The 115,343-nt window shown below is 31.5% G+C and carries 97 protein-coding genes, 2 tRNA genes, 3 rRNA genes, 1 other RNA gene and 4 pseudogenes (1 of these 107 running past the window's edge); 45 read left to right on the top strand and 62 right to left on the bottom strand.

Annotation, left to right across the window (positions count from 1 at the left end; translation table 11 throughout):
• The 21 genes and pseudogenes from atpD to aspA form a co-directional block, all read right to left on the bottom strand.
• Nucleotides 1–818 carry the 5' portion of a F0F1 ATP synthase subunit beta gene (atpD, locus tag FBF11_RS00530; protein WP_002852005.1) on the bottom strand. The gene continues 580 nt to the left of window position 1, outside the view, so 818 of the gene's 1,398 nt are visible here — the first part of the coding sequence; the start codon lies at nucleotides 816–818; its stop codon lies off the left edge, out of view.
• A 25-nt stretch (nucleotides 819–843) separates the two neighbouring features.
• Nucleotides 844–1,728, bottom strand: a complete 885-nt coding sequence (gene atpG / locus FBF11_RS00525) for an ATP synthase F1 subunit gamma (RefSeq protein WP_002851834.1) — start codon at nucleotides 1,726–1,728, stop codon at nucleotides 844–846.
• Nucleotides 1,729–1,736: 8 nt separating this feature from the next.
• A complete protein-coding gene (gene atpA, locus FBF11_RS00520) occupies nucleotides 1,737–3,242 on the bottom strand; it encodes a F0F1 ATP synthase subunit alpha (protein WP_002851836.1) in 1,506 nt (501 codons plus the stop codon).
• A 13-nt stretch (nucleotides 3,243–3,255) separates the two neighbouring features.
• A complete protein-coding gene (locus FBF11_RS00515; RefSeq protein ID WP_002851861.1) occupies nucleotides 3,256–3,777 on the bottom strand; it encodes a F0F1 ATP synthase subunit delta in 522 nt (173 codons plus the stop codon).
• Between the two features lie 2 nt (nucleotides 3,778–3,779).
• Entirely contained in the window at nucleotides 3,780–4,292 is a 513-nt protein-coding gene (locus FBF11_RS00510; RefSeq protein ID WP_002851681.1) for a F0F1 ATP synthase subunit B, read from the bottom strand.
• A 10-nt stretch (nucleotides 4,293–4,302) separates the two neighbouring features.
• A complete protein-coding gene (locus FBF11_RS00505) occupies nucleotides 4,303–4,728 on the bottom strand; it encodes a FoF1 ATP synthase subunit B' (protein ID WP_002851812.1) in 426 nt (141 codons plus the stop codon).
• A 60-nt stretch (nucleotides 4,729–4,788) separates the two neighbouring features.
• On the bottom strand, nucleotides 4,789–5,625 hold the full coding sequence (locus FBF11_RS00500) for a ParB/RepB/Spo0J family partition protein (RefSeq protein WP_002851919.1): 837 nt from the start codon (nucleotides 5,623–5,625) through the stop codon (nucleotides 4,789–4,791).
• 5 nt (nucleotides 5,626–5,630) lie between these two features.
• Nucleotides 5,631–6,416 carry an AAA family ATPase gene (locus tag FBF11_RS00495; RefSeq protein WP_002851697.1) on the bottom strand — a complete coding sequence of 262 codons (786 nt, stop codon included), beginning with the start codon at nucleotides 6,414–6,416 and terminating at the stop codon, nucleotides 5,631–5,633.
• Nucleotides 6,413–7,066: a biotin--[acetyl-CoA-carboxylase] ligase gene (locus tag FBF11_RS00490; protein ID WP_057097009.1), complete on the bottom strand. Its 654-nt coding sequence runs from the start codon at nucleotides 7,064–7,066 to the stop codon at nucleotides 6,413–6,415. Before FBF11_RS00490 ends, FBF11_RS00495 begins: the two co-directional genes overlap by 4 nt.
• On the bottom strand, nucleotides 7,029–7,946 hold the full coding sequence (fmt, locus tag FBF11_RS00485; RefSeq protein ID WP_002851657.1) for a methionyl-tRNA formyltransferase: 918 nt from the start codon (nucleotides 7,944–7,946) through the stop codon (nucleotides 7,029–7,031). The genes FBF11_RS00490 and fmt overlap by 38 nt, the downstream gene beginning before the upstream one ends.
• Before the next feature lie 73 nt (nucleotides 7,947–8,019).
• The gene (gene proB / locus FBF11_RS00480; RefSeq protein ID WP_002851769.1) at nucleotides 8,020–8,775 is read right to left on the bottom strand and encodes a glutamate 5-kinase; all 756 of its coding nucleotides are present in this window, start codon (nucleotides 8,773–8,775) and stop codon (nucleotides 8,020–8,022) included.
• 104 nt (nucleotides 8,776–8,879) lie between these two features.
• The gene (gene obgE / locus FBF11_RS00475; protein ID WP_002871915.1) at nucleotides 8,880–9,932 is read right to left on the bottom strand and encodes a GTPase ObgE; all 1,053 of its coding nucleotides are present in this window, start codon (nucleotides 9,930–9,932) and stop codon (nucleotides 8,880–8,882) included.
• Between the two features lie 106 nt (nucleotides 9,933–10,038).
• Nucleotides 10,039–10,293: a 50S ribosomal protein L27 gene (rpmA, locus tag FBF11_RS00470; RefSeq protein WP_002800974.1), complete on the bottom strand. Its 255-nt coding sequence runs from the start codon at nucleotides 10,291–10,293 to the stop codon at nucleotides 10,039–10,041.
• A gap of 10 nt (nucleotides 10,294–10,303) precedes the next feature.
• Nucleotides 10,304–10,612, bottom strand: coding sequence for a 50S ribosomal protein L21 (gene rplU / locus FBF11_RS00465; RefSeq protein WP_002778820.1), 309 nt, complete (start codon nucleotides 10,610–10,612; stop codon nucleotides 10,304–10,306).
• 158 nt (nucleotides 10,613–10,770) lie between these two features.
• Nucleotides 10,771–11,973 (bottom strand): CsgG/HfaB family protein, encoded by a 1,203-nt coding sequence (locus FBF11_RS00460; protein ID WP_002871914.1) that lies wholly within the window; start codon nucleotides 11,971–11,973, stop codon nucleotides 10,771–10,773.
• A gap of 9 nt (nucleotides 11,974–11,982) precedes the next feature.
• Nucleotides 11,983–13,287: pseudogene (locus tag FBF11_RS00455) on the bottom strand (DUF6844 domain-containing protein).
• Nucleotides 13,288–13,400: 113 nt separating this feature from the next.
• Complete coding sequence (gene lpoB, locus FBF11_RS00450) at nucleotides 13,401–14,024, bottom strand: penicillin-binding protein activator LpoB (RefSeq protein ID WP_002851945.1); 624 nt, start codon at nucleotides 14,022–14,024, stop codon at nucleotides 13,401–13,403.
• A 23-nt stretch (nucleotides 14,025–14,047) separates the two neighbouring features.
• Nucleotides 14,048–14,416 (bottom strand): YcfL family protein, encoded by a 369-nt coding sequence (locus FBF11_RS00445; protein ID WP_002851817.1) that lies wholly within the window; start codon nucleotides 14,414–14,416, stop codon nucleotides 14,048–14,050.
• 9 nt (nucleotides 14,417–14,425) lie between these two features.
• Complete coding sequence (locus tag FBF11_RS00440; RefSeq protein WP_002851858.1) at nucleotides 14,426–15,787, bottom strand: COG3014 family protein; 1,362 nt, start codon at nucleotides 15,785–15,787, stop codon at nucleotides 14,426–14,428.
• A 107-nt stretch (nucleotides 15,788–15,894) separates the two neighbouring features.
• Nucleotides 15,895–17,232: an anaerobic C4-dicarboxylate transporter gene (locus FBF11_RS00435; protein WP_002852014.1), complete on the bottom strand. Its 1,338-nt coding sequence runs from the start codon at nucleotides 17,230–17,232 to the stop codon at nucleotides 15,895–15,897.
• A gap of 15 nt (nucleotides 17,233–17,247) precedes the next feature.
• Nucleotides 17,248–18,654 (bottom strand): aspartate ammonia-lyase, encoded by a 1,407-nt coding sequence (gene aspA, locus FBF11_RS00430; protein ID WP_002851742.1) that lies wholly within the window; start codon nucleotides 18,652–18,654, stop codon nucleotides 17,248–17,250.
• Nucleotides 18,655–18,924: 270 nt separating this feature from the next.
• On the opposite strand from aspA, the gene ung reads away from it, so the two are divergent.
• Nucleotides 18,925–19,620, top strand: a complete 696-nt coding sequence (gene ung, locus FBF11_RS00425) for a uracil-DNA glycosylase (protein WP_002851931.1) — start codon at nucleotides 18,925–18,927, stop codon at nucleotides 19,618–19,620.
• A gap of 119 nt (nucleotides 19,621–19,739) precedes the next feature.
• Complete coding sequence (locus FBF11_RS00420) at nucleotides 19,740–20,435, top strand: aspartate/glutamate racemase family protein (RefSeq protein ID WP_002851706.1); 696 nt, start codon at nucleotides 19,740–19,742, stop codon at nucleotides 20,433–20,435.
• Nucleotides 20,436–20,628: 193 nt separating this feature from the next.
• On the opposite strand, the gene cydB is transcribed toward FBF11_RS00420, so the two are convergent.
• The 3 genes from cydB to FBF11_RS00405 are packed head-to-tail and all read right to left on the bottom strand — an operon-like array spanning nucleotide 20,629 to nucleotide 23,549.
• Nucleotides 20,629–21,753, bottom strand: a complete 1,125-nt coding sequence (cydB, locus tag FBF11_RS00415) for a cytochrome d ubiquinol oxidase subunit II (RefSeq protein WP_057042263.1) — start codon at nucleotides 21,751–21,753, stop codon at nucleotides 20,629–20,631.
• On the bottom strand, nucleotides 21,753–23,315 hold the full coding sequence (locus tag FBF11_RS00410) for a cytochrome ubiquinol oxidase subunit I (RefSeq protein ID WP_002859765.1): 1,563 nt from the start codon (nucleotides 23,313–23,315) through the stop codon (nucleotides 21,753–21,755). The genes cydB and FBF11_RS00410 overlap by 1 nt, the downstream gene beginning before the upstream one ends.
• Nucleotides 23,316–23,549, bottom strand: a complete 234-nt coding sequence (locus tag FBF11_RS00405; protein WP_002851632.1) for a DUF4492 domain-containing protein — start codon at nucleotides 23,547–23,549, stop codon at nucleotides 23,316–23,318. It lies immediately after the preceding gene.
• 112 nt (nucleotides 23,550–23,661) lie between these two features.
• Here FBF11_RS00405 and cdtA point away from each other — a divergent pair, with 112 nt between their 5' ends.
• From cdtA to FBF11_RS08390, 9 genes are all read left to right on the top strand, one after another.
• Nucleotides 23,662–24,468, top strand: a complete 807-nt coding sequence (gene cdtA, locus FBF11_RS00400) for a cytolethal distending toxin subunit Cj-CdtA (protein ID WP_002852021.1) — start codon at nucleotides 23,662–23,664, stop codon at nucleotides 24,466–24,468.
• On the top strand, nucleotides 24,465–25,262 hold the full coding sequence (cdtB, locus tag FBF11_RS00395; RefSeq protein ID WP_002851847.1) for a cytolethal distending toxin nuclease subunit Cj-CdtB: 798 nt from the start codon (nucleotides 24,465–24,467) through the stop codon (nucleotides 25,260–25,262). Before cdtA ends, cdtB begins: the two co-directional genes overlap by 4 nt.
• 10 nt (nucleotides 25,263–25,272) lie before the next feature.
• Complete coding sequence (cdtC, locus tag FBF11_RS00390) at nucleotides 25,273–25,842, top strand: cytolethal distending toxin subunit Cj-CdtC (protein ID WP_002851967.1); 570 nt, start codon at nucleotides 25,273–25,275, stop codon at nucleotides 25,840–25,842.
• 171 nt (nucleotides 25,843–26,013) lie between these two features.
• Nucleotides 26,014–27,696, top strand: a complete 1,683-nt coding sequence (locus FBF11_RS00385; protein WP_002851907.1) for an L-lactate permease — start codon at nucleotides 26,014–26,016, stop codon at nucleotides 27,694–27,696.
• A gap of 123 nt (nucleotides 27,697–27,819) precedes the next feature.
• Nucleotides 27,820–28,560, top strand: a complete 741-nt coding sequence (locus FBF11_RS00380; protein WP_002851599.1) for a (Fe-S)-binding protein — start codon at nucleotides 27,820–27,822, stop codon at nucleotides 28,558–28,560.
• Nucleotides 28,557–29,996 (top strand): LutB/LldF family L-lactate oxidation iron-sulfur protein, encoded by a 1,440-nt coding sequence (locus tag FBF11_RS00375; RefSeq protein WP_002851925.1) that lies wholly within the window; start codon nucleotides 28,557–28,559, stop codon nucleotides 29,994–29,996. The genes FBF11_RS00380 and FBF11_RS00375 overlap by 4 nt, the downstream gene beginning before the upstream one ends.
• A complete protein-coding gene (locus FBF11_RS00370) occupies nucleotides 29,989–30,645 on the top strand; it encodes a lactate utilization protein C (protein ID WP_002851721.1) in 657 nt (218 codons plus the stop codon). Before FBF11_RS00375 ends, FBF11_RS00370 begins: the two co-directional genes overlap by 8 nt.
• A 172-nt stretch (nucleotides 30,646–30,817) precedes the next feature.
• Nucleotides 30,818–31,114, top strand: coding sequence for a hemerythrin domain-containing protein (locus tag FBF11_RS08395; protein WP_002864365.1), 297 nt, complete (start codon nucleotides 30,818–30,820; stop codon nucleotides 31,112–31,114).
• A complete protein-coding gene (locus FBF11_RS08390; RefSeq protein WP_002851815.1) occupies nucleotides 31,090–31,440 on the top strand; it encodes a cation-binding protein in 351 nt (116 codons plus the stop codon). Before FBF11_RS08395 ends, FBF11_RS08390 begins: the two co-directional genes overlap by 25 nt.
• Nucleotides 31,441–31,681: 241 nt before the next feature.
• Here the strand turns inward: FBF11_RS08390 and FBF11_RS00360 are convergent, their stop codons facing one another.
• The 3 genes from FBF11_RS00360 to FBF11_RS00350 all read right to left on the bottom strand — a co-directional run bounded on the left by FBF11_RS00360 (nucleotide 31,682) and on the right by FBF11_RS00350 (nucleotide 34,905).
• The gene (locus tag FBF11_RS00360; protein WP_002851763.1) at nucleotides 31,682–32,713 is read right to left on the bottom strand and encodes a Cj0069 family protein; all 1,032 of its coding nucleotides are present in this window, start codon (nucleotides 32,711–32,713) and stop codon (nucleotides 31,682–31,684) included.
• Nucleotides 32,714–32,791: 78 nt separating this feature from the next.
• Complete coding sequence (gene sppA / locus FBF11_RS00355; protein ID WP_002851869.1) at nucleotides 32,792–33,688, bottom strand: signal peptide peptidase SppA; 897 nt, start codon at nucleotides 33,686–33,688, stop codon at nucleotides 32,792–32,794.
• A complete protein-coding gene (locus tag FBF11_RS00350) occupies nucleotides 33,676–34,905 on the bottom strand; it encodes a metal-dependent hydrolase (protein ID WP_057042241.1) in 1,230 nt (409 codons plus the stop codon). Before FBF11_RS00350 ends, sppA begins: the two co-directional genes overlap by 13 nt.
• A 90-nt stretch (nucleotides 34,906–34,995) precedes the next feature.
• On the opposite strand from FBF11_RS00350, the gene aroQ reads away from it, so the two are divergent.
• From aroQ to fliY, 8 genes are read left to right on the top strand one after another with little or no spacing between them, the layout of a single operon-like run.
• Nucleotides 34,996–35,475, top strand: coding sequence for a type II 3-dehydroquinate dehydratase (gene aroQ, locus FBF11_RS00345; RefSeq protein ID WP_002852001.1), 480 nt, complete (start codon nucleotides 34,996–34,998; stop codon nucleotides 35,473–35,475).
• Between the two features lie 2 nt (nucleotides 35,476–35,477).
• Complete coding sequence (gene folK / locus FBF11_RS00340; RefSeq protein ID WP_002851803.1) at nucleotides 35,478–35,951, top strand: 2-amino-4-hydroxy-6-hydroxymethyldihydropteridine diphosphokinase; 474 nt, start codon at nucleotides 35,478–35,480, stop codon at nucleotides 35,949–35,951.
• Between the two features lie 9 nt (nucleotides 35,952–35,960).
• A complete protein-coding gene (gene flhF / locus FBF11_RS00335) occupies nucleotides 35,961–37,415 on the top strand; it encodes a flagellar biosynthesis protein FlhF (protein WP_057042240.1) in 1,455 nt (484 codons plus the stop codon).
• Nucleotides 37,408–38,274: a flagella biosynthesis ATPase FlhG gene (flhG, locus tag FBF11_RS00330; protein WP_002851985.1), complete on the top strand. Its 867-nt coding sequence runs from the start codon at nucleotides 37,408–37,410 to the stop codon at nucleotides 38,272–38,274. The genes flhF and flhG overlap by 8 nt, the downstream gene beginning before the upstream one ends.
• A gap of 18 nt (nucleotides 38,275–38,292) precedes the next feature.
• The gene (locus FBF11_RS00325) at nucleotides 38,293–38,649 is read left to right on the top strand and encodes a membrane protein (protein WP_002851727.1); all 357 of its coding nucleotides are present in this window, start codon (nucleotides 38,293–38,295) and stop codon (nucleotides 38,647–38,649) included.
• Nucleotides 38,630–39,322: an RNA polymerase sigma factor FliA gene (locus FBF11_RS00320; protein WP_002851943.1), complete on the top strand. Its 693-nt coding sequence runs from the start codon at nucleotides 38,630–38,632 to the stop codon at nucleotides 39,320–39,322. Before FBF11_RS00325 ends, FBF11_RS00320 begins: the two co-directional genes overlap by 20 nt.
• Nucleotides 39,322–40,401, top strand: a complete 1,080-nt coding sequence (gene fliM, locus FBF11_RS00315) for a flagellar motor switch protein FliM (protein WP_002851710.1) — start codon at nucleotides 39,322–39,324, stop codon at nucleotides 40,399–40,401. Before FBF11_RS00320 ends, fliM begins: the two co-directional genes overlap by 1 nt.
• Nucleotides 40,398–41,240 (top strand): flagellar motor switch protein FliY, encoded by an 843-nt coding sequence (gene fliY, locus FBF11_RS00310; RefSeq protein ID WP_057042239.1) that lies wholly within the window; start codon nucleotides 40,398–40,400, stop codon nucleotides 41,238–41,240. The genes fliM and fliY overlap by 4 nt, the downstream gene beginning before the upstream one ends.
• Before the next feature lie 48 nt (nucleotides 41,241–41,288).
• Here the strand turns inward: fliY and FBF11_RS00305 are convergent.
• Nucleotides 41,289–41,887: pseudogene (locus FBF11_RS00305) on the bottom strand (C39 family peptidase).
• The gene (locus FBF11_RS00300; RefSeq protein WP_057042238.1) at nucleotides 41,872–42,726 is read right to left on the bottom strand and encodes a hypothetical protein; all 855 of its coding nucleotides are present in this window, start codon (nucleotides 42,724–42,726) and stop codon (nucleotides 41,872–41,874) included. The pseudogene FBF11_RS00305 and the gene FBF11_RS00300 overlap by 16 nt, the downstream one beginning before the upstream one ends.
• 279 nt (nucleotides 42,727–43,005) lie before the next feature.
• Between FBF11_RS00300 and FBF11_RS00295 the strand changes: the two are divergent.
• The 4 genes and pseudogenes from FBF11_RS00295 to mnmA all read left to right on the top strand — a co-directional run bounded on the left by FBF11_RS00295 (nucleotide 43,006) and on the right by mnmA (nucleotide 46,197).
• A pseudogene (locus FBF11_RS00295) lies at nucleotides 43,006–43,653 on the top strand (hypothetical protein).
• Between the two features lie 13 nt (nucleotides 43,654–43,666).
• On the top strand, nucleotides 43,667–44,455 hold the full coding sequence (locus FBF11_RS00290) for a hypothetical protein (RefSeq protein ID WP_002864361.1): 789 nt from the start codon (nucleotides 43,667–43,669) through the stop codon (nucleotides 44,453–44,455).
• 120 nt (nucleotides 44,456–44,575) lie between these two features.
• Entirely contained in the window at nucleotides 44,576–45,181 is a 606-nt protein-coding gene (locus FBF11_RS00285) for a TIGR00730 family Rossman fold protein (RefSeq protein ID WP_057042237.1), read from the top strand.
• A complete protein-coding gene (mnmA, locus tag FBF11_RS00280) occupies nucleotides 45,181–46,197 on the top strand; it encodes a tRNA 2-thiouridine(34) synthase MnmA (protein ID WP_002851977.1) in 1,017 nt (338 codons plus the stop codon). The genes FBF11_RS00285 and mnmA overlap by 1 nt, the downstream gene beginning before the upstream one ends.
• Nucleotides 46,198–46,248: 51 nt before the next feature.
• On the opposite strand, the gene FBF11_RS08565 is transcribed toward mnmA, so the two are convergent.
• From FBF11_RS08565 to ffs, 6 genes are all read right to left on the bottom strand, one after another.
• Nucleotides 46,249–46,470, bottom strand: coding sequence for an anion permease (locus FBF11_RS08565; protein ID WP_002887116.1), 222 nt, complete (start codon nucleotides 46,468–46,470; stop codon nucleotides 46,249–46,251).
• Nucleotides 46,471–46,591: 121 nt separating this feature from the next.
• Nucleotides 46,592–46,855, bottom strand: a complete 264-nt coding sequence (locus tag FBF11_RS08560) for an anion permease (RefSeq protein ID WP_002868357.1) — start codon at nucleotides 46,853–46,855, stop codon at nucleotides 46,592–46,594.
• Nucleotides 46,770–46,985, bottom strand: coding sequence for an anion permease (locus FBF11_RS08555; protein WP_002868356.1), 216 nt, complete (start codon nucleotides 46,983–46,985; stop codon nucleotides 46,770–46,772). Before FBF11_RS08555 ends, FBF11_RS08560 begins: the two co-directional genes overlap by 86 nt.
• Nucleotides 46,928–47,272, bottom strand: a complete 345-nt coding sequence (locus FBF11_RS00260; RefSeq protein ID WP_002868355.1) for an anion permease — start codon at nucleotides 47,270–47,272, stop codon at nucleotides 46,928–46,930. The genes FBF11_RS08555 and FBF11_RS00260 overlap by 58 nt, the downstream gene beginning before the upstream one ends.
• A gap of 222 nt (nucleotides 47,273–47,494) precedes the next feature.
• On the bottom strand, nucleotides 47,495–47,644 hold the full coding sequence (locus FBF11_RS00255; protein WP_002868354.1) for an anion permease: 150 nt from the start codon (nucleotides 47,642–47,644) through the stop codon (nucleotides 47,495–47,497).
• Nucleotides 47,645–47,881: 237 nt separating this feature from the next.
• Nucleotides 47,882–47,979: signal recognition particle sRNA small type (ffs, locus tag FBF11_RS00250), an RNA gene on the bottom strand.
• 179 nt (nucleotides 47,980–48,158) lie between these two features.
• Between ffs and FBF11_RS00245 the strand changes: the two genes are divergently transcribed.
• Entirely contained in the window at nucleotides 48,159–48,884 is a 726-nt protein-coding gene (locus FBF11_RS00245; RefSeq protein ID WP_100625361.1) for a bacteriohemerythrin, read from the top strand.
• Entirely contained in the window at nucleotides 48,881–50,752 is a 1,872-nt protein-coding gene (locus tag FBF11_RS00240; protein WP_057097015.1) for a flagellar assembly protein A, read from the top strand. The genes FBF11_RS00245 and FBF11_RS00240 overlap by 4 nt, the downstream gene beginning before the upstream one ends.
• Before the next feature lie 3 nt (nucleotides 50,753–50,755).
• Here FBF11_RS00240 and FBF11_RS00235 read toward each other — a convergent pair whose 3' ends face one another.
• Genes FBF11_RS00235 through FBF11_RS00220 form a run of 4 tightly spaced genes read right to left on the bottom strand, consistent with a single transcriptional unit; the run spans nucleotide 50,756 to nucleotide 55,467 of the window.
• Nucleotides 50,756–52,393: a flagellar hook protein FlgE gene (locus FBF11_RS00235; RefSeq protein WP_002805291.1), complete on the bottom strand. Its 1,638-nt coding sequence runs from the start codon at nucleotides 52,391–52,393 to the stop codon at nucleotides 50,756–50,758.
• A 3-nt stretch (nucleotides 52,394–52,396) separates the two neighbouring features.
• Nucleotides 52,397–53,281, bottom strand: coding sequence for a flagellar basal body rod modification protein (locus FBF11_RS00230; RefSeq protein WP_002805290.1), 885 nt, complete (start codon nucleotides 53,279–53,281; stop codon nucleotides 52,397–52,399).
• Nucleotides 53,282–53,334: 53 nt separating this feature from the next.
• Complete coding sequence (locus tag FBF11_RS00225; RefSeq protein WP_079264564.1) at nucleotides 53,335–55,128, bottom strand: flagellar hook-length control protein FliK; 1,794 nt, start codon at nucleotides 55,126–55,128, stop codon at nucleotides 53,335–53,337.
• Between the two features lie 15 nt (nucleotides 55,129–55,143).
• Nucleotides 55,144–55,467 carry a hypothetical protein gene (locus FBF11_RS00220; protein ID WP_002782892.1) on the bottom strand — a complete coding sequence of 108 codons (324 nt, stop codon included), beginning with the start codon at nucleotides 55,465–55,467 and terminating at the stop codon, nucleotides 55,144–55,146.
• Between the two features lie 134 nt (nucleotides 55,468–55,601).
• Between FBF11_RS00220 and typA the strand changes: the two genes are divergently transcribed.
• The 3 genes from typA (at nucleotide 55,602) to FBF11_RS00205 (ending at nucleotide 59,278) form a co-directional block, all read left to right on the top strand.
• Entirely contained in the window at nucleotides 55,602–57,410 is a 1,809-nt protein-coding gene (gene typA / locus FBF11_RS00215) for a translational GTPase TypA (protein WP_002859745.1), read from the top strand.
• Nucleotides 57,410–58,057: a hypothetical protein gene (locus FBF11_RS00210; protein ID WP_002866317.1), complete on the top strand. Its 648-nt coding sequence runs from the start codon at nucleotides 57,410–57,412 to the stop codon at nucleotides 58,055–58,057. Before typA ends, FBF11_RS00210 begins: the two co-directional genes overlap by 1 nt.
• Before the next feature lie 177 nt (nucleotides 58,058–58,234).
• Nucleotides 58,235–59,278: a c-type cytochrome gene (locus FBF11_RS00205; protein ID WP_002860564.1), complete on the top strand. Its 1,044-nt coding sequence runs from the start codon at nucleotides 58,235–58,237 to the stop codon at nucleotides 59,276–59,278.
• A 23-nt stretch (nucleotides 59,279–59,301) separates the two neighbouring features.
• Here the strand turns inward: FBF11_RS00205 and FBF11_RS00200 are convergent, their stop codons facing one another.
• On the bottom strand, nucleotides 59,302–60,651 hold the full coding sequence (locus FBF11_RS00200; protein ID WP_052794525.1) for a DUF2130 domain-containing protein: 1,350 nt from the start codon (nucleotides 60,649–60,651) through the stop codon (nucleotides 59,302–59,304).
• Nucleotides 60,652–60,753: 102 nt separating this feature from the next.
• Here FBF11_RS00200 and FBF11_RS00195 point away from each other — a divergent pair, with 102 nt between their 5' ends.
• Both FBF11_RS00195 and FBF11_RS00190 read left to right on the top strand, forming a co-directional pair.
• Nucleotides 60,754–61,794: a multidrug effflux MFS transporter gene (locus FBF11_RS00195; RefSeq protein WP_168977444.1), complete on the top strand. Its 1,041-nt coding sequence runs from the start codon at nucleotides 60,754–60,756 to the stop codon at nucleotides 61,792–61,794.
• Nucleotides 61,791–62,492 carry an SIMPL domain-containing protein gene (locus tag FBF11_RS00190; RefSeq protein WP_002782323.1) on the top strand — a complete coding sequence of 234 codons (702 nt, stop codon included), beginning with the start codon at nucleotides 61,791–61,793 and terminating at the stop codon, nucleotides 62,490–62,492. The genes FBF11_RS00195 and FBF11_RS00190 overlap by 4 nt, the downstream gene beginning before the upstream one ends.
• A gap of 29 nt (nucleotides 62,493–62,521) precedes the next feature.
• Here the strand turns inward: FBF11_RS00190 and FBF11_RS00185 are convergent, their stop codons facing one another.
• The 11 genes and pseudogenes from FBF11_RS00185 to FBF11_RS00135 all read right to left on the bottom strand — a co-directional run bounded on the left by FBF11_RS00185 (nucleotide 62,522) and on the right by FBF11_RS00135 (nucleotide 80,954).
• Entirely contained in the window at nucleotides 62,522–65,197 is a 2,676-nt protein-coding gene (locus tag FBF11_RS00185) for a pentapeptide repeat-containing protein (protein WP_052802954.1), read from the bottom strand.
• Nucleotides 65,197–68,936: pseudogene (locus FBF11_RS00180) on the bottom strand (TaqI-like C-terminal specificity domain-containing protein). Before FBF11_RS00180 ends, FBF11_RS00185 begins: the two are co-directional and overlap by 1 nt.
• A gap of 62 nt (nucleotides 68,937–68,998) precedes the next feature.
• Nucleotides 68,999–70,369: a PD-(D/E)XK nuclease family protein gene (locus FBF11_RS00175; RefSeq protein ID WP_168977443.1), complete on the bottom strand. Its 1,371-nt coding sequence runs from the start codon at nucleotides 70,367–70,369 to the stop codon at nucleotides 68,999–69,001.
• Nucleotides 70,370–70,474: 105 nt separating this feature from the next.
• A 5S ribosomal RNA gene (gene rrf / locus FBF11_RS00170) occupies nucleotides 70,475–70,591 on the bottom strand.
• A 254-nt stretch (nucleotides 70,592–70,845) separates the two neighbouring features.
• Nucleotides 70,846–73,752 (bottom strand): 23S ribosomal RNA (locus FBF11_RS00165).
• A 534-nt stretch (nucleotides 73,753–74,286) separates the two neighbouring features.
• Nucleotides 74,287–74,363: transfer RNA gene (locus tag FBF11_RS00160), tRNA-Ile, on the bottom strand.
• Nucleotides 74,364–74,371: 8 nt separating this feature from the next.
• Nucleotides 74,372–74,447 (bottom strand) — tRNA-Ala (locus FBF11_RS00155).
• A gap of 102 nt (nucleotides 74,448–74,549) precedes the next feature.
• A 16S ribosomal RNA gene (locus FBF11_RS00150) occupies nucleotides 74,550–76,062 on the bottom strand.
• Together the 16S, 23S and 5S rRNA genes with 2 tRNA genes alongside form the textbook arrangement of a ribosomal RNA operon.
• A gap of 611 nt (nucleotides 76,063–76,673) precedes the next feature.
• Nucleotides 76,674–77,681 carry a type II asparaginase gene (locus FBF11_RS00145; protein ID WP_257067281.1) on the bottom strand — a complete coding sequence of 336 codons (1,008 nt, stop codon included), beginning with the start codon at nucleotides 77,679–77,681 and terminating at the stop codon, nucleotides 76,674–76,676.
• An 83-nt stretch (nucleotides 77,682–77,764) separates the two neighbouring features.
• Complete coding sequence (gene recJ, locus FBF11_RS00140) at nucleotides 77,765–79,336, bottom strand: single-stranded-DNA-specific exonuclease RecJ (RefSeq protein WP_057097105.1); 1,572 nt, start codon at nucleotides 79,334–79,336, stop codon at nucleotides 77,765–77,767.
• The gene (locus FBF11_RS00135) at nucleotides 79,323–80,954 is read right to left on the bottom strand and encodes a CTP synthase (RefSeq protein ID WP_002855601.1); all 1,632 of its coding nucleotides are present in this window, start codon (nucleotides 80,952–80,954) and stop codon (nucleotides 79,323–79,325) included. The genes recJ and FBF11_RS00135 overlap by 14 nt, the downstream gene beginning before the upstream one ends.
• A gap of 119 nt (nucleotides 80,955–81,073) precedes the next feature.
• Between FBF11_RS00135 and thyX the strand changes: the two genes are divergently transcribed.
• Nucleotides 81,074–81,697: an FAD-dependent thymidylate synthase gene (gene thyX / locus FBF11_RS00130; RefSeq protein ID WP_002853111.1), complete on the top strand. Its 624-nt coding sequence runs from the start codon at nucleotides 81,074–81,076 to the stop codon at nucleotides 81,695–81,697.
• 119 nt (nucleotides 81,698–81,816) lie between these two features.
• A complete protein-coding gene (locus FBF11_RS00125; protein ID WP_057097103.1) occupies nucleotides 81,817–83,202 on the top strand; it encodes a cation:dicarboxylase symporter family transporter in 1,386 nt (461 codons plus the stop codon).
• Nucleotides 83,203–83,240: 38 nt separating this feature from the next.
• On the opposite strand, the gene FBF11_RS00120 is transcribed toward FBF11_RS00125, so the two are convergent.
• Together FBF11_RS00120 and purB are read right to left on the bottom strand one after the other, a co-directional pair.
• Nucleotides 83,241–85,610: a ribonucleoside-diphosphate reductase subunit alpha gene (locus FBF11_RS00120; RefSeq protein ID WP_002867496.1), complete on the bottom strand. Its 2,370-nt coding sequence runs from the start codon at nucleotides 85,608–85,610 to the stop codon at nucleotides 83,241–83,243.
• 15 nt (nucleotides 85,611–85,625) lie between these two features.
• A complete protein-coding gene (gene purB, locus FBF11_RS00115) occupies nucleotides 85,626–86,954 on the bottom strand; it encodes an adenylosuccinate lyase (protein ID WP_002858787.1) in 1,329 nt (442 codons plus the stop codon).
• A 77-nt stretch (nucleotides 86,955–87,031) separates the two neighbouring features.
• Between purB and FBF11_RS00110 the strand changes: the two genes are divergently transcribed.
• The 6 genes from FBF11_RS00110 (at nucleotide 87,032) to dsbI (ending at nucleotide 93,482) form a co-directional block, all read left to right on the top strand.
• Nucleotides 87,032–87,934 carry an RluA family pseudouridine synthase gene (locus FBF11_RS00110; RefSeq protein WP_002867497.1) on the top strand — a complete coding sequence of 301 codons (903 nt, stop codon included), beginning with the start codon at nucleotides 87,032–87,034 and terminating at the stop codon, nucleotides 87,932–87,934.
• Nucleotides 87,935–88,046: 112 nt separating this feature from the next.
• On the top strand, nucleotides 88,047–88,925 hold the full coding sequence (locus tag FBF11_RS00105) for a fumarylacetoacetate hydrolase family protein (RefSeq protein WP_002857697.1): 879 nt from the start codon (nucleotides 88,047–88,049) through the stop codon (nucleotides 88,923–88,925).
• Between the two features lie 63 nt (nucleotides 88,926–88,988).
• Nucleotides 88,989–89,903 (top strand): cytochrome-c peroxidase, encoded by a 915-nt coding sequence (locus FBF11_RS00100; protein WP_002868317.1) that lies wholly within the window; start codon nucleotides 88,989–88,991, stop codon nucleotides 89,901–89,903.
• A complete protein-coding gene (locus FBF11_RS00095; RefSeq protein WP_002865311.1) occupies nucleotides 89,893–91,671 on the top strand; it encodes a methyl-accepting chemotaxis protein in 1,779 nt (592 codons plus the stop codon). The genes FBF11_RS00100 and FBF11_RS00095 overlap by 11 nt, the downstream gene beginning before the upstream one ends.
• Nucleotides 91,672–91,776: 105 nt before the next feature.
• Nucleotides 91,777–91,944, top strand: coding sequence for a disulfide bond formation protein Dba (dba, locus tag FBF11_RS00090; RefSeq protein ID WP_002779270.1), 168 nt, complete (start codon nucleotides 91,777–91,779; stop codon nucleotides 91,942–91,944).
• An 11-nt stretch (nucleotides 91,945–91,955) separates the two neighbouring features.
• Complete coding sequence (gene dsbI, locus FBF11_RS00085; protein ID WP_002787430.1) at nucleotides 91,956–93,482, top strand: disulfide bond formation protein DsbI; 1,527 nt, start codon at nucleotides 91,956–91,958, stop codon at nucleotides 93,480–93,482.
• Nucleotides 93,483–93,502: 20 nt separating this feature from the next.
• Here the strand turns inward: dsbI and queC are convergent, their stop codons facing one another.
• Nucleotides 93,503–94,177 (bottom strand): 7-cyano-7-deazaguanine synthase QueC, encoded by a 675-nt coding sequence (gene queC / locus FBF11_RS00080; RefSeq protein WP_002779268.1) that lies wholly within the window; start codon nucleotides 94,175–94,177, stop codon nucleotides 93,503–93,505.
• Nucleotides 94,178–94,253: 76 nt separating this feature from the next.
• Here queC and FBF11_RS00075 point away from each other — a divergent pair, with 76 nt between their 5' ends.
• Together FBF11_RS00075 and FBF11_RS00070 are read left to right on the top strand one after the other, a co-directional pair.
• Nucleotides 94,254–95,480: an HD domain-containing protein gene (locus FBF11_RS00075; protein ID WP_002853125.1), complete on the top strand. Its 1,227-nt coding sequence runs from the start codon at nucleotides 94,254–94,256 to the stop codon at nucleotides 95,478–95,480.
• 91 nt (nucleotides 95,481–95,571) lie between these two features.
• Nucleotides 95,572–96,096, top strand: coding sequence for a YagU family protein (locus FBF11_RS00070; RefSeq protein WP_002853079.1), 525 nt, complete (start codon nucleotides 95,572–95,574; stop codon nucleotides 96,094–96,096).
• A gap of 11 nt (nucleotides 96,097–96,107) precedes the next feature.
• Here FBF11_RS00070 and ilvD read toward each other — a convergent pair whose 3' ends face one another.
• Complete coding sequence (gene ilvD, locus FBF11_RS00065; protein WP_002853088.1) at nucleotides 96,108–97,784, bottom strand: dihydroxy-acid dehydratase; 1,677 nt, start codon at nucleotides 97,782–97,784, stop codon at nucleotides 96,108–96,110.
• 158 nt (nucleotides 97,785–97,942) lie between these two features.
• Between ilvD and FBF11_RS00060 the strand changes: the two genes are divergently transcribed.
• The 3 genes from FBF11_RS00060 (at nucleotide 97,943) to FBF11_RS00050 (ending at nucleotide 99,502) form a co-directional block, all read left to right on the top strand.
• Complete coding sequence (locus tag FBF11_RS00060) at nucleotides 97,943–98,590, top strand: ferritin family protein (RefSeq protein ID WP_002853081.1); 648 nt, start codon at nucleotides 97,943–97,945, stop codon at nucleotides 98,588–98,590.
• A gap of 64 nt (nucleotides 98,591–98,654) precedes the next feature.
• A complete protein-coding gene (locus FBF11_RS00055) occupies nucleotides 98,655–98,894 on the top strand; it encodes a ComEA family DNA-binding protein (protein WP_002853093.1) in 240 nt (79 codons plus the stop codon).
• Nucleotides 98,895–98,926: 32 nt separating this feature from the next.
• Nucleotides 98,927–99,502 carry a ribonuclease HII gene (locus tag FBF11_RS00050; protein ID WP_002853153.1) on the top strand — a complete coding sequence of 192 codons (576 nt, stop codon included), beginning with the start codon at nucleotides 98,927–98,929 and terminating at the stop codon, nucleotides 99,500–99,502.
• Here FBF11_RS00050 and FBF11_RS00045 read toward each other — a convergent pair whose 3' ends face one another.
• From FBF11_RS00045 to FBF11_RS00030, 4 genes are all read right to left on the bottom strand, one after another.
• Nucleotides 99,503–100,948, bottom strand: a complete 1,446-nt coding sequence (locus tag FBF11_RS00045) for a glutamate synthase subunit beta (RefSeq protein WP_002868314.1) — start codon at nucleotides 100,946–100,948, stop codon at nucleotides 99,503–99,505.
• Between the two features lie 2 nt (nucleotides 100,949–100,950).
• Entirely contained in the window at nucleotides 100,951–102,702 is a 1,752-nt protein-coding gene (locus FBF11_RS00040; RefSeq protein WP_002853121.1) for a DUF262 domain-containing protein, read from the bottom strand.
• Nucleotides 102,703–102,711: 9 nt separating this feature from the next.
• Entirely contained in the window at nucleotides 102,712–107,202 is a 4,491-nt protein-coding gene (gltB, locus tag FBF11_RS00035; RefSeq protein ID WP_057097102.1) for a glutamate synthase large subunit, read from the bottom strand.
• 133 nt (nucleotides 107,203–107,335) lie between these two features.
• The gene (locus FBF11_RS00030) at nucleotides 107,336–108,643 is read right to left on the bottom strand and encodes a Na+/H+ antiporter family protein (protein WP_079254422.1); all 1,308 of its coding nucleotides are present in this window, start codon (nucleotides 108,641–108,643) and stop codon (nucleotides 107,336–107,338) included.
• A 204-nt stretch (nucleotides 108,644–108,847) separates the two neighbouring features.
• On the opposite strand from FBF11_RS00030, the gene FBF11_RS00025 reads away from it, so the two are divergent.
• Complete coding sequence (locus FBF11_RS00025) at nucleotides 108,848–110,086, top strand: sulfite oxidase (RefSeq protein ID WP_002868255.1); 1,239 nt, start codon at nucleotides 108,848–108,850, stop codon at nucleotides 110,084–110,086.
• 2 nt (nucleotides 110,087–110,088) lie between these two features.
• Nucleotides 110,089–110,430: a monoheme cytochrome C gene (locus FBF11_RS00020; RefSeq protein WP_002868256.1), complete on the top strand. Its 342-nt coding sequence runs from the start codon at nucleotides 110,089–110,091 to the stop codon at nucleotides 110,428–110,430.
• 25 nt (nucleotides 110,431–110,455) lie between these two features.
• On the opposite strand, the gene gyrB is transcribed toward FBF11_RS00020, so the two are convergent.
• The 3 genes from gyrB to dnaA form a co-directional block, all read right to left on the bottom strand.
• A complete protein-coding gene (gene gyrB / locus FBF11_RS00015; protein ID WP_052949452.1) occupies nucleotides 110,456–112,765 on the bottom strand; it encodes a DNA topoisomerase (ATP-hydrolyzing) subunit B in 2,310 nt (769 codons plus the stop codon).
• 28 nt (nucleotides 112,766–112,793) lie between these two features.
• A complete protein-coding gene (gene dnaN / locus FBF11_RS00010; protein ID WP_002855594.1) occupies nucleotides 112,794–113,861 on the bottom strand; it encodes a DNA polymerase III subunit beta in 1,068 nt (355 codons plus the stop codon).
• A gap of 159 nt (nucleotides 113,862–114,020) precedes the next feature.
• Nucleotides 114,021–115,343: a chromosomal replication initiator protein DnaA gene (gene dnaA, locus FBF11_RS00005; RefSeq protein ID WP_057042229.1), complete on the bottom strand. Its 1,323-nt coding sequence runs from the start codon at nucleotides 115,341–115,343 to the stop codon at nucleotides 114,021–114,023.

Below are 115,343 nucleotides of genomic sequence, written 5' to 3'. Positions count from 1 at the left end.
GGTTGATAACCCACAGCTGATGGAATTCTTCCTAAAAGTGCTGACATTTCAGAACCTGATTGTGAAAATCTAAAGATATTATCAATAAACATAAGCACATCAAGACCCATTTCATCTCTAAAATACTCAGCCATTGTTAAACCTGTTAAAGCAATACGATTTCTTGCCCCTGGTGGTTCATTCATTTGTCCATAACATAGAGCAACTTTGTCTAAAACATTACTTTCTTTCATTTCATTATAAAGGTCATTTCCTTCACGAGTTCTCTCACCCACACCTGCAAATACAGAATAGCCGCTATGCTTAAATGCAACATTGTGAATAAGCTCCATAATAATAACAGTTTTACCAACACCTGCACCACCAAAAAGACCTACTTTACCACCTTTTGCATAAGGAGCAAGTAAATCTACAACTTTAATCCCTGTTTCAAAAATCTCACTTTTTGTGCTTTGATCTTCAAAAGCTGGTGGATCTCTATGAATTGCCCATTTTTTATCAAAAGAAATTTCTTCACCTTCATCGATCAAATCTCCAGTAACATTGAAAATTCTTCCTAAAACTTTCTCACCAACAGGAACACTAATGGGAGCACCTAAAGCCTCAGCTTTTAAGCCCCTTACCAAACCATCTGTCATATCCATAGCAATAGTTCTAACTCTATTATCTCCTAAATGAGCTGCTACTTCTAAAACAAGTTTATGTTTTTTTCCTTCGCTTTCAAAATTTACAACAATTGCTTCATTAATTTGAGGCAAATAGTCGTTAAAATCTACATCAACAACCGGACCTAATACCTGTGAAATAAATCCTTGCATTATTTATCTTCTCCTTAAAATTTTACTATTTCATTGATTCAACACCACTGATAATCTCTATAAGCTCAGTAGTAATGGATTCTTGTCTTGCTTTGTTATAAGCTAAATTTAGTTGTTTCACTCTTGCCTTTGCGTTATTAGTTGCATTATCCATAGCTTGCATTCTTGCGCTATGCTCTGCCGCCAAAGAATCGATTAACGCATAATACATATTATACTCAAAATACGTTTTCATTAAATCTTTTAAAAGCTCAGTTCCTTCCGGTTCAAGCTCTAAAAGAGAATTATGAGTCTGTTCAATACTCTTTGGCTCAACTGGAATAAGATGATTAATTTTAAGTTCTTGGGTAATCATATTTTTATAACCATTATGAACTAAAATCACTTCATCTGTATTTCCATTTAAAAAATCATCTACAGCAGCATGAATTACTTCACATGCTTTCTCATAATCAGGACTAGAACTAAGATGGAAATATTTCTCTAACAATTCTATTTTTTGAAAATTAAAATATTCAATCCCAGTTTTACCTATAGCTCTAAGACGAATATTAATATTTTTTGCTTCATATTCTTTTAGCATTTCACTTACTGTTTTTAAAGTCTTAATATTAAAACCACCGCATAAGCCTTTATCTGCAGTGATAAATATTAAATCTACGGTTTTAATTTGTTCTTTTTTATGAAACAAAGATAAACGCACATCATCTTCATTGTGAACAATTTTATTGATCTGAAATGAAATTTCACTCAAAATTTCATCGATTTTTTGTGCATAAATTTTTGATCTTTTAGCTGCTTCTTCTGCTTTTTTTAACTTAGCAGTAGAAACTAGCTTCATAGCATTTGTAGTCTTTTGAGTGTTATGAACACTTTTAATTTTTCTTTTAATTTCTTTTAAATTAGACATAAAAGACCTTATAAATGATTTGCTTTAAACTCATTAATGGCTTTAGCTAGTTTTTCTTCCAAATCAGAATCTAAAGCTTTTTTAGAGCGAATTTGCTCAAAAATATCTGGATGTTTTGCCTCAATAAAAGGATAAATTCCATCTTCAAATTCCTTAATTCTAGAAACAGCAATATCATCTAAGAAACCTTTGGTTCCTGCAAAAATTAAAACTACTTGTTTTTCAACGCTAAGCGGAGAATAAGGTGGTTGTTTTAAAAGTTCAACCATTCTTTGTCCACGTTCAAGTTGTTTTCTACTTGCCTCATCTAAATCACTAGCAAATTGTGCAAAAGCTTGAAGCTCTCTATATTGAGCAAGGTCAAGTCTTAATGTGCCTGAAACTTGTTTTGTAGCTTTAATTTGAGCAGCCCCACCTACACGAGATACTGATAAACCAACATTAATTGCAGGACGAATTCCTGAGTTAAATAAATCAGTTTCTAAGAAAATTTGTCCATCTGTAATTGAAATAACATTAGTTGGAATATAAGCAGAAACATCTCCTGCTTGTGTTTCAATTATCGGCAATGCCGTCAAAGAACCAGCACCTAATTCATCATTTAGCTTGCTTGCTCTTTCAAGCAATCTTGAATGAAGGTAAAAAACATCACCTGGATAAGCTTCACGACCTGGAGGACGACGTAAAATCAAAGACATTTCGCGATAAGCTACAGCATGCTTGCTCAAATCATCATAAACAATTAAAGCATGTTTTGCGTTGTCTCTAAAAAATTCACCCATGGTTACACCAGTATATGGAGCTAAGTACTGTAAAGCCGCAGGATCTGAAGCACCGGCATTTACAACAATAGTATATTCCATAGCACCATGTTCTTCTAGTCTTTTAACCACTTGTGCCACTGTACTTTGCTTTTGACCAATTGCAACATATATACAGATAACTCCTTGACCTCTTTGAGATATAATAGTATCAACAGCAACAGTAGTTTTACCTGTTTGTCTATCACCTATGATAAGCTCTCTTTGACCACGACCAATTGGCACAAGCGCATCAATAGCTTTAATTCCTGTATGTAAAGGCTCATGAACACTTTTTCTCGCCATAATACCTTTTGCTTTTTCTTCAACAAAACGATATTCATTAGCATTGATCACACCTTTAGCATCAATTGGCTCACCTAAAGCATTTACAACACGGCCAATCAAAGCCTCACCTACTGGAACTTTAAGTAATTTCTTAAGTCTTTTTACAGAAGCACCTTCTTTTAAACCTTCTCCTTTTCCAAGTATAACAATACCTACACTCGACTCTTCAAGGTTTAAGGCCATTCCTTTATCACCATTTTCAAATTCTACCATTTCTCCAGCCATAATATTCTTAAGTCCATATACCTTAGCAACACCATCAGCTACAGAAATAATCTTTCCTGTTTCTTCAATTTCAAGATTTAAATCAAAATTTTCAATTCTTTCTTTGATTATTGAACTGATCTCATCAGCTTTAAATTTCATTTACTTTTTCTCCTTAGATAATTTTCAATATATATTCGTTTAGCTTATTTTGAAGAGCTTTCATAGAAAAAGAAAGTTCATAACCTAATTCTTCTAATTCTATTTTAACACTATCATCTTGACTGATTTTATTATTTAGTTTAATATTTGCATCAAATTTTTTGTTAAGTTTGACTTCAAGATCTTTAAGATTTTCTTGACTTAATTTTTCTTTAGAATATACAATACCAACAAAAATATTTTCTTTAAAAGCTTTTTGTCTTTCAAGTTCTTTAACTATTTGAGGAATGCATTCTAATCTTGAATTTTCAATCAAAAGTCTTAAAAAATTTTGAAAACTAGAATTTTTAATATCAAAAAAAGAATCAAGAAATTCCATTTTTCTTTCTTTTTTAATCTCATTAGATTCTATAATATTTTTAAATTTTGGCAAAACAAAAGCAGAATTTAAAATACACAAATTCTGATAAAAATCATTTATATCAGCTCTTGAAGCTATCGCTTTTGCATATCTTCTTGCAATTATATTTTCCATATTTAAGATACCTTCTTCATCATAAGTTCTATTATTTCACTCTGTTTTAATGTCATATTTGGATCAGAAAAAATTTCATTTAAAGTATTTGATACTAATTCTTTTTCCATTTTTCTAAATTCATAATCTTTTTGTTCCTCAAAATGTTTTTGAAGTAAATCTAACTCATCTTGAGTCTCTTTCTTAATATTTTGAACTAAAATTTCAGCTTCTTTTTTTGCTGTAATTAAAGCGGCAGCAGCACTTGCCTTAGCTTCTTCAAGTTTTTTCATCGTGTCTAATTTCTTAGCTTTACTTTCTAAAAGTTTTTTTTGAATTTCATCAAGTTTAGAAGAAATTTTTACAATACGGTTTTTGTAAAAATTTTTAAATGGAGTTGCAACAAAATAATACAATATAGCTACAAAAATTAGAAAATTAATAGTCCTTGGAATAATATCATATTCTCCACTACCGTTTGATGCACCAAAAGCATACAAAGGTAGCAAAAATATAATAAAGAATAACTTACTCATTTCTCTCCTCTTAAATTTTCTTTATGTTATTTTGCAAAGCTTGCTTAAGCTCAGATAAATGTATGTTTAAATGTTCTTGCAACTCTTTTTTTTGAACGGCTAAATCTGCATAAAAACTGGCCATTTTTCTTTCTAATTCTTCTTTCTTGCTTCTAAGAATTTGCTCTGCCTCTTCTTTAGCAGCAGCTATAGCACTTTGTTTAATTTTTTGAATTTCTTCTCTAGTGTTAATATGAATAGCTTCTAATTCATCATTCACACCTAAAACTTCTTGAGAATTTTCTTTTACTTTATTCTCATCATTTTTTATAGAATCATTTCTTTCATCCATAAATTTTAAAAGCGGCTTATACAGCATACTATTTAAAATAACTATCATAGCTAAAAAAATAGCCATAGTAGCAAGCATTATGGAAGGATGCATATCTTCAAACATAATTCTCCTTGGTTAGAATTTTTGAAGGACTATTTTACCATAAAAAAGCTAAGATTTTGGTTAAAGCTTTTCAAGCATTTTGATTAATTTTTTAATTTTATCAATATTTTCTAAATGAATTACAAAATCATTATTTTTATTTTTGCAGTCAAATCCAAAGCGATTTAGTATTTGTTTTAATTTTTTTATTTCATCTTCAAATTCTTGATTAGGTAAGCTTTCATTATTTTTTATTTTTTTAACTATTTTTTCAGTATCTCTAACATTAAGTTTTTGACCTATTATGCTATCAACCAACATTTTTTCATCTTTTTGATCTAAACCAACCAAAACTTTAGCATGACCCTGAGAAATTTTTCCAGAAGCAATCAACTCTTGAGTTCTAATATCTAAATTCAGAAGTCTTAAAGTATTTGTTATTTGAGTACGAGACTTATGAATAAGTTCTGCTAAATTCTCTTGAGTAATTTTATGAACTTGCATTAAATCCTTATAAGAATTAGCAAGCTCAATAGGGTTTAAATTCTCTCTTTGTATATTTTCAATAAGAGCCAATTCTCTAAGCTTATTCTCATCAATATCAGCAATAAAAGCTAGAATTTCTTTTTTTCCTAATGCTTTCACTGCTCTTAAGCGACGTTCCCCAGCAATTAAAATAAATTTATTATTTTTTTTAAATACAATAATAGGCTGAATAAGTCCAAATTCTTTGATAGAATTAGCAAGTTCATCTAAAGCTTCTTGATCAAAATTCTTTCTTGGCTGAAATGGATTGGGTGAAATTTGATCAATTTCTATCATAGTGCTTTGATTTTTATCAAAACCCAATTCTTTACTATAAACAGTATCCATATCACTGATTAAACTACTTAAACCCCTATCTTTATTTAACCCCATTATAATTATCCTAATATAGAATACGCCAAATTTTGATAAGCAACAGAACCTGGTGATTTAATATCATAAAGAATTATAGGCTTTCCAAAACTTGGACTTTCTGCAAGTTTTACATTGCGAGGGATCACAATAAAGTCATCTTCGTTTCCATTAATAGTAAAAAGTTGTTTTTTAAAATTTTGTTTCAAATCATCTACAACATCTTTAGAAAGATTATTTTGAGAGCTATACATTGTCGGTAAAAATCCACGAACCCTGAGTTTAGAATTAATAGTTTTTTTGATAATTTTAATTGTATTTAAAACCATAGCTACACCCTCGAGCGCATAAAATTCACACTGTATAGGGATAATTACACTATCACTTGCTGCAAAAGCATTTATAGTAATACTTCCAAGAGCAGGCGGAGAATCAATAATAATAAAATCATACTCATCAATCACTTCTTGAATTTGATTTTTAAGCAGCATTTTTTTCTCATTATTTTCACCTTTAGCAAGCTCTTGTTCTATACCTACAAGACCTATATTTGAAGGAGCTAAATGAAGTTGTGGCAATTCTGTTTTTAAAATAATATCTGAAAGCTTTTTTCTTCCTATAAAAACATGGTAAATATTATACTCATAATTATTACGATTAAAACCAAGTCCTGTAGTCGCATTAGCTTGCGGATCAACATCAATCAAAAGTACTTTTTTTTCAGCCACAGCCAAAGAAGCGGCTAAATTTACTGCTGTTGTAGTCTTTCCTACTCCACCTTTTTGATTTGCTATTGTAATAATTTCGCTCATCTTAAACTATACACCCTTTTATCGCCTAGTAAAATTGAACCATCTTCATACAAAAAAGAATTTTCAAGTGAAAAAACTTTACCTTCATGATGGACGCTAAATTTTCTTGATTTTTCGAATTCTAACATATACTTGCTAAAAATATTCTTCCATAAAATTTTTTTTTCTACTTTTTGCAAAAACTCACTCACTAAATCTTTAAGCGAAATTTCTATATCGCATAAAACTGTATTTTGGGGTGCAAATTTCAGATTTAAACCCATACCGCCTATGATAAAATTTGAAATTTTAGCACTTATAACCCCTCCAGCTTTTTTATCATCTAAATATAGATCGTTAGGCCATTTAAGCCAAATTTTAGAACCTTTTTCTTGTAAAACTTCTTTAAGTAAATAAGCAAAATAAATACTCACAGAAGCTAAAGGTAAATCTTTTGGCAAGTCTTCTTCTTTAATACAGAAAGAAAGATGTAAATTTCCTTTAGAGCTCTGCCAAGAATTTTCCCTACTTCCAACTCCATTTATTTGTTCTAAAGCATAAATAGCAAAATTTTCATCAATCTTTCCATTGCGTATTTGCTTGCATAAAAAAAGATGAGTTGAGTCTATACTTTCAACACAAACTATCTTCACTTTTAAGCCTTTTTCCATTTAAATAAGTCCTACCATCAAGAGCTTTTTTTCCACTTTCTTGAAGTTTTTTAATACGCAAAACTCCTTGTTTGCAAGCAAGCAAAAAACTTTCTTTTTCTAATTCTAAAATTTCACCCATCTTAGCATTTTGTTTTAATTCATCCACAAGTTCAAGTTCTAAGAATTTAAGTCCATTTTCCAAGAAAACTCCAGGCCAAGGGGTGAAAGCTAGATATTTTTGATAAAGTTCTCTTGCATTTTGCAAATTTATAAGCCCATCTTCTTTTTTGATTTTTCTACAAAGTGTTGCTAGACTTTCCTCTTGTTTTTTAGGGGTGATTTTATCGAAATTTAAAAGAGTAGAGAGGATGATCTTAGCGGCCAAATTTGCTAAAAGTTCAAAAACTTCACTTGAATTTTTATCTTTTATATCACATTCTAAGCTTTCAAGTATAGCACCTGTGTCAAGCCCTTCTTCCATGAGCATGGTGCAAACTCCACTTTTTTCATCTTTGTTTAAAATCGCACTTTGGATCGGACTGGCACCACGGTATTTTGGAAGTAAAGAAGCGTGCAAATTCACACAAGGCGCTAAATCCAAAATGGCTTTAGGTAAAATTTTTCCATAGGCAGCAACCACGATAAAATCAGGATTTAAATCCTTAATCTCTCTTATAATATTTTTATCTTTTAAAGAACTTGGAGTAAAAATAGGAATACTAGGATAATTTTGACTTAAAAAAGCCTTAGTATCACTTGGAGTTAAAATTTGCTTTCTACCTACGGCTTTATCAGGCTGAGTAAAAAGTGCTACGAGTTTAAAATTTTCATTTTCTACTAGTGCTTTTAAAATACAAGTTGCGTAAGATGGAGTGCCCATAAAAATAATTTTTTTCATTTTTTCGCTTTGTGTGAAATTAAAAGTTTTAATTATAGCTTATTTGATTTTAAAAGAGAATTTAATAAATTAATCACTCAAACAAAGTTCCACCTATTTGTTTATCTTCTAATAAAAATGTCTTTGCCACACTTAAATCAAAGCCACTTGCTAAAAACATTTTTTTATTGTGTTCAAGTAAAAATTTAGCTGCCTTAAGTTTGGTTACTATACCACCTGTTCCGTGCTCACTACCTGTTTTTATGGTTGCTTGTAGCCATTCTTCTTTAATATGAGTGATTTTTTCTAAACGCTTTGCATCACTAAATTCACTAGGATTTTTATCGTAAAATCCATCAATATCGCTTAAAATCACAAGCAAATCCGCATCAAAAAAATGCGTAGCATAAGCACTTAAACTATCATTATCACCAAAGACAATTTCTTCTATAGCTGTAGCGTCATTTTCATTGATAATAGGCAAAATTCCTAAATTTATCATCATATCGATAGCATTTTTTGCGTGTTTAGTAGCTTTTCTAGAGTCAAAATCCTTGCCTGTAAGTAAAATTTGTCCGCCTAGTTTGTTAAATTTGGCTAAAAGCTCGTTATAAACACTGATTAAAAAAGGTTGTCCAATAGCAGCTAAAACTTGTTTATTAATAAGGTTTTTTCTATCGATATCTAGTTTGGTGTGTCCTGCCGAAATAGCCGCCGAGGTTACTAAAATTACTTCATATTTTTCCATGAGTTTAGCTAAAAATGCGACTAAATTTTTAAGACGCTCAAAACTTAAAGTGTTTTCTTCGCTAATCACATGAGAACCCACTTTAACAACTATTCTTTTCATGCTTATTCCTTGAAAAATTTTTATAATTTTAGCCAAAATTTCATATAAACTAGTTATTTTTGAAAAAATAGGGAGTGTTTGAAATTTTTAATATAAAACACTTCCTAGATTGTTAAAATTTTTTTGTTATTTCTTAAAGTTTTAATTTCTTCTAAAAGCATGAATTTAAGTTCTTTAAGTCCTGTTTTTTCAAGGCTTGAGACTTTGATTAAAAAGCTTTGTGGATTATTTATTTCTTTGAGATAATTGTCTAACTCATTAATGTTTAAAGCAATTTGCTCAGCAAATTCCTCTCCTAAACGAACACTATCACTTTTTGAAATCATGATGCCAAATTTACGCCCAAAAAGTTCATTGGAAAATTTTTCAAGTTCTTTTCTTAGTACTATAAATTGTTCTTTTAAAGGCATTTGCCTCATAGGATCTAGCACGAAAAGTAAAAAGCTCGTTCTTTCTATGTGCTTTAAAAAGGCAAGTCCTAAGCCTTTACCCCCACTTGCTCCTTCGATAATCCCTGGAATATCAGCCATAACAAAGGAATTATACTCATTTACATCTACAAGTCCAAGTTTTGGAGTAAGGGTGGTAAATTCATAATTTGCAATTTCAGGTTTTGCATTTGAAACAACGCTTATAAGAGTAGATTTTCCCACATTTGGAAAGCCCACAAGCCCTACATCGGCAATAAGTTTAAGTTCAAGTCTGACTAAGCGACTTTCTCCTTTTATACCAGGTTGTGCGTAATCGGGGCGTTGATTGGTGGCGTGTTTAAAATGGGTATTGCCAAGTCCACCTTTTCCACCTTTTAAAAAAAGCTCTCTTTGTCCTTCTTTGGTAAGATCAAGTAAAATTTCATTGGTTTGTGCATCGATAACTTGCGTTCCTTCGGGCACTATAAGTTCTAAATTTTCACCCTTTTTGCCATTTTTATTGCGTCCCATTCCACCAGCACCATTTTGCGCGCGTAATTCTCTTTTGCCTTTGAAATTTACAAGAGTGTGGGTATTATTATCACATACGAAAATAATATCACCACCATTTCCACCATCTCCTCCATCAGGGCCACCAAGTGGAACATGTTTTTCACGGCGAAAACTTACAGCACCTTTGCCACCATCGCCTGAAGCTAAAGTAATTTTAACACTATCAATAAACATTTAAATTGCCTTTGACTTTAAATTTATAAAGCTAAATTTGAGTAAATAAAAGAAGTTAAATTTATAAATTTAAAGTTTTCAAGACGCTAAAAAGCGTCCTAAAAACTTATGCAGGATATACAGAAACTTTTTTTCTATCTTTGTCTTTTCTTTCGAATTTTACAAAACCATCAATTAGAGCAAAGATAGTATGATCTTTTCCCATGCCTACATTGTTACCTGCATGAGTTGCAGTTCCTCTTTGGCGGATGATGATATTTCCAGCTCTAACAAACTCGCCACCAAATTTTTTAACACCTAAACGACGACCTATGGAATCGCGGTTATTTTGAGTTGAACCTTGACCTTTCTTGTGTGCCATTCTTTACTCCTTAAGCTTTGATATCTTTTACTACAACGCGAGTAAATTGTCTTCTAAAACCGCGTTTGAGTTTAGAATCTTTTCTGCGTCTTTTTTTGTAAATCACAACTTTTTTATCTTTTCCGTGATTGATCACTTCCAAAACAACTTTTGCACCTGCTACGAAAGGCGCACCTACCTTTAATTCTTTATCATTGATAGCAAGAACTTCGCTTACTTCAATACTTGCTTTGCTTTCAGCTTCAAAGTGATCTAGTTTTAGCTCATCGCCAACACTTACTTTGTATTGCTTTCCGCTGTGTTTGATAATAGCATACATTGCTTTTCCTTATAAATTGGTAGTACCATAAAGCACCGTAATAACGGATTTAAAAGCTTTAGTGGTTTAATAAAATTTCGATTTTACAAAATTTTTCTTTAATTTTTGATGAATTTAAGAAAGAGTTTAGAGTTTGAGAAAAATCAAACTCTAAAAATTTAAAAGCCTAGATTTACTCCGCCGCCTTCTTGGGTTTGATAATTTGCATCACGACCTATAGTGTAGCCATTTCCACTACCAGTATTACTTAAAGGTCTGCAAATATCGCCCACTTTTACACTACCTTCTGTGATTTTTGCATAAGAAAATTTAGGGCTTGTGCGAGTGATTTCAATACTTCCTGTTTTGCTTTCTACTCTTCCTGTATTTTCTTTTGTATAAGTATCTTTTATAACCTTCCCAAGAGCAAAACATTCATAAACATCACCTTGATTTAAGCTTTGAGAAAATATTACTTCATTGTTTTCAACACTTGCAACTTTCAAAGGATAAATTGCGTTTAAAATATCTCCTGCTATACGATTTGCAATTTGTTTGAGTGCGGTTTCATTGGCACTAAGACTATTGTCTTTAAGATTGACTTTCATGCTTAAAGTATTAGAAAATTTAATTTGTCTTGTAGCAAATAAAAGCACACGATAATCTACGATAACTTCAATTTCAGTTTTGCTTTTTCCTGTTAAATTGCTTGTTTTTTGTTTACCTTCAAGTCCTGAAATAGAAAACAATAAAATATAATCTGTTGCTAACATATTTTTAAGTTTATAAACTTCATCGCTAGCTGCGTCGCCACTTTTGATTAAAGCTTTTTCCATTTCATAATAGCCACTAGAATCACGGTCTAAAACATTAAATTTACGACTTTGCAATAAATCAGAAATGATTTTTTGTTGCAAAGCTGAGCCTATACCTCTTTTTGCAGCATCTGGAGTAGAATCAAAAACAGTAATACTTCTTCTATTATCTGCACTTAAACCTGGAGCTTGATACTTTTTTGTTGTTGTGGTTTTAAAAATCGTTACATTGGCTGTATATTTACCATTTGCATCTTGTTCAACACTATTGATTTCATAAGTATCAGCTCTACCTTTGGTGGCTTTTGAAATTTGCTCGCTGTAATTATCTTGTATATTTGAACCTGAATTATCAGTTGAAACGCTAGTATTAGATTTCTTAAGAGAATTGATGCTTACTCTGCTCATTTTTCCTATAGCCTCTATAATGGCATTGTTTATCGCATCTTCCCTGGTCAAGCCTGTGCCTTCACCTGTGCTTGATTTTGTTGAAGTTGTGGTTATAACTTTAGCATTAAGACTTAGGCTTAAAAATAAGCCTAAAAAAAGAATTTTAATTATTTTCATCTTTTACCTTTAAAAATCATCCACGCTATTTACAACATTAGAACTTCTTTGTATGCTAGAAGATTTTTTAGCTTCATTTTTTGTTGCATTTGACTTTGAATTTAAAGCCTCATTTGTGTTAGCTAAATTTTCATAAGAATAAAATCTCACAGCTCCTACATGTTCAATACCATTTTCACTTGTATAGCTCCATTTTTTAAGAGTACGAATACCACGAATTTTACCGCTTGCGCTTGCTTTTATTTTACTATTTACTTTATCAATAATATTTGTTACGTTTTGAGTTTGTTCTTGAGTGGAACTATCATTAACATTAATACTTTGTTTGATGATTTCCTCGTAAGTATCACCAGTTGTTCTTTCATCTTTAAGACTTAAATTTGTATTAATAAACTCTATAATAGCAGCATCAGCCATAGTAAGTGCTGTTTCTTTGGCTCTATCTTCTAAAATATTTGTTTTTTTAGCATTACTAGGATCTGCTACATAACCCCAGTTTCCATAACTTAAAATAATAGGCGCACCATTTTCATCATAAACTAAGCGAATTCCATATTCATTTAAAAAGCCTTTTGTATCTTTTGGCAGATACTCACTTATTGCCTTGCCTTTACCCTTAATAGCACTCTGTCTTGCTAGTGCCATATCTTTTGCTAATTGGCGAGTTTTATTGGAAATAACAGCAATAACACCTACATCATACTCACCTCTTCTTTGTGTAACTATAGTTTACACAGGAACAAGTCCACTCATAGAACCTATGGCATTTGTCATAGTTTTATTAAGAAATTCTTGCTTTAATAAAGTCTTTTTTCTGTCTTCGCTTAAAGAATTTGTATCTATACCTAAATCTTTTAATGCCTTATCAAGCTGAGCACCAGCTAATTGTGTAAGTTTATTTAAAATTTGATCAACCTTATCACCTTTTGGCAATTCATCAAATTCCTTAGCATTAGTAGAATTATCTGCTTCATAATTTTGAATCTTGCTTGTAGCAATTCTTCCAAAAGCATCTCTTATAAATTCGCTTTGTAAATTTAACATTGCTTTTTGATAAGCATTTTGTAAAGCTTGTGCAAATTGTGGATCAGTATCATTTACAGCAACAGTACTTTTTCCTGTATAAAAAGTTTTTCCATCTTTGGTTATACCATATTCTATACCGAAATTATCGGCAAATTCTTCAAAAAAATCTTCAATTGATTTTGGGGTAATATCCTTAGTACTTGCGTCAGACATTTCATTTTGAGTATTTATATCTTGTTGTGTAATTTCTACAGGCTGGGAACCTTATGCATAAAGTAAACTTGCCATAACTAAAGAGCCGATAAATAATATTTTTTCATTTCGTATCCTTTTAAAAATATAAAAAAAGCCCAAGCTAAACACTTGAGCTAAAAAATTTTATTCATAAATTAATTTTTATTTTACCAAGTAACTGATTTACTAGAACCGGTTTTATCAATAGTTTGCTCATCTTCCCAATAAACTAAACCTGATGTTAGATCAGTAAGTCTTAGTAAGAAAAAGTATTCTACTTGAGTTTTACCATTGCTAAGTTTTACATTATCTTGTCTAATTTTACCCGCAAGAGAAAAATCAGGCGATACCAATGTCCCTTTTTTTGCTATGGTTTTTTGATTAAACTCATCATTATCTCTTAATTCTCTTACATCTTCACTCATGCTATCAAGTGCTCCGCCTGCAGCAACTGCTGAAGTTAGAACAAATTTACCTGATTTTCTTAATGCAGAAGTGATTTTTGCGGTGAGTTTTTCAGTATCGATTCTTTGCGGGGTATCATTCACAACCCTACCAATAGCAATAACCTTTCTTGTACCTGGTTTAATATTTGCAAAAGCAGGATCGCTTAACATACTATTTATCATAGTTTCAGCTGCACTTTCAAAATCTTGTCTATCAAGACCCAAGGTTAAAGCATCGCCTTTTTTTACCTGACTTGCCTTTCCATCTGTATAAGCTGTTTGCGCACAACCACTAAAAAGCAAAGCTCCAATAAGAGCTGTTCCTAAAATTTTTGTTTTTTTCATGATTTATCCTTCCTAAAATGAGATTAATTTTTTGCTTTAATTTCTAATCTAAAATCATTCGCTCTTGTATCAGATGCAAGTTTACGAAGAATTACCTCTTGTCCTGCTGGAATTCTAAGGGCTTGATAGTCCTCATTTAAAACATCTCTTAGCACAAAACCATCTTTATCTAACCAATCTACTTTATAAATTACATCTTTAGCAAAAGTACTGCGCAAAATCACTTCAAATTCTAAATAACCATTGCTATTTATACGCTTTTGAAATTGTTTTACTAAACTTTTTGGTAAATTTGAACCTAAAATTACAGTATTTTGATTTGAATTTATTTGATAACTTGGTGCACAAGCACTAAGTAAAAACATTAAAATAAATAAAATATTTTTTTTCATCTTTTAGCCTTATTTTTCCATGATAGCAACACTTGCGGGTAAATACGGAGCAAAAGAACGCACTATCACAAGAGCATTTTTATTTTTATCCAATGATTTTTGAAACAAAATATTGCCTTGTGGATCTTTGATTTCTAAATTTCCGTCGTTTTCTATTGTTGCTATGGCAATACTTTTTGGTAAACCTCTCCAAGAACGCACATCAGCTTTATTGGTTGCAGCAGTTGCTACTGCTGTTGCAAGACTTAGCCATCCACCTGTAGAGTCATTATTTGCAACAGCTACATTTAAAGTGGTTTTAATTATAGTTTGAGCTAAGGCTTTAGCAATCATTGCAGGCATATTTATTTTAAATTCAGTAGCGACAATATTGTCTAAATCTACAAAATCATTTGTATTTTGACCATTTATATTTAAATTTGCAAAAGAAGCTTCCCTTTTTTTCAAGGTTTGCAAAGCAATATTTGTGCTAATAATTTTTTTATCCACTATAAAAGGTAAGGTTAAAGCAAATTCATCCTTAACTACACCAAATCCATTTTCATAAACTACAAAAACATATTTTTTAGCTTTTTTGACTTTTATTTTTGTGGCATATTCTTTAAAAATTTTAGCCTCTTTTTTGATAGTTTTGTTTTTTGGATAAATAATAGCTACTTCTCTAAATAAATCTGCAGCTTTTCTATAATCTTTATCCATAAAGAAAAATATTGAAGCAAGATAAGTCGCATAAGGATTTATGAAATTTTTTGTTGTATCAAATTCTTTAAATAAATTGTCATATTGCGCTTCTATAACTTTTGAATTTTCATTCATATTTTTATCATAATTTTTATCTTCTTTTGCCTTATCTAAATCAGCACGATTTTTTTCAATTTCTTTAGCAAAATATTCTTTTGCCTTATCTTGACGCATTAAAACACGATTAAACTCAACTCTTGCATTTTCATAATCATCTTCTTCCATATAGTTTAGAGCTTTATATATATTAACCATAATTCTTTCATATAAAGAACCATCATAATCTACTATATTATCATTAAGCAAGGTTGTACCAATAAATTTAGCTGCTTTAGGGCTTACATTTTCTAAATCCACATCATATTTATAAGATTCTTCTACAGCATCAAAAAATACATTACTTTTATTAAAATCACCACAATTTCTAGCAATCAAACCTGCATTTAATCCTGTATAAATGACATCATCATTTTTTTTAATTTTTTCTAAATTTTGATTGAAAAAATCATCACCACAATATTTTTGTGTTAAAGTATTTTCAAATGTTGTATTTTGTTTAACCTGATTAACACAAGCTGTTAAAAAAAGGCAAGCAATACCTGAAAAAATCAACCCAACTTTTATCTTCATTAAATTCCTTTCTTAAAGAAAATTAAAAATGAATATTATAGCGTAGTATATACTTAAAAACTAATGAAAAAATTTTAACCCTAGGAGAGAAAAACCTAGGGTTTGATTTAAATAAGCATAGGAGCTAATACAAAGCCTAATGCTACAGCAATTGCAATAGCTAAAACCCCTGGTATAAAGAATGAGTGATTAAATATAAATTTACCAATTCTAGTCGTTCCTGTATCATCCATTTGCACTGCACCTAACAAAGTCGGATAAGTTGGAAGTACAAAAAGTGCTGAAACTGCTGCAAAACAAGCTACAAGCATATAAGAATCATGCGGATTTGCTGCTGAAATTCCTAAAGCAGTGATAATTACAGGTACAATGGCCTTTGCGGTTGCTGCTTGAGAATATAAAAGCATACTTGCAAAGAAAAATGCAACTGCTAACATAGCAGGGGTTTGTTTAACCCAGTCGCCTGCTACTTCTTTGATAGAAGCTTCGTGTCCTGCAACAAAAGTATTTCCAAGCCATGCTACACCAAAAACACAAACACAAGCAGTCATACCGCTTTTAAATACACTAGTGTCAAGAATTTTACCTGGTTCAACTTTACAAAGCCAAGTGATCAAAGTTGCTGCAGTAAGTAAAAAGCTCATAATAGCTGCATCTCTTGAAACCACAACAGGATCAATCCATTTAATATTACTTGAAATTGCGGTTGCATAAAGTACAACTGCCAAAACAGTGATCAAGAAAATTACCACTGAAAGTTTAGCACCTGGTTTATCTTCGCCATGCAAAACAGCTCCTGCATCCTTTACAAGTCCTGCTTTTAATCGTTCTTGATAAACACTATCCTTACTCAAATCCATAGGAGTGATTAAACTCACTATAAAAGCTGCAAGCATACAAGCTACAAAAGTTGTGCTAATCCAAATTCCAATTAAAGTTGGATAATTCCATCCAAGTGGCTCTAAAACTCCGCTCATATAAACCACAGCTGCACTTACAGGAGAAGCAGTGATTCCAATTTGCGAAGAAACAACCATTAATGAAAGTGGAACACTAGGTTTTATGTTTTGAGATTTTGCAACATCAACTACAACAGGCATTAAAGAAAATACCGCATTTCCTGTTCCTGCTAAAATTGTAAGCAACCACCCACAAGCTGGAGCTAAATAATTTATAAATTTAGGACTTGATCTTAAAATTTTTTCTGTCACCCTTACCATGTAATCAAGTCCACCTGCTTGTTGCATAGCAGAAATTGCTGCAATAGCTGCGGCAATAATTAAAATAACATCCCAAGGAATATTACCAGGTTTCATACCTAAAACAAGCCCTAATATAACTACACCTAATCCTCCAGCATAACCTATAGCAATACCACCTAGGCGAATACCGATAAAAATCGCCCCAAGAAGGACGATTACTTGCAAAATTATCATTATATCCATATTAAATCCTAAGTGCTATTTTTTAGCTTCCATGTGAGGATTTAGCATATTTGATGGAGTTAAAATTTCATCAATTTGTTCTTTGCTTAAAAGCCCTCTTTCAAGCGCAATATCAGCCACTCTTTTTCCAGTGTTCATTGCCTCTTTGGCTATAGAAGCTGAATTTTCATAACCAATATAAGGATTTAAAGCTGTTACTATACCTACTGAATTATAGACAAAGTCTGAACAAATTTTTTCATTTGCGGTAATACCATCTATACATTTATCAGCTAAAGTATACATTGCTTTTTCTAGCATTACAACAGAATTAAATAAGCTATATGCTACAACTGGTTCAAAAACATTAAGTTGTAATTGTCCACCCTCACAAGCAAAAGTTACAGTTACGTCTGCTCCAATAACAAAATAACAAACTTGATTAACTACTTCAGGAATAACAGGATTTACCTTACCTGGCATGATAGAACTACCTGGTTGCATTTTTGGAAGATTAATCTCATTAAGACCACATTTTGGACCACTACTTAAAAGTCTTAAGTCATTACATACTTTAGAAAGTTTTGTTGCAACACGTTTTAAAACACCTGAAATTTGTACATAAGCTCCCGTATCTTGAGTCGCCTCGATTAAATCCTCAGCCACAGTATATTCAAAACCTGTCACTTCTCTTATTTTTCTTTCTACAACCTTCGGATAATCAGGATGAGAATTAATTCCTGTTCCAATAGCAGTTCCACCCAAATTGATCTCTAAAATCAATTTTCTAGCTTCTAATACTCTTTGTATATCTTCACCTATCATTACGGCAAAAGTTTTAAATTCACGACCTAAAGTCATAGGTACAGCATCTTGCAGTTGGGTTCTACCCATTTTAAGAACATCTTTAAATTCTTCAGCTTTTCTCTCATAAGCTTTTTTTAGATGTTCCATAGCTTTTGCCAAATCACTTAAATAATCATGCAAGGCAAGGTGTAAAGCTGTAGGATAAGCATCATTAGTACTTTGGCTTAAATTAACATGATCATTTGGATGAAGATATTGGTATTCACCTTTTTTATGACCCATAAGTTCAAGTCCTATGTTTGCTATAACTTCATTAGCATTCATATTTGTACTTGTTCCAGCACCTCCTTGGATCATATCTACTACAAATTGATCATAATACCCACCTTCTAAAATTTTATCACACGCTTTAATAATCGCATCTTGGATATTTTTATCCAAAAGACCTAATTCATGATTTGCCATAGCTGCAGCTTTTTTTACTCTAGCCAAAGCCCTAACAAAGCGAGGAAAATCTTTTAATCTATCATGAGAAATATCAAAATTTTCAACAGCTCTAAAAGTTTGCACTCCATAATAAACCTCATCAGAGATTTCCAATTCCCCAATAAAATCATGTTCTTTTCTTGTTCCCATTTTGAACCTTTCATAAAAGTATTTTAATTTTAAATCAAAAATTTTTGATTTAAATCATAAAATAATGATATCGCATTTTTAGTTAATAATTGATTAATAAGTAAACTGCTTTCAAATACGATAAATTAAGTATTTTTATATCCTATTATGTCTTTATATTTAATTTTTATTAATATAAAAAATTTTATTTACTTTAAAAAAAATTAATATATTTTTGTAAGCTTTTTTGTTAGAATAAAATTTTTAATAATTTAAATAATTAAGGATAATATGGAAGAAATTACAATAAACATAGATAAGATTAAAATAAATGATGACTGGAAAGAATTTCTAAGAGACGAATTTCAAAAAAAATATTTTCTAGAAATCAAAAAACAATACCTAAATGCAATTAATCAAAATATAATTATTTATCCGCCTGCGAATTTAATCTTTAATGCTTTTAATTTATGTCCTTTAAAAGAAATTAAAATTATTATCCTAGGACAAGATCCTTATCATCAACCAAATCAAGCAATGGGGCTTAGTTTTTCGGTTCCAAAAAATGTAAAAATCCCACCAAGTCTTAATAATATTTTTAAAGAATTGCAAAATGATTTAAACATCACTCCAGCAAAAAGCGGAGATTTAAGCTCTTGGGCAAAACAAGGGGTTTTGCTCTTAAATTCTATTCTTAGCGTTGAAGCAAATAAAGCAGCTAGCCATAGTTCGTGGGGTTGGCAAGAATTTAGTGATGCTATAATACATAAATTAAGTAATGAAAAATCAGGGCTTGTTTTTATGCTTTGGGGAAATTACGCAAAAAACAAGGAGATTTTGATTGATAATACTAAGCATTTGATTTTAAAAGCAGCTCACCCAAGCCCTTTAGCTAGAACAGGATTTTTAGGTTGTAAGCATTTTTCAAAGGCTAATGAATTTTTAAAAAAAGTTGGTAAAATTCCTATAGATTGGAAAATAGTTTAAAAAATTATTTTAAACTTTAATAAAAATATTAAAATATATTTATTTATTTAAAAATAAATCATATTTCTATGAAATATATTGTAATAAAACGACTCAAAAATTAATTCTTAAGGAGAAAAATGAAAACCATTGGTATTATAGGCGGAATGAGTTTTGAAAGCACTATTACTTATTATAAAACAATAAATCAAGCTATAAATGATAAATTAAAATCTTTAAATTCTGCAAAAATTTTACTTTACAGTGTTAATTTTGAAGAAATAGAAAATTTACAAAGCCAAGATAAATGGCAAGAAGCTGCACAAATTTTGACTCAATGTGCTAAAAAATTAGAACTTGCAGGGGCTAATTTTATAATAATTGCAACTAATACTATGCATAAGGTTTTTGATGAAATTCAACAAAATATAAATATCCCTATTTTACATATTGCAAAAAGTTCTGCTAAGGCTTTAAAACAAGAAAACATACAAAAAATTGGTTTATTGGGTACTAAATACACAATGACGCAGGATTTTTATAAAAAAATGCTGATTGAAGAAAATATTAGCGTTATTACTCCTAGTGATGAAGATATAAAAATCGTTAATGATATCATTTTTAATGAGCTTTGCAAAGGTGAAATCAAGCAAGATTCTAAAGAAAAATATTTAAATATTATAAAAAAACTACAAGAAAAAGGGGCAAAAGGAGTGCTTTTAGCTTGCACTGAAATTGGTTTATTAATATCCAAAAATGATACAAATATCAAAATTTTTGACACAAGCCTTATTCACGCCCTTGATGCTGCTAATGAAGCTTTAAAAGATTTATGATTAAAAGATGCCCAAAAATGGGCAAATTGCAATATTTTGAAAAGATTTATACTTATATCGGTTTAAATCTTATCTTGCTTTATAGTTTGCTATCTTTTTCTAATTGATTGATATTTAGCATTATAAATTTATAGCTCAGATAAATTACTAAAGGCCAAGCCAATAAAAACAAAGTATGTAACATTTTTTCTCCTTAATATGCGTGATCATCGTTTGCGATTTCTTCGCGTGTGATTTTTACTTTATCCATTGCATTCCAAACATAGATAATATAAGCTAAAACAAAAGGTACAAGTAAAGATACATAAGCCATGACGTTTAGAGTATAATAGCTTGAACTTGCATTTTTTAAAGTTAAAGAACTTTGTAAATCACTTAAAGATGGGTAAAAAGCACTTTGACCTAAACCAATGCTTGATAATAAAGCAAAAACTGTTAAAACCGTTCCAAGTCCTAGGGTAAAAATAGCTTTAGAGCAACCTTTTGTTCCTTGAACCATACCTAAAAGCACTAAAATCACACCAATAACAAGCAAAACAGCAAAAATCATTTGATTTAAGAAATTATATAAATATAAATTCGCACTCATGCTTACAACTCCATTTGTATCTACACTAAAACCATCTTTTAAGAAAATCCACGCTAAAAAACCTAAGAAAAAAGGTAAAAATAAAATACTATTGATCATGAGTTTTTTCATAGCTCTTATTTTGATATTCTCATCATTGATATTGTTCATAAAATACGCTGCGCCTAAAAGCCTTGCTAAAAATACTAAAGCTAAGCCTAAGAGATAATTAAAAGGATTAAGTAAAAGTTCTAAGCCGTGCAAAGGATTTTGCCAAGAAACAAAATTATGCTCATTTAAGATAAATTCAGAACCGCTAAAAAAACTACTTACTGCAACTCCGATTAAAAACACACCTAAATAACCATTAATTTTAAGAAAAATTTCATAGGTTTTAGAGCCATAAACATTATTTTCTTTTTTGCGATATTCATAAGCCACAGCCTGTAAAATAAAACAAAATAAAATACAAAGCCAAGCCCAATAAGCTCCGCCAAAACTTGTACTATAAAAAAGTGGAAAAGCTGCAAAAGCTGCTCCGCCAAAAAGTACGAGAGTTGTAAAACCAAGCTCCCATTTACGCCCTAAAGAATTAACTAGCATAGTTTTTTCAAGCTCATCCTTGCTAAGCTCATCGATTAAAGTCTGTCCACCTTGAACAAAAAACATAAAAACTAAAAGTCCACCAAGTAAACTTAAAATCAACCACCAATAAATTTGCAAACCTTCAAATTCTAAACCAAAAAACATTATTTTTCTCCTTTGCCCATAAGTGGAGTATGTCCTGCATGTGCGTCAAAACCTTTTTTAATCTGAGTAAGCATGATTTTAACTTCTGCAATCAATAATGCTGTAAAAAGTACTGCAAAAATCCAAAATGAAATTTGAACATTGACTTTTCCAAGTTGTGTTGCTGCGATATGTACAGGAAGCAAGTCTTGAATTGCCCAAGGTTGTCTGCCTACTTCAGCAACAATCCAACCTGCTTCAGCGGCAATATAACCCAATGGAATGGATAACAAACACACCCAAAGTACTTTTCTAAATTTCTCAATATCATTTGCCATGGTAAGATAAAGCGTAACGATGAAAAGTAAAAAGAAAAAACTTCCTAAAGCAACCATGATATGAAAGCTATAAAAAGTTAAAGCCACAGGTGGAATAGTATCGCTTGGTTTTTCTAAATATCCATAACCAAAATCTTTAAAATGAGTTTCTAAAATGGATTTGTGATTTGCCATAGCTATTGTATCATTGTTTTCTTTAGCAAGTTTATAGTCTTTTAGAGCTTGTATAGCGATTTTTCCTCTATCGATACGATTTTGCATAGGTTCTATACCTTTGCTTTCATTTCCATAGATCAAATCTTCAATTCCTGGAACAAAAGAATTTGGATCACGGTTTCCTAATATAGAAAGAGCGTAAGGTATAGTAATGTCAAATAAAAACACACTTTCGTTATTATCTATGGTTTTTTTAGGATTTAAAATTCCAAAAGGTACAAGTCCTGCACGATGTTCACCTTGATAAACCCCTTCCATAGCTGCAAGTTTCATAGGTTGAGTTTGAGTTACACGGTAAGCGCTTTCATCTCCGCTGAAAAACAAAAAGATTGAACAAACCAAACCAAAACTAGCTCCTACAACTAAGCTTTTTTTAGCCTCGATAATATGGCGTCCTTTTAACATAAACCAAGCTGAAATTCCCATTACAAATAAAGCTGAAATTACATAACCACTGCCTATGGTATGTAAAAATTTTGAAATAGCTACAGGAGAAAGTGCTACTTCAAAAAAGCTTTGCATTTCATTTCTTGCTGTGTCAGGGTTAAAGCTCATTCCTACAGGATATTGCATCCAACCATTTGCCACTAAAATCCAAAAAGCAGAAAGATTACTTCCTATAGCCACACACCAAGTTGAAAGTAAGTGAAAACCCTTGCTTACTTTATCCCAGCCAAAAAACATAACTGCAAAAAAAGTAGCCTCTAAAAAAAATGCCATAATACCTTCAACCGCCAAAGGTGCACCAAAAATATCACCCACAAACCAGCTATAATTTGCCCAGTTTGTTCCAAATTCAAATTCCATTATAATGCCTGTAGCTACACCGATAGCAAAATTTATAGCAAATAATGAAAGCCAAAATTTGGTGATTTTTTTCCATCTTTCATTTTTAGTTTTTACATAGATGGTTTCCATGATAGCGATCATAAAAGACAAGCCTAAGGTTAAAGGCACAAACAAAAAATGATAAAGTGCAGTTAAAGCAAACTGCGCTCTTGACCAATCAACGCTACTAAGTTCGTTCATTTATTTTCCTTCGAGTGTAAGATTTTTGAGTACAAAAGTGCTTTTTTCTTTGTCACTTTTAAAAATAGAATTAAAATTTACATCAAAAACAAAAAGTTTTAAAATCACAAACATAACAAAAAGTTTGATAAAAATAATTTTCCAAAGGGTCTTTCCAAGAGTTAAATTTTTAAAACCTTCTTTGTAAAAATTAAAAATTTGAGAGATGCTAAAATATAAGTGTTTAAGATACATATAAATTCTACCTTTAAAAACAACAAAATAAAACATTTTTAAAAAGCGGAAAATTATAATGAAATTTATGTTATTATTTTCTTAAAAATTTAAATACATATCAAGGTTTTTAATGCAAAAAATTATAGTTTTTATTTTATGTTGTTTTATGACTTTTTTTCTTTATGCATGTTCTTCTAAATTTGAAAATGTAAATCCTTTGGGGCGTTCATTTGGAGAATTTGAAGATACTGATCCTTTAAAACTAGGACTTGAACCTACTTTTCCTACCAATCAAGAAATTCCAAGTTTAATTAGCGGTGCTGATTTAGTACCTATTACTCCTATTACCCCACCTTTAACTAGAACAAGCAATAGTGCCAACAATAATGCAGCAAATGGGATCAATCCTCGCTTTAAAGACGAAGCTTTTAATGATGTTTTAATTTTTGAAAATCGCCCTGCGGTTTCTGATTTTTTAACCATTTTAGGCCCTAGCGGAGCAGCTTTAACGGTTTGGGCTTTAGCACAAGGAAATTGGATTTGGGGCTATACTTTAATCGATAGCAAAGGATTTGGCGATGCTAGAGTTTGGCAACTTTTGCTTTATCCTAATGATTTTGCAATGATTAAAAATGCCAAAACCAATACTTGTCTTAATGCTTATGGTAATGGAATTGTCCATTATCCTTGTGATGCAAGCAATCACGCACAAATGTGGAAACTTATCCCTATGAGCAATACAGCGGTTCAAATTAAAAATTTAGGAAATGGAAAATGCATACAAGCACCTATTACAAATCTTTATGGTGATTTTCACAAGGTTTTTAAAATTTTTACCGTAGAGTGTGCAAAAAAAGATAATTTTGATCAACAATGGTTTTTAACTACTCCGCCTTTTACCGCAAAACCTTTATATCGCCAAGGAGAGGTACGATGAAAAAAATTATATGTTTATTTTTATCTTTTAACCTTGCTTTTGCAAATTTAGAAAATTTTAATGTTGGCACTTGGAATTTGCAAGGCTCATCCGCAGCCACAGAAAGCAAATGGAGTGTTAGTGTAAGACAACTTGTAAGTGGAGCAAACCCCTTAGATATCTTAATGATACAAGAAGCAGGAACTTTACCAAGAACAGCCACTCCAACAGGACGCCATGTGCAACAAGGTGGAACACCTATTGATGAATATGAGTGGAATTTAGGAACTCTTTCAAGGCCTGATAGGGTTTTTATTTATTATTCTCGCGTTGATGTAGGAGCTAATCGTGTAAATTTAGCTATAGTTTCAAGAATGCAAGCTGAAGAAGTGATTGTTTTACCTCCACCTACTACAGTTTCAAGACCCATTATAGGAATTCGCAATGGAAATGATGCTTTTTTCAATATCCATGCTTTAGCTAATGGAGGAACAGATGTAGGAGCAATTATCACAGCTGTAGATGCACATTTTGCAAATATGCCTCAAGTTAACTGGATGATAGCAGGGGATTTTAACCGTGATCCTTCTACTATAACAAGTACAGTGGATAGAGAATTAGCAAATAGAATTAGAGTGGTTTTTCCAACTAGCGCAACTCAAGCAAGCGGAGGGACTCTTGATTATGCAATTACAGGAAATTCAAATAGACAACAAACCTATACTCCACCGCTTTTAGCTGCGATTTTAATGCTTGCAAGTTTAAGATCTCATATAGTTTCAGATCATTTTCCAGTAAATTTTAGAAAATTTTAGGACATTTAATATGAAAAAAATTATTACTTTGTTTTTTATGTTTATAACTTTAGCCTTTGCAACTCCTACTGGAGATTTGAAAGATTTTACCGAAATGGTTTCTATAAGAAGCTTAGAAACGGGAATTTTTTTAAGCGCCTTTAGGGATACCTCAAAAGATCCTATTGATCAAAATTGGAATATTAAAGAAATTGTTTTAAGCGATGAGTTAAAACAAAAAGATAAATTAGCTGATGAACTTCCTTTTGGTTATGTGCAATTTACAAATCCAAAAGAAAGCGATCTTTGTTTAGCCATCTTAGAAGATGGAACCTTTGGAGCAAAATCTTGTCAAGATGATCTAAAAGATGGTAAATTAGAAACTGTATTTTCTATAATGCCAACAACAACTTCAGCTGTGCAAATTCGTTCTTTAGTTTTGGAATCTGATGAATGTATAGTAACTTTTTTTAATCCAAATATTCCTATACAAAAACGCTTTGGAATAGCCCCTTGCACCCTAGATCCTATTTTTTTTGCTGAAGTAAATGAACTAATGATTATAACCCCACCTTTAACAGCTGCTACCCCTTTAGAATAAGATTTTTATCTTGTTCTATTTTTATATTTATTTAATATTTATGATATTACTAAAATACACAAAATAATTAATAATAATACAATGTAATTTACCTTACTCTATAATTTTTTTATTTTAATGTAATTTTTTGTTACAATAAATTTATACATAATAATTATCAAGGAGGAAAAATTGGAACAAATTTTAACATGGCAACAAATTTATGACCCTTTTTCAAACATTTGGCTAAGTGCTTTAGTGGCATTTTTACCTATACTATGTTTTTTAGTTTGTTTGGTTGTTTTAAAACTTAAAGGCTATCAAGCAGGTTTTTTAACTGTTATACTTGCTACTTTAGTAGCTTTATTTGCCTATAAAATGCCTTGGAATTTAGTGGGTGCAAGTTTTATTCAAGGCTTTACAAATGGTATGTGGCCTATAGCTTGGATTATCATCGCGGCAATCTTTCTTTACAAACTTTCTATCAAGTCAGGTTCTTTTGAAATCATTAAAAAAAGCGTGATGAGCATTACTCCAGATCATAGAATTCAAGTGATTTTAATAGGTTTTTGTTTTGGTTCATTTTTAGAGGGTGCTATAGGTTTTGGTGGCCCTGTGGCTATAACCGCTGCACTTTTAGTAGGACTTGGCTTGCGTCCTTTACAAGCTGCAGGGCTTTGTCTTATCGCAAATACCGCTCCTGTTGCTTTTGGTGCGGTGGGAATTCCTATTATTGCTATGGCAAATCTTGTCGGCATAGAACAGCATTCAGTTTCTGCCATGGTAGGTAGAATGCTAGTTCCTTTAAGCCTTACTATACCTTTTTTCATAGTTTTTTTAATGGATGGATTTAAAGGTATTAAAGAAACTTTTCCAGCTATTTTAGTTGCGGCGCTAAGTTTTACAACTACTCAATTTTTAAGCTCAAATCACCTAGGAGCGGAATTACCTGATATTATTTCAGCTGTGGTTTCTTTAGCAGTTACGACTGTATTTTTGAAATTTTGGAAACCAAAAAATATTTTTAGATTTGACAATGAAAGCAATTTCACTCAAGATAACACCTTAAGTTTTAATCAAATTTTAAAAGCTTGGTCACCTTTTATTTTACTCATTGTTTGTATTATCATTTGGACACAACCTTGGTTTAAAGCTCTCTTTGATAAGGACGGAATTTTAAGCTATACAAGTATTACTTTACAATTTAGCAATATCACAACTGGAATTTTAAGCCCTTCTATCACAGGCATAGGAGAAGCTAAGCCTTTATCTTTGGCCTTGGGTGTAGATTTAATCAATGGAAAAACCGTAGCTCAAGCAGGAACAGCGATTTTACTTGCCGCTTTTTTAACTATAGCTATTTTAAAAATCAAAGCCGAAGATGCTGCAGAATGCTTTTGGGTTACCTTAAAAGAAATGGCTATACCTTGTATCACCATAGGTTTGGTTGTGGCCTTTGCTTTTATCTCTAAAAATAGTGGTATGAGCACTACTTTAGGACTTGCTTTTGCACACACAGGTGATGCTTTTTCTTTCTTTTCACCAATCATTGGCTGGATAGGGGTATTTTTAACAGGCTCTGATACAAGTGCTAATTTACTTTTTGGAACCTTGCAACAAGTAAGCGCTCAAAAACTAGGTATTAGCGAAGCTTTATTTTTAGCAGCTAATTCAGTAGGTGGGGTTGTTGGGAAGATGATCAGTCCACAAAGCATTGCTATAGCTTGTGCAGCGGTTGGACTTGTGGGAAAAGAATCTGATCTTTTCAAATTCACATTAAAATATTCTGTAGCTTTTATTATTTTAATAGGAATTTGGACTTGCATTATAGCTTTTTTCTTACAAGGAATCATCCCTGAAGTTATAGTGAAATAATTAAAAAAATTTAAGTTTTATTTCAACAAATATTCGTTTTTAGAATATTTGTTAGAAATTTTACTTTGCTTTTATTTTTACAGGATTAGAATATTTATCCTAAATTATCCTAAAAGGAGAAAAATGATGAAAAAAGTGTATTTTTACGCCACATGCTTAGGAAGTACTGCTATGCAACAAAGCGTTTTAAATGCGATAAAACTTTTAAGGCGTGAGGGTATTGAAGTGATTTTCAAAAAAAATCAAACCTGTTGCGCCCAACCTTCTTTTAACTCAGGTTATTTCGATGAAAGTCGTGAGATCGCTTTATATAATGTAGATTTATTTGATAAAGATTATCCCATCGTTGTACCCAGTGGTTCTTGTGCGGGTATGATGAGTCATGACTATAAAGAGCTTTTTAAAAACAGACCTGAATTTTCCAAAATAAAAACTTTTAGCTCTAGAGTGATAGAACTTTCACAATACCTTGATGAAGTTTTAAAAGTAGATTATGAAGATAAAGGTGTACCTATAAAAGTAACTTGGCATTCTAATTGCCATGCTTTAAGAGTGCAAAAAAGCATACAAGCGAGTAAAAATCTTATCAAAAAACTAAAAAACGTAGAATTAGTAGAACTTCAATACGAAGAAGAATGCTGTGGTTTTGGAGGAACCTTTTCAGTAAAAGAGCCTGAAATTTCAAATGCTATGGTAAGAAGCAAAATCAAAGATATACAAAATAGCGGTGCAAAATATCTCATCAGTGGTGATGGAGGTTGTCTTTTAAATATAGATGGCACAATGAAAAGAATGGGTTTGGATATAAAAGGCATACATTTATATGACTTTTTACTTAAACGCTTAGAAGGAGGGAGACTATGAGTCAAAAAATTCCTCACGAACAAATCGTTCAAATTAAACTCAATGACAAACAAATGCAAGAAAATTTAATGACTGCCATGCATACTTTGCAAAAAAATAGACTCAATGTTATTGATGCTAGATTTAAAGACTGGCAGGGCTTAAGAGCTAAAGCTAAGCAAGCTAAAAATAATGCCTTAATGAGCTTAGAAGAAAGACTTTTAGAATTTGAAAAAAATGCTACAAAAAATGGCATTAAGGTGCATTGGGCAAGTAGTGATGAAGATGCCTGTGAAATCGTCTATGAAATCATGAAAGAAAAAAATATCACCAAGCTTTTAAAAGGCAAGTCTATGGCAAGTGAAGAAATAGGCCTAAATCACTACCTAGAAAAAAAAGGTTTAAAAGCTATAGAAACCGATCTTGGAGAGCTTATTTTACAGCTTAATGAAGAACCCCCTTTACACATAGTTGTACCTGCCATACATAGAAACCGCCATGAAATCGGAGAAATTTTCAAAGAAAAATTAGGAGCAAATTTAGAAAACGATGAACCCGAAAGTTTAAATGCGGTGGCTAGAGAACATTTAAGAAAAGATTTTGAAGGCTTAAAACTTGGACTTAGTGGGGTCAATTTTGCCATGTCAAGAGAAGGAGCTTTTTGGCTTATAGAAAATGAAGGAAATGGTAGAATGTGCACTACAGCACCTGATATTCATATCGCACTTTGTGGTATAGAAAAAATCATGGAAAGCTTTGAAGATGCGGCTACTATGGTTTCTTTACTTACTCCTTCAGCCACAGGACAATTTATACCAACTTATAACAATATCATTACAGGTCCTAGAAAAAATGGAGATTTAGATGGTCCTAAAGAAGTACATGTGATTTTATTTGATCACAATCGCTCTAAAATGTTAGCTCATGAGGATTATTATGAGGCTTTGCGTTGTATTCGATGCGGGGCTTGTATGAATTTTTGCCCTGTTTATGATCAAATCGGCGGACATGCTTATCAAACCACTTATCCAGGACCTATAGGAGAAGTAATCAGTCCTAATATTTTTGGTATAGATCATACAGGAGATATTTTGAATTTCTGTTCACTTTGTGGGCGTTGTTCTGAAGTTTGTCCAGTCCAAATTCCTTTGGCTGATCTTATTCGCAAATTAAGATGTGATAAAATAGGACAAGGTAAAAATCCACCTTTAGGAGCAAATAATGTTCATCACAATGCCCTAGAAGCCTTTGCTTTTAAACAATTTAAAAATATCGCAACCAATGGCGATAAATGGCGTTTTTCACTTTCAAAAGCACATTATTTCAACTGGACGGTACAAAATTTCGCAAGCATTTTGCCTGTGATTAAAAAATGGTACGCTTTTAAAGAATTACCTCAAATTAAAATGGATCTTTATAAAGAAGTGCAAAAACTAGAAGGAGTAAGCTATGAGTAAAATCGATGAAATTTCAAGCAAAAGCAAAGCAAATATTTTAGAACATCTTAAAAAAGCTTACAAAGAAACAACTTTCACACGCATTGAAAGTATAGATCCTGTAGAACATATCCAGACAACCCAAGATATGCTTACAGAAATGAAGCAAAAAATGAGCGATAACAAATACATCGTTGAAAATGCTACAAAAGATACCTTAGAAGAAAAAATCAATGAAATTGTCGCAAAATATAGCTTTAAAAGTATGATTTATGGAGCGGATTTAAATTTAAATTTAGAACAAATCAAAGCAGAAAAAAAGATTTGCTTTGATAAAGAAATCGAAAATTTAAGATCTGAAGTTTTTCATAGTGATTTTTCCATCATTCACGCAAGAGCAGGGGTAAGCTCTCACGGAGTTGCACTTATACCTTCAAGTAAAACCCAACCTAGAATGCTAAGCCTTGCACCTAAACTTTGCATAGTATTGCTTAAAAAAGAAAATGTTGTTAAAAGTCTTAGCGAAGCTTTAAATTTAGTAAAAAAAGAAAATGAAATTTTACCTACTAATATCTTATTTATAGCAGGGCCTTCAAGAACAGCAGATATAGAACTTATCACTGTTTTTGGTGTTCATGGGCCACAAATTGCACATATTATTATTTACTGATTCTATACTAGAATCAGTAAGTCTTAATTTTTAATATTAATTATATATATTTTTTATATTATACAAATATAAATAAAATAAATAATTTCTAATTAATAATATTTTAATAAAATATTATGTAATATTTCACTCAAATATATTAAATTAATTTTAAATATAAAAATTAAAGAAGGTGCTTTTAGATAAACTAATTCCAACTTGGAATGAAAAATACAGTATTCATGACACAATGATTGACATTCAACACCAAAAACTTTGTGAACTTGCAAGCAAGGTTGAAAGTGCTGTTTATAAATTTGTAAAACGAGAAGAACTCAAAGAAATTTTAACAGAACTTTTTAACTATATGAAAGAACATTTTAGTAATGAAGAAGATTATATGCAAGAAATTCATTATCCTTATTTAAATGAACACAAAATCATGCATAAAATATCATTCGTGATATGTCTTATCTTATACAAAACATAAAAACCACTAATGATTTAAAAGAGAAGCTTTACACAGTTTCTAAAAAATGGCTTTTAGAACATATACTCTATAAAGATGTGAAAGTTGAACAATACAGAAGATCTTCTTTAACTTCTGAAGATGATGGGGAAGTAAGCTTTGAAGAAGTCAAAGAAGAAAAAGATGATGAAAATACAGTTTATCTTTATACATGCGAATGCGTAGAACAAATGCATGATGTACCATTTGGAATTCATCAAAAAATTCAACTTAAGGGCGTAAAATTTAAATGTAAAAAATGCAAAGAAGCCATACAGTTTTATAAAAAATATTCAGAAAATTTCTAATTAACTATTTATGCGTTAAAATAATAAATAAAGTATAAGTTAGACAAAGAAGGAAATTTAAGGATAAAAAAATAAAATATTTTATTTTGGATAAATTTGACTATTCCTATCCTATACTAACCAAAGATACAAAATGCTCATTTTGTGAAAATTTTTTCTCGATAGAATATAGCTCAAACTTAAAAACAATAGAAAAAGAATGTCCATTTTACAATAATAAAATGGACATTAAGCTTAAAGACTAAGCCTTAGTTTTACTTACAATATTAATAATATTTGAAGCTACTTCATCAGCAAGTTCTAAATGAGAAGTAAAACCTACACAAGAACAATTAATCTCGCCTAAAACATATTTATCATTGCCCTTTTCATCAGTATCTAAAATAAAATCAGCCGTCCAAATCAATGGTAAGTCGTAATTGCCTAATTTTTCCCTTACCTTAGGAAGCTCGCCTAAAAACATATCCACCAAAGTTTTCCAATCTTCTGGCTTATCATAGCGATATTTTGCCCCACTAAAAAGCGTAGCAGAAAAAGCATCAGCATCTTCGGCTGGTTTTTTATGCACTACATTTACAGGGGTGTTATAAAGCATTAAAAGTCTGATTTCACCTTCTTTAATGCGCGGTAAAAAAGTCATATCCACAAGCATACCATTATCACCTATGATATATTGCTCGCAAAAATCCATAAATTCCCCAAGCTCTCTATGTTCTACATGATTATCCTTAGCTTCTGTACATTTGATTTTTGTGTTTAAAGGCAAACTATCTCCACTAACATTACCCTCTACACTCACACGCCAAATTCCCTCTCCTGTAGAGCCACGATTTTGTTTTAAAACCCTTTCACCTTTAGCCAAACTTTTTGGAAAATTTTCTTTAAAAGTCTTAATATCATAGTAAGCATAAGTATCGCTTGGAACAAGATCAGTATCTGCTAATTTTGTAAGTGCATCTTTAGCACCATAACCTATCATAGCATCAGGATGAGGCATACCTACAAGCTTATCGGCACAAAGTTTTCTTAACATATCAAAATACTCATTTTCTTCTTTAAGATTGCCAGGATTGATGCGAGAAACATAACCATCAAAATTTTCTTTCACATATTTGTAAATTTCATCTTTTTTACCCACTTCAAAAAAAATCACCTCAGCATTCCAACCCTTAGCTTTTAAGGCATTTACCATAGGCATGGTATCTTTTCTATAGCCATCTTCACCTTTATCACTCCCACCTTTAACTTCGAAAAAAACAATATTTTTTTTCATTATTTTACTCCTTATCTAAGATATAAATAATTATTGCATAAAAATATTACAAAAATTAAATAAAAATATTTATATATTTTATCTAGCGTTTATAAAACTGCTATTAGTTTTATAAGCGATTTCGATTAAGCTTTTACTTATCAAGCTTGATGTTTGTCCTTCTAGGCGGTTAAGAAATTTATCAATCTTATCTTCTTCTTTCCAAACAGGATTTGAAACATTAGCAAGTTTTTCAAGCTCCTTTTTAGCATTTTCATAATTACTAAGCTCATCTATAAGACCAAGCTCCTTAGCCTTGGCAGCTAAAAACACTCTTGCATTTGCCCATTGATCTTTTTTGTTAAGATCTAATGCTCTTTCCTTGGCAACAAAACCTGTAAAAAGATCATAACTTTGATCAATTAAACCCTGTAAAAAATTTCTTTCATTCTCATTCCAAGCTCTTGCAAAAGTTCCAGCACTTTTAAATTCACCCGCTTGAATAGTTTGTTCTTTAATACCGAGTTTATTAGCCAATCCGCTTAAATCAGCTCCTTGCATAATCACACCGATAGAGCCTATAAAACTTGCCGGATTGGCTAAAATTTTATTTGCTCCAACTCCTGCTAAATAACTTCCACTTGCCATAGTTCCGCTTGCATAAACAAGCACAGGCTTTTTAATTTTTAAATCCTTTATAGCTAGAGCTAGTTCCATGCTAGGAGCAAAAGCTCCACCAGGAGAGTCTATAACAAAAAGCACTCCTTTGATATTGCTATCATTTTTAGCATTGATAATTTTTTCCAAAACCGCAGAGCTGTCAAAAATTTCACCCTTTAAATCAATGCGTTCTAAATTTGCAAGATTAGAGCTTGAATTTGCACTAGGTATTAAAATCCATATAACAATCAACAATAAAACAAAGGTTTTAAAATAAGTATTGATAAATTTTATACCGCATCCTAAAGCCTTAAAAAATGATTTTAAAATTTGCATTCTTTTCCTTTTATAAATAATTTATCCACTTCCTTAGCATTTAAAATAAACTGCAAAGGAGCTTGCTTTTTATCACATTCTCCTAGCTCAAATACGTTAAAATCAGCAATTTTACCTTTTTTAAGCTCTCCTAAATTTAAATTTAAAGCCCTTGCAGGATAAAGTGTTACCATTTGCAAAAGCTTAGAGGCTAACTCTAATAAATCAAAATTCTTATGTATAAGCAAATTCGCGCGCATTTCATCAAGTAAAGACAATGAAATATTTGAGCTAAGTCCATCGGTTCCTAAATGGATATTTAATCCACTTTTTAAAGCCGTTTTTAAATCTAAGCTTTTTTGACTTAAAAGGCGATTTGAAAATGCACAATGTGTAATAGAATGTAAATTTTTATCTAACCATTCATATTCTTTTAGATAAACACAATGCGTAAAAAGAGTCCTTACTCCTTTAAAAAGTTTAACAAAATCCTTTGGTGTATAAAGAGGCTTAGGATGAAGTGTGAAATTTTCAAGCCATTTTTTAAAACCCCCTTTAGACTCTCTAAGCCAGATATTTTCAGCCTTACTTTCTAAAAAATGCGTACTAACTAGTAAATTTTGCTTTTTAGCTAAATCAAGAGCAAAATGAGCCAAACTAAGATGAGTTGAATAAGGAGAATGAATCGAAATTGCCGGGATAAAAAAATCATTTTTAAATTTCAAAGAATTTTCAAATCTTTTTAAAAATTCTTGTTTTTTATCTTCAACTTGATTTTCATTTGTACCCAAAATTTCATTAAAAAATACTATACGCATACCCTTGTGACTAGCCTTTAAGCAAGGATCTAAATCACTCCCAAAACTTGAAATTTCACCTATAGTGCCTATACCACTTTTTTGCATTTTTTTAATACTTTGAAGTATTAATTCTTCTTTGGCCTGTGCATTTAATATGGAACGAGAATTTATAACACTTTTAAGCCAAATTAAAAATTCTCCAAAATGTAAAGTTGTTGAATTTGCACTAAATTCTAAGTGTGTGTGAGGATTTATAAAAGCAGGTAAAATAACCGAATTTTTAGGTGTTTTGATGATTTTAGCCTTGGGATATTTTTTTCTTAAATTATCCAATTCACCCAATTCTAAAATTTTATCTTCAAAAACAAAGGCTTGATTTTCTAGTATCGTAAAATCTTCATCGCATAAAAAAAGATATCTTGCAGCAACTATAAACACGATTTTCCTTTCAAAAATTACATTGTAGCAAAAATTTATTTTTAAAATGTTATAATAAAAGGTTAAAAATAAATTTTTAAGGTTAAATCCATGAAAATAATGATTATCCAAGGCCCAAATGTTAATATGCTTGGCGTAAGAGAAGTGGGAATTTATGGTGCTATGAAAATGGAAGAAATTCATGAGCAAATGAAACTTGCAGCATCGCAAAACAATGTAGAACTTGACTTTTTCCAAAGTAATTTTGAAGGTGAAATCGTAGATAAAATTCAAGAATGCCTTGGAACAGTTGATGGAATTATTATCAACGCAGCAGGCTATACTCATACTTCAGTAGCTATTCGCGATGCTATTGCAGCAGTAGCTTTGCCTACAATTGAAGTACATATTAGCAATGTTTATCGCAGAGAAGAATTTCGTCAAAAAAGTCTTATAGCGCCTGTATGTTCTGGAACTATTGTTGGTTTTGGTCCTTTTGGCTATCACTTGGCTTTAATGGGTATAATTCAAATTTGCGAACAAATAAAAAATTTGCGCGCAATGCAACAAGCACAACAAACGAATAAATAATAATGCTAAAAATTCAAGGAGTAAAACACTTTGAAAAAAGTCGTTTTTTTCCTTTTTTTAGTCAAAATATACGATCTTTTAAATATTTAGCTCTTATAGGCTTAGGAAGCAATATAGAGCCCGAAAAAAAAAGATTTGATATGCTTTTTCGAGTAATGATGGATGATAAAAGATTTAAAATTTTATCCACATCTCCTATGTTGATAAATGAAGCCTTTGGTTTTAAAGAGCAAAAAGATTTTACCAATGCTGTTATGTTGATACAAACTAATTTGCATGCACGAGCACTTTTGAAAGTTTTACTTTACTATGAAGTAAAATTTAAACGCAAGAGAACTTTCAAAAACGCTCCTAGAACGCTTGATTTAGATCTTTTATACTTTTCACAAAAAGTCAAGCGTGATAAGTGGTGTGAGGTGCCTCATAAAGGGGCTAAAGAAAGAGTGAGTGTAATTTTGCCTTTAGGCATGATATAAGGAATATAAATGGGACAACTTATACATACTTTTACTGTTGAAGATACAGAACAAATTATACCCAAAGTAAAAGAAGATTACGGAGATAAAGCTTTAATTATAACAAATAAACAAATTCGTCCTAAAACCTTAAATCGCAGTGCGCTTTATGAGGTTATGGTAGCCATAGAAGAAAGCGACTATGAAGAACACTTAAAAAAACAAGGAAAATCTTTACCTGCAAAAAAAAGCTCGCCAAAACCATCTTCTACCTCTCTTGCAGAAGAAAAAATTAGATCTCAAATCCCTCAAGAAGATGAAGATGTAGTCTTGGATTTCTCAAACACTCGCTTAAATACAAATTTAAACACTATAAAAAACAATGACTTAACTAAAAAAACCTATCAAGATTTTCCGCAAAACAAAATCAACCCTCATCAAAATAAGACTCTAGGCTTTGATGATTTCAAAGAAAAACTAAGTGAAGTTAGCAATGAAATTTCTAAAGTCACAAACACACCTTTAGAAAATTACACCCCTAATCCAAATTATAATAAAAAAATAGAAAATTTTGAAAAGCAATTTGAAAAACAAATCAACAAGCTTAATGATAAAATAGATCTTCTTGCAGATATGATGTGGGACGATAAAGCTGAAGCTAGAAAAAATCTTATGATACCTCCTGAATTTGCAAGTATTTATAAACAAGCCAAAGAAAGTGGAATGCTTGAAAATCATCTAGAAGCGATTATGAAAGCAACTATAGAAAATATGCCAGCTGCTATGAAAACCAACAAAGATGCGGTTCAAAGATATTTTCACTCACTTTTAAGAAATATCTTGCCTTGTCGTGTTGAAAGCGATATAAAAAAACAAAAAATCATGATGCTAGTAGGCCCAACAGGAGTCGGAAAAACAACAACCTTAGCTAAGTTAGCTTTTCGCTATGCTTATGGAGATAAGCGTTATAAAACAGGTATTATTACGCTTGATACTTATAGAATCGGTGCAGTTGAGCAACTTTTTCAGTATGCAAAAATGATGAAACTTCCTATTATTGATAGCATAGAACCAAAGGATTTAGATGAAGCGATAAAAAGCTTAAATAATTGCGAAGTAATTTTAGTTGATACTATAGGAAATTCACAATACGATCAAAGCAAACTTGCTAAAACTAAAGAATTTTTAATGCACTCAAATGCAGAAATTGATGTAAATTTAGTGGTTTCTGCAAACACCAAACATGAAGATTTAATGGAAATTTATAAAAATTTTTCATTCTTAAATATTGATACTTTGATTATTACTAAATTTGATGAAACAAAGGTTTTTGGAAATATCTTCTCTCTTGTTTATGAAACAAATATTCCTCTAAGCTTTTTCTCTATAGGACAAGAAGTGCCAGATGATTTAGAAGTAGCCAATAGTGATTTTCTAGTTCATTGTATTTTAGAAGGGTTTAACAAAGGAAAAAATAATGAATAACCAAGCAAATAAACTTCGCAATCTCATGAGTCAAAATGGAACCAAAAAATCCCAAAACACTCATTTTATAGCTATTACAAGTGGAAAAGGTGGCGTTGGAAAAAGTACGATTAGCGCGAATCTAGCCAATGTTTTAGCAAATAATGGTTATAAAGTTGGGCTTTTTGATGCTGATATTGGCTTGGCAAATTTGGATGTCATTTTAAATGTACGCATACAAAAAAATCTCTTGCATGTTTTACGCGGAGAATGCTCCTTGGAAGACATTTTAATAGAAGTTAAGCCAAATTTATGGCTCATCCCAGGCGAAAGTGGAGATGAGATTTTAAAATATAATGATAAAAATATTTACGAGAGATTTTTAAATCAAGCAAGTATTTTAGATGAACTTGATTTTCTTATTATCGACACAGGCGCGGGTATTGGTGGAAATATTTTAAATTTTTTAGAAATGGCTGATGAAGTTATAGTAGTAACTGTTCCTGATCCTGCAGCAATCACTGATGCGTATGCAACCATAAAAACAACTTCTAAGACAAAAGAAAATTTACTAATGCTCTTTAATGTTGTAAAAAATGAAAATGAAGCTTTAAAAGTTTTTGAAAATATTAAAAAAGTTGCAGATGCAAACATTAAAAATCCTTTAAATTTAGAATTCTTAGGTCATTTAAGCGCTTCTAAAGATGTAAGTGGTAGTATTAAAAAAAGAACTTTATTTAGCGATGAAAACACAGCCTCAAGTGATGAGATTAAAGCCCTAGCTTCCAAGCTTTTATATAGATTGGAACGGAAAGTGCTTGATAATGTTTCAAATCGTAGTTTTTCAAGTTTTTTTAGAAAAATTATTGAAAGATTTTAGCAATAAAGAGAAGAGATTATGAGGCCAGAAAATTACGTAGCATTTTTCACTGTTTGTGGATTTTTTATAGGACTTGCATTTAGCATTATTAGTATAGATGAAGCCTTTGATATACTGATTTTTACTTGTTTTATTACTTTTATGTTTTATGTTTTTGTTCATATTGCTATTATGAATTTTATAGATGTAAAGAAAATTAGTGGCAGAATCTTTAATAAACACGATTATGAAAAAACTAGCAATAATATTATCAACGATTTAGTTATTCGTGAAAAGAAAATGGATATAATTTTAGAAAAGCTCAATGAAGAAAGAGAAGAGCTAAAGAAAAATGAATTCAAAGAAAGACGAAGAAATGCTAAAAGAGCCGCCTAAAGCTTATGCACAAATGCTAAAGAAAGAGCAAGATGAGCTTGTGCTTTCTTACATGCCAGCTCTGCGTGCTATGGCTTTTAGACTAAAAGAACGCTTGCCTTCAAGTATAGATGTTAATGATCTTATTAGCATAGGCGTTGAAGAAATGATAAAGCTTTCACGCCGTTACGATAAAGAACAAAATGATAACTTCTGGGGTTTTGCAAGAAAAAGAGTTAACGGCTCTATGCTTGATTATCTTAGAAGTCTTGATGTAATGAGTCGAAATAATCGTAAAATTATTAAAGATATTGATGCAATCATGGATGAATATTTTTTAGAACATGAATGCGAACCTGATGATGAGTATCTAGCCAAAAAACTTGATTTAGATGTAGAAAAAATCAAAGAAGTAAGAACAGCTCATGCTATTAGCTATACCCTGCCCATTGATGAGCAAATCGAACTTTATAATGAAGACAATACTTTAGAAAAAATTGAAAAAGAAGAACTTTTAGAAAAAATTCACGAAGTGCTAGATGATCTTAAAGAGCGCGATCAGTTAATTATTCAGCTTTATTATTATGAAGAATTAAGCCTAAAAGAAATCAGTGAAATTTTACAAATCAGTGAAAGCAGAATTTCACAAATTCACAAAAAACTTCTTAAAAAACTTAGAGAAAGGCTAGTGTAATGGCTGAGATACTCTCCCAAGAAGAAATTGATGCTCTACTTGAAGTTGTCGATGATAACACCGACACACCCATAGCCTCAAATTCAAAAGATGAAAAAGATGAAAGAAATATCGTTGTATATGATTTTAAGCGTCCCAACAGAGTTTCAAAAGAACAACTTAGGACGATTAAAGGCATACATGATAAATTAGCAAGAAATTTAGCCTCTCAAATTTCATCGATGATGAGAAGTATTGTTGAAACTAAACTTCATTCAGTCGATCAGATGACTTATGGGGAGTTTTTAATGTCTTTGCCAAGCCCAACAAGTTTTAACGTTTTTTCTATCAAACCTTTAGATGGAAACTGTGTTTTAGAAATCAATCCAAGCATAGCTTTTCCTATGATAGATAGACTTTTGGGCGGACAAGGTGATAGCTATGAAGCTTCGCGTGAGCTTACGGATATTGAGCTTAATTTGCTTGATTCTATTTTGCGTATCATTATGCAAAGACTTAAAGAAAGCTGGGCTACCGTAACTGAAATTTATCCTAGTATAGAAGCTAAAGAATCAAGTCCAAATGTTGTACAAATCGTATCTCAAAATGAGATTGTTATCATGGTAGTAATGGAAATCATCATAGGAAATTCAAGCGGAATGGTAAATATCTGCTATCCTGTAGTACATTTAGAAAGTATATTAAGCCGTTTAGCAAACCGTGATATTATGATGGGTGAAACCTCAGCCAAAAAATCACGCAACAAAGAACTTAAAACTTTAATCGGTCGTGCTGAAGTGGTATATGAGGCAATTTTAGGAAAAACCTTAATTAATGTTCATGAATTTTTAGAACTTAAACAAGGCGATATCTTAAGACTTGATAGAGAAGCAGATGATAAAGCTATAGTAAGCATCGATAAAAAAGATGTTTTCTTAGCACAAATTGGATTGCATCGTTTTAGAAAATCTATTAAAATTTTAGAACTTATACGCACAGATAAAGATGAAATCAAAGAAATTTTGGAAAAATACGAAGAAGAGCGTAAAGCTAAAGCTAGTGTTTATGATGAGCCTGAAGAGGAGGATGAAGAAATATGATCAATGATTTTTTAAAAATGTTTACAAATGAATGCATCAGCACCATTGAAGGTTTAACAGGAAAAAGTGCTGAATTTAGCGAATATAAAGAATTTGATGTCAATGCAAGCGATACTTTAAAAGCACCTTTAGTGTATGCTATATTTAATATAGCAAATGGTGGAAAAATAGGAATTTTAGCTGGTGCTGTTTTAATGAGTGCTATTGGTGAATGGATGATGGGTGAAGAAGAGATCACCAAAAACGATAAACTAGGTCCTGATGAAATGGATGCAGCTAAAGAAGCCATCCAAAATATCATTTCAGCATTTTCTACAACCTTAGGAGCCCAAAAAGACATTCCAAAAATGGATTTTAGCATAGAATCTTGTGAATTTGTGCCTGAAAGCGTAGATTTTAAAGATTTTAAAAAATTATTTTTATATGATGTAAAAATAGGCGATTTAGAAGAACAAGTTTCTTTAGCCATGGATCAAACACTCCATAACATCCTAAGCGGGAAACCTGCTGAAACAGGAAATACAAGCACTGATTCTAATCACATTACTGAAGAAAAAGCGATAATGCTTAGCGAAGAGCTTAAAAATATCAATCTTATCATGGATGTGCGTTTGCCTGTTCGTGTGCGTATAGGCAATAAAAAAATGCTTTTAAAAGATGTTTTAACTATGGATATAGGTTCAGTTGTGGAGCTTAATCAACTTGCAAACGATCCGCTTGAAATTTTAATTGGGGATAAAAGAATTGCTTATGGCGAGGTAGTAATTGTCGATGGTAACTTCGGCGTTCAAATTACAGAAATTGGTTCTAAAAAAGAAAGATTAGAACAACTAAGATAAAAAGTTTTAGCCTACAAATTAAGAATAATAAATATAAACGAATTAAAACTAAAACAAACTAAAAGGGCTGAAATCAAAATGTAAAGATTTTGGAGTGTTTAACTTAAAAGGTTTTAGCTCTTTTTTAGGAGCAACAATTAAAGCATAACCACCTTTATTATATCTATCCCAAATACTAAAAAATTGACTTTTGAACTTATATATTCTCCATGACTTGGATCAAGTACTTGTAAATAATTACCTTTATGATTGATAATTATAACAAAATGTGGAAAGCGTGGATCATCTTCAATTTTTACAAGCATTGGAATATTTACAAGTTTATCCAAGTTTTCTCTATTGATTTGATATGAATTGCTTTGAAAGCCTAGTTTTTTAACTGCATCGTTTAAATCTGCAAAGCTTACCATATCCGTATAAAGTTCTTGTCCGCTCATAATCTTTAAAAGTTCAAGTTCATCAAACTTTTTTTGATCATCAAGTATATTAAGTAAAGTTGCTAAAGATGAAGCACCACAAGATTGCTCATAAGTTTGTCTTATTACTCTTTCGTTTTTAATTTCTTGATAAGACTTAACTACCCATTCGGCTTTTGTACTCAAAGCAAGAATGGGTAAAAATAATAAAATTTTTAGAATTTTTTCCATAAGCTTATCCCAAATATGCTATCAGGAGAAGCAGAGCTTCCTCCAAAACTAGCATTAACAGAAACTGCGGTATCTGAATTAATGCTATAAGTAGAACCTAAACTTAAAGTTGGAATAGAACGCACTTCAGAATTTTGATAGCCATTGATTTTTTGTTTCATTTGAAACCTTTGCTCTGCTCCTAAATCTAAAGTAATTTTAGGACTTAGAATAATAGATAAATCCCCGCCCACATAAATACTATTTCCATACTCTATTTTAAGGGTTTTAAATTTTCTTGATTGATTATAACCAAATCCTGTATAAATACTATAAACCACAGGATCGCTATATCCCCTTAAACTAGCTTGTAAGCTTTGTGATTTCAGATAAAAGTTTTTGGTTTGATTGATTGCTTTTTCTCTTTGAACAACTGCAGTTTGAAAGGTAATTTGTGGAATTAAATCTGCAATGCTATCGCCTGTATAAATAAAACCTAGCCATAAACTATCAAAACCTATTCTGTTTTTACTAGAATACTCATTTGTAAAAAAGTTTGTATATTCTTGTCTTGCATAACTTCCGCCCCCTGAAATAAGTATGTCAAACTTAGGTGTTAGGGTATAAATGAAAGTTTGAGTTAAAAACACCTGCTTTGTATCATTCCAAATTGTAGGATCTCCGCCTATTGTTATATTAGGATAAAGAGAATACGAGTTTGCGTTTCCTGTGCTAAGTAAAGAAAAGCTTGTAATACTTCTTAAGCCTATTTGCTTTTTAAATAAACCATCTATACTTAGTTCATCGCTAGCAAAAACACAATTAACTAAAACCATAAATGTTAAGAAAATTTTTTTCATTGTCAATCCTTACATTTTAAATAATCAGCTCAAGTTAATTTTAAAATTTAATCCTTGATATTGAAAAGTTTATTATTCTAAATAAAGTATTTTAAAATCTTTAAATATTTTTACTTGCTTAATATAATTTAAGATAAAAATGAAAATTTATTACAAAAGCAAACAAACCGAGAATAAAATTTTAAGTATTTAAAGAAAATTCACTTAACTTTCAAAGCAAGATTAAACTTTTGCTAGAATAAGTCGATAGTAGTTTTAAAGAACTTACAAAAAGAATTTATGAAAGGATTTTCAATGAAAAAGATTTTTGCTTTATTAGCTTTAACTTCTTTACTGACTAGTTCTGTTTTGCTGAGGATTTTTTAGCTAAACTCACAAAAGGTGCCTTAAGCGATACAAGCCCGGGTGTCAAAGAACTCAGCCTTGAAGAGATGAAAGAAGTGAAGGGTGGGTATATAACCTATTTAAAACGACTTAGTGATAATGAAGTTATAGCCTTTGCCAAACCTGATTGGAATTTGGAATTAACTTTATTTCAAGATAGTAACGGAGATCAATATTATTGGAATAGAGAAGGACTTGTTCGATTTGGTGGAATGTGCGGTATAGAAACTACAAATTGTTTGGTTAATGGTAAGCATTCCTATATCAATCAAAAAAGACTTTGGGAAACTATGAGTATAGTGGGCGATGACCCTTATCGTAACTTTCTTGGATATACTGTGAAAAGAAATATTGGTATTTCTAATTTAGGGAAAAGATTTGTGTATTTTTCTTATGGAGTGGCTGTAATCAACGAACAATCAGGTTCTTGGTATAGAGTAAAATCAAGTCCTGTCTTTGAATAATTACAGAGTAGTTAAGGAAATCAGTTCAAACTATAAAGACTTTTTAGAAAGATATCTTGGTGGGTATTCTATCAAGTAAAGAGGAAAAACTAATGATAAATAGTCTAAACTCAAATTTAAACTATGATTATAACACTTCAAATTTTAAACAAGATAAAAATATTGATTTTAAAATCAACAAACACGGAGTAGCCGTTATAACAGGAGAAGGTGCTTTGCCTTATCGTGGAAAAAAATTTGAGTATAATCCTAAAATATTCGGACTTGATGAAAGTATTAGCAAAAAAGATATGCAAGAATTTAACAACTTTATGAAGTCAAATGCTTTAAAAGACCCCAATAAAATAGAAAAATCCCCTTTAAAAGATTTTAATCCTGCTTATACAAAATGGGACCCAACTACGGAGAAAATGATGTTAGGTTTTTTTGTTTCTTATTCTAAGATGTTTCATTTGGGCTACGACATCATCAAAAAAGCCGATGAATTTTATAAAGAATTTGACGCACTTATAAGTAAAGATTTAAGCTTAAATGAGTTTAAAACTAAATACATAGATTTTAAGCAAAGATACGATGAATTTGTGAAAGAATACGAAATGGCTATGGGTGATAAAATGTTGCTTTCTAGTGATGATGAAATTATCACTCAACAAAGTGAAAAACCCTTCAAAGCCATTCAAGGCGAAAGTAAAAACAAAGAAACTTACAAAGATGATAGCACAAGAAACGAACTTGTAAAAAAACTATTAGAAGGTAAATTTAGCACTAGTAAAGAATTAGAACTTCTTTTTGGTATGAAATTTAGTGATGATGATGCAGGAGAATTTAATAAAATCCTTTCTTTAAATTCTACACCAAAAAGTATAGATATTAAAGCTTAAGGATTTAAAAGTCTTTAAATTCCTAATCTTAATAAAATAAACCTATTAAAACTTATATAATAAAGAACTTATTATAAATTTTTAGCTAGAATGGAATTTATTTTAACTAAAGGTTGAAAAATGAATGAAAAAATAAGCCAAGATTTAGAAAAATTTGCTAACATACCAAACCTAAAAAATGCCGTAACTTTTTTTGGTTCAGCAAGACTTAAAGAAGATAATTTTTATTATCAGCAGGCTAAAATTTTGGCACAAAAATGTGCTCAAAATGGTTTTTGTGTGATAAGTGGTGGAGGTGGTGGTATTATGCGTGCAGCCAACGAAGGTGCTTTTTCACAAAAAAATAATACAAATTCAATGAGTTCTGTAGGGTTTAATATATTTTTACCTCACGAGCAAAAACTTAATGATTTTGTAGAATATAATATTACTTTTGAGAGCTTAGCCATACGCAAAATGGCTCTTATTGAAAAGAGTCTAGCTTTTGTGATCTTCCCAGGCGGCTTTGGAACACTTGATGAATTGTGTGAAATTCTTACATTAAAACAATTAGAATTTAAAAAAGATGTTCCTATTATTTTGTTTGGGAGTGAATTTTGGCGAGGTTTTGATGAGTTCGTCAGAAATTCTTTACTCAAATTTGAAGTGATTTCTAAAGGAGATGAGTTAAAGTATAAAATCACTGACGACTTGGATTTTATAATTAATACTTTAAAGGAAATTTAATGAAAATTCTAGTCGCTATGAGCGGTGGAGTTGATAGTACAGTCACTGCTTATAAACTTAAAAATTTAGGTCATGAAGTTATAGGTTGTTATATGAAACTTCATGGCAAACCAAATTATCACGAAGAAAATATCAAAAAAGTAGAAAAAGTTGCAAACTTTTTGCAAATTCCTTATCATATTTTAGACTTACAAGAAGATTTTAAAAACAAAGTTTACATGCCTTTTGTGGATACTTATAAAGAGGGTAAAACACCAAATCCTTGTGCTTTATGTAACCGTTTTATCAAACTTGGAAAACTTTTAGAATTTGCTAAAAGTTTAGGTTGTGAAAAACTTGCCACAGGGCATTATGCAAGACTTGAAAACAACTTAATAAAAACCGCAGTAGATGAAAGCAAGGATCAAAGCTATTTTTTGGCCAGTGCAGATAAAGAAGCTTTAAAATATCTTATTTTTCCGCTAGGCGAAATGAAAAAAGAAGATGTGAAAAAATTTGCTTCCACTATAGAGGTTTTAAAATCTTTTGCCACCCAAAAGGAAAGTTCTGAAATTTGCTTTGTTGAAGATACTTATGTGCAAGTTTTAGATCAGTTTATGGATACAAAAATTCCTGGAGAAGTATTAGATAGTAGCGGAAAAGTAGTAGGCAAACATGAGGGCTATATGCACTATACCATAGGCAAAAGAAGAGGCTTTGAAGTGCGTGGAGCGCATGAGCCGCATTTTGTTTTAAAAATCAATCCTAAGCAAAACCAAATCATCGTAGGAACCAAAGAAGAACTTAAAATCAGTGAATTTAACCTAAAAAATATCAATCTTTTTATAGACGCTAAAGAGCTTGATTGCGAAGTAAAAATCCGCTATCGTTCAAAATCCACACCTTGCAAGGTAGAAATTTATGAAGATAAAAGTGCAAAAATCATCCTAAAAGATCCTGTTTATGGGCTTGCTAGCGGACAAATGGCAGTCTTTTATGATCATGATAAAGTCATAGCAAGTGGTTTTATAGAATAATTTCTAGGAATTAATTCCTAGAAATTATTAATAAAATCCTAAAATTTTCCACTAAACAAGCCCAACAGCTATCATCACTACTATATCAACTATGGAAATCACAAAACCTGTACTCCACCATTTTTTAAGAGTTACACAGCCTGTTCCAAAAATAACAGGAGCTGTTCCTATTGCATAGTGAGTTAATGCCATCATAACATTACCTGAAGCTATCATAATAAAAGCATAAAAAAGTGGTGGTGCTCCTAAGGCAAGCTGCACTATAAAAAACAAAAAACATTGCTGATATATGAGCTGTAATGGAAGCAAAGAAATAGTGTGTATATAAAAAAGCAAGGCTTAAAAATATCATAATAGAAATTTCCCCAAGTCCCATAGCAGAAGCAAATTCACCTTAAGCTTCAGCTAAAAACTGTGTAACGCCAAGTTTGCCAAGTAAAGTTGCCATCATTACAAGAGCTGAAAACCATACTAAAGTATTCCAAGCAGCTTTTTCGGCCAAAACTTCCCCAAAAGTTAAAACTCCACTAATCAACACCAAAGACAACCCAAGCAAAGCCACACTAGTCGCATCAAGAGAAATTCCAAAAAAACAAGCCCAAAGCTCCAGCCCATAAAAGTAAAAGCGAGACAAAAACACTGAGCATGATTTTTTCACTATTTTTCATTTTTACAAGTTCTTTTAATTTATCTTTAGCAAAAGTAGAAGCATTAGGCGTGGATTTAATTTCTAGTGGAGAGAGAAAATAAAGCACCAAAGGATTTGGAGCTGTAGCTGTAATAAACATAGCTGATGAAATAGGATTGGCTCTTGATAATTTACCAAAGAAAGATAAGTGCCTATTTTATTTTGTGTTCCATCTTCAGGAGTGGATTTAAAACTTCTTGCAATAACTTGAACTATAGGATTTATGATAGCCCCTGCTCTTGCAGTATTTGAAGGAGTAACTGGAGCTAAAATAGTTTCACAAAAAGCTATAGAATAAGCAATACCTAAGGTTTTTTTACCAAGAATACTGATAAAATGATAAGCCAAATGCTCTCCAAGTCCTGTTTTAATAACTCCACGAGCCACAATAATAGAATAACTATAAGCTAAATAAGAGAATTTGAAAAACCACTTAAAGCGTCTTTTATACCCGTTTTAGATTTTAAATTTGATATAGCAGTATTTACCTTTTCATCTTATACTCTTTTGATATAAAAAATCAAGTACTGAAGTATTTAAAGGAAATTTTAGTCTCATCAATAAGTTGTTGCGTAGAAGTTTTCGAAGTAGCTTTGGTGTAAATTTTACTTAGATTTTCAATTGGGTAGTGGTAATGCCACTAAGAGCTACTATGGCAATAGCTATCATACAAACAGCCCCCAAAGGCATTACTTGTAAAATCACTGCCATAATCACAGCAATAAAAAGCCCAAGAAAATGCCAAGAATTATCTTCCAAACCTACAAGGAGTAGGTATAGGCCAAAACACAGTTGCAATTAAAATACACAGCACCAACAAGGGAATTTTCTTTCTATCCATTGTTTATCCTTTGATATTGGTAATGTAATTTACAATGCTTAAATTCTAGTTAACTAATATTTTAATAAATCTTAAAATTATAATTTTTAAATAAATTTTTAATTTATAAAAAAGCTAGCCTAATTGAAAAATGGGAATTTTAAAATGAATAAAACCCTTCCCCAGATAACTGCGGCACACACTAAAATCAAGTGCTCTGCTGTGTTCCCACCCTGAAGCGGTGCTTAAAAATAGCATTGCACAGGTCTAAGAAAAGGCTTAAAAATTATATCATAATATACTTAAAAAGCCTTGAGTTGTTAAGATTCAATATATAAATTTGCAATCAATCCATTGTTTTTATAAGAATTTTAAAAATTCATTTGTCAAATTATTATTTTATTTTCAAAAAATACGATATAAAAATAATTATTACATCCAAAAAGGAAAAATATGGAAGTTAAATGGAGTAGAGATTTTAGCATTAAAAATATGCAATTAGACAAACAACACGAACTAATTTTTGAAATTACTAATCTTGCAAATGATTTAGCTCTAAACATTCAAGATAATAATACACAACACAAAAATGATTTAAAACAAATTCTTGTAAAGCTATTTCAATACATCAAAATTCATTTTAAAGATGAAGAAAAATTTATGGAAAGCATTGATTTTCCTTTGATTGAAGAACATAAAAAATCTCATCAAATATTAGTAGAAAAAACTAAAGAGCTTTTAGAGCATTCAGATAATATTGTAAAAATGTCTCAAGAACTTTCCATATTAACCAAAGATTGGATTTTAGATCATTTTGCTAATGAAGATTTATGGATAGCTAATTTTACAAAAAAAGCCCTACACCTTCAAGAAATCCATTATACCTTAGAACAATACATAAAACTAAAATCAATCAAACAAGACCTAAGAGCTGAAAAAACCTATGATTATATTTGCAATTGTTCTTTGCGTATCCATGCAGTTCCACAGACTATACATCAAGAGCTTGTTAGCAAAGAAAATACCTTAAAGTGCGAAAAATGTGGGCAAATTTTAGTTCATTTGGATTATTTTGATTTGAATCAAAATTTCGAAAAATTCAATGCTATTTTTGAAGATGCACTACAAAATCACCATTTCACGACTCAAAAAAATGATATGGGGGGGGGGGATAGATGAATTTTCAAGTAAAAACCTTAGAAACTTTCAATCCTTTTGAAAGTTTAAATCACGAACAAGCAAACACAGAACAAATTCTTGATTTTAGAGTTATAGATTTTAAACTTCTGTGTTCTAGTGTAAAACCAGCGAAAACAAAAACTTATGAAAGAAAGGATTTTGACTTATTTTATGCAGATGATTTTTTTGTAAAAAACTACAATACCATAGTGCAAAAATTTCTTATAGAAATTTATCCAAAAAAACAAAGTTTTCCTTTTACAGTCAAACTTATATCCAACTCCAACCTAACCCATCTAAAAGCCAGTATCAACCTTACAGAAAATTTTAAATATTACCCTAATTTAAAATTTGATATTTTGCAAAATATCTACAAAATAATGATCAAACAAAAATTTTTAATCTTAAGACTTGATAAAAATTTATTTGACAAGATTGATGATTTTATCTTATCAATACAAAAAAGTCCATCTATTAAAGAAATAGAGCTTGAAATTGCCAAAGGTGTAGATAAGATTGAACATAAAAGTGATGAAATTATTTATCATAGAGATGTTAACGAAGAATGTTTTGACGAAAATATTAACTATGATGAAGGAAACTACTGTAAACCTATTGAAAAAAATGAGCTACTTTTTGAATACATTTATAGAATTCTTGGAAAAGAAGGACGAAATTTAAGAGGAGAAATCCTTCATTTAAATCCAATAGCCTTTCTTGATAATCCTTTTATCATAAAAGATGAAAGCATTTACACAGAAGAATTAGAAGATAGAATTAAATATTTTAGCGCCAATTATGGATTTTTAAATAAAGACCACTCAGGATATAGCGTTATAAACAATTTAAAATTATCACAAATAGGGCTTAAAACAACCGGTTCAATCAAAACAAATATCGATGAAAATATAAACTTAGAAATCACTAATTTTGATATAAGTGATGATGCTATTAAATCAGGTATTGTAAATGTTCAAGCTTCAAATATAAAAGTAAATGGGAATGTTGGAGCAACAAAACTTTATGGAAAAAATATCAGTATCAAAGGCTTAACTCATGCAAAAAGCGAAATTTTTGCACAAGATATTTTTATTACAACACACAAAGGAACTTTGCAAGCTGACACTGTATATATAAAAAATTTAGAAAATGGGACAATTATAGCTAAAAATGTATTTGTTGAAAACTGCATGGGTGGAAAAATAGAAGCAGAAAATATTTATATTTGCAATTTACTAACGGATAATACTTTATATCCAAGAAAAAATCTAATCATAACAAACAATATAAAATTTAAAAACAATATCGTAGTTTCACCACTAGTTTCTATTGAAAACAACTCAGATACAGAATGCGAAAATCTTAAAAATCTAAGCCTTAAAATAAAAAGTAAGCTTGATGACACCATAAGCAAAATGCAAAATTACTATGATTATCTAATCAAAAATCAAATCAAAATCATCAAACTTCAAAAGACTAAAAATCCTAACGCCATAGAAATGAAATTTTCAAATCTTTATCACGATATCATAAAAAAATACAATCATCTTAGCATTTCGTATAAAAAATTTATAAAATTAAAATATCAAATTGATGCGAAATTAAATTTCTTAAATGAAATGGTTTACAATGTAAAAATATACATAAAAGCCGAAAATATCGGAGAGGATAATTTTTTAAAATTTTATCCTAACACAAACACCAACCTTGAACTAAAACATCATATAAATTTAAAAGACTATGAAAAGGTTTTATATCTTGAAAAAGGACAGCAAGTAAGTTATATTAAATCAAGCCATAATTATAGCGAAAGCGACATAGAAGAAATTAAAATTATTTTTGAAAAATTAGAAAAAGATAATTCCTAAGAATTATCTTTTCATATTAATGGCTTTTTGTATCATCTGATCACTTGTAGTGATACTTTTTGAGCTTGCATCAAAGGCTTTTTGAGTTACGATAAGGTTTGAAAGCTCTGCGCTTAAATCAACATTTGATTGTTCTAAGAATCCGCCTTTAAATTTAGCTGTATTAACAACTTGACCATCTTTCATAATAAAACTTGCATCACCGCTATTTGCCGTTGCTGCAAAAATATTATCTCCCATAGCAACTAATCCTTGCTCATTGATAAAATTATATAAAGCAAGCTTTCCAACTATGGCATTTTTACCATTGCTAAATTGCGCAACAATACTTCCATCATCGGATATATTATATTGTTCAAAAAACCCTTCAGCTACACCATCTTGTTGTGTAACTACATTTTTTTCGACGCCTTGTTTAATATAAATCCCACTATAACCCGAACCAGGCTTGTTAGCATCATAAGGAGAACCTAAATCAATATTAATTGTTCCACCATTTGGATTTGCAATGCTTGTAATATTGTTTTGAAGCAAAGCACCATTTTTATCAAAAACCATATTTCCTTCAGTCGGATTGCCTACGGCATTGCCATTAGAATCATAAATTTGTGCAATAGCTTTATATTGTATATTATCGCCTTCTTGCGGTAAAACTCTTTCAAGTGTAACCCTTAAAGTGCTTTTACTTCCATCTGCATTATAAATAGGGGATTCTAAAATATCTTTATTGGCTTTTTGTTGCTCTGTTGAAATTTGAGCTGTATCAAGCTTGATGCTATTTTCATCCAATCCTTTTAAATCAAGCTCGTTACTTTTAAAATTTAGATTTTCATCTAAAGTCGCTTCAAAGCTTGTTTTTACGCCATTATCATCAGTGAAATTTAAAATAATCCTATCACCCGCTTTAGCACTAAACACATCTTCTTTGCTAACACTACCACTAACTACATATTTTCCATCTTCAGTTTTTGTAATGTTAAATTTACTAGGATCAAGATCTACTTTAACTACTTCTGTTGTTGTGTTAGTATTTAAACTTCCACTCCATTTTACATTTTGAGTTACTTGAGGAGGTAAATACATATTCACAGGTACTTTAATAGCCCCTTGAGAAGCGGTTGTGCCTATACTGAAAGAATTATTTGAATTTACAGTAAAACCATTATTTACCGGAGTTCCTGTGTTAAGATAATCCCCCATAAGCCCAGCAACTCTATCGCTATAGTTAATACCAGTAAAAGCAGGATTCATTGTTCCTAAAACAAAATTTCCATAAGAATCTACCAAATATCCATTGGCATCTCTTCTAAATGATCCATTTCTAGTATAGTAAGCATTGCCATCAGCCCCTAAAACCCCAAAAAATCCTTTTCCTTGCAAAGCCACATCAAATTCGCCATCACTTGCAACAGGAGAACCCTGTTCGAAAACAACTTGAGAAGATGCTGCACCGCTACCATAACCACCTTGAGCAGGGTTGGTTGATTGGGTTGTTATGGTAGTATAAAAAATATCTTTAAATTGAGCATCAGAGTATTTAAAGCCCGTGGTATTGACATTTGCTATGTTATTAGCAGTGATATCAATACCAAAGCTATTGCTTTTTACTCCAGAAATCCCATTATAAAATGAATTCATCATGGCTTATGCCTTTTCCTCTTTGTCGCCATCTTCTGTAGATCCAGACCCAGAAGAATCTCCATCGCTTGAACCACCACTTGAGTCTCCACTTGAACCGCTTCCTCCAGTAGATGAAGATGAACCAAGCTTATAATCTGTTATTTCTTGTATTGCATCAAAAGGAACTTCTTGTCCAGCCATTTTTGCATAGGCAACACCATCTTTAAAAACAACACCTTCGATAGGATAAGTTCCGTAATTTGCAGTGATTTTTTCACCATTTTTATTATTATAAACCATTTTAACAGTGTACTCACCATCACCTGCATAAACCCCATCGTTATTTCTTCCTGGCCACTCCATAGTAAATAAACCTTGAGAAATAGATTTAGCATCGCTTTTTTCACTGAAAACAAGTTTATTATTGCTATCATAAATTTCTAGCGTAACACCGTTTTCATCAGAATCTTCAGGCAAATACATTTTAAGAGCGATAAGCTCATCTGCACCTGTAAGTTTGATTTTATTATCTGAAACAGTTGCCATTTTACCAATAGCCCCTAAAGCTGAAGTACTCATACTTGTACTAAAAGAATCAGAAAGCTTTTGCATAGTTTCAACCATTTTTTGCATAGTTGTATTGGTATTTTGCTGCATTTCAAGTGCACTAAGCTGTGAAGTTTGAGTAAGCATTTTATCGCTATCCATAGGATCTGTTGGATCTTGATGTTGAAGCTCTATCAAAAGAAGTTTTAAAAACGCATCCTTATCTAAGGTAGCATTTGGATTGCTCACTATTCCTGAGCTACTGCTTGAATCTGTTCTAGTTGTTCCACTAGTACTTCCTGAAGAAGTAGTACCTGAAGTTGTAGCAGTGGTATTTAAATTCCAATCCGATGATGATATCATTATAAACTCCTTTTTATTTAGTTTTTTATTATTTAAGCAATAAGTGTTCCAATTTAAAAATACTTCGCTAAAACAAGCTCTAGATTGACTTTTTCACTTTCATTTTTTCCATCTAAAGCATCTTTAAAACCATATCCACTACGATTTTTTCCTTGATTTTGATTTTGCTCTCTTTTACCTTGATCACTAAAATTCATTTCAAGTCCAGTAAATCCCATATTTACAAGAGAATTTTTAAACTCGGCTTGATTTTGGATAAACAAATTCATTGCATTGGCATTGGAGTTGAAATTGATATGAAGGTTATTACCTCTTTGTATCAAAGTTACCTCCACTTCTCCAAGATTATTAGGATTTAGAGTGATACTAAGTTTAGTAATAGGCGCTTTGTATTGATCCACAGCCTCTTTTAAATCTTGTGAAAAATACTGCAAAGTTTCTTTAGGAGTGATATTGCGAGCATTGTTTTGTGTTACTTTATTTAAATCTTTGACTAAAGAATTTAACTCATCTAAGCTATTTTTATCTACATTTTCACTGTGCGTTTTTGTTTGCTCTTGAGTAAAAGTTTCTTTATTAGTAGTATTATTATTAAAATTTGCATTATTCTCTTTGTTTTGAACTACTTGAGTTTTATTTAAATTTTCAAAATTTAATTTTTGATCAAAGAAATTTTGTTTTATATCTTTATTTTCTTTGTTGTTGTTTTTAGGCTCTTTATTTAGATTAAAATCTTTTTGTGTTAAATTTGAAACTAATTTCTGAGTATCTTTAACAATTTCTTTATTTAAATTTTTATCAAGATTTAAATTTTGATCATTGTTCTTTAAATTTTTATTTTGATCTTGTATATTTTCTTGATTTAAATTGTTTTTTTCTTGATTTTTATTTAACTCTTTATTAAAATCTTTGTTTAAGTCTTTGCTTTCTTTATTTAAATTATCTTGGTTTTTTTTATCTTTTATATTTAACTCTTCTGTTAAATTTTTTGCAAACTCATCATTTTTGATATTTTTTAAAGTATTTTTAGCATCTGTGGTATCTTCTTCTATTTTTGATTTAACTTTATCGTTTTTTTCGCGTTTGCTTTCTTTGGATGAAAGTATGGAATCTAAATTTTTTAAAGTTTGAGAAAGCAAAGAACCGCTATCTTTAGAATTTGTTTTTTGCATAGAATGAGTGCTTGTAGTATGAGTTGTATTTTCTAAATTGTGATTTAAATTTTTACTCACATTGGAAATTTTATTATTGATGATTTCTTTAAAAACATTATCCACAGCACCCTTAAAAAAATCAGCCTTATCTAAATTTGGAAAAGTTGCTTTAAGATCAAGAAGACGATCTACTTTAATATTTTTTACATTTAAGCCCAGATCTTTAGCTATGTCCAAAAGCTCACTAAGATTTGATGCACCTTTTAAAGCATTAAAATTAGCCTCTGTTTTAATAAGACTTGAAAGTTGAGTAGAAAGATTTGCTAGTTTAACATCTGCTGTATCTGTTTTTAGCTTATCTAACAAAGAAAGAATTTGCATAAAAGAAGCAGATTCGAAAATGCTTATCTTATCGCTCTCATCAAAAGCTCCTTTTTGAAGTCTGCTCATCGCTTCATTAACAACTTCTTTTTGACTGATCTTCATATGATCAGGTAAAAATTCATTGGTTTCATTGATAGAATTAAGCAAAGAATTTAAAAAACTTTCCGTATCATCTTGAGTTGAATTTTTACTATCACTACTTTCATGTTCTTTATTTTTACTAGTTTTACTAAAAGAACTGCTAGTAGTAGAAGTTTTACTCGGCGTAAGATTTAAAACATCATTTTGCGGAGCTAAATTTGACATCACTTTTCCTTCAAAAAATTATTTTAAAAATTTATCTACCATTACATTAGGAAATTTTTCTTTCAAATAAGAATCTTCATATACTTTAATCATCTTATCTTCATTTAAAGCAGTTAAGATATTTAAAAGCTCTTCTAAATTTTTAGCATTTAAAATTTTCTCTAAATTTTCTTCATTTTCTAAAATTTCTGTAAGCTCACTTGAAATTCTTGCCATTTTTTCGTTTTCATCTGATCTAAAAGTTTCTAAAAGCTCTAAAACTTGAAGCAAAACTTCATTTTTTCTTTCAGCTAAATCACTTTTAAATTCAACAAAAATCTCTTCATTTAATGGTTTTGACATTTTAACTTCCTTTTTAAAATTTTAATTTCATAAGTTTTTAAAGCAAGAAGTGTTCCAAGTTTTGATACTTTGTAGTTTAAGTTAAATTTTTGTATAATTTAAGCTTTTAAAAATTTAGCTTTGGAGAAGAAAATTTGGAAAACATTAGAAATATAGCAGTTATAGCTCACGTTGACCATGGTAAAACCACTATGGTAGATGAATTGTTAAAACAATCAGGCACCTTTAGCGAAAGAGAACAAATTTCGGAACGCGTTATGGATAGCAACGATATAGAAAAAGAACGCGGTATTACCATACTTTCAAAAAACACAGCGATCAATTACAAAGGTACAAAAATCAACATCATAGATACTCCAGGGCATGCTGATTTTGGCGGAGAAGTAGAACGTGTTTTAAAAATGATTGATGGAGTTTTGCTTTTAGTAGATGCTCAAGAAGGCGTTATGCCACAAACTAAATTCGTGGTTAAAAAAGCTTTATCTTTAGGGCTTAAACCTATAGTTGTAATCAACAAAATAGACAAACCAGCTGCTGATCCTGAAAGAGTGATCAATGAAATTTTTGATCTTTTTGTAGCCCTAGATGCAAACGATGAGCAACTTGACTTTGCTATAGTTTATGCTGCAGCAAAAAATGGTTATGCTAAGCTTGATCTAAACGATGAAAGTGATAATATGGAGCCACTTTTTAAAACCATACTTGAACGCGTTCCAGCTCCAAGTGGTAGTGATGAAAATCCTTTGCAGCTTCAAGTTTTCACTTTGGGGTATGATAATTTCGTAGGTAAAATAGGCATTGCTAGAATTTTCAATGGGGTTGTGAAGAAAAACCAAAGCGTAATGCTTGCAAAAGCTGATGGTACCAAGGTAAATGGTAGAATTTCAAAACTCATTGGCTTTATGGGCTTAGAAAAAATGGACATCGAAGAAGCAGGAAGTGGAGATATCGTAGCTATAGCAGGTTTTGAAGCTTTAGATGTGGGTGATAGCGTTGTAGATCCAAACAATCCTATGCCACTTGATCCTTTACACATTGAAGAGCCGACTTTAAGCATAGTATTTTCTGTAAATGATGGACCATTAGCAGGAACTGAAGGAAAACATGTAACTTCAAATAAAATCGCTGAACGTTTAGAAGCTGAAATGAAAACTAATATTGCTATGAAATACGAAAGCACAGGCGAAGGTAAATTTAAAGTAAGCGGTAGGGGCGAACTTCAAATCACTATTTTAGCTGAAAATATGCGTCGTGAAGGTTTTGAGTTTTGCATGGGAAGACCTGAAGTTATCGTAAAAGTTGAAGATGGAGTTAAAACAGAACCTTTTGAACATTTAGTTATCGATGTGCCTGAAGAATTTAGCGGTGCGGTAATAGAAAAACTTGGCAAAAGAAAAGCTGAAATGAAAACCATGGCGCCAACAGGCGATGGACAAACAAGACTTGAGTTTGAAATTCCAGCACGCGGACTTATAGGTTTTAGAAGTCAGTTTTTAACTGATACCAAAGGCGAAGGCGTGATGAATCATAGCTTTTTAGAATTCCGTCCTTTTAGCGGTGCGGTTGAAAAGCGTAATAATGGAGCGTTAATTTCTATGGAAAATGGCGTGGCTTTAGGGTATTCTTTGTTTAACCTTCAAGAGCGTGGAGTACTTTTCATAGAGCCTCAAACTAAAGTTTATACCGGTATGATTATAGGTGAGCACTCTCGTCCAAATGATTTAGATGTTAATCCTATCAAAGGAAAGAATCTTACCAATGTAAGAGCAAGTGGAAGCGATGATGCAATCAAACTTGTGCCACCTAGAAAATTAAGTCTTGAAAGAGCTTTAGAGTGGATAGAAGAAGATGAACTTGTAGAAGTTACACCTGTAAATGTGCGTGTTCGCAAACGCTATCTTGACCCAACTCAAAGAAAAAGAATGGAAAAAGCAAAATCTTAATGGATTTAAAAAGCTTAGAAAATAATAGACTTTATATACTTAAACGCTTAGGAATCTTAAAATTCCTAAGCATTATCGAAGCCTTACTTGTAGGTTTTTTAGCCTTTGTTTTTATAAGAGATGCCTTAATCGCAGTAATTTTAGCTGTTTTTGTAGGTGTTTTTTTCTTTCGTTTTACAGCCAAAAAACTAAAACTCGCACAAAAAGAATTACAAATTAATGCTTTAAATTTATTTTTACGTCGTTTTGGGGCAAAATTTAAAAAGCAAAGTTTAAGCCAAAAAGACTTTTTAAAATTAGGACTTACAAAGGATTTGAAAGAATTTAAAAGTCAAAACTGCTTTGAATTTAAGGATTTTAAAATTTATGATATTCAGTTTTTGGACGAAAATAAACGCTTTTTTTGCGGAATTTTGCTCGAAATTTTAAGTGCAAACAAAAATCCTAGCTTTGAAAATGAAGAGCAAATTTATATCAAACTTCAAGATAAAAATTTCACTTTAAATCATGTTTTTTCTAAAGAAAATCATTATCTTATTGCTACTTTAAGCAATCCTTTCTTTATAGATATAAAAAAAGATTTAGAAAGCAATTTCAAAGATTTAGAAGAAAATCTAAATTCTATAAAAAATAAATTATTTAAATAATTAATATAAAGTTAATATCATAAAATTTTAATAAATATTAATTATATACTTTAAATATATATTACTTTTAGTAACACTTTAAAATTTAATTTTATTTAAATTATTCTTATTATGCTTAATATTTAAGAAAAAATACATTAAAATCAATTTGAACTGCAAATAAAAAGGAGGAAAATCATGAAAAAACACATTTTATTGCTTGGCTTATGTCTTAGTTTGAGTCTTAGTGCTAAAAGCGTGAGTGATTACAAAGTAGGAGAAGAATTAAGCGACAAGGAAGGAGTAGAGTATTTTAAGGAGCTTTCCAAAAGACCTGTGCAAGAATGGCCAAATAAAAATTTAAGCATCAATGATGTTCCAAAAGGCAAGCAAGGGGATTTAATCCGTTATGGCATAGAGCTTTTAAGCAAGACAGAAAGTACTCTAGGACCCTATAGCAAGCTAAAAAAGACAAGCAACGAAGTAAATTGTATTTCCTGTCACATGGACAATGACGGCAATGGTTTGCCAGGGACAAAAAAATATGTTATTCCATTTTTAAATATCCTAAACAATTATCCAAGACTTGACATAGAAACGATGAAAATCATCTCTGTTGAAGATAGAATTCGCGGAATGGGCGGAACTGACTCTCATAGATTTCCTAATGATTCTAAAGAAATGAAAGCAATTTTAGCTTATTTTAAATGGCTAAAAGAAGCTTATGGTATCAAAGACGGCGTAAAGCTTGAAGGAGATTTTTTTGCTAAGATGAATTTTCCAAATCGCCCAGCTGACCCTGTGCGTGGAAAAAAACTCTTTGAAGAAAATTGCGTTGCTTGCCATGGCGAAAGAGGACTTGGGGTAAAAAATGATAATTACGAACAAGGTAGCGGACATTTATATCCATCTTTACTTATCTATCCTGATGGTGGACACATGGCTATGATACCATTTTTAGCAAGATTTTTAAAATCAGCCATGCCTTTTGGTGCGAGTGCAGATAATCCTATATTAAGCGATGAAGATGCACTGGATATAGCAGCTTATGTCAATACAGGTTTTGTAAGAATGCCTATAACCACTACAGAAAATCGTGCAGGACTTGATACAGCTTATAGCAAATCCCCATCATTAAAACCTGAGTATTTTGCTTCACCACAACAAAATTTAGACCCTAAAGAATACATAAAAGTAAAATACGGACCTTGGAAAAATCCAAATCACTTCCCAGGAGAATGATTAATTTTGGGCTTAGCCCAAAATTAATCCTCATCTTTGGCTAAATTTTCAAGACTTTTAATCCCTTCTTCGCCTATCAAATTTCCACCTTGTAAGTCGCTAAATATCGCATTTAAAGAACTCACTATGGCAGCGGAATTAAAACTTAGATTTTCTATAGCTCTTTCTCTTTTTTTCCATATATTTTGCAAAGCCCTTTTTTCAGCTTCTAACTCTTCTTTCATATTTTGGTAAGTTTTGAGTATAAAAGTGATTTGCGTGTTAAATTCCTTAGAATTTAAGTATTCGTATAAAATGTGATTTTTTTCATCTTTGTTTTGCAGGGCATTTTTGAGTTTATAAGCGTTTATAATGCTTTCTCTAAGCACTGCTAAAACACCTTTGAATTCATTAAAAGTACAAATCAAAATTCCTTCTTTAAAATGCGTTTTTTCTTTATCTTTTGGCATAGTTTTTGTGATCAAAACTGCTATATCACTTTTTGCGGCTATACTGTCTAGTTTAAGTTTATCAAGCCATTCTTTATTAAATTCTTTAGTGCGTTTGCTCTCATACAAAATACTTCCACAAATATTTCCAAAATTATCCTTTACTATATGCAGACAATCAGCTCCATTTACGCCTTTTGGCACTTCTTTTACTTCATCGCTTAAATACTCACTTTGTATGTATTCTTCTATGAGTAGTTCGGCTGCTTCGCCTTGGAGTTGCTGTGAGCCTTGCTCTATCCTGCGTTGTGCGTCTTCTAACTTTTGGGCTACACTTTTAAAATTCGTTTCTAGTTCTTTGTATTTAAGATCTTGCTCTTGAGTGCTTTTTTGAAATTCAAGACGCATTTTTTCTCTTTCAAATTCCAAATTTTTGCTTTCTTGTTCTTTAAATTCTTTAAAAGCCTCTTCTTTGGCTTGAAATTTCAATCTTTCTTCATTTTCTTTTTGCTCTCTTTTTAGCCTTTCATTTTCAGCCTTTATGCTTAAAAACTCGCTAAGTTCTTTGCTTTTTTTCTCGAGTTCTTCTTGCATGATTTTCATTTCATTTTCATGCTCTTTGTTAAATTTCTCGCTGAATTCTTTTTGGAAATTTTGCTTTTGTGTGAGAAGTTCTTGTTCAAATTTTTGCTTTTCTAAAAGAAGCTTTTGGCTTACTTGCTCGTTTATGAGTTTTTCTTGTTCTATCTTTTGAGTTTTTAAATCATTTAAAGCTTTGGTATATTCAGCTCTTTTAGCATTTACCTCATCATCAAATTCTTTTTTTTGTTTTAGCATTTCTTGCTTGGCTTTATCTAAAATTTGAACATATAAAGCAGTGCTAATATCGATAAAACTTCCACAACTTGGGCATTTGATTTGTTCATTTTGGTTTAAATTTTGCATAAAATTTCCTTAGAATTTTTCCCTAAATTTAACATAGAAAAACAAAGATTATTCTAAGATTGACTCGTTAAAATCATTCTTTTAAAATAATTAGGATTACAAATGCAAAAACACACCAAAATTCACGGCTTTGCTAAATTTAAACTCATCGTTATCCTTGCTTTGATGTCAAGCATAGCACCACTTTCTACAGATATGTATTTGCCTGCACTTTCTCATGTGGAACAAAGTTTTCAAACTAATTCTTTTTTAACCCAACTTAGTATCGCAAGTTTTTTTATCGCTTTTGCTTTAGGACAGCTTATATATGGGCCTTTAAGTGATATTTTTGGGCGTAAAATTCCAGCTTTGGTGGGGATATTTTTCTTCATCGTTTCGAGTTTGTTTTGTGTGATTATCGATGATATTTATGCTTTTATCGCTTTGAGATTTTTTGAAGCACTTGGGGGTTGTGCAGGTGTGGTTATCGCAAGGGCTATTGTCAATGACTTGTTTGAGATCAAAGAAGCTGCAGGGATTTTTGCTTTGATGATGGTTTTTAGTTCTCTTGCTCCTATGCTTTCGCCAACTTTTGGGGGAATTTTGCTAGAGTATTTTTCATGGCATAGTATTTTTGCGACTTTGTTTGCTTTAGGAATTTTACTTTTTTTGATGATACTTTTTGGTTTAAAAGAGTCCGCACCTCATCTTAAAAACAAAAAATTTTCCCATCATGAAGCGATGAAAAGCTACAAATTTGTTTTAAGCGATAAACGCTTTTTGGTTTATATACTATGTGCTTCTTTTGCTTTGGCGGCAATGTTTGCTTATATCACAGGATCAAGCTTTGTTTTTACGCAGTTTTTTAGCTTAAGTGAGCAAAAATTTGCCTTGCTTTTTGAGCTTAGTATTTTTACAAGTATCGCTATGCTTGGTTTCATCGCACCCAATACCACGACTTTGGCTATGGCAAGGTTTAAAGAACATAGCGGAACTGCTTCTGCGGTGCTTGGAACGGTGCAATTTGGTTTTGCAGGGCTTATTTCTTTTGTGGTTGGAGCTATTAACGCAAATACACCGATAATCCTTGCTTTTGTAATGTGTGCTTGCGTATTGGTTGCAAATATGATATATTTTCTAATCAAAATAAAGGAGAAAAAATGAAAACAAATAATATCTTTATGGCTTTAGCCATAGTTTTAGCAAGTTTGATTCTAGCTTTTGGATTTAACAAGGCTTTAAGCGATTTTAAAACACTTGAAAGAAGTGTAAGCGTAAAGGGTTTAAGTCAAAAAGAAGTCGAAGCGGATACTTTGATACTTCCTATAAAATTCACAAGATCAAATAACAATCTTACAAATTTATACGAAGAACTAGAACAAGATAAAGAAAATATCATCAAATTTTTAAAAGAACAAGGCGTAAAAGAAGATGAGATCAACTACAACTCGCCAAACATCATAGATCGTTTAAGTGATCCTTATAGCAACGACACTCAAGCTGCATACCGATACATAGGCACTGCGAATTTACTCATCTATACGCAAAACGTAAAACTTGGAAAAAGCATACTAGAAAACATTTCAAGTCTTGCAAAATTTGGCATAGTAACAAAAATCGATGATTATGACATAGAATACCTTTACACCAAGCTAAATGAGATAAAACCTCAAATGATAGAAGAAGCAACGCTCAATGCTAGAAATGCAGCGATAAAATTCGCACAAGATTCAAACAGCCATCTAGGCAAGATAAAAAAGGCTTCTCAAGGACAATTTAGCATCAGCAACAGGGATAAAAACACCCCTTACATCAAAACTATAAGAGTGGTTTCTACTATAGAATACTACTTAAAAGACTGATGATGAAATTTCAAGCTAAGCTTTAAGGCTTAGCTTGGCACTATGGAATTTTTTCGTGCGGTTTTTTGGAGTGAAAATATACAAAGCAAAAGTATAATGCCATATAAAACACCAGTGGATTTTATGGTGTTTTCTGTAATCTCGTCTTGATTTATAATCTTTAAAATCCCTTCAAAACTTGATTTAAATTTCAAAAGAGCCAAGACACTTTTTAATTTATCTTGACTGTCTTTTTGATCAAAAAGAGCCATTTGCTCAGGTGATAGTTTTTCAGATATAGAAAAATTACTTTTTATCGCATATAAAATATCTATTTCTTGACTAAAATTTAATTTTAAAAATTTATTAAGTTGAGCAGATACAACGCTATTGTTGTTTTTATTGTCTATCTCTTCTATGATATTTTTTACATTTGATGTGTTATTTTCTAGCTCATTTAAAACCTTTTTATAATCACTTACATATTTATCATTATACACTTTAGATAAAATTTCTTTTAATTTTTCTTTATTTGCTATTATCAAAGCTTTAGCTGAATTTAACTCTGTAAAAGAAATATTTTGATCTTTTAAATGGAGATTAAAATCATTTTGCAATATGCTTGCTAGATTTACAATAGCACTCGCATTTAAATCATTTAAACTTTTTTCAAATTGACTTTCATAAAGCTTATCTGATGAAAATACACCTGTAAAAGGATTTATAAATTGTGGTTTTGTTATAATCGTTGCAATAAAAATCATATAAGCAAAAAATCTCACAAGAAAAATAAATAATTTAATTTTACAAATAAAAAAAAGATAAAAAATCAATACGCCTAAAAAATAAATCAAAAAGCAAAAAATTGAAATATACTCTGATGATAAAAACAATATCATAGATATTGTAAAAGCACCACAAAGCATAAAAATCAAAATAACGGCATATTGATACAATTGTTTTTTAACATTAACAAGCATTAAAGCAAATACAAGCAAAATAATATAGCTTGCTATAATTATCGATACTGAATTAAGGGATAATATAAAATTTATGGTTTTTGAAAATACAAAACCCATAAAAGCATACAATGAAATCATTAAAATTGTAAAATTTAAAATTTTTAAGAAATTTGTATGGTGATTGCTAGTATTCCTATAAACTTGTAACAAAACACAATCAGACCACAAAGTAAAATCTAGCATCTTTCTTCCGGAAACTATTAATTTTCTTTTAATTTTATTAAATTTTATCCTCCAAAAGATTATAAATTTATTTATATCTAAAGGATAAAATGGTTTTAGAATAAATGTCAAAATTTTATATATAAAAAATACAACATAAACACAATAAAACATTATTGTAAAAAATGGAGCGACCAAAACTAACTCAACAAATATTAATATATTTACAGATAAATGTCCAATTATTTTTAATAAAAATATTATAAGAGGTATAATTTTTGAATAATTAAATTTTTCATAATCCTTAGGATTATATACTTGATTTTTAGATTCTTTTTTTAAATTGTCATTTTTATTTTTACTTAATTGAATTTCCAATTCTTTCTCTTTCGCATAAAGTTCTAATTTATGCCATTCTTGAACTTCTAATTTATTGTTTTGAGTAATTAAAACATCTTTTATAACCCTGAAAGAGTCTTTTAAATTTTTGGCATATCTTAATTGGTGTTCGTTTTGAATTTTAAAAATCTCTTTTTCATCTTGTATTCCTTTGGTTTCGTTTTTGTAACTTTCATCTTTATAATTATCTTCTATATATTGTTCTAATGATTTAAAATCTAATTTGTCTATATTTACATTTGTTAAATTTACAGCTTTTGGTTCCTTAAAATAACAAGCACTGAAATTTGGAACTTTTTCAAATCTCACCCCATAAAAACTAGCTGTTTTTTCAAATTCACACTCGTGAAAATCAACATAATCTTTAAAGTGAGCATTGTTAAAATAAATATTATTGGTAATTTTAGAATTATGGAAATCAACCTTATTCTCAAAAATACAATCTTTAAATAATGTATTTTGCGCATTATTATAGTATTTATTATCAGGCAATGGTGTGCCTGATGCAAAATAACTGAAATCAACTTCATTTTTAAAGATACAATTTGAAAAATCAACTCCATTGTGAAATTCTTTATATTTATTATCTTTTAAAAAACGCAAAGATACTTTGGATTCAAATTCGCAATGAGAAAAATTTAATCTTTCAAAGCAATTACAATTTATATAAACTTCTTTCTTAAAAATACTTTTATAATTTTTCCCTTCATAACCATATCTATTTTTTAAATACTCAAGAACATTTTTAGGAATAGCTTTGGAATCTCCTATAATTTGATAAGAAAAAAAATAAGCAGGAATAAAATTTTGCATAAATGAGAGCGTCTTTAGCGCTTCTTTGTTTTTATTGTCTTCATTTTCTTTTAATATCAATCTGAAATTAAAATAATAGATAATATTATTTTCATCTTCTATTTTATCTATAATTTTTACATCATTAAAATTGTTTTTATTATTTTTTTCTAAAACTTCATAAATGATATATGGGTGCAATGGTTTAGCTAATTCTCCAGCATTTAATTTTTTCTTACATTCAAACTTAGCTAAATCTAAAGAAATAATTAAATTTTCATTTTCTAAACCCATTATAAAAATACCGCTATTTGGTATTTCTAGTTCGATATTATGTATATTTCTTTCCATTATTTCCCTTCTATGATTTTTATTTCTTCTTCGGTGAGATTGTAAAGTTTATAAACCAAAGAATTGATTTTGTTTTCTAGTTCTTGGGTGTTTGCGTTTTTGTCTTGTTCTTTGGCTTTTAAAATTTCATCGACTAAATTTATAAGCTCATCGACTATGTTTTGATTTTTAGAATTTATTTTTGGTATAGGTAAATTTTCTAGAGCGTGTTTGTTATATTGATAACCTTTTGTCCCTAATTTGCAACCTTGAGAAAAATTCTTATAATAATATGTAATTAAATTTGATGATAATAATCCTAGTAAATATTTTAAATTTTCACAGACTATAAAAAAAGCTGTTTTTTCTAAAAAAATTCCTTTATTATCATAGACAAAATATGCTCCTTGAGTTGTTTCAGGATACACTATCTTTTCTTTTTCAAATTCTTCATAATAAGCGATATTGTCTTGAGTTTCAAACCATTTATTGCTAGTTTTCTTTCTGCAACCTTTTTCTCCGCTTTGTTCTATGCGTGGTAAAAATTGAGATAAATATTGCTTTAAAGCAGGATATTGTTCTATATCGATTTTTAAACTTGGAAAAGTTCCTATCACCCAAAGTCCTGCCCATTCATAACTATATCTTTTTATATCACGTCCGCGTAGCATTTTGCGTATGAGTTTAGCGGTGCGTTCTTTTTCGGCTTCATCTTTGCAATTTGCTAAAATTTCATTTCTTTTTTCAGTGGTGATGATAAAGGCTTCATTATAGCCTGTTAAAATTCCACGATATATATTAAGCCCATACCATTTTCTTTAAGCGGAGTTCCTATGCGTTCTATCTTAGCCTTTAAGGCACTAGTATTCTCATCGCTAAAAGTGAAGCTTTCTTTGCTTAAAGAATTTTGCGAAAATTCTGCAAAGTCCTTATATAAGCCGATGTTATAAGCACAAGTTTTTAAAATTTCATTGCTTAGGGCAAGGTATTTGAATTTATTATCTTTGCTTTTTGATTTTTCAAAACAAAGTATGGAAGTATCCACTGTAGCACTATCAAAAACTTTTATGCCGTTTAAATCAGTGTATTCTAAAAACTTAACATTTTTAAGCAAAAATTCACGCAAAGCTTCCCCATATCCTGCACGCGTGTATTTATTAGAAGTGATATAGCTCAATACCCCCCCCCTATCTTTTAAAACATTAAATCCTAGTTCATAAAAATAAGTATAAATATCGCTCGTGCCTTTATAAACCTTATAATTTTTAGCTAAATGGGGCTTGAGTTCTTTAAGCTCTTCTTGTCTTATATAAGGTGGATTGCCGATGATGAGATCAAAGCCTTTGAAATTTCCATCATCGTCCAAAATTTCAGGGAATTCAAAACGCCATTCAAAAGGATGATTGCTTTCTAGGTTGAAGATATTGTCGTATTCTTTTTTAAGATTTGCAAATTCTTTTGTGGCTTCTTTTTCATCAAAGTCAAAAAGAGTCAAATTCGCACTAACAAAGAATTTCAAATTTTCATCATCTACGGCTAAGAAATTTCCGTATTTTTTAGAGTATTTTTCACATTTATCATTAAAGCTTTTCATTTCTTTTTTAAATTTATCTGCAAAGCAGAAATTTTTAAAAGAAATTTTGAGATTTTTTATCTCTTGGTTGATGTGGCTTTTATCTGTGTAAAAGCCTTCTTTATAGTCTTTTACTATGCGTTTGTATTTGCCCATACGTTCTTTGATGTTAGGATAGTGGTTTAGGCTTTTGCCTGTTTCAAAGTAAGATACCAAAGAATTTCCGCATTTTATGTTTATATCGATGTTTGGCAATGTTTTAAGATCGTGATAATTTTCATCATCAAAGCTTTGATAAAAACTGTGTTTTAAAAGCTCTATCCAAAGCCTTAGCTTGGTGATCTCGCATGAGTTAGGGTTGATATCGACTCCAAAAAGGTTGTTTTCTATGATGTCTTTTTTAGTGTGAAAAAGTTCTTGTTGGATAAGATGGGTTTTATCTTTAGGCGTGCTTGGGCGTTTATACTCTATAAACTCGCCTTTTCTACCCGTGATGAGAATTTCATCGTTTTGCACTTCTAGATAAAATTCTTCATCAAAAAGATTTAGCTCATCATAAATGCTTAACATAACATTTAAAGCAGAAACCAAAAAATGCCCGCTTCCCACCGCAGGATCGCAAATTTTTATAGAGTTTAAAAGCTCTTTTTGTGCTTTTTTATCTTCTTTTCTTAAAGATCTTCTTAACTCGCTTATATCTTTAACATCAAGATCAAATTGAGCGTTGAATTTATCAAGCACAACTTTTGTGATGCTTTCTTTACACATATAAGAAGTGATAAAGCTTGGCGTGTAAAAGCTTCCTTCTTTGTAGCCATTGAGTTTTTCAAACACATTTCCTAAAACACTTGAACTTATGAGTTCTTTTTGGCTTAAAATTTCGCTTTGCTCATCATCGCTACCAAAATCAAAACTATCCAAAAATTCAAACAAGTATTCTAAAAGCCCCACTTGTCCTTTTTTAGCCTTGCATTTATCATCTTTTAGCACGGTGTTTTTATAGTAAAAAAGCTTTAAATCATTGCTTAAGCTTGAAATTTCAAGCGTGTTTTCTATGTTTTGTTTTTCAAACAAAGAAGAATTTAGATAAGGTAGATAAGCAAATTCGCTTTTCTTTCTCGTGCTTTTTTCTTTGGCTAAAACTTCAAAGAAAAGTTCGCTAAGCTTGTCAAAATCAGGGATTTTTTTGAAATTTAAAAATTTCAAATTTTTATCATCATTAAAACGCACCAAATTTGACTCTATAAGCTTTAAAAACAAAATGCGATTAAGCCATAAGATCAAAAGTTTTAAGATGGTTTCAAAATTTTCTTCTTTAAGCTTAGAGTTTATAGCGGTGTAGAAAGTTCCTTGCTCTTCTTTGCTTTCTTCGCTTTTTGCGATGATGAGTTTTGAGTTTTGTTTGCTCTCACAAAGCCCTAAGATATATAAAAGCTCTTTGTAAAAAGCGTTGTTGAGTGAATTTGCATCGTTGGGGTTAAACTCACTTAGCAAAAAGTCTCTATGAAAAGTTTTATAAATACTTGCTAGGTTTTTAAAATTTGATTTTTGTTTGTCTTTTAAAAACGTCAAGTCAATCAAAAAGCCTTTTAAGTTTTCTTTGGAATTTTCTATGAGTTTGGCTACTTCTTTATAGAATTCTTCAGTATTGCCTTTGAAAAGTGAATTTGGATTACAAAATTCTTCAAAAAGTTTTTTAAAACTTGGATTTTTATAAAAAAGCTCTTCAAACTCACTAATTTTAAAAATGTAAAATTTATAAAAATCTGTGATGATAATAAATTTTAAGCTAAAACTATACTCTCTATTTCTAAAATAATATAAAATAGTCTCGTGTAAGGCTTTAGAATTTACCTTTGTATGAGTGATAAATTCTTTTGAATTTGGCTTTTTAGCCTCAATAAGAACTTCTAAGTCTTTACTAAACTCATCTTTAGAGATGGATAAGTCAATCTCACTTTTGCCTTTTTGCTTGGTTTTGATGTGAGTTTTGAAATTTAACATGGTTAAAAATGGACTAAGTGCATTAGCTACAAGATAATCTTCATTTTCACTTTGCGAACTTTCAAGTCTTTCTAGATATTGCATTAAAGCCTTGTTAAATATATCAAATTCATTTTGCATGATTTGCTTTTTGCGGTAGTATGGGTTGAAAAAATCTTTTTCATTTAGCAAAGTGAAATGCATTTTTAACCTTTATAAAAAATATTTTGTATTTTACTAAATTTTACTTTTATATAAAATTTTTTTTAAGAATTTAATATATCATTAATACCTTTATATGCTTCCTGTATAGGTTTTTTAATAAAAAAATCATTTAAAATTTGAATAAAATCTTTTTTAGAATTTTGATTTTCAATCAACCAATAAATAAAAGCGTATTCTCCTTCTAATTTTTCATTGTTTATTAATTTATCACAATAATAGTGATTTTGATATTTTCTAACATTTTCTTCTTTTACATCTTTAAATAATTTTAAACATTCTTTATATTTTTCATTTTCTATATCTTCTTCATCATCATTTGAAATTTCAAATGTCAAACCAATAATATCATAGTAATTTTTTTTAAAATAAATATATAGACATGGATATATGCTTTCATTCTTATAATCAATAGGATAAAATATAAACACACCATGATTAACACGATTTTCTTCTATTTTATTGCCGATAAAAGTTATATCACCTATTTTAATTTCCTTGTGTTCAAAACTATCAAAAAATTCTTCTATTATATATTCGCAGATGTTGCTCCATTTATGCTGGATAATATCTTTAGCTTTCTTATAGTTTTCTTCATTTAAATTTTTAAGCTCTGATTTATTTTTGTTATATCTATATAAAATCATCGCATTTTTTAAATTTTGCATTTTTATATTGTTTTGAAAAATAAATTCTAGTACATCATCTCTTTGAGTATACTCATCTGTCATATACCATTGTAAAATACTTTTGTATTGATTTAGAGTAAAAATAATGTTTTGTATATCAAGAATAAATTTTTGATCTTTGATTGATTTTTCTTCATATATTTTTATACACTCATCAATCCATTCCTTAATCCATATATAATCCATCTTCAAATAATAGCTAACATTATTTTCATTTTTATCTTTAATCAAATTTGTCTTTATTGTAAAATTTCCCAAACTATAATCACTAGGACTAGCACACTCATCTTGATGCAAATATATAGTCAATATGTTTTTATAACAATCTTTTATATTTTTGATATTTTTTCTTACAAAATTAATATAATCTTTCAATTGATTTTTTTGATCTTTTGCATAAATTTTATTTTCTATTATAATATATCTTTTATCACTTAATGTTATTAAAATATCTATCCTTCTATTATCTTTTATGCAGGCTTCTGTTTCTACGCTTTTTATATCTTCTATGTTTAAATTTTCAAATTTCGTATTTACTAAACTCTTACCAAGTTTTTCTAAAAATACCTTTGCAAAATTTTTTTGATAATGATCCTTATTTATATCAATTAAATAAGCTATAAATTTAGAATGATAATTTTCTTTTGTTTCAATATTCAAACCATTATTCACATCTTTTTCAAATTTAATATCTTCTTCAAGCAACCTTTCAATAAATTTTTCCATGTATCACTTTCCAAATTTTATACAATTTTACATGTAAATAAATTTTTAATTACAAACTAAAAAAACTGATTATTAATTTTATAGGCAAGTTAAGTAGAATTAACAAGTCCGCAATGAGCTACTTTCCCCCTGCCAGTAAGGCGTAGTATCATCACCCACGATGTGCTTAGCTTCTTGGTTCGGGATGGAGCAAGGCGTTTCCACATCTGTATAATCACGGACATTGTTATTTAAATATTCTTTGAAAAATTGAATTTAAGAATAAAACTTAATCTTTTATTCCTTTACTTTTTTCTTTATTCTCTTTCTTCTTTTCTTATCTTTTATCTTTGATAAGTTTTTATATAGAATACTTAAAAAACAATGTTAAGAGCAAGTTCTAATACAAACTCTACTTGAAAGATTTCTATTAAACTCTAAATATTATCTATATTCAAAGTCTTCTAAAAACCTTAACAAGGAAGTGATGCTTTATTAAAGATAAGCCAAACGCTCTATTAGTACTGGTCAGCTAAAGGACTTTCATCCATTACACACCCAGCCTATCAAACTAGTAGTCTTCTAGAGAGCTTAGAGAAGATTCATCTTAGAGTTGGCTTCACGCTTAGATGCTTTCAGCGTTTATCCTTTCCAAACTTAGCTACGCTGCGATGCTCTTGGCAGAACAACAGCTACACCAGTGGTTTGTTCAACCCGGTCCTCTCGTACTAGGGTCAAATCTCTTCAATCTTCTTACGCCCACGGCAGATAGGGACCGAACTGTCTCACGACGTTCTGAACCCAGCTCGCGTACCGCTTTAAATGGCGAACAGCCATACCCTTGGGACCTGCTCCAGCCCCAGGATGCGATGAGCCGACATCGAGGTGCCAAACCTCCCCGTCGATGTGAGCTCTTGGGGGAGATCAGCCTGTTATCCCCGGGGTACCTTTTATCCTTTGAGCGATGGCCCTTCCACACAGAACCACCGGATCACTAAGACCGACTTTCGTCTCTGCTTGACTTGTATGTCTTGCAGTTAAGCTGGCTTATACCTTTATACTCTACGAACGATTTCCAACCGTTCTGAGCCAACCTTTGTAAGCCTCCGTTATTATTTGGGAGGCGACCGCCCCAGTCAAACTACCCACCAGACATTGTCCCACTTGAGGATAACTCAAGCTGGTTAGCTACCCAAATAAGAAAGAGTGGTATCTCAACAATGGCTCATATACAACTGGCGTCATATACTCAAAGCCTCCCACCTATCCTGCACATTCTTATCCAAGTAGCAGTGTCAAGCTGTAGTAAAGGTCCACGGGGTCTTTCCGTCTTGCCGCGGGTAGGAGGAATTTTCACCTCCACTACAATTTCACTGGATCCCTCTTTGAGACAGCTCCCATCTCGTTACGCCATTCATGCAGGTCGGTATTTAACCGACAAGGAATTTCGCTACCTTAGGACCGTTATAGTTACGGCCGCCGTTTACTCGGGCTTCGATCAAGAGCTTCGCTAATGCTAACCCCATCAATTAACCTTCGAGCACCGGGCAGGCGTCACACCCTATACATCCTCTTACGAGTTAGCAGAGTGCTGTGTTTTTGGTAAACAGTCGGGAGGGACTCTTTGTTGTAAGTTTCCTTGCTTTCGGAGTAAATCCTAATACAAAGCTAACCACACCTTATACCGAAGATACGGTGCTATTTTGCAGAGTTCCTTAAAGAGAGTTCTTCCACGCGCCTTAGAATACTCATCCCACCCACCTGTGTCGGTTTACGGTACGGGCAACATTAGCTAAACTTAGAAACTTTTCTTGGCTCGACGGCATCAGGGGTTCTTCTATCCATCCGAAGACTTCAAAAAGCCTTTCAGTTCTCGGAGTATTGTTATACGGATTTGCCTGTATAACCTCCTACGACCTTAGACTAGCACTTCCATCCGCTAGCCCCCTTAGCCCTAAGCGTCCTTCCATCGCACACTAATGTTGGTATTGGAATATTAACCAATTTGCCATCGTCTACCCCTTTCGGACTCGACTTAGGACCCGACTAACCCTACGATGACGAGCATCGCGTAGGAAACCTTGGGTTTACGGCGTTAATGATTCTCACATTAATTATCGCTACTCATGCCTGCATGCTCACTTCTATTCGCTCCAGCACTCCTTACCGGTATACCTTCGACGCAAATAGAACGCTCTCCTACCACTTAGTAAACTAAGTCTACAGCTTCGGTACTTACTTTAGCCCCGTTATATTTTCCGCGCAAAATCACTAGACCAGTGAGCTATTACGCTTTCTTTAAAGGATGGCTGCTTCTAAGCCAACCTCCTGGTTGTTTAAGTAACTTCACATCGTTTTCCACTTAAGTAAGATTTAGGGACCTTAGCTGGTAGTCTGGGTTGTTTCCCTCTTGACGACGGATTTTATCACTCGCCGCCTGACTGCTGTGATTACATATAAGGTATTCGGAGTTTGATAGGGTTTGGTACATTGGTGTATGCCCTAGCCCATTCAGTGCTCTACCCCCTTATATTACGACACAACGCTATACCTAAATATATTTCGGAGAGAACCAGCTATCACGAAGTTTGATTGGCCTTTCACCCCTATCCACAAGTCATCCCGGGGCTTTTCAACGCCTATGGGTTCAGTCCTCCACTAGTTCTTACACTAGCTTCAACTTGCTCATGGATAGATCACTTCGTTTCGGGTCTGCAGCATCTGACTAAGCGCCCTATTCAGACTCGCTTTCGCTACGGCTTCGCGTTTGCTTAACCTTGCCAGACACCACAACTCGCAGGCTCATTATGCAAAAGGCAGTCCATCACCCTGTATTGCTACATAGGGCTCTGAATGATTGTAAGCAAATGGTTTCAGGTTCTATTTCACTCTGATCACCTCAGTTCTTTTCACCTTTCCCTCACGGTACTTGTGCACTATCGATCTGGTATTAGTATTTAGGGTTGGATCGTGGTCGACCCGGATTCAGACAGGATTCCTCGTGTCCCGCCCTACTCAGGATACTGCTAGCTAAGGTTTGTTTTTCGCATACGGGACTATCACCCTCTATGGTTATACTTTCCAGAATGTTCTGCTAAACTTACCTCTTGCACATTGCAGTCCTACAACCCCCAGTGCAAGCACTGGGTTTGCCCTCTTGCGCTTTCGCTCGCCGCTACTGACGCAATCTCTATTGATTTCTTTTCCTGAGGGTACTAAGATGTTTCAATTCCCCTCGTTCGCTCCTATATAGGTAATGTATATCTCTATACATTGGGTTGCCCCATTCGGAAATCTACGGATCAAAGCTTCTTGACAGCTCCCCGTAGCTTATCGCAGTCTAGTACGTCCTTCATCGCCTTTACCAGTCAAGGCATCCACCATTCGCTCTTAGTAGCTTACCTTTTTTACCTTTTATTATTGATTCTAAAACGCATCACTTCCTTGTTAAAGTTTTTATGATAAGACTTCTTTATCTTAAGACGGAAAGCATTCAAACACTTAATATAAAACTAAATGATTTAGTCTCAACTAAGCTGTGAGTTTGAAACTTGTCTTTAATTTATAATCCTTAAATCTAATATTCTCTTTATTCATAGAAATAAAGACAGCTAAAAGTTAAGTTAAACTAAAGAAAAGATAAATAGGTTTTATCCTTTAACAAGTCCTGTAAAATTGTTTTTATTAAAACTTGCTTGTGACTCTTAACAATGATAATTAAAAAGAACATTTAGGTTTAAAACCTAAAGGAAGTATATATATTAACATAATCATTATAAATATAAATGCATAATGTATATGCTACTTATATCTATTAAAGTATATTCTTTTATAGTTAAAGATAAAAATAAATCTAAGTATAGAGTTTATATTTTATATTTAATCTATTTTATATACTTGCTTTAGATTTTAAAGCTTCTTTATTCAAATCTTTTTTATGGTGGGCCTAACAAGACTTGAACTTGTGACCTCACCCTTATCAGGGGTGCACTCTAACCAGCTGAGCTATAGGCCCTTAATAAATGGTGGAGAATAGCGGGATCGAACCGCTGACCTCCTGCGTGCAAAGCAGGCGCTCTCCCAGCTGAGCTAATTCCCCATAAACAATTAGCTTTATCATCAATCTTTGAAATCTAAACAAGAATCAATTGAGTTTATATATTGAAGTAATAGTTGTGAGACTTATTACTTTGTACTCTAGAAAGGAGGTGATCCAACCGCAGGTTCTCCTACGGTTACCTTGTTACGACTTCACCCCAGTCGCTGATTCCACTGTGGACGGTAACTAGTTTAGTATTCCGGCTTCGAGTGAAATCAACTCCCATGGTGTGACGGGCGGTGAGTACAAGACCCGGGAACGTATTCACCGTAGCATGGCTGATCTACGATTACTAGCGATTCCGGCTTCATGCTCTCGAGTTGCAGAGAACAATCCGAACTGGGACATATTTTATAGATTTGCTCCACCTCGCGGTATTGCGTCTCATTGTATATGCCATTGTAGCACGTGTGTCGCCCTGGGCATAAGGGCCATGATGACTTGACGTCGTCCACACCTTCCTCCTCCTTACGAAGGCAGTCTATTTAGAGTGCTCGGCCGAACCGTTAGCAACTAAATACGTGGGTTGCGCTCGTTGCGGGACTTAACCCAACATCTCACGACACGAGCTGACGACAGCCGTGCAGCACCTGTCTCTAAGTTCTAGCAAGCTAGCACCCTCTTATCTCTAAAAGGTTCTTAGGATATCAAGCCCAGGTAAGGTTCTTCGCGTATCTTCGAATTAAACCACATGCTCCACCGCTTGTGCGGGTCCCCGTCTATTCCTTTGAGTTTTAATCTTGCGACCGTACTCCCCAGGCGGTACACTTAATGCGTTAGCTGCATTACTGAGATGACTAGCACCCCAACAACTAGTGTACATCGTTTAGGGCGTGGACTACCAGGGTATCTAATCCTGTTTGCTCCCCACGCTTTCGCGCCTTAGCGTCAGTTGAGTTCCAGCAGATCGCCTTCGCAATGGGTATTCTTGGTGATATCTACGGATTTTACCCCTACACCACCAATTCCATCTGCCTCTCCCTCACTCTAGACTATCAGTTTCCCAAGCAGTTTAATGGTTAAGCCATTAGATTTCACAAGAGACTTGATAATCCGCCTACGCGCCCTTTACGCCCAGTGATTCCGAGTAACGCTTGCACCCTCCGTATTACCGCGGCTGCTGGCACGGAGTTAGCCGGTGCTTATTCCTTAGGTACCGTCAGAATTCTTCCCTAAGAAAAGGAGTTTACGCTCCGAAAAGTGTCATCCTCCACGCGGCGTTGCTGCGTCAGGGTTTCCCCCATTGCGCAATATTCCCTACTGCTGCCTCCCGTAGGAGTCTGGACCGTGTCTCAGTTCCAGTGTGACTGATCATCCTCTCAGACCAGTTAAGCGTCATAGCCTTGGTAAGCCATTACCTTACCAACTAGCTGATACTATATAGTCTCATCCTACACCGAAAAACTTTCCCTACTCAACTTGTGTTAAGCAGGAGTATAGAGTATTAGCAGTCGTTTCCAACTGTTGTCCTCTTGTGTAGGGCAGATTAACTATACCTTACTCACCCGTGCGCCACTAATCCACTTCTAGCAAGCTAGAAGCTTCATCGTTCGACTTGCATGTATTAGGCACGCCGCCAGCGTTCACTCTGAGCCAGGATCAAACTCTCCATAAAAAATTATAGATAGTTTAATCTTTTTCTTCAAAGAAAAAGTTATGAAAGATTAAAAGAAAAGTTTTTAATCTTTTTAATTATTAGATTGAATAGATTTTACATAATTGCTTATGCCTAAATCTGTTCTGGCTCAATCGATCACTTATTTAGATTTCAAAGATTGACTAATAAGATTTGAATAACAATACTAATTTAAAAGAACAAAACAAAAAATCATTTTTAAAAGAAAAGTTTTTAAATTAAAAAACAAGATTTATAAAAAAGCTTTTAGTTTATAAGACAAAAACCAAAAGAGTTAATTTATAAAATCTACTAAGCTAGTGAAACTTTATAATTTAAAAGATTTTAAGTCCTTTTTTCAAAAAAGGAAATGAAAGTATAACCAATTAAACTTAAAAGGGGATTAAACAAAGGATTAAATAGTATAAATATTTGTGTAAGTATTTATATAAGTATTTGGTGGGTTTAAAAATGGGGGGGGGGGGAATTTTAAATGATAATAAAATTTTAAATGATAATAAAAAATACAAGATATAATATACTATTAATAGGATTGAAAGGCTTGACTTAGGGAAGATAAGTTCCCTAAGTTTAGAAATATTTAAAAAATTTTAATATTTTAAAAAATACTCTTGAATTTTTTTAGGATCACTTGTTTTTGTAAGTGCTAACATAAGCAAAACTCTTGCTTTTTGAGGATTTAAATCTTCAGCACTAATAAAACCTAATTTTTCATCTGAATCACTCACAGCAACACAACCTGCTACAACCCTTGAACTTACAACAACCTTAAGCCCTTTTTTTAAAAGCTCTTTTAAAACATCTTTTTGATTTTTGTGTATACTTCCTGCTCCACTTCCTGCAACAACTATGCCCTTAGTTCCATGTTCAAATAAAGCTTTTGCAGCGACACCACTACCATCATTTGAATAGCTATAAAGAATATCTACTTTTGGCAAACTTGTGAGTTTGCTTACATCAAAAGGAGCGTTTTTTGTGTGAGCTTTAGTAACATTATTATAGAAAAAGACTTTACCATCTACTATATAACCCAAATCCCCAAAATCAGGAGAAGAGAAAGCATCAACATTTAAACTATGAGTTTTTACTACGCCTCTAGCGCTTAAAATTTTATCATTTATAGCTACCATAACACCCTTATTCTTAGCTTCTTTATTGGCAACTAATGCCACTGCATTATAAAGATTTTTCGGACCATCCGCACTTATAGCAGTTGATGGACGCATAGCGCCAACTAGAACTACGGGCTTATCACTTTTAATGGTTAAATTTAAAAAATAAGCAGTTTCTTCCATAGTATCAGTACCATGAGTTATCACCACACCGTCTATCCCCTCAGCAAAAAGCTTAGCAATTTTTTTAGCAAGCCTTAACCAAATTTCATCACACATATTTGAACTATCAATATTTGCTATTTGCTCCCAACTAATATCTGCTAAATCTCTAATTTGCGGAACTGCTTTAATTAATACATCTATATCAATGGCTCCGGCCGTATATCCTGTTGTAGCAATAGTGCTATCAATGAAGCCTGCTATCGTTCCGCCTGTTCCTAAAATAGCAATCCTTGATTTAGCTTTTTTCATACATACTCCTATAAAAAGACAACATATAAATAATTTTTTAATCTCTTGTATATTAATTTTTTAATGTTATTAATGCAAATTATAAGTAAAAATTTTTATAAAATCTCTTTAACAACAAACTGTGGAGTTACCATTCCCCTAAATTCATTCTTAGAAATACTTCCAAGCAAAGAAATATTTTGATTCAATTCTGGCTCTTTATCAAAATTAAAAAATAAAGCTTCTATGGTTTTATTTTCCTTAGTTAAAACAAGCTTTAAGTGTTTTTCATCTTTACCTAGAAGTTTTTTATTTTTTACACAAAGATTTTCTAAAATAAAAAAAGGTCGTGGATTTTTATGTCCAAAAGGTTCAAAAGATTCTAAAATTTCAAGCATTTCAAAATCAATTTCGCTAGGTTCTAAGATTCCTAAAATTTCATCTGTATCCAAAAATTCACTTTCAGAAATTTGCGAACATTCTTTTTTGATTTTATTTTTAAATTGTTCAAAATTTTCAGAGTTTAAACTGATTCCAGCAGCACCTTTATGACCACCATAATTGCTTAATATAGAATTTGTCTTAGAAATTAAAGCTAAAATATCAATCTTGCCAACACTTCTTGCGCTGCCTTTTAAGTGTTCTTCATTTTGAGAAAATACAAAAGCAGGTTTATTAAAATGTTTAGCTAAACGACTTGCCACAATCCCTAAAACACCTTCATGCCAATTTAAACCCGATACCACAATACAAGAATCGTTTTCATCGATTTGATTTAAACTATCTTCAAAAAGCTGTTTTTCTTCATCTTTACGACTTTCATTAAAACTAACAATTTGCTCTAGATATTCTAAAGCTTTATTAAAATCTTTAGTGTGTAAAAATTCATAAGAAATACTTGCATCATCCATTCTTCCAGCACTATTTATAAGCGGAGCAATTAAAAATCCTATATTATCAAGAGCAAATTTATCCTTTTGATAATAATGCTTAATAGCCCTAAAAGCAGCCCTTTTAGATTTGTTAATATGATCTATGCCACGCCTTACTAAAGCACGATTTAAATCTCTAAGTTCCATCATATCTGCAACAATTGCAATCGCCAAAAGTTCTAAAAATTTACACATGTCATATTTAAGCTTGCACACCTCTTTTAAAGCCGCTATCAAATACCATGCGACTTGAGCTCCACAAATTTCAATTTCTGGAAAATCACAATCTTTTTGCTTTGGATTGATAATGGCAAAAGCATCAGGTAAAACATCTTGAGGCATATGATGATCAGTGATAATCAAATCTATATTTTTTTCTTTACAGAGTTTGGCTGCTTCAAGAGCAGCTATTCCATTATCTACTGTTATTATTAAATTTACATCAAGTTCGTTGATGATCTCAGCATTTAATCCATATCCATCTTTAAAACGATTTGGAATTCTTATAATATAATCAAAACCTATATCATCGAAAAATTCTGCCATAATAACACAAGAAATGATTCCATCAACATCATAATCTCCTACTATGGCGACTTTCTCATTTTTTTCTACAGCTTCTTTGATGCGATTAGCTGCTTTATATGCATCCTTTAAACAGCATGGCAAAGGCAGATCACAAAGTTTGGTATGCAAATCTTTTTCAAAGCGTGAAGCCAAAATTTTTTTAATTTCATTTTTATTAATTATCTTCATAGTTTATAGCTGCCTTGATAAAACTGCAAATCACAGGATTAACATGCTCAAGTCTTGATGTAAATTCTGGATGAAACTGCACAGCCAAGAAAAAAGGATGACAGTTAAGCTCAACTGCTTCAATCAATCCTTTGCTTTCACCACTTACAATCAAACCGTGTTTTTCAAAATCTGCTCTATATTTTGGATTTGCTTCATAGCGATGACGATGGCGTTCTTTTACACTCTTTACTTCATTATAAACCTTAGCCAAAAGGGATTTTTCCTTGATATCACATTTATAAGCCCCTAAACGCATAGTTCCACCTAAAGGAGTTTTTGCAGTACGAATTTGTTTTTCTCCATTTGTATCCATAAATTCATCAATCAAATAAACCACAGGATTTTGGCATTTTTCATTAAATTCACTTGAATTTGCATCTTTAAGTTTTAATACATTTCTAGCAAATTCCACCAAAGCAAGCTGCATACCTAAACAAATTCCTAAAAAAGGAATTTTATTTTCTCTTGCGTATTGAATGGCTTTTATCTTACCTTCTACACCACGATATCCAAATCCCCCAGCAACCAAAATTCCACTCACATCTTTAAATACTTCAGAACTTTCCATATTTTCAAGTTTTTCACTATCTACCCATTTTAACTCCACTTTAGTATCTAGGGCTGCACCTGCGTGTATAATAGCTTCAGTAAGGCTTTTATAACTTTCTTTTAAATCCACATATTTGCCTACAAAAGCGATTTTAACTTCATTGCTTGGAGCTATAACTCTTTTTACCAAAGAGTCCCAATTTTCCATATTAGGTTTTAAATTTTTCAAATCCAAAATTTCAGCAATAGGGCTTAAAATATCTTGCTTTAAAAAATTAAGTGGAATTTGATAAATACTAGCCGCATCAACACTTTCTATCACGCAATTTTTTTCCACCCCGCAAGAAATAGCAATTTTATCTTTTAAATCTCTATCAAGAGCTTTTTCACTACGACAAATAATCATATCAGGACTAATGCCTATGCGCCTTAACTCGCCTACACTATGTTGAGTTGGCTTTGTTTTTAATTCCCCTGCAGCCTTAATAAAAGGTACTAGAGTAAGATGAATATTCATAGCATTATTTTTACCCACTTCCAAACGCAAAGCACGAATAGCTTCTAAAAAAGGCAAGCCTTCTATATCCCCAACAGTTCCGCCTATTTCAACGATAAGTATATCTTTGCCTTCTCCTGCTTTTTTAATGCGATCTTTGATTTCTCCTACTATATGAGGGATAACTTGAATGGTTTTGCCAAGATATTCTCCACGCCTTTCTTTTTCAATCACACTTTGATAAACCCGTCCTGTAGTGAAGTTATTATCTTGAGATAAACTCTCATCCAAAAAACGCTCATAATGCCCCAAATCAAGATCCGTTTCTGCTCCATCATCAGTTACAAAAACCTCTCCATGCTCAAAAGGACTCATAGTGCCTGGATCAACATTGATATAAGGATCAGCTTTTAAAATACTCACTTTAAGCCCTGAATTTTTTAAAAGTGTTGCGATAGAAGCAGCGGCTATCCCTTTACCCAAAGAACTTAAAACTCCACCTGTTACAAAAATATATTTTGTTTGTTTCATTGATAATAAGCCTTATTTTTTTATCTAATTATAGCTTGATAAAACTTTTTATTTCATTAGAATTTTAAGTAAAAAATGCAAGAATTACAAAAAATATTTTTATCAAAAAAGGAATAAGCATGCAAATCACTTTACTTTTTCACACTCCATTATCTGTTTGTTCTCATGCAACAAGAACTTGTTGGCAAAGCTTTGAAAAAGGCGATTGCGGTGGCGAAAAAGATAAAGAACTTATCGATCGCGTGGGCAACAAATTCAAACACGCTTCAACCTTAGAACATCTAAACTATACTTTTTATATACAAGGAATTTCAAGAGCTTGCTTACAAGAAGTTGCAAGACACCGTCACACTAGTCCTAGTGTAAAAAGCACGCGTTATACCTTAAAAGAACTTCGCAATGAAGCTGAATTTAAAATAGGAGATTTTGAAAATGCAAGCCGTTATCTTGTGCTTTGCGGTAATGAAGAGGTTGATAACGCAAGCATTAAAGCCTTAGAAAATTTACGCACTATTTTACAAAAAAGCATTAGTCTAGATATAGCCAAATACTGCTTACCAGAAAGCTATAAAACCGAACTTACACTAACGATTAATGCAAGAAGTTTACAAAATTTCATTTCTTTGCGTAGTTCAAAATCAGCTCTTTGGGAGATTAGAAATTTAGCAAATGCTTTATTTGAAGCCTTACCACAAGAACACAAATTTATATTTGAACATTGCCTACATAAAGATATAGAATAAATCATACTAATTTTATCTTATTTAAAATATTTTTATGTTACCATTTATAAAATCAAGCTTTATGCAAGTATATTTTCATATACCTTGTGCTTGATTATAGTTTCTTATAAGGACTTTTTATGGATAAACAATTTTTTCAAGATTTTCTAATGCTTTCACAAGCTCATACTATAGCTACTCTTGCTATGCTTTGTGTTGTTTTTTACGCATTAAAAAAAATGCGGGATATAAAAATCAATTTTTCTCTTCGCATGCTATTTGCGCTTTTAATGGGTTTGGGGTTTGGTTTTGTTTTGCAATATTTGGCAAATTTTCCAGATGCTGAAGAAGCAAGCAATATTCTTTGGTATAGTGAAACAAAACATTGGTTTGCATTTGTAAGTTCTGTTTTTGTAGCTTTTATAAAAATGCTAGTTGTTCCTCTTGTAAGCATTTGCATTATAAAAGTAATTATAGAAATTGATAAAAATATCAAAATATCCTCCTTGCTTGGAATAAGTCTTTTTTGGATACTCTTTAGCACAGCCATAGCTGCAACCTTGGGTATATTTTTAGGTTATAGTTTTGATTTAGGAAGTAATTTTGCTATATATGAAGGAAATAAACAAATTCGCGAAATTCAAACTTTTTCAAATATTATACTAGGGCTAATACCTAGCAACATCATTGCAGCTATTAATAAAGAAAATATTATAGCTATTGTCATTTTTTCTTTTTTTATAGGAATTAGTGCTAAAAAAATTTCTAAAAAAGAAGAGTATGAACAAGCCTTTAAAAGTTTTCATAATTTTATCCTAACCTTTTATAATATTATGATGAACATGACTGCTACAGTTATTAGATTTATGCCTTATGCTGTAGTTTGTATGATGGCTAATGTGCTTTTAAGCAATGGTTTTGAAGCTATCAAAACAGCTGGACTTTTTATAATGCTTATTTATATAGCTATGTTAATAATGTTCGGGGTGCATTTTTTACTTCTTGCTTCACAAGGGCTAAACCCTATAAAATATGCAAAAAAAGCATTTCCTGTATGGTTATTTGCATTTAGCTCAAGATCTTCTTTGGGCACTTTGCCTATGACTACTTCAACTTTGCAAAATAAATTTGGAGTTAATTCAGCTATAGCTAATTTTGTAGCATCTATAGGTACAACAACAGGACTTAATGGTTGTGCGGGATATTTTCCAGCTTTAGCGGCAGTTTTTGTAGCTTTTGCTACACATACACATATTGATTTTACATTTGCTTTAATGATAGTTTTGGTAGCTGTTATTGGATCCTTGGGTATAGCTGGAGTACCTGGAAGTGCAACTATGGCAGCTTCTATTATGCTAGCAGGGATTGGATTTGGTAATAATTTTGTCATGCTAAGTTTGATTTTAGCTATAGATCCTATTATAGATATGGCAAGAACAGCAAGTAATGTCTCAGGAGCTATGACTTCGGCACTTTGTACTGCAAAAAATCTAAAAGCCCTAGATAAAGAAATTTACAATTCTTAATCTCTTAAAACCCAATATTTTTCATTGGGTTTTAGTATTTATTGGCAACCTTCACATTCTATGCTACGATCTGCAACATTGACTTTTTCACTATCAGGGCTTTCGCTTCTTAGATAATAAGTAGATTTTACTCCGAGCTCCCAAGCGAGTTGATAAATTTCATTTAAATATCCCCCACTTGCTTTATCAAGCGATAAAAAGATATTTAAACTCTGCCCTTGATCGATCCATTTACCACGCACAGCAGCAGCCTTTACAAGAATTTTTTGATCAAGTTCGTAGGCTGGAGTATAGTATTGCCAAGTATCAAGGCTTAAATTTGGCACAACAACAGGTATCATACCACTTAAATTTTGTTCAAACCACTTTCTTTTGTAAACAGGTTCTATAGTCTGCGTAGTACCCACTAAAATAGAAATAGAAGAAGTAGGTGCAATGGCCATCAAATAACCATTTCTCATACCATCTTTTTTAACTTTTTCTCTAAGTTTAACCCAGTCGCATTCACTTTGATCAAATAAGCCCTCTCTTAAAGTTAAAGCTTTAGCCTTAGGACTTGCTACATCAATAGGAAAAATCCCCTTGCTCCAATTTGATCCTTCAAAATCTTCATAAGAACCTTTTTCAAGAGCTAAATTTGAACTCGCATTAATAGCCTCAAAGCTAATTTGTTCCATAATCTCATCGATTTTATTTAAATGCTCATCGCTTCCCCAATAAATCTTAGCCTCAGCAAGCATTTGTGCCTCACCCATGACTCCAAGACCTATGGCGCGAGATTTTAAATTTGTATCTTTTACTTTTCTATGAGGATAAAAATTTAAATCTATCACATTATCAAGCATACGAATAGCCGTTGGCACAACACGCTCTATATCTTCTTTAGTATACACTTTGCTAAGATTTATACTTGCTAAATTACAAACGGCTGTTTTTCCATCATTTTTATATTTTTCCACTATATAAACTTTATTACCATCAATACTATCTAAAGTTGAGATTTTTTTGGCTGGTTTTTCATATCCCCCATCGATCACAACTTTTTGTTCTTCATCAAAATGAAGCTCATCTCCATTTTCAAAAACTACTTTGATTTGATAATAATTTGGCTCGGTATTTTGAAAAATTTCAGTACATAAATTTGAACTTCTAATAATTCCTACATGAGCATTTGGATTTGCTCTGTTGGCACTATCTTTAAAGCATAAAAATGGCAAGCCTGTTTCAAAATAATTTAGCAAAATTTTCTTCCAAAGCTCTTTAGCTTCTACGATTTCTTTGGTAATGCTTTCATCTTTTTCATATTCTTCATAGCGTTTTTCAAAAGCCTCGCCATATAAATCACACAAATCCGCTGTATCTGCAGGATCAAAAAGAGTCCATTTATCATTAGCTCTTACTCTTTTCATAAAAAGATCATTGATCCATAAAGCAGGGAAAAGTTCATGAGCACGGCGTCTTTCTTCGCCTGAATTTTTACGCAAATCGATAAAATCACTTATATCCATGTGCCAAGGTTCTATATAAACGGCTATAGCCCCTTTTCTGGTTCCTAGTTGATCTACTGCCACGGCAATATCATTAGTAATTTTCAAGAAAGGTATAATCCCTCCTGCGGCATTTTTATGCCCATCTATGCTTCCACCCATAGCACGCACTTTAGACCAATCCCAACCTATACCACCACCAAATTTAGAAAGTAAAGCCATTTCTTGATAAGAATCAAAAATACCTTCAATATTATCAGGGGTTGATCCTATATAACAAGAGCTAAGCTGATGGCGTGTTGTTCTTGCATTAGATAAAGTCGGAGTTGCAAGCATGAGTTCAAATTTAGAAATAAGATCGTAAAATTTCTTCGCCCATTCTTGAGGATTAAATTCATTCTGCGCTAAAAACATCGCAATGGCCATAAACATTTGCTGAGGAAGTTCTATAGGCATACCTTTACTATCTTTAATCAAGTATCTATCATATAAAGTTTTAATACCAAGATAAGTAAATTGCATATCGCGTTCAGGTTTAATATAAGCATTTAAATCATCTAAATCATATTTTTCTTTAAGACCAAGTAAAATTCTTCCTTCTTTTTCACCTTTTTCAAAATACTCACACAAATGATTATAGCGATTCATACCATTAACTTTTTTATATAAATCAAATAAAAAAAGTCTAGCTGCAACAAAGGTCCAATTTGGACAATCAATATCTATCTTATCTACTGCAGTTTTAATTAAAGTTTTTTGAATTTCTTCAGTTGAAATTCCATCGCGAAATTGAATCTTTGCATCGAGTTCAAGTTCGCTTAAATTCACACCCTCTAAATCTTTTACAGCATCAGAGGTGCATTTTTTGATCTTGGAAACATCCAATTCTTCTGTACGACCATTTCTTTTAATAACTTTCATTGCCTTCCTTGCTTTTTATTTAAATGTTCTTTTAAAAATTGCATCAACATTTTTTGTATAGTAGTTATAATCGAAACATTTTCTTACATCCTCTTCGCTCAAACTTTTTCTTAAATCTTCATCGCTTAAAAGCGCTAACAAAAACAAACTTTCATTTTTTTCATTGATAGCAGCCTTGCCATTTTGCAAATCTGCCCAAACTTTCATAGCGTTTCTTTGAACTATTTTATAAGCTTCTTCACGACTAATGCCTTTAAATGGAAGCTCTAAAAGCACCCTCCCTGAAAATACAAGCCCGCCTGTAAGATTTAAATTTTTCATCATATTTTCAGGATAAACTAAAAGCTTATCAATCAAATTTGTAAGACGCATAAGCATAAAATCAGCCGTGATAAAAGCATCAGGCAAAATAAATCTTTCAACACTAGAATGAGATATATCTCTTTCATGCCAAAGTGCAACATTTTCTAAAGCTGGAGTTACAAAAGATCTAAGCACACGACAAAGCCCTGTGATATTTTCACTTAAAACAGGATTTCTTTTATGTGGCATAGCTGAACTTCCTTTTTGTCCTACACTAAAATACTCTTCAGCCTCATAAACTTCAGTTCTTTGAAAATGTCTTATCGCTACAGCGATTTGCTCACAACTTGAAGCTAAAATTGCAATAGCAGAAATAACTTGAGCATAACGATCTCTTTGGATCACTTGATTTGAAACAGGGGCAGCTTTAAGACCTAAATTTTTACAAACCTCTTCTTCAAATTCTAAAGGAGCATGAGCAAAATTTCCCATTGCACCACTGATTTTTCCATAGCTTATCACTTCTTTTGCATGTTCTAAAAGCTCTTTTGCATGCAAAATTTCATCATACCAAATAGCTAACACTAAACCAAAAGTGATAGGCTCTCCATGAATTCCATGACTTCTTCCTACCATTAAGGTATTTTTATGCTCCAAAGCACGCTTTTTGATCACTTCTAAAAGCAAAGAAACATCTTCTAAAATAAGCTCCAAACTCTCTTTTATCTGTAAAGCAACAGCCGTATCTATACAATCAGAACTTGTCATTGCATAATGCACAAAACGACTCTCTTCTCCCAAACTTTCACTTACACTTGTAAGAAAAGCGATAACATCGTGTTTTGTGGTTTTTTCTATTTCGTCTATTCTTGCAATATCAAATTTTGCATTTTTAAGAATTTTTTCGCAGTCTGTGTCATTAATGAGACCGAGTTTATTCCAAGCTTTTACAGCGGCTAATTCTACTTTTAACCACGCATCGTATTTTGCTTGCATGTCCCATTTTTTAGCCATGATTTCTCTGCTATATCTTTCAACCATCTTTGAAACCTTTTTAGCTATAATTTTATATTTTAAAAAACAGAAATTATATCAAATTATCCTAAGAAAGTTATTAAATGGCTTACATAAAAATAAAACTCTCAAATAATGGAAAAAAGGCATTTCAAGTCCTTATGGAAAATTTAAAAATTAGCATAAATGAAGCACAAAAACTCATAGACAAAAAAAGACTTTTTTGTGATGGAATTTTAGTAGAAGAAAAGAATGAAATTTTAAATGGTTTAGTAGAGCTTATAGTCTATGAAAACAATCCCAAAGGAGTAGAAATTGTCTTTGAAAATGAAGACTTTGCCATACTTGAAAAAGAAAGTGGGATCTTAAGTCATCCAAATGGTAGACATTGTAAATACAGTCTTAGTGATGAAATTTGGCATCTTTGGGGAAAAGAAGCTTGCGTAGCACACAGACTTGATAAAGAAACGAGCGGACTTATACTTGTAGCCAAAAATAAAAAAGCTCAAATTGATCTTAAAACTTTGTTTGAAAAAAAACTGGTTCAAAAAGAATACCTTGCTCTAGCTAACGGAAAAATAGAAGAAAATTTTATAATTGATAAAGCCATAAATTTAGCCAAAAACTACGATGATGTAAAAACAAGGATGCAAATTTGTAAGGAAGGAAAACAAGCTATCACTGAGTTTGAAATTTTAGAATACTTTCCTAAAATCAACGCTACTCTTTTACTCTGCAAACCCTTAACAGGCAGACAACACCAAATAAGAGTGCATTTACACTATAAAAACCATACCATTTTAGGCGATCCACTTTATGGGCTTAGCAAAGAACAAATCGAAAGTATTTTAGATGAAAAATTAACCCCCAAAGAACGCTTAAAACTTACAGGTGCCTTGCGTTTGTGTTTGCATTCTTATCGTTTGAAATTTCAATATAAAAATCAAAATTTTAATATCAACTCAAAAATAAACATAAAAGAAATTTTCAACAATTCTATAAAATAAAATGATGTTTCACTACGCTACAATCAATCACTTTTTTACCAAATTTTAAAACAAAAAAATAATTCTTGCTAAAACTTTAAGTATAATTAAATAAAAAAGCGAGATTTTCCAAATGAAATTTGTTAATTTTATACAGGGTCAAAAACCCAATCTAGGAGTACTAAATTCTAGTGGAAAAATTGTAAGTTTTGATGATCTTGGCATTGAAACTAACGATATGAATGAATTTATTATCCATTTTGATAAATTTAAACACAAACTTACAGACTTGGATTCTAAAATAGCCTATGAAATTCCACAAGAAAATTATCTAGCCCCTATTATAGAACCTCGTCAAGATATTATATGTCTTGGGATTAATTTTTTAGATCATGCCAAAGAATCTGCCAAATTTAAGGGTGAAAAATTTGAAGAAAGAGAATATCCTGTATATTTTGGAAAACGTTGCAATCAAGCTACGCCACCTTTTGGCGATATACCTTTACATGCAGATGTAACTTCTCAGCTTGATTATGAATGTGAGCTTGCATTTATTTTAAGTAAAGATGCTTATAAAATCAAAGCTAAAGATGCAAAAGATTATATCTTTGGCTATACTATTATCAATGAAATTTCAGCTCGCGAACTTCAAAAACGCCACAAACAATTCTACCGAGCAAAAAGTCTTGAAGGTAGCACTATAATGGGACCTTATATCACAAGCGTAGATGAAATTTCTTATCCTCCTAAACTCCAACTTCAAAGCTATGTCAATGATGAACTACGCCAAAACTCTAACACTCAATTGTTTATTTTTGATATTGCTTATGTCTTAGAAGAACTTAGTGCAGGCATGCTTTTAAAAGCTGGAAGTATTATATCTATGGGAACTCCTAGTGGAGTAGGTATGGGGTTAAATCCACCTACTTTTTTAAAATCAGGAGATAAAGTACGTTGCGTTATAGAAAATTTAGGAGAACTTTGTAATAAAATAAAAAATATCAATTATTAAATAATTTACTAAAATTATACTATAATGGCATTTTAAAAACTTAAATTAAGGCAAAAATTTATCATGAAAAAAATAATAATGATTTTATGTTTATCTTATGCAAATATAGTCTTTGCAGTAGATATGATAACCCCTATTCCAAATTCCATCTCTTATGATAAAGAAAAAGCTGAACTTGGAAAAAGTCTTTATATGGATAAAAGTTTATCTAAAGATGGAAAAGTTTCGTGCAATACTTGCCATAGGCTTGATCAACACGGTGTTGATGGGCTTGAATTTTCAATAGGAGTTGATAATCAACTCGATAAACCCTTTAACACTCCTACAACCTTTAATTCTGTGTTTAATTTTGTGCAATTTTGGAATGGCAGAGCTAAAGATTTAACAGAACAAGCTATGGGACCTTTTTTCAATCCAAAAGAAATGGGGCTAAGTCCTGAACTTCTTTTACAAAAAGTTAATTCAAATGAAAATTATGTAAAAACTTTTAAAAAACTTTATGGAGAAGTTACAGTAGAAAACATAGCTCTTGCAGTTGCTGAATTTGAAAAAACCTTAATCACCCCAAATTCTCCTTTTGATCGCTATCTTAGCGGGGATCAAAATGCTATTTCAACTCAAGCTAAAAAAGGTTACGAAGATTTTAAAGCTAATGGCTGCATCTCTTGTCATCAAGGTCAAAATATAGGTGGGAATATGTTTCAAAAAATCGGTATTTTTGAAGAATACCCAAACCAAGAAGATTTAGGGCGCTATGAAATCACAAAAAGAGAAGCTGATAAAATGATATTTAAAGTTCCTAGTCTTAGAAATATAGCCAAAACCGCACCTTATTTTCATGATGGATCTATACCTACTTTAGATGCTTGTGTTCAGTTTATGGCTTACTATCAACTAGGAAAATTTTTAGATCAAGAAACAGTTGACAATATAGTTGCATTCTTAGAAAGCTTAACAGGAGAATATCATGACAAATAAAAAAAGTTCATTTTTGATAAAATTTATTATTTTATCTACACTAGTTTTAGCTTTCATTCTTGTTTTATTAGGTATTATTTTTAATAACTATTCTTCATCTAAAGATAATAAAGAATTGATAAACATAGTTCAACAACTAGAAATTTCAGATGAAAAAATCAATTCTGTTTTTCAAAATAGTTTTAATTTTATCAACTACGATCCAAGTGTTCAAGCGATAAAAAAAATGCAAGAAAACTTTACAAAACTTAAAACTTTTGGGATTGACATAAACAAAGCAGAAGAAATTTTTAATGCCAAACTAATCCAGCTTAATTATTTTAAATCCGCAAATTCCATAGCAGTAAATTCAAAACTTTATTTATTTGAACTAGCTAAAAATTATTTTGAAGAATTGGAACAAAACCATGAAACAAATAAAAACAACTATAAAACAATGAGTTCTATGTTAAGCGTTCTTTCAACTGAAAATATTTTACAAAAAACAACACTAAATCAACTCAACAATCTTATGAAAGAAATCAAAAATGATACAAAAAGTGAAAATTTACAACTTTTTTTAAAACACTATAACATGATTGTAAAGCAAATTTCTATTATGCAAGATAATTCTTCTATTTATGAGAATAATTCTCTCATGAAAGAGTTAAAACAACTTAACACTTTTACCCAAAATACTATAGAACAATCTAATTTATTTAAATTTTATATCGCTTTAGCAGTATTTGGAATTACTCTTGTATTATTTGTATTTTTTATTTTATTAACACTAAAAAAAGTCATCATGCCAATTCATACTTTAGAAAAACTAAGCGCTAATTTAGCTAGCAAAGAAGCCAATCTACACTCTCGTTTAAATATAGATCCAAAAAGTGAGCTTGGACAAAGTGCTCAATATATTAATTCATTTATTTCCACCGTTCAAAACTCAATCATAGAAGCCATAGAAAATGCTAAATCAAGTCATCAAAATTCACAAAAACTCAAAAACAACTCTATGATGCTTGAAAACAGCTCTAATTCGCAACATGAACAAATTCAAGGAGTTAAAGAAATCACTCATGTTTTAGATGATCATATCAATCTTGCGGGAAATTTAGCACAAGAAAGTATAGAAAATATGCAAGATATGCACATACTAATGGATAAAGTAGAACTTACTCTATCTGAACTTGTAAATTTAATAAATGAAAACAATGAAAAAGAACAAAATATAGTAGCCAATATGGACAATCTAACCCAAAGTGCGGATAATATTATAGAAATCACAAACTCCATTAAAGACATAGCTGATCAAACTAATTTACTTGCCCTAAATGCAGCTATCGAAGCTGCAAGAGCAGGCGAACATGGGCGTGGATTTGCTGTTGTAGCCGATGAAGTTGGACAGCTTGCTGATAAAACAAGTAAATCTCTTTTAAACATCAATGCTACTGTTAATACTATAGTCCAACAAATCAATGACAACAAAGCCTTAATGGATCTTATCCATGATTCTATGAAAGAAACCTCTTCAAAAACCAATGATTTACAACAAGAACTTGTAAATTCTATGCATAAATTGGAAAGCTCTATAGAATCAACCCAAACCATGAAAGATAAAAGCATGGAAGTAAAAGATAAAATGCTTATCTTAGGAACAAATATAGATAAAGTTAACGAACTTGCAAATTCTGTTAAAGATTTATCATGTGAAATCAATAATATCTCTCAAAATGTTCTAAATGGTGCCTCTAAACTCTCCGAAAAATTAAGTAGCTTTCAGTAACTTTTTTCACGTTAATTTAACTTAACGTGAAATTTCAATAAAAATTTTATTTTTAATTTATGTTTTTCAAGTAAAATTAGCAGTTTTTATTTCAAAGGAGATACTATGGAGTTTCTTGAACTTTTATTAGTTTTAATCGCCTTGATACTGATTATCAAAAAACCAGAAAAAGAAAATTTGGCTTTTGGTTTGGTAATGGTAGCTTGGCTTTTAATGGTTTTTTTCTATGTTGGCCACAAAACAGGCGCACTATTAACAATAATGAATCTGTAAGGAAGGGCTAAATGAACGAAATCAATAAAACAAAAAATTTCTACACACTAATGTGTTTAGCAGGCTTTTTGATTATACTCTTGCCTGTAGGTATTGCAAATTTGATATTTGGTTATATGTTGGGCGATAGTCCTTGCACGCTTTGCTGGGGACAAAGAGAAGCAATGATCTTTATCGGTGTAATGGCGCTTTTCATTGTTCGTTATGGTATGAAAGGTAAATACCTTGCTGCTCTTTTAATCATGACAGCAGTAGGGCTTTATCAATCTTTTGCTCACTATGGTAATCACGCTCATAGAGATTTAGATCAAGGTTTTGGTTTAGCAGTTTTTGGTATCCATACTTATTTTTGGGCTGAAGTAGTATTTTGGGCTGTTGTATTGCTCTTAGGTGTGATTTTTGCTTTTGCTCCTAAATTTAATGCTTTTGAAGCTGAACTAAATGGAGAAAAGTTTAGAAAATATACTAAATTTAGCTTTGCAGCAGTTTTAATCAGTGCTATCATCGTAGCATCAAATGTTTTCCAAGCCTTTGTTAGCACAGGTATTCCTCCTTATGTAGGACAAGGCGATCCTGTAAGATTTAGTTTAAATCCAAAATACATCATTTGGAGTAAAGAAGGTTGGAATGGTTTATGGCAAAATATTTCTTTCTTAGGAAAACGCGATGTTAAAGCTCCTGATTATGCTTTTGCACCTGCAAGTGAAAAACTTGGCATAAAATTTGATAATGATATCAACAATGCTCCATTTGCAAAAATCAATGATGAGCTTAAAATCACAAATGAACAAACCATAAATTTTGACAAAGCCATCAATACTCTTGATTATATCAATAACGAATTTGTAGCAAGTTCTAAATGGGATGTAGCTTTCTTAGATAATAATTTTAGCGTTAAAGAAGGTTTTGAACTTGATCCTTATTTTTCAGCTTCTATCGATCCAATCATCGGTATCATACCTTATATGAACGATAAATTCATTCTTATGGGCTCAAACAAATCTTTCTTAAGATTTGCAAAAAATCCTAATGCAAGTGAAGAAGATATCGCCAAACAATACGCTGACTTTGTAAAAGGTAATGATAAATTTAAAGGTCAAGGCGAAAGTTTAGGTCGCGGAAGACTTGATACCGTAAGAGCAAAATTTAACCATGTAGCAAGTATGACTACAGATGGAAATTATCTTTATCTTGCAACTGTTCCAAACAACAAAGACGCTAAAACTTTTGTAATCTCTAAAGTTTCTTTAAAAGATCGTGTTCTTTCAGGAGAATTTACTCCAAAAGCAAATCTTAAAGAAGGTAAAACTTTAGGCGATCTTTATGTAACTTCTATGACTTTTAAAGATGGGGAAATTTATGCACTTAGCAAAAATCACAATGTGATTGCCGTAATTGATCCAGTCAAAGAAGAAGTAGTAAAAACCATCGCTTTCCCAAGCTCTATCACTAATGCTAGAAGCATTTTCTTTAAAGATGGAAAAATCAATATTCTTTCTTATCAAGATGGAGCAAACAAGCTTTATACTTTAAACTAAGCTTTAAGTCCTAGTGAAAACTAGGACTTATATTTAATCTTATCTTTAAATCCTGCTTTTTCAAAACCTCTTAAACGAAGCAAACAACTATCGCACTCCCCACAAGCTTCATCTTCACTCTCATAACAAGACCAAGTAAGTTCTAAAGGTACATTTTCTTTTAAGGCTAGTTCTACAATTTTAGCTTTGTTTAGTCTAACAAGCGGAGTTTTTATACAAACTTTGAAATTCTTACTCGTACCTTCATTGATAAATTCTTGTGCCTTTTGTATAAACTCATCAGTACAGTCAGGATAACCACTGCCATCTTCTTCTACCACCCCTATAAAAATACTCTCACAATTTTCCTTTTCAGCCAAAGATCCTGCTATACTTAAGAAAATTCCATTGCGAAAAGGCACATAAGTGATAGGTGGAGTATCGCTTGTACAAAGCTCATTTTTAGGGATGTCTATACTTTTATCGGTTAAGGCATTGCCCCCTATATCCTTGATAAAACTCACATCTAAAATATAAGATTTTTCTACTTTTAAAGCCTTGCAAATTTGCTTAAAACATTCTTTTTCTTTTTCTTGAGTGCGTTGTTCATAGTCAAAATGCAAAGCGATGATTTCATAACCTTCTTTTTTGGCCAGATAAGCACACAAAGTACTATCCATACCGCCACTTATGATACAAAGTGCTTTTTTACTCATTTTTATCCTTAAATTTGCTATAATTTCACAATTTTAACGAAAATTTTTAAATTTAAATTGCAAAAAAGGCAAAAGCATGATAAACATAAAACTCATAGAACACATTTTTAAAGCCGCTTCTATCAGTCGTTGGAATGATTATCCAAGAATGGCAAATTTGGTTGAACTTGACAAACAAGCTCATAAATTCATCATCGCATATTTTATCGCTAAAATGGAAAAAGATGTGGATATGAGAGTGATTATAGAAGGGGGAATTTTTGAGTTTTTAAGTCGTGTTGTGGTAACTGATATACGCCCTGATGTGTATCATGAAATCGTGCGTCAAAAAAAAGCTGAAGTTAATGCTTGGGTTTTAAGCAAAATCGAACCTATGATAGAAGATATAGAAGATGGGGAATTTCTAAAGCGTTTTGAAGCGTATTTAAATGGTAATGCTTATGCTAAAGAAAGACTTATCTTAAAAGCAGCTTCATATTTTGCTACAAGATGGGAATTTAACATAGTTTATCAAACCTCAGCTTTTTTAAATGATATTGATGAGATTAAAAACAAAGTTGAAGAAGAATTAGAAGATTACTATGAGCTTATAGGAGCTAGAAAAATCGCTTTAAATCAAAAAATAGCCAAAATTATTGATCTTAGCGGAAGACTTCGCTTTCAAAAACGTTGGGCTCAAACTCCACGCATACCAGAAACCGCGGTTTTAGGACATATGCTTGTGGTGGCGATTTTAGGATATTTTTACTCACTAAAAATCAAGGCTTGCGATAAAAGACTTGAGAATAATTTTTATTGTGCTTTGTTTCATGATTTGCCAGAGTCTTTAACACGTGATATTATCAGCCCTGTAAAATACGGCATTGATGGACTTCATGATATCATAAATGATTATGAAATGAAACTTATTAATGAAAGAATTTTACCCTTTGTACCTGAGGGTTTAAGGGCTGAGTTTTCTTATATTTTAGGCATTAGAGAAGGTAGAAACGGTGAGTCAAATTTTGTAAAAAATGAGTTTGAAAATCGCACTTATAAAAATGCTAAAATCGAGCTTTGCAGCGGAAGTTTAAGCTCTTTTAATGAAAATGAATTTGGTGCTATAGATGGTAAGGCGCTTAAATACTGCGATAAAATTGCTGCTTATATAGAAGCAGGACTTAGTATAAGTTATGGTGTAAAGTCTAAAGAACTTGAAAGTGGTTTTTTAGGAATGCATGAGTTTTTTAAAGAAAATCCTACCATAGATGGGGTGAATTTTTTTGAAATTTGCGAAAGTTTAAGAGAATATTTTAAAATTTAAATAAGATTTTTATACTCCTATTTTCAATATGTTTTAAATAAAAATATTATAAATTCAAATTTTATTTTGTATAAAACATAAAGGAGTTATTATGAAAAAATACTTTCAAAAGCGCTATACTTTAGCCTTTTTTATAGGTATATTAGCGGGTATTTTCGGAGCTATTGTTAAATGGGGTTGGGAAGTACCTTTTCCTCCAAGAAATCCCAATGTTTTTTGGCCAGCAGATGCTTTAGAACGTGTTACTCCACCTAAAATTTTTCTAGAACAACTAGGCTTACCTACTGATTGGACTTATATGTTTTCAGGTATGCAAATGCCTTTGTCAATTTTTATAGTACATGTCGGTTTTTCTATTATTTTTGGAGTGGCTTATTGTATGATAGCGGAAAAATGGCACCGTATTACTATGTGGCAAGGTGCAGTTTTTGGATTTTTTGTTTATCTTTTTGCCCATGTTATTATAATGCCTTTAATTGCAGAAGTTCCACCACTTTCTGAAATTCCTTTTGATGAACACCTGTCTGAAATTTTTGGCCATATTGTTTGGCTGTGGGGCATGGAAATAGTTCGTAGAGATATAAGAAATCGTATAACCAAAGAAATAGAAGAATGAAAGGAAGCCTTTCATTCCATATCTAAAACCGCACCTTTACTAGCATTGCTAACAAGTTTTTGATACATTCTAAGCCATCTTGAAGACACCTCTTTTTGAGGCAATGCAAATTCTTTTTTACGTTTAGCAATTTCTTCTTCACTTACATTTGCATGGATAGTATAAGCATCTACATCAATTTCTATTTCATCTCCATCTTTTAAAAGTCCTATAAGACCACCTTCAGCTGCTTCAGGGGAAATATGACCGACGCTTAAACCCCTTGTAGCTCCACTAAAACGACCATCGGTGATTAAAGCTACATCAGCACCTAAACCCATACCCATTAAAAGTGAAGTAGGACTTAACATTTCTTGCATACCAGGACCCCCTTTTGGACCTTCATAGCGTATTACACAAACATTTCCTTTTTGCACCTTGCCTTTAATAATGCCTTTTATAGCTTCATCTTGAGAGTTAAAACAAACAGCTTTGCCTTTAAATTTTCTTTCTCCGATTATTCCTGCGGTTTTTATAACGCAACCTTGCTTGGCTAAATTTCCAAACAAAATGGCAAGCCCACCTACTTTTGAGTAAGCATTATCTACTTTACGAATGATATTTTCATCTTTGATTTTGGCATTTTTTAAGCGTTCTTTGAGACTTTCTCCTGTAATGGTCAGTGCATCAAGTTCTAAAATATGTCCTTGTCTGCTTGAAATTTCAGCCATAACTGCACTCACACCGCCTGCTTTGTGGATATCATCCATATAAACACTATTTAGCGATGGGGCTATTTTTGCTATGTGTGCAACTTTGCTTGAGATGAAATTTAAATCTTTAATATCTAGTGCTACCCCTGCTTCACGCGAAATGGCAAGCATGTGTAAAACTGTATTGCTACTTCCACCCATTGCCATATCTACTACCATAGCATTACGCACAGCTTTTTGAGTGATGATATTACGAATTTTAAAACGTTCATCTAGGGCGATTTCACAAATACGACGCGCTGCTTTTCTTAAAAGCTCTTCTCTTTCTTTACTTAAAGCTAAAATGGTTCCATTGCCTTCTAGTGCTATACCCATAGCTTCGCATAAGGTATTCATAGAATTTGCTGTAAACATTCCCGAACAAGATCCACCACTTGGACAGGCTGAACATTCTATATCTTTAAATTCTTCTTCACTAATTTTTTTGGATTCATAAGCCCCTACAGCTTCAAAAACAGAGCTAAGGCTGATCTTTTCTCCTTTTTTGGTTACTCCTGAAGCCATAGGCCCACCACTTACAAAAATGGTTGGAACATTGACCCTTAAAGCTCCCATTAACATACCAGGAGTAATTTTATCGCAGTTTGGAATACAGATTAAAGCATCAAGTTGATGAGCATTCATCACCGTTTCAATAGAATTTGCGATAAGTTCACGACTTGGTAAAGAATAAAGCATACCTTCATGTCCCATAGCTATACCATCATCTACGCCTATGGTATTAAACTCAAAAGGTACGCAACCATTTTTGCGTATCTCATCTTTAATGATTTTAGCATAATCATTTAAAAAATAATGCCCTGGGATTATATCTATATAGCTATTTGCTACACCTATAAAAGGTTTGTCAAAATCTTCATCTTTCAAACCACAAGCACGAAGTAAAGAACGATTAGGTGCTCTTAAATGTCCTTTTTTTATCGCATCGCTTCTCATTGTAACTCCTGATAATAATTTTTTAAATTATATTTAGCAAAGCTTAATTTTTGTGAAATTTATTTTGATATACATTTTCATAAATGATAAAAATTATTAATTGACAAAAATATTTTTTTATAATACAATACTTTTTGATAATCAAAAAAGGAGTCAAAATGAGACAATATGAAACCTATAAATGCCAAAAATGTGGCAATGAAGTAGAAGTTCAAAATGTAGGTGGCGGTAAGCTTAGTTGTTGTGGTGAAGAAATGAAATGTATCACTACAGATTTAACTGCAGTAAATTTAATGAAAGCTTTTGCAGGCGAATCTATGGCAAGAAACAAATACGATTTATTTGCTGATGTAGCTGAAGAAGAAGGTTGGCATGCGGTTGCTAGACATTTTAGAGAAGCGGCTGAAAATGAAAAATGGCATGCAAGAGCAGAATTTAAAGCTTATCATGAAATCGTTGATGGCAAACCTTTAGAAGTAACTACAAAAAACCTAGTAACTGCTGCAGAAGGTGAAAACTATGAGCACACAACTATGTATCCAAATTTTGCAAAAATCGCTGAAGATGAAGGCAAAAAGGCTATAGCGAGATTATTTACAGCTATTGGTAAAGTAGAAATCGAACACGAAAGAGAATATCTAGCGCTTAAAAAAATGCTCGAAGAAGAAGAATTTTTTAATAGTGAAGTAGAAGAATTATGGGTTTGTGAAGTATGCGGACATATACATCGTGGCAAAAAAGCTCCAGCAGCCTGTCCTTTATGTAAAGCACCAAAAGAGTATTTTAAACGCGAATTTTTGGGTTAAGTTAAGAAATTCTTATCCTTTTTAAGATAATATTATAATTATTTTTTAATAAAAGGATAAGAAAATGAAAAAATTACTATTTTTATTTTTTGCTTTAACGGCTTTTCTCTTTGGTGCTGTAAATATCAACACTGCAACACTAAAAGAATTAAAAAGTTTAAATGGTATTGGCGAAGCTAAAGCTAAAGCGATTTTAGAATACCGCAAAGAAGCAAATTTTACAAGTATTGATGATCTTAAAAAAGTTAAAGGCATAGGTGATAAGCTTTTTGAAAAAATCAAAAATGATATCACAATAGAATAAAAGGGCATTTTTGCCCTTCTTTTTAGAAAAATTTGAAAACTTTATTTGACACAAAAGAACTTTTAAACGAATTTGATATAAATTTAATCGGTATTGATGAAGCAGGACGCGGTGCTTTAGCAGGTCCTATGATGATGGCAGCTTGCAAACTGAACAAACAACTTGATGGGTTGTGTGATTCTAAAAAACTAAGCGAAAAAAAACGCGAAGAACTTTATGAAATCATCATCAAAAATTCAAACTATCTCATACTTGCTTTTTCTTCAGAACAAATCGACGCACTAGGCTTAAGCACTTGTTTAAAAAAAGGCTTAAAACTTATAAAAAAGCATTTTAAAACAGAAAATAACTTCTTATATGATGGAAACACCAACCTAGGTATAAACGGGATAAAAACACAAATCAAAGCCGACACTAGCATTTTGCAAGTAAGTGCAGCTAGCATACTCGCAAAAGTTAGTAAAGATAGAGTGATGAATTTCTTAGCTAAAGACTTTCCTTGTTATGAATTTGAAAAAAACAAAGCCTATGGCACAAAAGCTCATAAAGAATTTATAGCTAAATTTGGAATTTGCAAACTCCACCGAAAAAGTTTTAAACTTTTATGATTATTTTGCTAAATTTTGATGCAAACTCAAAGCACATTCTATACCATCTTTTATAGCCCAAACAACTAAAGATTGTCCTTTTCTAGCATCTCCACAAGCAAAGATTTTTTTATGAGTGGTTTGGAAATTTTCTGTGCTTATGTTGTTTTTCTCATCTAATTTCACTCCAAAATTTTTAGAGATAGCTTCTTCGCACCCGCTAAAACCCATAGCTAAAAGCACTAAATCCGCTTTATAAGTTTTTTTAGAATTTGAAATTTCGACATTTATAGCTTTGCCTTCTTTAAACTCGCGTTTTAAATCATTTGCTTCAACACCTTCTACATGAGTTTTTCCTAAAAATTTCTTTGTCATTTTTTGATATTCCCTAGGATCTTTGCCATATACAGCAATGGCTTCTTCTAAACCATAATCAGTAGTAAAAATGTCAGCTTTTAAAGGCCAAGGATTGTTTTGGCTTCTTTGCAAAGGTCTTTTTGGACTTCTTTCAAAACGCACTATAGATTTAGCCCCTTGTCTTGTCGCTACAGCGATACAATCCACACTTGTATCCCCGCTTCCTATAACCAAGACATTTTTACCTTTGGCCATATCTGCACCCTTGCCTGTTTTTAACAAAGTTTTGGTATTTTGCGTTAAAAAATCAAGGGCAAATTCAACCCCTTTTAGCTTTCTACCTTCTATATCAAGATCTATAGGCTTACTTGCTCCTGTACAAAGCACCAAAGCATCAAATTCTTTTAGAAGTTTTGAAACCTTATCTTTGCTGTCTATATTTTCATTCACTTTAAATTCAATCCCACTTTTTTTAAGCAAATCCACCCGTCTTTGAACTATACTTTTATCAAGCTTCATATCAGGGATGCCATACATCAAAAGTCCGCCTATTTTATCGCTTCTTTCAAAAACACTTACTTTATAACCTAGTGAATTTAAAGTATTGGCACAAGCAAGCCCAGCAGGCCCACTTCCTATGACAGCGATTTTTTTGCCATTGTATTGCTTAGGTTTATTTACTCTTACTAAATTTTCCTTAAAAGCATTTTCTATAATGGATAATTCATTATTTTTTATGCTCACACTAACACCATTTATCGCACACACACAAGAATCCTCACAAGGAGCAGGGCAAACACGACCGGTAAATTCAGGAAAAGGATTGGTAAGATCAAGTCTTTCATAAGCTTCTTTCCATAAAGAACGATAAACAAGATCGTTCCATTCAGGAATGAGATTGTTTAAAGGACAGCCCACATCTTTTCCTTCGCTCATCACACCCGTATGACAAAAAGCTACCCCACAATCCATACATCGTCCACCTTGAACTTCTTGTTCTTTTTTATCCAAAGGTATAGTAAATTCTTTGAAATTTAAAACCCTTTCCTTAGGAGCAATTTTTTTAAAATCCATTCTTTTAAAGTCTAAAAAACCTCTTGCATTTCCCATTTTTACTCCTTATTTAATATACTTTTTAGCTTGTCTATAATAATTTTTTTTCTTTCTTCTATAAAATTATTAAAATTTTCCAAAGATAAATCAACATCAGGAATTAAGTGTTTTCCTAAAAATTCCTTTCTATTTCCATTACATTTTTCATTTACCCATTGCTTTAAAGGTTTGTTATTTTTAGATTCATTTTCATTTGCATCAAGCATTTGTAAATTTGGTAAAGAATCATAAATATTAAAAGAAATACAATTATCTGTAGCTTTATAAAGTTTTTCATATTCTTTATATGCGGACTCTGGATGCAAATGATCTTTATGAAAATTATTATTTTTATAATCTAAATTTGGATAAAGTAAAGATAACACAGCAAACGCTTCAGGACTATTTTTACGGCATTCTATGACATTATTTTCTAAATATTCTTCATCTATTGTTTGTATATATTTTGCCTCTTTTTCAATTTCTTCCAATGGAAATAATTCTATTTCTCTATCAAAAAAGCCACTATTTTGCTTAAAATCTTTAATAAAAGCTTTACGCATGTTAGACAATACCGTATCACTACTTCCACCAAAAGGCTTTAAAATAATTGCCCTTAACAACCATTTTTTTATTATAGCTCTATTTTCATTACACTTGACAGAATCTACTATATTATTTGTCAAATTTTTATGATAAATAAAATATAAAATGGGTAAAATAGCATTATTTGATGAAAGTGTTTTTGCTTCAAATCCAAAACTTCTAAGCAATCTAAATGTTTCAATAAAAGCATTTTTTATGCCTTCCCATTTAGCTTCTATGGATTCTATAAAATTTTTATCAAAACTATTGATTTGAAATTTAATATTGTTATGGAATAAATATAAAAATCCTTTAAGGATTAAATCTTTAGAGATATCGAAATTTTCATTAATTTTATCTACAAGATTATTTATTTCTGTTCTTGCATCAATTTTATTCCAATTTGCAATAGCAATACTAAATAAAATATCAGAATAATCAAGAGGCTCACCATTTGAATTAATTCTAATAAAAATATTAACCGCTTTATCTGGATCTTGTTCTTCTTCTAAATAGAAATTAATTAAATTCTTATCAAATATCTTTTGATGCAATAGATCTAATCTATCTTCTTCATTTTCGTTTAAATTAAATTCTTTTGCTATTTTTCTTACTCTTCCTGAATCATATTGATATAAATACTGACACTTAAACCATTTTTGCTGATATTTATCAATATAAATATTTTGTTCTTTTGTTTCTAATTTATCAAGCCATAAAAATTCATATTCAATATTTTCATTTTCTGGTTTCTTGCTTTGAGTGAGATTAAAATAAAAATGACAAATTTTAAAATATCTATCATTGTTCTCCCATTTATTATATGATCTGTGAATATCATAATTTCCAAACAAAGCAAAATAAAGCGAAGTTAATCTTTGTTGTCCATCTAAAATCGCATAAAAATCTTTATGGTTTGAGGTGTTAAAATAATCATTATGCGTATGATACGATTCACGATAATATTCTAAAAATCTATAAAATTTCCAAGCTGTCTTGCTTTCATCTTTTACTTTCCAAAAAAGCATAGAACTTATAGGATATCCTCGTATTAGTGAATCAAATAATTCTTCTATCTGCCAAGGCTCCCAAACATACTCTCTTTGAAATGCTGGAAGTAAATATTCATTGTTTTTTATTCTTTGCATTGCTTCATTAATTGTTATTGGTGATTGAAATCCTGCCATTTTTACTCCTTATTTTTGTGTGATTTTCAAAAATGCTGCTAAATTTGGATCTTTTTCATTTTTACAAAGATCAAGCATTTTTAACATCTTTTCATAATCTCTTGGCATGACTTTAAAAAAGTCTTTTTTATCGAATTTTTCTAAAATATCTTTAGCCTTTTTAGAATCTGTATAAGTGATATGTTTTTCTATCACAGCTTTTAATTCTTTTTCATCCTTAGCATTAAGATCTTTAATATCCACAAGCTCGGTATTTACATGAGCTTCATTGTGTCTTCCAAAGATATAAACAACGCCCCCACTCATACCAGCAGCGAAATTCGCACCCACATCTCCAAGAACTACAACTTGTCCACCTGTCATATATTCACAACCATGCACGCCTGTTCCTAAAACCACAGCCAAAGCCCCTGAATTTCTTACACAAAATCTTTCCCCTGCTATACCATCTAAATACACTTCACCTTTTGTAGCTCCGTATAAACAAGCATTTCCTGCGATGATATTTTCTTCAGGTGAAAAAGTGGCTTCATTTGAAATTTTTGCTATGATTTTACCACCACTTAAACCCTTGCCTAAATAATCATTGCTATCGCCTATAATCTCAAGTTTAATACCCTTTAACAAAAACGCTCCAAAGCTATTGCCTGCATTGCCTATAGCTTTGATATGGATACTATCTTCATCTAAAGCATCTTTTCCATAAGTTTTTAAAATTTCACTTGAAAGCATAGTTGCAAAAGTACGACTTTGATTTCCTACTTCTAAAGAAAGTTTGATAGGCTCTTTTTTCTCCACAGCATTTTTACAAAGTGGTAGTAAAATTCTATAATCAATCGTTTTTTCAAGTTTATTGTCTTTATAATCTTTAAAATGCACAGCGGTTCTATTATAAGTAGGCAAGGATTTTAAAATTTTATCTAAATTTAGCTTTCCTGCTTTACCTTGCACACTTTTTTGGCGGAGTTTATCCACGCGACCTATCATATCATCTAGGCGTTCAAAACCAAGCCTTGCCATGTATTCTCTAAGCTCCTCAGCTATAAAATACATGAAATTAATCACATCATCTACTTTGCCTTTGAAACGATCTCTAAGTTCTGTATCTTGAGTGGCTATACCAAAAGGACAGGTATTTAGATGACAAACTCTCATCATTGTACAACCTAAAACAATCAAAGGAGCGGTTGCAAAACCAAATTCTTCAGCTCCTAAAAGTGCTGCTATGGCTAAATCACGCCCATTCATAAGCTTTCCATCAGTTTCTAATCTTACCCTATCTCTAAGCTTATTTAAGATCAAAGTTTGATGCGTTTCAGCTAAGCCTAACTCCCAAGGAATTCCAGCATGCGGTATAGAAGTTCTAGGACTTGCACCCGTACCTCCATCATAACCTGAAACAAGGATTAAATTCGCGCCTGCCTTAGCCACACCTGCAGCAACCGTTCCTATGCCATTTTCGCTTACAAGTTTTACTGAAATTTTAGCGTCTTTGTTCGCATGTTTTAAATCATAAATGAGTTGAGCCAAATCCTCAATAGAATAAATATCATGATGAGGAGGTGGGGAAATAAGCGTCACACCTGCAGTAGAATGTCTAGCCTTAGCTATCCAAGGATAGACTTTAAAGCCCATTAATTGTCCGCCCTCACCTGGTTTTGCACCTTGAGCGACTTTGATTTGAATTTCTTTTGCATGACTTAAGTAGTTTAAATCCACGCCAAAACGCCCACTTGCTACTTGCTTAATGGCTGAGTTTTTATCCACACCCTCTTTGATTTCATAGCGTTCTTCATCCTCACCACCTTCACCTGAATTTGATTTAGCACCTATTTTATTCATAGCCTGTGCTAAACACTCGTGTGCTTCTTTAGAAATAGAACCATAACTCATCGCCCCTGTTCTAAAGCGTTTAACTATACTTTCTACACTTTCAACCTTATCTATACTGATAGCTTCACTAAAATCAAATTCCATCAAAGAACGCAAATTAACTTGTTTTTCATCTACTAAAGCCGAGTATTTTTTAAAGCTTTTATAGTCTTTGTTGCGACAGGCTTGCTGAAGATTAAAAATCACAAGCGGATCGATTAAATGTTCTTCTTTAGCACTTCTAAAACCATGAATTCCTTTAGAATCTAAAGCCTTATGTGTATCGTTAAAAGCATGTTTGTGTAAAGCAATGAGTTCTTTTTCAAAATCTTCTAAATCCATACCTTCAATGCGTGAAGTTGTAGAAGTGAAGTATTTATCAATCACCTTAGAGCTTAAGCCCAGACATTCAAAAAGTGCAGAGCCATTATAACTTTGCAAGGTAGAAACCCCCATTTTAGAAGCAATTTTGACTATACCACTTGAACTTGCCTTGATGAAATTTTCTACCGCCTTTTCATAACTTAAATTTAAATCTTTATTGGCAATGAGTTTTTGTATACTCTCATAAACCAAATAAGGATTAATAACAGTCGCACCATAACCTAAAAGACATGCAAAATGATGAATTTCTCTAGGTTCACCACTTTCGATGATAAGACTTGTATGTGTTCTTAAATTTTTTCTTACTAGATGATTATGCACTCCAGAAACAGCAAGCAAAGCAGGGATATAAGCGTTTTTTTCATCCACTCCTTTATCGCTTAAAATGATAATAGAAACACCTTTTTTAACCTCATCTTCTATCTTAACGCAAAGTTCATCTAAAGCCTTTTCTAAAGTTTTTTTAGAATAATCATAAAGTATAGAAAATTCTTTAACTTGAAATTTATTTAAAGCCTTAACTTCAAAAAGTTCTTCATTGCTTATCACAGGCAAAGCTATTTTTACGCGTTTTGCATTGTTTTCATCGGGTTTTAATAAATTGCCTTCGCTTCCTAGATAAATCCTTGTAGAAGTAACGATCTCTTCTCTTATGGCATCAAGAGGAGGATTAGTTACTTGTGCAAAAAGTTGTTTAAAATAATTATACAAAGGTTGATAAGTTTTAGAAAGTATAGCCAAAGGAGTATCTACACCCATAGCTGCTATAGCTTCTTTACCATTTTGAGCCATAGCAGCCACACTCATTTTAAGCTCATCATAACTCCAACCAAAAGCTTTTTGGAGTTTTAAAACCTCATCTTCTTTTAAAAACTGATGTTTATAAACTCCGCTTTTTTGTTTTTCAAGTTCAACTAAATTTTTAAGCCATTTTTTATAAGGCTTAGCATTAGCATAATGCTCTTTGATTTCATTATCAGCTATAACCCTACCTCTTGCTGTATCAACGAGTAAAAGTTTTCCAGGTTCTAAGCGTTTTTTGGCTTTGATATTTTTTTCATCAAGTTTTAAAGCCCCTGTTTCACTTGAAAGTATGAGCATATCATCTTTTGTAAGATAATACCTTGAAGGACGAAAACCATTTCTATCCAAACTCGCCCCCATAATCACTCCATCAGTAAAAACTATAGCAGCAGGCCCATCCCAAGGCTCCATCAATAAAGAATGATATTCATAAAAAGCACGCTTTTTGCTTTCCATATTTTCATTTTTATGCCAAGGTTCTGGCACCATCATCATAAAAGCTTCTTCTAAAGTACGACCATTTAGAGCTAAAAATTCTAAAGTATTATCAAACATTGCAGAATCACTGCTAGGCTTAGCTATGATAGGAAAAATTTCATCTAAATTTTCAAAATACTCACTTTGCATCAAGCCTTCTCTAGCTCTTATACTATCAACATTTCCGCGTATGGTATTAATCTCTCCATTATGCACCATATAACGGTTTGGATGGGCTCTTTCCCAACTTGGGAAGGTATTAGTCGAAAAGCGAGAATGCACCAAAGCGATGGCTGATTTCATATTGACATCTTTAAAATCAAGATAAAAATCGCTCAATTGAGTTGAAAGAAGCATTCCTTTATAAACTATGGTGCGTGAAGAAAAACTTGAAAAATAAAATTTTGGCACATTAATAGCTCTTTTTTCTATAAGTCGACGCGTACTATAAAGCACTCTTTCAAACTCAAGTCCTGCACTTATTTTACTTGGTTTTTTCACAAAGGCTTGTAAAAAATAAGGCATAGCTTTTAAAGCACTTGCACCTATATCGCTAGGATTAAAAGGCACTTTTCTAAAACCTAAAAATTCAAGTTTTTTATCCTTTAAACCTTGTAAAAATATTTCTTTTGCTTCTTCTTTTGCATTAGTATTGGGTGATAAAAACATCTGTGCTACAGCATAATCACCCTTTTTAGGAAGTTCAAAACCCAATTCTTGAGTTTTAAAAAAATCATGTGGAATTTGGATTAAAATCCCCGCCCCATCACCTGAATTTTCTTCAGCTCCTGCACCACCTCGGTGTTCAAGATTCATCAAAATTTCTAAAGCATCACAAATAACCTTATAAGAAGCAATACCGCGTATATTAGCAACTGCAGCGATACCACAGGCATCGTGTTCGTTCTTTGGGTGATATAAACCTATGCTTTGATTATTTTCTAGGATATTTTCTAAATCCATTTTGCTCTCCTTATAAGACTGATTTAAATTTTGTTAGCTTTATAAGGATTATAGCATACATTTTTTTAAAATCGATATAATTTTTATCTTAAAAATAAATAAATTAAAAAATATTTTGATAGATTTGCAAAAATTATAAAAACATGGCGATAATACTACCCAAAATCAATAATGGACCATTATAAAAAATAAAAGTTGGTATGCAAGTATCTTTAATGTGATCGTGTTGTTTATCAGCATTTAATCCTACAGTAGTTCCCATGGTTGTTTCACTGGCTGGACTTCCTGCATCTCCTAAAGCTCCTGCTACTCCTAAGATAAATATAATAAGTGCTGTACTAAAACCAAGTTCCAAACAAATAGGACAAAAAAGCGTAGCTATGATAGGTATAGTTCCAAAAGAAGTACCTATACCCATAGTGATGATAAGTCCTATTAAAAGCATGAAAAATACTGCTAAAAATTTACTTTGCTCCATCCAAGGAACGACTGAATTTACAAGATCTACTACTGATCCACTTTCTTTTAAAACTTCTCCATATCCTGCAGCAACAAGGATAACAAAAGCTATAAAACCCATCATTTTAAGCCCATCATCAAAAACTTCATTGACTTTTGAAAATTCAACTCCACCCAAAATAACCATTAAAACAAAACCCAAAAGCCCTGATAAAGGTAAATTCATAGTCAAAATTTGCAAAATTAAAGTTAAAACAAGCCCAGCTAAAACACCCCATTCTTTACGCGTCATTTCAAGATTTTCTAAATCCACTTTAGCAATTTCTACTTCTTGATACTCTCTTGACTTACGATAAAACACAAAAAGCGCTAGAAAAAGTCCTGCTATCATACAAATAGCAGCGAAATACATAGTATTTGTAACATCATTTAAAGATGCACTTACATTATTTGCATTTAAATTATCTTTTAAAAGATCTTGAAAAGTAAGTCCAAAGCCTACTGGCAAAACCATATAAGGCGTAGTAAGTCCAAAAGTTAAAGCACAAGCAACCGCTCTACGATCGATTTTAAGTTTATTAAAAAGACTTAAAAGAGGTGGAATCAACAAAGGTATAAAAGCTACATGAATAGGAATTAAATTTTGAGAAAAACAAGAAATCAAAGCTATAGACAAAAGCAATAAATATTTTTTATGAGATATAAAATGACTTACTATCTTAATCAAATATGCAGTTAAATTTGTCTTTGAAATCGCTGCGGCAATGGCCCCTAAAAGTATATAGCTAAGAGCTGTTTTTAAATTTTCTTTCATTCCGCTTATAAGTATATTCATAGTATCTACGAGTTCAAGATGAGAAAATACACCTGCAATAAGAGCTGAGATCAAAAGACTCAAAAGCACATTAAAACGAAACAAACAAAGTAAAGTCATCAAAACAACACTGATAATGATAGGATTAGTAAGTAAAGTCAAAATCATTCCTTAAATAATTTTAAAAATTTAATTGTAGAAAAAACTTAGTTAAAATGTAATAAAACTCGAACATATGATGATTTTATTTTAATATGTAAAATTATAAAAATAATTAATTTTTTTAATTTAAATAATTAATTATATTAATTATTTAAATTTTTAAAATTTATAATAAAATAAAAGATTATATAAATATTTAAGGATATTTCAATGAAACAGAACGATCAAAAAGAAAATCGTAGAGACTTTCTAAAAAATATAGGATTTGGTTTATTTGGCATTAGTGTATTGTCAAATTTTTCTTTTGAGAATTTTTTAGGAAGTAAGGCTTTGGCAAAAGAATTGCCTGATTTTAAAATAGAAGGTAAAAAAGATCTTATCTATCATGGTGAAAAACCATTAACAGCAGAAACTGAAATTTATGCTCTTGATTCTGATTTTACTAAACCTGAAAATTTCTTTGTTAGAAATAATGGCTTACCACCAAGCCTAGAAACGATAAAAGAAAGACTTCATAAAGGTTGGACTTTAGAAATCGATGGAGAAAGCATTATCAATAAAAAATCTTACACCATAGAAGATTTAAAAAAGAAATTTAAAACCTATACTTATGCCTTAACAGTTGAATGCGGTGGAAATGGTAGATCCGAAGTTATACCTAGCACAAAAGGAACTCAATGGGGTTATGGTGCAGTAGCTTGCGGTAGATGGACAGGAGTGCGTTTAAAAGATATTTTAAAAGATTGTGGTATCAAAAATGATGCGGTTTATATCGGATATTATGGCATAGATACAAAATTAAATGGTGAAGAAACTTCACCTATTAGTAGAGGAGTTCCTATTTCTAAAGCTTTACAAGATGAAACTCTAATAGCTTGGGCTTATGAAGGCAAAGATATTCCTTTAGTCAATGGCTATCCACTTAGACTTGTTTGTGGTGGTTACCCTGCAAGTACAAGCGGTAAATGGCTTTATAAAATTTCAGTAAGAAATAAAATTCATGATGGTGAAAAAATGGAAGGTTCTTATAAAGTTCCTGTAAATCCGGTAAAACCAGGAGATTTTAACTATAAAGGCGAGATGAAAATCATAGAATCAATGCCTATAAGATCTGTAATTACTAATATCAAAAATGGTTCTGAAATAAAAGCAAATAAAAAATTTGAAGTTAGAGGTAAAGCTTGGGCTGGAGAACTTGAAGTTAGTGAAGTTTATGTAAGCAATGATTATGGGGTAACATGGGCTAAAGCAAAGGTAGAAAAACCATTAAATAGATTAGCATGGCAAAAATGGAGTGCTCAAATATCAATACCAACAAAAGGATATTATGAAATTTGGGCAAGAGCTATCGATAGTCAAGGTAACAGTCAACCTATGGTTTTAGCACAGTGGAATCCAGGAGGATATATCAATAATGCATGCCATAGAGTTAATGTTTATGGAGTTTAAGTATGAAAAAAACTATATTGATCTTAGCATTGTTTTTAAGTGCAAGTTGGGCTCAAAATCTTGAAATTAACCCTGATACAGGATTGATTATCGATCCTGATTCACCTTTAGTGGAAGCAAATTGTTTAGCTTGTCATGGATCCAATCTCATTACCAATATGCATGCAAGTAGAAAAGCTTGGTTAGCAGCTATAAGATGGATGCAAGATAGTGAAGGACTTTGGGAAATAGAACCTGAAGATGAAGAAAAAATTTTAAATTATCTTGAAAAATATTATGGAGAAAAATACGATACAAGAAGAAGAATTCCTCTAGCTATACTCTTACAAAACAAAACTCATTGAAGAAATCATTTCTTCAATGATAAATTTACACATCCAAATGCTTTACATCTTTAGCGTGTGCTTGGATATAATCGCGTCTTGGTTCAACCTCATCACCCATAAAGAGATTAAAGGTATCATTTGCACTTTGTGCATCTTCAATAGTGATTTTTAAAAGTCTTCTTACGCTTGGATCCATTGTGGTTTCCCAAAGTTGCTCAGGATTCATTTCCCCTAAACCTTTATAGCGTTGTATAGTAGCACCTTTTTTAGCATTGGTTTCAACATCTTCAAGAACTTCTAAAATATCTTTATCAAATTCCAAGCCTCTATCTTTAATCTTATCAAAAATATAACTTGCTTCTTCATATAGTGGATGAGTGAAAAGTTCTTCATTGATCACAAGTTCTTCTAAGCCATTTTGAGTTTGAACGAAAGCTCGAATTTCATTTTCATTGATATAATGATTTAAGATATTGTGTCCTTGTGTTTCTAAAAATTGTTTGATTACACTAAATAATTCTTCATTATTTGCTTTAACTAAATTTGAATTTTCTATCATATAGCGTATCACAGAAATCACATTAAAACGCTTTTCAAGATCTTTTAAAATCGCACGATAAGCTGCGACGATTTTTAAATAATCTTTTAAATCATTCATTCCTATACCTTCATAGTTTAAACCTTCTATTCCTGTTTCTATCAGGTATTCGCTCAAAGCTTTTTCATCTTTTAAATAAATTTGCTTTTTAGCTTTTTTATAAAGATATAAAGGTGGTTGTGCTAAATAAATATGTCCATTTGTCACAAGTTCATTCATAAAACGGAAGAAGAAAGTTAAAAGCAAGGTTTGTATATGTGATCCATCAACATCCGCATCTGTCATGATGATGATTTTATGATATCTAAGTTTTGAAAGATCAAAATCTTCACCTATACCACAGCCAAAAGCGGTAATCATATTTTGAATTTGCTCAGATTTTAAAATTTTATCTAATCTTGCTTTTTCAACATTTAAAATTTTACCACGCAAAGGCAGTATAGCTTGGAAAGATCTTTCTCTACCTTGTTTTGCAGAACCTCCTGCAGAATCCCCTTCCACAAGATAAATTTCACTTTCACTTGGATCTTTACTTTGACAATCAGCCAATTTCCCTGGTAAAGTTCCTACGCTTAAACTTTCTTTTTTGCGCGTTAATTCTCTAGCTTTTTTCGCTGCTTCTCTTCCTCTAGCTGCCATTAAAGCTTTATTCATTATAGCTTTAGCTTCGATAGGATTTTCTTCAAAATATTTAGTCAAATACTCAAAACTTGCTTTTGAAACTATAGGACGCACATAAGTTGAACCAAGTTTTCCTTTGGTTTGTCCTTCAAATTGTGGTTCAGGCACCTTTACACTCACAACAGCGATCAAGCCTTCACGCACATCTTCGCCTGTGATTTTATTATCCTTTTCTCTAGCACTTGCATTTGCTTCTATATAGTTACTTATCACACGAGTTAAACCCATTCTAAAACCAGCTTCGTGTGTTCCACCATCTGGAGTTTTGATATTATTTACAAAAGAGAGTAAATTTTCACTATAAGTATCATTGTAAAGCAAAGCTACTTCAACATTCACATCTTCTTCATCTACGCTAAAGAAAATTGCTTTAGTTAAAGCTTCTTTTTTATTTAAGTCTGTAACAAACTGAGAAATTCCACCTTCAAAGTGAAAACTTTCATGTTTGCCTACGCGGTTATCTTTAAAATTTATAGTGATTTTTGGATTTAAGTATGCAAGTTCACGAAATCTTTTAGCTAAAATTTCATAATCAAATTCAGTCACTTCAAAAATTTGATCATCAGGCCAAAATTCTATAGTTGTTCCTGTTTTTTTACTTTTTCCTATCACACCAAATTCACTGATAACTTTACCTTCTGAAAATTCTTGACGATAAATTTCTCCATTTCTTTCAACTGTAGCTACAAGTTTTTTAGAGAGTGCATTTACAACTGAAACCCCAACACCGTGCAAACCGCCTGAAACTTTGTAAGTATCTTTATCGAATTTTCCCCCTGCATGTAGGACAGTTAAAACAACAGTTAAAGTTGGCATATTTTCAGTTGGGTGCATATCAACAGGAATACCACGACCATTATCACTAACTATACAGCTTCCTTCAGTAGTGATTTCTACATCTATAGTATCACAATGTCCTGCCATAGCTTCATCGATAGAATTATCCACAACTTCATAAATCATATGATGAAGTCCGCCTATGTTTGTATCTCCTATATACATACCTGGGCGTTTTCTAACAGCTTCTAGGCCTTTTAGGACTTTAATATTACTCGCACCGTAATTTTCTTGCATATTTTTCCTTTATCTTTTACTTGTTTTATTACAAAATCATAGGCATAATAATCATTGATAGTCCTTGGGATTTGACTATAAATGCTGAATTAGGTTCATTTACACTTAAAGTGAATTTTTCTTCTTCTATAGAAGTTAAGAAATCAAGTAAATATTTGATTTTTATAGTAAGATTAAATTCTTCACTTACTCCTGTTTGAATTTCAAGTTCTGTTTTTGCTTCCATATTGTCTAAACTTATACCTTCAAAGATGATTTTATCTTTGTTAAAATGAAGTTTCATTTTTTCAGTTACAACGCTGATTTTTTTAAGACTATCTATAAAATCTTCAGTTGAAAAACTGAGTTCTTGTTTGAAAGTTTTTGGTATAACTTTTTCGTAATCTGGAAATTTATCATTGATAAGTTTTGTAAAGAATTCAAAATTTTCATTTTTAGCGATAAGCATATTTTGATCATAAAAAATTTCTATTTTTTCATAGAAAAGTTTTTGCATTTCCATGATAGCTTTTTTAGGGATACTAAAACTAAATTCTTGATTATTTGCTTTTTCTAAAGTATAGATTGCAAGGCGTTTTGTATCAGTTCCTACGAAGTTAATTTTATCTGTTTTTATATCTAAAAATGCACCATTTAAGGAGTATTTTGGGTTGTTTGTATCAATACTTGGTAATATCTTTTTAAGAGAACGACTTAAGTCACTTGAATCAATGTCAAATTGGTTTTTTCCTTCTGTATTTGGAAAATTTGGAAAATCTTCATGATTAAACATAGGAAGTTTGTATTTTGTGCTTTTTTGTCTTATAAATAAGAAATTATCAATGGTTTCTAAAACAACTTCTTCATTGTTTAAGCTTTTAATAACATCTGCAATACTTTTTGCATTTGCAGTAGCAAAACCACTTGATTCTACGCGGATTTTTTTTATTTTATAGTTGATACCTATTTCATAATCACTAGCTCTAATAAGAAGTTTATCTTCATCAGCATGAAAAAAAAGATGAGAAGTAATGGTGCTTGAGTCTTTTTTTTCTACATAAGCATTACATAAAATCACTGCAGATTCTAAAGTATTTTTATTGATACTTAACTTCATTTTTTCTCCTTGGTTTATTTTAATTTTAAATTCGTTGTAATAATAAGCTTGTTGAAATTGTGAAATTCTTCAAAGCAAAATAATCAAATTTGTATTTTATCATACTTTGCTTAATTTCTTTTTTTCACACTCTAGAATTTATTTTTCACATCCTTTCACTTAACTTTGACTTTTAACAAGAATTTTGTTTTTAAGTTCTTCGATTTTTGCTTTTAAAGAAGCATCATTTTCTATCATTTCTGTGATTTTTTTAACATTATGTGAAATAGCCGTATGATCTTTCATTTCAAAATAATTCGCAAGTTGCGGCATAGTCAAAGCCGTAAGTGTCCTAGCTAGGTAAATCACAGTGCGTCTTGCTGTGACTATATTTTGAGTTTTTTTATTGGATTTCACATCGCTTGGTTTGATGTTAAATTCTTTACATACCAAAGATAAAATGTCATCTATAGTGATATTTTCTTTCTTTTCTTTGATATGATCTTTCATCACACTTTTGGCAAGTTCAAGTGTGATTTCTTGTCCTAGTATGGTTGCATAAGCATTTAAACTTATGATAATACCTTCTATTTCTCTTATATTATCCCCTAAAGAAGTGGCGATATAGTTTATGATATCATTAGAAAGATTGATATCGTTAAATTCACATTTTTTTCTTATGATGGCTATTTTTGTATCTAGTTGAGGTGGAGTTATATCAGCTATGATCCCATGTGCAAAACGACTTTTTAAGCGTTCGGTTATACCTTTTAGCATGTTGGGTGGATTGTCTGAAGTCATGATGATTTGTCCATCATTATTTTTGATTTCATTAAATATAAAGAAAAATTCTTCTTGAATTTTATCGGTTTTTCCTAAAAACTGCACATCATCTATAAGTAAAACATCGCAGTTTCTATACTTTTCATGAAATTTATCTAAAGAGCCATTTTTTAAATTTGAAGTAAAATCATTGATGAAATTTTCACTGGTAGCGTAAATAACTTTTTTTCCCATTTCTAAGCTTGCATTTCCAACTGCTTGAAGTAAATGTGTTTTTCCAAGTCCTGTAGGCCCATAAACAAAGATAGGATTATAAAGTTTTCCAAGCTTGTCTTTATGTATTATGGCTTTACATGCTCCATAAGCGTATTTGTTAGAATCCCCTACAACAAAACTTTCAAAAGTAAAAGAAGGATTTAAAATTGTGCTTTGTGCTTTTATATGAGCTATGTCGATTTTTGTGCTTTTGTTACTTTGTTTAGCACTTTGTGCTTGTATATTTATGATGGCTTTATTTCCACTTTGCACTTCATAAAAATGTGCGATTTTTTTACCGTATTTTGTTTGTATGAATTTAGCCATGAGTTCATTTGGAGCGTTAAAAACTAAAAGATCTGCTTTGCTTTGTTTTTCGTTGAATTTTAAATTTGATAAATAGTTTTCGTATTCGTTTTCGTTTAATTCTTTTTTTAAATTTTCAAGTATTTGGCTTGGATTCAT

The sequence above is a fragment of the Campylobacter sp. CFSAN093224 genome (genome assembly GCF_012897395.1).
Classification (GTDB): Bacteria; Campylobacterota; Campylobacteria; order Campylobacterales; family Campylobacteraceae; genus Campylobacter_D; species Campylobacter_D jejuni.
Note: the sequence above shows the minus strand (reverse complement) of the source record. Positions and strands in the feature narration are given on the sequence as shown.

Bases quoted from the DNA above. Each gene is read 5' to 3' on its own strand.
- atpG (WP_002851834.1), bottom strand. From the start codon at position 1,728: ATGTCTAATTTAAAAGAAATTAAAAGAAAAATTAAAAGTGTTCATAAC.
- atpA (WP_002851836.1), bottom strand. From the start codon at position 3,242: ATGAAATTTAAAGCTGATGAGATCAGTTCAATAATCAAAGAAAGAATT.
- FBF11_RS00515 (WP_002851861.1), bottom strand. From the start codon at position 3,777: ATGGAAAATATAATTGCAAGAAGATATGCAAAAGCGATAGCTTCAAGA.
- FBF11_RS00510 (WP_002851681.1), bottom strand. From the start codon at position 4,292: ATGAGTAAGTTATTCTTTATTATATTTTTGCTACCTTTGTATGCTTTT.
- FBF11_RS00505 (WP_002851812.1), bottom strand. From the start codon at position 4,728: ATGTTTGAAGATATGCATCCTTCCATAATGCTTGCTACTATGGCTATT.
- FBF11_RS00500 (WP_002851919.1), bottom strand. From the start codon at position 5,625: ATGGGGTTAAATAAAGATAGGGGTTTAAGTAGTTTAATCAGTGATATG.
- FBF11_RS00495 (WP_002851697.1), bottom strand. From the start codon at position 6,416: ATGAGCGAAATTATTACAATAGCAAATCAAAAAGGTGGAGTAGGAAAG.
- FBF11_RS00490 (WP_057097009.1), bottom strand. From the start codon at position 7,066: ATGGAAAAAGGCTTAAAAGTGAAGATAGTTTGTGTTGAAAGTATAGAC.
- fmt (WP_002851657.1), bottom strand. From the start codon at position 7,946: ATGAAAAAAATTATTTTTATGGGCACTCCATCTTACGCAACTTGTATT.
- proB (WP_002851769.1), bottom strand. From the start codon at position 8,775: ATGAAAAGAATAGTTGTTAAAGTGGGTTCTCATGTGATTAGCGAAGAA.
- obgE (WP_002871915.1), bottom strand. From the start codon at position 9,932: ATGTTTATTGATAGTGTTAAAATTACTTTAGCTTCAGGCGATGGTGGC.
- rpmA (WP_002800974.1), bottom strand. From the start codon at position 10,293: ATGGCACACAAGAAAGGTCAAGGTTCAACTCAAAATAACCGCGATTCC.
- rplU (WP_002778820.1), bottom strand. From the start codon at position 10,612: ATGTATGCTATTATCAAACACAGCGGAAAGCAATACAAAGTAAGTGTT.
- FBF11_RS00460 (WP_002871914.1), bottom strand. From the start codon at position 11,973: ATGAAAATAATTAAAATTCTTTTTTTAGGCTTATTTTTAAGCCTAAGT.
- lpoB (WP_002851945.1), bottom strand. From the start codon at position 14,024: ATGAAAAAAACAAAAATTTTAGGAACAGCTCTTATTGGAGCTTTGCTT.
- FBF11_RS00445 (WP_002851817.1), bottom strand. From the start codon at position 14,416: ATGAAAAAAAATATTTTATTTATTTTAATGTTTTTACTTAGTGCTTGT.
- FBF11_RS00440 (WP_002851858.1), bottom strand. From the start codon at position 15,787: ATGAAGATAAAAGTTGGGTTGATTTTTTCAGGTATTGCTTGCCTTTTT.
- FBF11_RS00435 (WP_002852014.1), bottom strand. From the start codon at position 17,232: ATGGATATAATGATAATTTTGCAAGTAATCGTCCTTCTTGGGGCGATT.
- aspA (WP_002851742.1), bottom strand. From the start codon at position 18,654: ATGGGAACAAGAAAAGAACATGATTTTATTGGGGAATTGGAAATCTCT.
- ung (WP_002851931.1), top strand. From the start codon at position 18,925: ATGGAAGAAATTACAATAAACATAGATAAGATTAAAATAAATGATGAC.
- FBF11_RS00420 (WP_002851706.1), top strand. From the start codon at position 19,740: ATGAAAACCATTGGTATTATAGGCGGAATGAGTTTTGAAAGCACTATT.
- cydB (WP_057042263.1), bottom strand. From the start codon at position 21,753: ATGTTTTTTGGTTTAGAATTTGAAGGTTTGCAAATTTATTGGTGGTTG.
- FBF11_RS00410 (WP_002859765.1), bottom strand. From the start codon at position 23,315: ATGAACGAACTTAGTAGCGTTGATTGGTCAAGAGCGCAGTTTGCTTTA.
- FBF11_RS00405 (WP_002851632.1), bottom strand. From the start codon at position 23,549: ATGTATCTTAAACACTTATATTTTAGCATCTCTCAAATTTTTAATTTT.
- cdtA (WP_002852021.1), top strand. From the start codon at position 23,662: ATGCAAAAAATTATAGTTTTTATTTTATGTTGTTTTATGACTTTTTTT.
- cdtB (WP_002851847.1), top strand. From the start codon at position 24,465: ATGAAAAAAATTATATGTTTATTTTTATCTTTTAACCTTGCTTTTGCA.
- cdtC (WP_002851967.1), top strand. From the start codon at position 25,273: ATGAAAAAAATTATTACTTTGTTTTTTATGTTTATAACTTTAGCCTTT.
- FBF11_RS00380 (WP_002851599.1), top strand. From the start codon at position 27,820: ATGATGAAAAAAGTGTATTTTTACGCCACATGCTTAGGAAGTACTGCT.
- FBF11_RS00375 (WP_002851925.1), top strand. From the start codon at position 28,557: ATGAGTCAAAAAATTCCTCACGAACAAATCGTTCAAATTAAACTCAAT.
- FBF11_RS00370 (WP_002851721.1), top strand. From the start codon at position 29,989: ATGAGTAAAATCGATGAAATTTCAAGCAAAAGCAAAGCAAATATTTTA.
- FBF11_RS08390 (WP_002851815.1), top strand. From the start codon at position 31,090: ATGTCTTATCTTATACAAAACATAAAAACCACTAATGATTTAAAAGAG.
- FBF11_RS00360 (WP_002851763.1), bottom strand. From the start codon at position 32,713: ATGAAAAAAAATATTGTTTTTTTCGAAGTTAAAGGTGGGAGTGATAAA.
- sppA (WP_002851869.1), bottom strand. From the start codon at position 33,688: ATGCAAATTTTAAAATCATTTTTTAAGGCTTTAGGATGCGGTATAAAA.
- aroQ (WP_002852001.1), top strand. From the start codon at position 34,996: ATGAAAATAATGATTATCCAAGGCCCAAATGTTAATATGCTTGGCGTA.
- folK (WP_002851803.1), top strand. From the start codon at position 35,478: ATGCTAAAAATTCAAGGAGTAAAACACTTTGAAAAAAGTCGTTTTTTT.
- flhF (WP_057042240.1), top strand. From the start codon at position 35,961: ATGGGACAACTTATACATACTTTTACTGTTGAAGATACAGAACAAATT.
- flhG (WP_002851985.1), top strand. From the start codon at position 37,408: ATGAATAACCAAGCAAATAAACTTCGCAATCTCATGAGTCAAAATGGA.
- FBF11_RS00325 (WP_002851727.1), top strand. From the start codon at position 38,293: ATGAGGCCAGAAAATTACGTAGCATTTTTCACTGTTTGTGGATTTTTT.
- FBF11_RS00320 (WP_002851943.1), top strand. From the start codon at position 38,630: ATGCTAAAAGAGCCGCCTAAAGCTTATGCACAAATGCTAAAGAAAGAG.
- fliM (WP_002851710.1), top strand. From the start codon at position 39,322: ATGGCTGAGATACTCTCCCAAGAAGAAATTGATGCTCTACTTGAAGTT.
- fliY (WP_057042239.1), top strand. From the start codon at position 40,398: ATGATCAATGATTTTTTAAAAATGTTTACAAATGAATGCATCAGCACC.
- FBF11_RS00300 (WP_057042238.1), bottom strand. From the start codon at position 42,726: ATGAAAAAAATTTTCTTAACATTTATGGTTTTAGTTAATTGTGTTTTT.
- FBF11_RS00290 (WP_002864361.1), top strand. From the start codon at position 43,667: ATGATAAATAGTCTAAACTCAAATTTAAACTATGATTATAACACTTCA.
- FBF11_RS00285 (WP_057042237.1), top strand. From the start codon at position 44,576: ATGAATGAAAAAATAAGCCAAGATTTAGAAAAATTTGCTAACATACCA.
- mnmA (WP_002851977.1), top strand. From the start codon at position 45,181: ATGAAAATTCTAGTCGCTATGAGCGGTGGAGTTGATAGTACAGTCACT.
- FBF11_RS08555 (WP_002868356.1), bottom strand. From the start codon at position 46,985: ATGTTTATTACAGCTACAGCTCCAAATCCTTTGGTGCTTTATTTTCTC.
- FBF11_RS00245 (WP_100625361.1), top strand. From the start codon at position 48,159: ATGGAAGTTAAATGGAGTAGAGATTTTAGCATTAAAAATATGCAATTA.
- FBF11_RS00240 (WP_057097015.1), top strand. From the start codon at position 48,881: ATGAATTTTCAAGTAAAAACCTTAGAAACTTTCAATCCTTTTGAAAGT.
- FBF11_RS00235 (WP_002805291.1), bottom strand. From the start codon at position 52,393: ATGATGAATTCATTTTATAATGGGATTTCTGGAGTAAAAAGCAATAGC.
- FBF11_RS00230 (WP_002805290.1), bottom strand. From the start codon at position 53,281: ATGATATCATCATCGGATTGGAATTTAAATACCACTGCTACAACTTCA.
- FBF11_RS00220 (WP_002782892.1), bottom strand. From the start codon at position 55,467: ATGTCAAAACCATTAAATGAAGAGATTTTTGTTGAATTTAAAAGTGAT.
- FBF11_RS00210 (WP_002866317.1), top strand. From the start codon at position 57,410: ATGGATTTAAAAAGCTTAGAAAATAATAGACTTTATATACTTAAACGC.
- FBF11_RS00205 (WP_002860564.1), top strand. From the start codon at position 58,235: ATGAAAAAACACATTTTATTGCTTGGCTTATGTCTTAGTTTGAGTCTT.
- FBF11_RS00200 (WP_052794525.1), bottom strand. From the start codon at position 60,651: ATGCAAAATTTAAACCAAAATGAACAAATCAAATGCCCAAGTTGTGGA.
- FBF11_RS00195 (WP_168977444.1), top strand. From the start codon at position 60,754: ATGCAAAAACACACCAAAATTCACGGCTTTGCTAAATTTAAACTCATC.
- FBF11_RS00190 (WP_002782323.1), top strand. From the start codon at position 61,791: ATGAAAACAAATAATATCTTTATGGCTTTAGCCATAGTTTTAGCAAGT.
- FBF11_RS00185 (WP_052802954.1), bottom strand. From the start codon at position 65,197: ATGGAAAGAAATATACATAATATCGAACTAGAAATACCAAATAGCGGT.
- FBF11_RS00175 (WP_168977443.1), bottom strand. From the start codon at position 70,369: ATGGAAAAATTTATTGAAAGGTTGCTTGAAGAAGATATTAAATTTGAA.
- recJ (WP_057097105.1), bottom strand. From the start codon at position 79,336: ATGAAGATAATTAATAAAAATGAAATTAAAAAAATTTTGGCTTCACGC.
- FBF11_RS00135 (WP_002855601.1), bottom strand. From the start codon at position 80,954: ATGAAACAAACAAAATATATTTTTGTAACAGGTGGAGTTTTAAGTTCT.
- thyX (WP_002853111.1), top strand. From the start codon at position 81,074: ATGCAAATCACTTTACTTTTTCACACTCCATTATCTGTTTGTTCTCAT.
- FBF11_RS00125 (WP_057097103.1), top strand. From the start codon at position 81,817: ATGGATAAACAATTTTTTCAAGATTTTCTAATGCTTTCACAAGCTCAT.
- FBF11_RS00120 (WP_002867496.1), bottom strand. From the start codon at position 85,610: ATGAAAGTTATTAAAAGAAATGGTCGTACAGAAGAATTGGATGTTTCC.
- purB (WP_002858787.1), bottom strand. From the start codon at position 86,954: ATGGTTGAAAGATATAGCAGAGAAATCATGGCTAAAAAATGGGACATG.
- FBF11_RS00110 (WP_002867497.1), top strand. From the start codon at position 87,032: ATGGCTTACATAAAAATAAAACTCTCAAATAATGGAAAAAAGGCATTT.
- FBF11_RS00105 (WP_002857697.1), top strand. From the start codon at position 88,047: ATGAAATTTGTTAATTTTATACAGGGTCAAAAACCCAATCTAGGAGTA.
- FBF11_RS00100 (WP_002868317.1), top strand. From the start codon at position 88,989: ATGAAAAAAATAATAATGATTTTATGTTTATCTTATGCAAATATAGTC.
- FBF11_RS00095 (WP_002865311.1), top strand. From the start codon at position 89,893: ATGACAAATAAAAAAAGTTCATTTTTGATAAAATTTATTATTTTATCT.
- dba (WP_002779270.1), top strand. From the start codon at position 91,777: ATGGAGTTTCTTGAACTTTTATTAGTTTTAATCGCCTTGATACTGATT.
- dsbI (WP_002787430.1), top strand. From the start codon at position 91,956: ATGAACGAAATCAATAAAACAAAAAATTTCTACACACTAATGTGTTTA.
- queC (WP_002779268.1), bottom strand. From the start codon at position 94,177: ATGAGTAAAAAAGCACTTTGTATCATAAGTGGCGGTATGGATAGTACT.
- FBF11_RS00075 (WP_002853125.1), top strand. From the start codon at position 94,254: ATGATAAACATAAAACTCATAGAACACATTTTTAAAGCCGCTTCTATC.
- FBF11_RS00070 (WP_002853079.1), top strand. From the start codon at position 95,572: ATGAAAAAATACTTTCAAAAGCGCTATACTTTAGCCTTTTTTATAGGT.
- ilvD (WP_002853088.1), bottom strand. From the start codon at position 97,784: ATGAGAAGCGATGCGATAAAAAAAGGACATTTAAGAGCACCTAATCGT.
- FBF11_RS00060 (WP_002853081.1), top strand. From the start codon at position 97,943: ATGAGACAATATGAAACCTATAAATGCCAAAAATGTGGCAATGAAGTA.
- FBF11_RS00055 (WP_002853093.1), top strand. From the start codon at position 98,655: ATGAAAAAATTACTATTTTTATTTTTTGCTTTAACGGCTTTTCTCTTT.
- FBF11_RS00045 (WP_002868314.1), bottom strand. From the start codon at position 100,948: ATGGGAAATGCAAGAGGTTTTTTAGACTTTAAAAGAATGGATTTTAAA.
- FBF11_RS00040 (WP_002853121.1), bottom strand. From the start codon at position 102,702: ATGGCAGGATTTCAATCACCAATAACAATTAATGAAGCAATGCAAAGA.
- gltB (WP_057097102.1), bottom strand. From the start codon at position 107,202: ATGGATTTAGAAAATATCCTAGAAAATAATCAAAGCATAGGTTTATAT.
- FBF11_RS00030 (WP_079254422.1), bottom strand. From the start codon at position 108,643: ATGATTTTGACTTTACTTACTAATCCTATCATTATCAGTGTTGTTTTG.
- FBF11_RS00025 (WP_002868255.1), top strand. From the start codon at position 108,848: ATGAAACAGAACGATCAAAAAGAAAATCGTAGAGACTTTCTAAAAAAT.
- FBF11_RS00020 (WP_002868256.1), top strand. From the start codon at position 110,089: ATGAAAAAAACTATATTGATCTTAGCATTGTTTTTAAGTGCAAGTTGG.
- gyrB (WP_052949452.1), bottom strand. From the start codon at position 112,765: ATGCAAGAAAATTACGGTGCGAGTAATATTAAAGTCCTAAAAGGCCTA.
- dnaN (WP_002855594.1), bottom strand. From the start codon at position 113,861: ATGAAGTTAAGTATCAATAAAAATACTTTAGAATCTGCAGTGATTTTA.
- dnaA (WP_057042229.1), bottom strand. From the start codon at position 115,343: ATGAATCCAAGCCAAATACTTGAAAATTTAAAAAAAGAATTAAACGAA.